The 115,343-nt window shown below is 57.1% G+C and carries 102 protein-coding genes, 3 tRNA genes, 1 pseudogene and 1 other annotated feature (1 of these 107 cut by a window edge); of the genes and pseudogenes, 51 read left to right on the top strand and 55 right to left on the bottom strand.

Annotation, left to right across the window (positions count from 1 at the left end):
* Positions 1-109: the beginning of an LptF/LptG family permease gene (locus tag NHF56_RS09840; protein ID WP_252803854.1), read on the bottom strand. The gene continues 1,058 nt to the left of window position 1, outside the view; 109 of the gene's 1,167 nt are visible here — the first part of the coding sequence; it begins with the start codon at positions 107-109; the stop codon falls past the left edge of the window.
* A 57-nt stretch (positions 110-166) separates the two neighbouring features.
* A complete protein-coding gene (locus NHF56_RS09835; protein WP_252803852.1) occupies positions 167-895 on the bottom strand; it encodes a phosphatase PAP2 family protein in 729 nt (242 codons plus the stop codon).
* A 292-nt stretch (positions 896-1,187) separates the two neighbouring features.
* Between NHF56_RS09835 and NHF56_RS09830 the strand changes: the two genes are divergently transcribed.
* Positions 1,188-2,678 (top strand): leucyl aminopeptidase, encoded by a 1,491-nt coding sequence (locus NHF56_RS09830; RefSeq protein WP_252803851.1) that lies wholly within the window; start codon positions 1,188-1,190, stop codon positions 2,676-2,678.
* A gap of 7 nt (positions 2,679-2,685) precedes the next feature.
* A complete protein-coding gene (locus tag NHF56_RS09825) occupies positions 2,686-3,138 on the top strand; it encodes a DNA polymerase III subunit chi (protein WP_252803849.1) in 453 nt (150 codons plus the stop codon).
* 63 nt (positions 3,139-3,201) lie between these two features.
* Here the strand turns inward: NHF56_RS09825 and NHF56_RS09820 are convergent, their stop codons facing one another.
* The 6 genes from NHF56_RS09820 to NHF56_RS09795 all read right to left on the bottom strand — a co-directional run bounded on the left by NHF56_RS09820 (position 3,202) and on the right by NHF56_RS09795 (position 9,943).
* Positions 3,202-3,789, bottom strand: coding sequence for a TadE/TadG family type IV pilus assembly protein (locus tag NHF56_RS09820; protein WP_252803848.1), 588 nt, complete (start codon positions 3,787-3,789; stop codon positions 3,202-3,204).
* Positions 3,789-4,394 (bottom strand): TadE/TadG family type IV pilus assembly protein, encoded by a 606-nt coding sequence (locus tag NHF56_RS09815; protein ID WP_252803846.1) that lies wholly within the window; start codon positions 4,392-4,394, stop codon positions 3,789-3,791. Before NHF56_RS09815 ends, NHF56_RS09820 begins: the two co-directional genes overlap by 1 nt.
* A 172-nt stretch (positions 4,395-4,566) precedes the next feature.
* A complete protein-coding gene (locus NHF56_RS09810; RefSeq protein ID WP_252803844.1) occupies positions 4,567-5,487 on the bottom strand; it encodes a polysaccharide deacetylase family protein in 921 nt (306 codons plus the stop codon).
* A 138-nt stretch (positions 5,488-5,625) separates the two neighbouring features.
* Positions 5,626-7,512 (bottom strand): ABC-F family ATP-binding cassette domain-containing protein, encoded by a 1,887-nt coding sequence (locus NHF56_RS09805; protein WP_252803839.1) that lies wholly within the window; start codon positions 7,510-7,512, stop codon positions 5,626-5,628.
* Positions 7,513-7,556: 44 nt separating this feature from the next.
* Entirely contained in the window at positions 7,557-8,795 is a 1,239-nt protein-coding gene (locus NHF56_RS09800) for an MFS transporter (protein ID WP_252803837.1), read from the bottom strand.
* A gap of 131 nt (positions 8,796-8,926) precedes the next feature.
* A complete protein-coding gene (locus tag NHF56_RS09795; protein ID WP_252803835.1) occupies positions 8,927-9,943 on the bottom strand; it encodes a sensor histidine kinase in 1,017 nt (338 codons plus the stop codon).
* 193 nt (positions 9,944-10,136) lie between these two features.
* Here NHF56_RS09795 and NHF56_RS09790 point away from each other — a divergent pair, with 193 nt between their 5' ends.
* Positions 10,137-11,939, top strand: a complete 1,803-nt coding sequence (locus NHF56_RS09790) for an acyl-CoA dehydrogenase (RefSeq protein WP_252803833.1) — start codon at positions 10,137-10,139, stop codon at positions 11,937-11,939.
* 208 nt (positions 11,940-12,147) lie between these two features.
* Entirely contained in the window at positions 12,148-12,816 is a 669-nt protein-coding gene (locus tag NHF56_RS09785; protein ID WP_252803831.1) for a metal-binding protein ZinT, read from the top strand.
* Between the two features lie 26 nt (positions 12,817-12,842).
* Here NHF56_RS09785 and NHF56_RS09780 read toward each other — a convergent pair whose 3' ends face one another.
* The gene (locus tag NHF56_RS09780) at positions 12,843-13,355 is read right to left on the bottom strand and encodes a DinB family protein (protein WP_252803829.1); all 513 of its coding nucleotides are present in this window, start codon (positions 13,353-13,355) and stop codon (positions 12,843-12,845) included.
* Positions 13,356-13,491: 136 nt separating this feature from the next.
* Here NHF56_RS09780 and NHF56_RS09775 point away from each other — a divergent pair, with 136 nt between their 5' ends.
* From NHF56_RS09775 to NHF56_RS09760, 3 genes are all read left to right on the top strand, one after another.
* Complete coding sequence (locus tag NHF56_RS09775) at positions 13,492-14,184, top strand: glutathione S-transferase family protein (RefSeq protein WP_252803827.1); 693 nt, start codon at positions 13,492-13,494, stop codon at positions 14,182-14,184.
* Between the two features lie 105 nt (positions 14,185-14,289).
* The gene (ndk, locus tag NHF56_RS09770; RefSeq protein ID WP_252803825.1) at positions 14,290-14,712 is read left to right on the top strand and encodes a nucleoside-diphosphate kinase; all 423 of its coding nucleotides are present in this window, start codon (positions 14,290-14,292) and stop codon (positions 14,710-14,712) included.
* A 230-nt stretch (positions 14,713-14,942) separates the two neighbouring features.
* Positions 14,943-16,682, top strand: a complete 1,740-nt coding sequence (locus NHF56_RS09760) for a methyl-accepting chemotaxis protein (RefSeq protein ID WP_306431157.1) — start codon at positions 14,943-14,945, stop codon at positions 16,680-16,682.
* 72 nt (positions 16,683-16,754) lie between these two features.
* Here the strand turns inward: NHF56_RS09760 and ung are convergent, their stop codons facing one another.
* From ung to NHF56_RS09730, 6 genes are all read right to left on the bottom strand, one after another.
* Entirely contained in the window at positions 16,755-17,447 is a 693-nt protein-coding gene (ung, locus tag NHF56_RS09755; RefSeq protein ID WP_252803823.1) for a uracil-DNA glycosylase, read from the bottom strand.
* Positions 17,444-17,908, bottom strand: a complete 465-nt coding sequence (locus NHF56_RS09750) for a molybdenum cofactor biosynthesis protein MoaE (protein WP_252803820.1) — start codon at positions 17,906-17,908, stop codon at positions 17,444-17,446. Before NHF56_RS09750 ends, ung begins: the two co-directional genes overlap by 4 nt.
* 4 nt (positions 17,909-17,912) lie before the next feature.
* The gene (gene moaD / locus NHF56_RS09745) at positions 17,913-18,167 is read right to left on the bottom strand and encodes a molybdopterin converting factor subunit 1 (RefSeq protein WP_252803817.1); all 255 of its coding nucleotides are present in this window, start codon (positions 18,165-18,167) and stop codon (positions 17,913-17,915) included.
* Positions 18,164-18,751 (bottom strand): CDP-diacylglycerol--glycerol-3-phosphate 3-phosphatidyltransferase, encoded by a 588-nt coding sequence (pgsA, locus tag NHF56_RS09740; protein WP_252803814.1) that lies wholly within the window; start codon positions 18,749-18,751, stop codon positions 18,164-18,166. Before pgsA ends, moaD begins: the two co-directional genes overlap by 4 nt.
* A 96-nt stretch (positions 18,752-18,847) precedes the next feature.
* Positions 18,848-20,860, bottom strand: a complete 2,013-nt coding sequence (gene uvrC / locus NHF56_RS09735) for an excinuclease ABC subunit UvrC (protein WP_252803812.1) — start codon at positions 20,858-20,860, stop codon at positions 18,848-18,850.
* Entirely contained in the window at positions 20,857-21,627 is a 771-nt protein-coding gene (locus NHF56_RS09730; RefSeq protein WP_252803810.1) for an SDR family oxidoreductase, read from the bottom strand. Before NHF56_RS09730 ends, uvrC begins: the two co-directional genes overlap by 4 nt.
* Before the next feature lie 309 nt (positions 21,628-21,936).
* On the opposite strand from NHF56_RS09730, the gene NHF56_RS09725 reads away from it, so the two are divergent.
* Entirely contained in the window at positions 21,937-22,575 is a 639-nt protein-coding gene (locus NHF56_RS09725; protein WP_252803808.1) for an outer membrane protein, read from the top strand.
* A gap of 89 nt (positions 22,576-22,664) precedes the next feature.
* Here NHF56_RS09725 and NHF56_RS09720 read toward each other — a convergent pair whose 3' ends face one another.
* The 3 genes from NHF56_RS09720 to NHF56_RS09710 are packed head-to-tail and all read right to left on the bottom strand — an operon-like array spanning position 22,665 to position 24,323.
* On the bottom strand, positions 22,665-23,264 hold the full coding sequence (locus tag NHF56_RS09720) for a glutathione S-transferase family protein (RefSeq protein WP_252803806.1): 600 nt from the start codon (positions 23,262-23,264) through the stop codon (positions 22,665-22,667).
* A gap of 10 nt (positions 23,265-23,274) precedes the next feature.
* On the bottom strand, positions 23,275-23,919 hold the full coding sequence (locus NHF56_RS09715) for a ribonuclease (protein ID WP_252803804.1): 645 nt from the start codon (positions 23,917-23,919) through the stop codon (positions 23,275-23,277).
* Positions 23,919-24,323: a hypothetical protein gene (locus tag NHF56_RS09710; RefSeq protein WP_252803802.1), complete on the bottom strand. Its 405-nt coding sequence runs from the start codon at positions 24,321-24,323 to the stop codon at positions 23,919-23,921. The genes NHF56_RS09715 and NHF56_RS09710 overlap by 1 nt, the downstream gene beginning before the upstream one ends.
* Before the next feature lie 87 nt (positions 24,324-24,410).
* Here NHF56_RS09710 and NHF56_RS09705 point away from each other — a divergent pair, with 87 nt between their 5' ends.
* On the top strand, positions 24,411-25,220 hold the full coding sequence (locus NHF56_RS09705) for a hypothetical protein (RefSeq protein WP_252803800.1): 810 nt from the start codon (positions 24,411-24,413) through the stop codon (positions 25,218-25,220).
* A 5-nt stretch (positions 25,221-25,225) separates the two neighbouring features.
* On the opposite strand, the gene NHF56_RS09700 is transcribed toward NHF56_RS09705, so the two are convergent.
* A complete protein-coding gene (locus NHF56_RS09700; protein WP_252803798.1) occupies positions 25,226-26,062 on the bottom strand; it encodes an FkbM family methyltransferase in 837 nt (278 codons plus the stop codon).
* 131 nt (positions 26,063-26,193) lie between these two features.
* Positions 26,194-27,042 (bottom strand): 23S rRNA (adenine(2030)-N(6))-methyltransferase RlmJ, encoded by an 849-nt coding sequence (locus NHF56_RS09695; RefSeq protein WP_252803795.1) that lies wholly within the window; start codon positions 27,040-27,042, stop codon positions 26,194-26,196.
* A gap of 20 nt (positions 27,043-27,062) precedes the next feature.
* Here NHF56_RS09695 and NHF56_RS09690 point away from each other — a divergent pair, with 20 nt between their 5' ends.
* On the top strand, positions 27,063-29,237 hold the full coding sequence (locus NHF56_RS09690) for a molybdopterin oxidoreductase family protein (RefSeq protein ID WP_252803793.1): 2,175 nt from the start codon (positions 27,063-27,065) through the stop codon (positions 29,235-29,237).
* Entirely contained in the window at positions 29,234-29,824 is a 591-nt protein-coding gene (locus tag NHF56_RS09685; RefSeq protein ID WP_252803791.1) for an NUDIX domain-containing protein, read from the top strand. Before NHF56_RS09690 ends, NHF56_RS09685 begins: the two co-directional genes overlap by 4 nt.
* On the opposite strand, the gene NHF56_RS09680 is transcribed toward NHF56_RS09685, so the two are convergent.
* From NHF56_RS09680 to purM, 3 genes are all read right to left on the bottom strand, one after another.
* Positions 29,821-30,789: an omptin family outer membrane protease gene (locus NHF56_RS09680; protein ID WP_252803788.1), complete on the bottom strand. Its 969-nt coding sequence runs from the start codon at positions 30,787-30,789 to the stop codon at positions 29,821-29,823. The two genes, NHF56_RS09685 and NHF56_RS09680, sit on opposite strands and share 4 nt — an antisense overlap.
* A 72-nt stretch (positions 30,790-30,861) precedes the next feature.
* Positions 30,862-31,488: a phosphoribosylglycinamide formyltransferase gene (gene purN, locus NHF56_RS09675; RefSeq protein ID WP_252803786.1), complete on the bottom strand. Its 627-nt coding sequence runs from the start codon at positions 31,486-31,488 to the stop codon at positions 30,862-30,864.
* A complete protein-coding gene (purM, locus tag NHF56_RS09670) occupies positions 31,485-32,558 on the bottom strand; it encodes a phosphoribosylformylglycinamidine cyclo-ligase (protein ID WP_252803784.1) in 1,074 nt (357 codons plus the stop codon). The genes purN and purM overlap by 4 nt, the downstream gene beginning before the upstream one ends.
* 231 nt (positions 32,559-32,789) lie before the next feature.
* Here purM and NHF56_RS09665 point away from each other — a divergent pair, with 231 nt between their 5' ends.
* The 6 genes from NHF56_RS09665 to NHF56_RS09640 all read left to right on the top strand — a co-directional run bounded on the left by NHF56_RS09665 (position 32,790) and on the right by NHF56_RS09640 (position 39,783).
* Entirely contained in the window at positions 32,790-33,347 is a 558-nt protein-coding gene (locus NHF56_RS09665) for a CDP-alcohol phosphatidyltransferase family protein (RefSeq protein ID WP_252803782.1), read from the top strand.
* The gene (locus tag NHF56_RS09660) at positions 33,344-34,471 is read left to right on the top strand and encodes an AI-2E family transporter (RefSeq protein ID WP_252803780.1); all 1,128 of its coding nucleotides are present in this window, start codon (positions 33,344-33,346) and stop codon (positions 34,469-34,471) included. Before NHF56_RS09665 ends, NHF56_RS09660 begins: the two co-directional genes overlap by 4 nt.
* The gene (gene hdaA / locus NHF56_RS09655) at positions 34,468-35,172 is read left to right on the top strand and encodes a DnaA regulatory inactivator HdaA (RefSeq protein WP_252803778.1); all 705 of its coding nucleotides are present in this window, start codon (positions 34,468-34,470) and stop codon (positions 35,170-35,172) included. Before NHF56_RS09660 ends, hdaA begins: the two co-directional genes overlap by 4 nt.
* Positions 35,173-35,256: 84 nt before the next feature.
* Positions 35,257-37,464 (top strand): RNA degradosome polyphosphate kinase, encoded by a 2,208-nt coding sequence (locus tag NHF56_RS09650; RefSeq protein WP_256995392.1) that lies wholly within the window; start codon positions 35,257-35,259, stop codon positions 37,462-37,464.
* Positions 37,465-37,614: 150 nt separating this feature from the next.
* Complete coding sequence (ppx, locus tag NHF56_RS09645; RefSeq protein ID WP_252803776.1) at positions 37,615-39,141, top strand: exopolyphosphatase; 1,527 nt, start codon at positions 37,615-37,617, stop codon at positions 39,139-39,141.
* 69 nt (positions 39,142-39,210) lie between these two features.
* Positions 39,211-39,783 carry a hypothetical protein gene (locus NHF56_RS09640; protein ID WP_252803773.1) on the top strand — a complete coding sequence of 191 codons (573 nt, stop codon included), beginning with the start codon at positions 39,211-39,213 and terminating at the stop codon, positions 39,781-39,783.
* Positions 39,784-39,799: 16 nt separating this feature from the next.
* Here NHF56_RS09640 and rnd read toward each other — a convergent pair whose 3' ends face one another.
* Positions 39,800-40,945: a ribonuclease D gene (gene rnd, locus NHF56_RS09635; RefSeq protein ID WP_252803771.1), complete on the bottom strand. Its 1,146-nt coding sequence runs from the start codon at positions 40,943-40,945 to the stop codon at positions 39,800-39,802.
* Between the two features lie 135 nt (positions 40,946-41,080).
* A complete protein-coding gene (locus tag NHF56_RS09630; RefSeq protein ID WP_252803770.1) occupies positions 41,081-42,472 on the bottom strand; it encodes a multicopper oxidase family protein in 1,392 nt (463 codons plus the stop codon).
* 255 nt (positions 42,473-42,727) lie between these two features.
* On the opposite strand from NHF56_RS09630, the gene aspS reads away from it, so the two are divergent.
* From aspS to NHF56_RS09605, 5 genes are all read left to right on the top strand, one after another.
* Entirely contained in the window at positions 42,728-44,515 is a 1,788-nt protein-coding gene (aspS, locus tag NHF56_RS09625) for an aspartate--tRNA ligase (RefSeq protein WP_252803768.1), read from the top strand.
* 229 nt (positions 44,516-44,744) lie between these two features.
* A complete protein-coding gene (locus NHF56_RS09620; protein ID WP_252803766.1) occupies positions 44,745-46,697 on the top strand; it encodes a methyl-accepting chemotaxis protein in 1,953 nt (650 codons plus the stop codon).
* Between the two features lie 251 nt (positions 46,698-46,948).
* A complete protein-coding gene (locus NHF56_RS09615) occupies positions 46,949-47,557 on the top strand; it encodes a hypothetical protein (protein ID WP_252803764.1) in 609 nt (202 codons plus the stop codon).
* Between the two features lie 162 nt (positions 47,558-47,719).
* Positions 47,720-47,777 (top strand) — a sequence feature (sul1 is cis-regulatory element that is thought to sense ions involved in sulfur or methionine metabolism; They are found in Alphaproteobacteria).
* A gap of 68 nt (positions 47,778-47,845) precedes the next feature.
* Positions 47,846-49,333, top strand: coding sequence for a SulP family inorganic anion transporter (locus NHF56_RS09610; RefSeq protein ID WP_252803762.1), 1,488 nt, complete (start codon positions 47,846-47,848; stop codon positions 49,331-49,333).
* Between the two features lie 89 nt (positions 49,334-49,422).
* Positions 49,423-49,800, top strand: coding sequence for a VOC family protein (locus NHF56_RS09605; RefSeq protein ID WP_252803760.1), 378 nt, complete (start codon positions 49,423-49,425; stop codon positions 49,798-49,800).
* Between the two features lie 5 nt (positions 49,801-49,805).
* Here NHF56_RS09605 and NHF56_RS09600 read toward each other — a convergent pair whose 3' ends face one another.
* A complete protein-coding gene (locus tag NHF56_RS09600) occupies positions 49,806-51,008 on the bottom strand; it encodes a hypothetical protein (protein WP_252803758.1) in 1,203 nt (400 codons plus the stop codon).
* A 271-nt stretch (positions 51,009-51,279) separates the two neighbouring features.
* Between NHF56_RS09600 and parC the strand changes: the two genes are divergently transcribed.
* Positions 51,280-53,532 (top strand): DNA topoisomerase IV subunit A, encoded by a 2,253-nt coding sequence (parC, locus tag NHF56_RS09595; protein ID WP_252803756.1) that lies wholly within the window; start codon positions 51,280-51,282, stop codon positions 53,530-53,532.
* 48 nt (positions 53,533-53,580) lie between these two features.
* On the opposite strand, the gene NHF56_RS09590 is transcribed toward parC, so the two are convergent.
* From NHF56_RS09590 to NHF56_RS09575, 4 genes are all read right to left on the bottom strand, one after another.
* Positions 53,581-54,339: an arginyltransferase gene (locus tag NHF56_RS09590; RefSeq protein WP_252803755.1), complete on the bottom strand. Its 759-nt coding sequence runs from the start codon at positions 54,337-54,339 to the stop codon at positions 53,581-53,583.
* A 40-nt stretch (positions 54,340-54,379) separates the two neighbouring features.
* Positions 54,380-56,197: an SLC13 family permease gene (locus NHF56_RS09585; protein ID WP_252803754.1), complete on the bottom strand. Its 1,818-nt coding sequence runs from the start codon at positions 56,195-56,197 to the stop codon at positions 54,380-54,382.
* A 493-nt stretch (positions 56,198-56,690) separates the two neighbouring features.
* Entirely contained in the window at positions 56,691-57,977 is a 1,287-nt protein-coding gene (locus tag NHF56_RS09580) for a dihydroorotase (protein WP_252803753.1), read from the bottom strand.
* Complete coding sequence (locus NHF56_RS09575; RefSeq protein WP_252803751.1) at positions 57,974-58,915, bottom strand: aspartate carbamoyltransferase catalytic subunit; 942 nt, start codon at positions 58,913-58,915, stop codon at positions 57,974-57,976. Before NHF56_RS09575 ends, NHF56_RS09580 begins: the two co-directional genes overlap by 4 nt.
* A gap of 135 nt (positions 58,916-59,050) precedes the next feature.
* On the opposite strand from NHF56_RS09575, the gene NHF56_RS09570 reads away from it, so the two are divergent.
* Entirely contained in the window at positions 59,051-60,700 is a 1,650-nt protein-coding gene (locus tag NHF56_RS09570; RefSeq protein ID WP_252803749.1) for an acyl-CoA dehydrogenase family protein, read from the top strand.
* 15 nt (positions 60,701-60,715) lie between these two features.
* Here NHF56_RS09570 and NHF56_RS09565 read toward each other — a convergent pair whose 3' ends face one another.
* From NHF56_RS09565 to NHF56_RS09540, 6 genes are all read right to left on the bottom strand, one after another.
* Positions 60,716-61,048 (bottom strand): DUF4342 domain-containing protein, encoded by a 333-nt coding sequence (locus tag NHF56_RS09565; protein ID WP_252803747.1) that lies wholly within the window; start codon positions 61,046-61,048, stop codon positions 60,716-60,718.
* 76 nt (positions 61,049-61,124) lie between these two features.
* Positions 61,125-62,180, bottom strand: coding sequence for an AEC family transporter (locus NHF56_RS09560; protein ID WP_252803745.1), 1,056 nt, complete (start codon positions 62,178-62,180; stop codon positions 61,125-61,127).
* Positions 62,162-62,497 carry a PAAR domain-containing protein gene (locus tag NHF56_RS09555; protein ID WP_252803743.1) on the bottom strand — a complete coding sequence of 112 codons (336 nt, stop codon included), beginning with the start codon at positions 62,495-62,497 and terminating at the stop codon, positions 62,162-62,164. Before NHF56_RS09555 ends, NHF56_RS09560 begins: the two co-directional genes overlap by 19 nt.
* 65 nt (positions 62,498-62,562) lie before the next feature.
* Positions 62,563-63,771: an efflux RND transporter periplasmic adaptor subunit gene (locus NHF56_RS09550; RefSeq protein WP_252803740.1), complete on the bottom strand. Its 1,209-nt coding sequence runs from the start codon at positions 63,769-63,771 to the stop codon at positions 62,563-62,565.
* A gap of 3 nt (positions 63,772-63,774) precedes the next feature.
* Positions 63,775-66,138: an ABC transporter permease gene (locus tag NHF56_RS09545; RefSeq protein WP_252803738.1), complete on the bottom strand. Its 2,364-nt coding sequence runs from the start codon at positions 66,136-66,138 to the stop codon at positions 63,775-63,777.
* A complete protein-coding gene (locus NHF56_RS09540) occupies positions 66,138-66,845 on the bottom strand; it encodes an ABC transporter ATP-binding protein (protein ID WP_252803736.1) in 708 nt (235 codons plus the stop codon). Before NHF56_RS09540 ends, NHF56_RS09545 begins: the two co-directional genes overlap by 1 nt.
* 709 nt (positions 66,846-67,554) lie before the next feature.
* Between NHF56_RS09540 and NHF56_RS09535 the strand changes: the two genes are divergently transcribed.
* The 6 genes from NHF56_RS09535 to NHF56_RS09510 all read left to right on the top strand — a co-directional run bounded on the left by NHF56_RS09535 (position 67,555) and on the right by NHF56_RS09510 (position 72,719).
* Entirely contained in the window at positions 67,555-68,013 is a 459-nt protein-coding gene (locus tag NHF56_RS09535; RefSeq protein WP_252803734.1) for a YbaK/EbsC family protein, read from the top strand.
* Positions 68,014-68,069: 56 nt separating this feature from the next.
* Positions 68,070-68,993 (top strand): 1-phosphofructokinase family hexose kinase, encoded by a 924-nt coding sequence (locus NHF56_RS09530; protein WP_252803733.1) that lies wholly within the window; start codon positions 68,070-68,072, stop codon positions 68,991-68,993.
* A gap of 119 nt (positions 68,994-69,112) precedes the next feature.
* The gene (locus NHF56_RS09525) at positions 69,113-69,742 is read left to right on the top strand and encodes a TetR/AcrR family transcriptional regulator (RefSeq protein ID WP_252803731.1); all 630 of its coding nucleotides are present in this window, start codon (positions 69,113-69,115) and stop codon (positions 69,740-69,742) included.
* 138 nt (positions 69,743-69,880) lie between these two features.
* A complete protein-coding gene (locus NHF56_RS09520) occupies positions 69,881-71,893 on the top strand; it encodes an acyltransferase family protein (RefSeq protein WP_252803729.1) in 2,013 nt (670 codons plus the stop codon).
* A gap of 317 nt (positions 71,894-72,210) precedes the next feature.
* A complete protein-coding gene (locus NHF56_RS09515) occupies positions 72,211-72,390 on the top strand; it encodes a hypothetical protein (protein ID WP_252803727.1) in 180 nt (59 codons plus the stop codon).
* Positions 72,387-72,719 (top strand): DUF6105 family protein, encoded by a 333-nt coding sequence (locus NHF56_RS09510; protein WP_252803725.1) that lies wholly within the window; start codon positions 72,387-72,389, stop codon positions 72,717-72,719. The genes NHF56_RS09515 and NHF56_RS09510 overlap by 4 nt, the downstream gene beginning before the upstream one ends.
* Here NHF56_RS09510 and ruvX read toward each other — a convergent pair.
* A complete protein-coding gene (ruvX, locus tag NHF56_RS09505) occupies positions 72,680-73,150 on the bottom strand; it encodes a Holliday junction resolvase RuvX (protein ID WP_252803723.1) in 471 nt (156 codons plus the stop codon). The two genes, NHF56_RS09510 and ruvX, sit on opposite strands and share 40 nt — an antisense overlap.
* An 82-nt stretch (positions 73,151-73,232) precedes the next feature.
* Here ruvX and NHF56_RS09500 point away from each other — a divergent pair, with 82 nt between their 5' ends.
* Complete coding sequence (locus tag NHF56_RS09500) at positions 73,233-73,937, top strand: metal-dependent hydrolase (protein ID WP_252803721.1); 705 nt, start codon at positions 73,233-73,235, stop codon at positions 73,935-73,937.
* Positions 73,938-73,945: 8 nt separating this feature from the next.
* Here NHF56_RS09500 and NHF56_RS09495 read toward each other — a convergent pair whose 3' ends face one another.
* The gene (locus NHF56_RS09495) at positions 73,946-74,758 is read right to left on the bottom strand and encodes an arylamine N-acetyltransferase (protein ID WP_252803719.1); all 813 of its coding nucleotides are present in this window, start codon (positions 74,756-74,758) and stop codon (positions 73,946-73,948) included.
* A gap of 392 nt (positions 74,759-75,150) precedes the next feature.
* Here NHF56_RS09495 and NHF56_RS09490 point away from each other — a divergent pair, with 392 nt between their 5' ends.
* The 3 genes from NHF56_RS09490 to gatA all read left to right on the top strand — a co-directional run bounded on the left by NHF56_RS09490 (position 75,151) and on the right by gatA (position 78,530).
* Complete coding sequence (locus NHF56_RS09490) at positions 75,151-76,572, top strand: sodium:alanine symporter family protein (protein WP_252803717.1); 1,422 nt, start codon at positions 75,151-75,153, stop codon at positions 76,570-76,572.
* A 134-nt stretch (positions 76,573-76,706) separates the two neighbouring features.
* Positions 76,707-76,994 (top strand): Asp-tRNA(Asn)/Glu-tRNA(Gln) amidotransferase subunit GatC, encoded by a 288-nt coding sequence (gene gatC, locus NHF56_RS09485; RefSeq protein ID WP_252803715.1) that lies wholly within the window; start codon positions 76,707-76,709, stop codon positions 76,992-76,994.
* Between the two features lie 54 nt (positions 76,995-77,048).
* The gene (gatA, locus tag NHF56_RS09480; RefSeq protein ID WP_252803713.1) at positions 77,049-78,530 is read left to right on the top strand and encodes an Asp-tRNA(Asn)/Glu-tRNA(Gln) amidotransferase subunit GatA; all 1,482 of its coding nucleotides are present in this window, start codon (positions 77,049-77,051) and stop codon (positions 78,528-78,530) included.
* Between the two features lie 60 nt (positions 78,531-78,590).
* Here gatA and NHF56_RS09475 read toward each other — a convergent pair whose 3' ends face one another.
* A complete protein-coding gene (locus NHF56_RS09475; RefSeq protein WP_252804939.1) occupies positions 78,591-78,851 on the bottom strand; it encodes a YjhX family toxin in 261 nt (86 codons plus the stop codon).
* A gap of 199 nt (positions 78,852-79,050) precedes the next feature.
* The gene (locus NHF56_RS09470; RefSeq protein WP_252803712.1) at positions 79,051-80,382 is read right to left on the bottom strand and encodes a mechanosensitive ion channel domain-containing protein; all 1,332 of its coding nucleotides are present in this window, start codon (positions 80,380-80,382) and stop codon (positions 79,051-79,053) included.
* A gap of 144 nt (positions 80,383-80,526) precedes the next feature.
* Between NHF56_RS09470 and NHF56_RS09465 the strand changes: the two genes are divergently transcribed.
* Complete coding sequence (locus NHF56_RS09465; RefSeq protein ID WP_252803710.1) at positions 80,527-81,042, top strand: GNAT family N-acetyltransferase; 516 nt, start codon at positions 80,527-80,529, stop codon at positions 81,040-81,042.
* On the opposite strand, the gene NHF56_RS09460 is transcribed toward NHF56_RS09465, so the two are convergent.
* Complete coding sequence (locus tag NHF56_RS09460) at positions 81,039-81,326, bottom strand: DUF6455 family protein (protein WP_252803708.1); 288 nt, start codon at positions 81,324-81,326, stop codon at positions 81,039-81,041. The two genes, NHF56_RS09465 and NHF56_RS09460, sit on opposite strands and share 4 nt — an antisense overlap.
* A gap of 143 nt (positions 81,327-81,469) precedes the next feature.
* On the opposite strand from NHF56_RS09460, the gene gatB reads away from it, so the two are divergent.
* The 6 genes and pseudogenes from gatB to NHF56_RS09430 all read left to right on the top strand — a co-directional run.
* Positions 81,470-82,972, top strand: coding sequence for an Asp-tRNA(Asn)/Glu-tRNA(Gln) amidotransferase subunit GatB (gatB, locus tag NHF56_RS09455; protein WP_252803706.1), 1,503 nt, complete (start codon positions 81,470-81,472; stop codon positions 82,970-82,972).
* On the top strand, positions 82,972-83,472 hold the full coding sequence (locus NHF56_RS09450) for a GNAT family N-acetyltransferase (protein ID WP_252803704.1): 501 nt from the start codon (positions 82,972-82,974) through the stop codon (positions 83,470-83,472). The genes gatB and NHF56_RS09450 overlap by 1 nt, the downstream gene beginning before the upstream one ends.
* 18 nt (positions 83,473-83,490) lie before the next feature.
* The gene (locus tag NHF56_RS09445; RefSeq protein ID WP_252803702.1) at positions 83,491-83,991 is read left to right on the top strand and encodes a GNAT family N-acetyltransferase; all 501 of its coding nucleotides are present in this window, start codon (positions 83,491-83,493) and stop codon (positions 83,989-83,991) included.
* 20 nt (positions 83,992-84,011) lie between these two features.
* Positions 84,012-85,052 (top strand): zinc-dependent alcohol dehydrogenase family protein, encoded by a 1,041-nt coding sequence (locus NHF56_RS09440; protein WP_252803700.1) that lies wholly within the window; start codon positions 84,012-84,014, stop codon positions 85,050-85,052.
* 272 nt (positions 85,053-85,324) lie between these two features.
* Positions 85,325-85,720, top strand: coding sequence for an NADH:ubiquinone oxidoreductase subunit NDUFA12 (locus tag NHF56_RS09435; RefSeq protein WP_252803697.1), 396 nt, complete (start codon positions 85,325-85,327; stop codon positions 85,718-85,720).
* Positions 85,721-85,791: 71 nt separating this feature from the next.
* Positions 85,792-86,196: pseudogene (locus tag NHF56_RS09430) on the top strand (DUF2155 domain-containing protein); the annotation flags it as partial.
* 628 nt (positions 86,197-86,824) lie between these two features.
* On the opposite strand, the gene NHF56_RS09425 reads toward NHF56_RS09430, so the two are convergent.
* From NHF56_RS09425 to accB, 5 genes are all read right to left on the bottom strand, one after another.
* Positions 86,825-87,514 carry an OmpW family protein gene (locus tag NHF56_RS09425; RefSeq protein WP_252803695.1) on the bottom strand — a complete coding sequence of 230 codons (690 nt, stop codon included), beginning with the start codon at positions 87,512-87,514 and terminating at the stop codon, positions 86,825-86,827.
* A gap of 313 nt (positions 87,515-87,827) precedes the next feature.
* On the bottom strand, positions 87,828-90,389 hold the full coding sequence (locus NHF56_RS09420; RefSeq protein ID WP_252803693.1) for an FAD-dependent oxidoreductase: 2,562 nt from the start codon (positions 90,387-90,389) through the stop codon (positions 87,828-87,830).
* A gap of 220 nt (positions 90,390-90,609) precedes the next feature.
* Positions 90,610-91,221 carry a leucyl/phenylalanyl-tRNA--protein transferase gene (gene aat / locus NHF56_RS09415; protein ID WP_252803691.1) on the bottom strand — a complete coding sequence of 204 codons (612 nt, stop codon included), beginning with the start codon at positions 91,219-91,221 and terminating at the stop codon, positions 90,610-90,612.
* A 5-nt stretch (positions 91,222-91,226) separates the two neighbouring features.
* The gene (gene accC, locus NHF56_RS09410) at positions 91,227-92,570 is read right to left on the bottom strand and encodes an acetyl-CoA carboxylase biotin carboxylase subunit (RefSeq protein WP_252803689.1); all 1,344 of its coding nucleotides are present in this window, start codon (positions 92,568-92,570) and stop codon (positions 91,227-91,229) included.
* A 12-nt stretch (positions 92,571-92,582) separates the two neighbouring features.
* Positions 92,583-93,050, bottom strand: a complete 468-nt coding sequence (gene accB / locus NHF56_RS09405) for an acetyl-CoA carboxylase biotin carboxyl carrier protein (protein ID WP_252803686.1) — start codon at positions 93,048-93,050, stop codon at positions 92,583-92,585.
* A 214-nt stretch (positions 93,051-93,264) separates the two neighbouring features.
* Between accB and NHF56_RS09400 the strand changes: the two genes are divergently transcribed.
* Complete coding sequence (locus NHF56_RS09400) at positions 93,265-94,113, top strand: alpha/beta hydrolase (protein WP_252803684.1); 849 nt, start codon at positions 93,265-93,267, stop codon at positions 94,111-94,113.
* A gap of 18 nt (positions 94,114-94,131) precedes the next feature.
* Here the strand turns inward: NHF56_RS09400 and NHF56_RS09395 are convergent, their stop codons facing one another.
* Entirely contained in the window at positions 94,132-94,899 is a 768-nt protein-coding gene (locus NHF56_RS09395; RefSeq protein ID WP_252803682.1) for a DsbA family protein, read from the bottom strand.
* A 276-nt stretch (positions 94,900-95,175) separates the two neighbouring features.
* Here NHF56_RS09395 and NHF56_RS09390 point away from each other — a divergent pair, with 276 nt between their 5' ends.
* The gene (locus tag NHF56_RS09390) at positions 95,176-96,291 is read left to right on the top strand and encodes a pyridoxal phosphate-dependent aminotransferase (protein WP_254007689.1); all 1,116 of its coding nucleotides are present in this window, start codon (positions 95,176-95,178) and stop codon (positions 96,289-96,291) included.
* 60 nt (positions 96,292-96,351) lie between these two features.
* Here NHF56_RS09390 and NHF56_RS09385 read toward each other — a convergent pair whose 3' ends face one another.
* A complete protein-coding gene (locus tag NHF56_RS09385) occupies positions 96,352-97,002 on the bottom strand; it encodes a TetR/AcrR family transcriptional regulator (protein ID WP_252803678.1) in 651 nt (216 codons plus the stop codon).
* Positions 97,003-97,131: 129 nt separating this feature from the next.
* Between NHF56_RS09385 and NHF56_RS09380 the strand changes: the two genes are divergently transcribed.
* Positions 97,132-98,334, top strand: coding sequence for a multidrug effflux MFS transporter (locus NHF56_RS09380; protein WP_252803676.1), 1,203 nt, complete (start codon positions 97,132-97,134; stop codon positions 98,332-98,334).
* A gap of 131 nt (positions 98,335-98,465) precedes the next feature.
* Here the strand turns inward: NHF56_RS09380 and prfB are convergent.
* The 3 genes from prfB to NHF56_RS09365 all read right to left on the bottom strand — a co-directional run bounded on the left by prfB (position 98,466) and on the right by NHF56_RS09365 (position 103,678).
* Positions 98,466-99,597, bottom strand: a protein-coding gene (gene prfB / locus NHF56_RS09375) for a peptide chain release factor 2 (RefSeq protein WP_252803674.1) whose coding sequence is annotated in 2 segments (ribosomal slippage) — positions 98,466-99,527 and positions 99,529-99,597 — 1,131 coding nt in all. Because the reading frame shifts where the segments join, the coding sequence is not laid out codon by codon here.
* 141 nt (positions 99,598-99,738) lie between these two features.
* Entirely contained in the window at positions 99,739-102,186 is a 2,448-nt protein-coding gene (locus tag NHF56_RS09370; RefSeq protein ID WP_252803672.1) for a penicillin-binding protein 1A, read from the bottom strand.
* A 244-nt stretch (positions 102,187-102,430) separates the two neighbouring features.
* The gene (locus tag NHF56_RS09365) at positions 102,431-103,678 is read right to left on the bottom strand and encodes an N-acetylmuramoyl-L-alanine amidase (RefSeq protein ID WP_373456293.1); all 1,248 of its coding nucleotides are present in this window, start codon (positions 103,676-103,678) and stop codon (positions 102,431-102,433) included.
* A gap of 622 nt (positions 103,679-104,300) precedes the next feature.
* Between NHF56_RS09365 and NHF56_RS09360 the strand changes: the two genes are divergently transcribed.
* Entirely contained in the window at positions 104,301-107,168 is a 2,868-nt protein-coding gene (locus NHF56_RS09360) for a ribonuclease E/G (RefSeq protein ID WP_252803648.1), read from the top strand.
* Positions 107,169-107,477: 309 nt separating this feature from the next.
* Positions 107,478-109,043, top strand: coding sequence for a hypothetical protein (locus NHF56_RS09355; RefSeq protein WP_252803645.1), 1,566 nt, complete (start codon positions 107,478-107,480; stop codon positions 109,041-109,043).
* A gap of 135 nt (positions 109,044-109,178) precedes the next feature.
* Here NHF56_RS09355 and NHF56_RS09350 read toward each other — a convergent pair.
* Positions 109,179-109,254, bottom strand: a tRNA-Thr gene (locus tag NHF56_RS09350).
* Between the two features lie 146 nt (positions 109,255-109,400).
* Here NHF56_RS09350 and NHF56_RS09345 point away from each other — a divergent pair.
* Together NHF56_RS09345 and NHF56_RS09340 are read left to right on the top strand one after the other, a co-directional pair.
* On the top strand, positions 109,401-110,174 hold the full coding sequence (locus NHF56_RS09345; protein WP_252803643.1) for an NAD kinase: 774 nt from the start codon (positions 109,401-109,403) through the stop codon (positions 110,172-110,174).
* A gap of 124 nt (positions 110,175-110,298) precedes the next feature.
* Positions 110,299-110,562, top strand: a complete 264-nt coding sequence (locus NHF56_RS09340) for a hypothetical protein (protein WP_252803641.1) — start codon at positions 110,299-110,301, stop codon at positions 110,560-110,562.
* On the opposite strand, the gene NHF56_RS09335 is transcribed toward NHF56_RS09340, so the two are convergent.
* Genes NHF56_RS09335 through NHF56_RS09325 form a run of 3 tightly spaced genes read right to left on the bottom strand, consistent with a single transcriptional unit; the run spans position 110,553 to position 113,480 of the window.
* Complete coding sequence (locus tag NHF56_RS09335) at positions 110,553-111,791, bottom strand: glycosyl transferase (protein WP_252803639.1); 1,239 nt, start codon at positions 111,789-111,791, stop codon at positions 110,553-110,555. The genes NHF56_RS09340 and NHF56_RS09335 overlap by 10 nt on opposite strands.
* A 31-nt stretch (positions 111,792-111,822) precedes the next feature.
* Positions 111,823-112,611 (bottom strand): mannosyl-3-phosphoglycerate phosphatase, encoded by a 789-nt coding sequence (locus NHF56_RS09330; protein WP_252803638.1) that lies wholly within the window; start codon positions 112,609-112,611, stop codon positions 111,823-111,825.
* Complete coding sequence (locus NHF56_RS09325; RefSeq protein WP_252803636.1) at positions 112,608-113,480, bottom strand: RNA methyltransferase; 873 nt, start codon at positions 113,478-113,480, stop codon at positions 112,608-112,610. The genes NHF56_RS09330 and NHF56_RS09325 overlap by 4 nt, the downstream gene beginning before the upstream one ends.
* Before the next feature lie 204 nt (positions 113,481-113,684).
* Between NHF56_RS09325 and NHF56_RS09320 the strand changes: the two genes are divergently transcribed.
* The 3 genes from NHF56_RS09320 to tuf form a co-directional block, all read left to right on the top strand.
* A tRNA-Tyr gene (locus NHF56_RS09320) sits at positions 113,685-113,769 on the top strand.
* A 36-nt stretch (positions 113,770-113,805) separates the two neighbouring features.
* Positions 113,806-113,879 (top strand) — tRNA-Gly (locus tag NHF56_RS09315).
* 308 nt (positions 113,880-114,187) lie between these two features.
* The coding region (gene tuf / locus NHF56_RS09310; protein WP_252803634.1) for an elongation factor Tu at positions 114,188-115,343 on the top strand (1,156 nt) is incomplete at its 3' end.

Raw genomic sequence — 115,343 nt, 5'->3', positions numbered from 1 at the left:
TGACCCGGCCCAGAACCTGAATGATCCAGATCACCGCCAGGATAGGGATGATCGAGGAAAGCGCCATGATTACGATTCGTCCGGCGATGTAGCGTTGCAGGAGTTTCATGGGCATTCCGATTTGAAGACGAATCTGTATAACCGCGCGAAGCTGGGCGCGCGACACTTAACGCGCAACTTCATCGGCTTTTTTCCATCCGAAAATTGCGATGAGAAACAAAAATACAACGGGTGCCGACAGAAAACCGAGCAGGGCATCGGACAGGAAGTGCCGCCCGAACATGACGCGCAGAAAAACCGTGAGCAGCGCTGCGGCAACGACCGGCACAAAAAGGATGCGCCGCAGCCGTGGCGACAGAATGGCAAGCGCGCAGATGAGCCAGCCCGCACTGGCCGCTTCACCGGAAATGAACGAGCAGTTTGAAGTGCATGCCCCGCCGAAATCCGCAACCGCCTTGAACTCCATGTCGCCGCCGAAAAGGCTGGTCGCGGCCGGTCTCGGCCTGGCCGAATTGGCTTTCAGAAGCATGTTCACGATGATCGCGACAGAAATAATCCAGGTGGCAATCAGGATACGGACATTATGCTGCATCACCGGATAGCGGCCATTCTGGCCTCTGAAATGCACGTCGATGGACCAGACCAGCATGGCAATCACCAGATCGCCCGGCAGGAAAAACAGAAATGTGCGGATGGCGGATAAAATAGGATGCTCGCCCGCTGCAAAGGTGCCGCAGCGCAGTGCCGATGCCCCCTCTGCGCAGGTGGTTTCGGTGAAAAAGAGATTGGAAAAGGCGATATCGACTGAGGGAAAGTCGCGGAAAAACGCGTAGACGATGAACCAGAGAAACAGCAAACCGGCAAAGGCCCTGACTGGCCTGTCTATCAGCAACATGATGCGCCTATCCCCGGTTTATCGTCTTCTTTGTTCAAATCGGTGCCTCATGTAACAATCCCGTTTGCGATGTACAACTCGCTAGCGTGCTGGTGAGGTTTTTTCGCACATGGGGACGAAACACAATTTTGTGACCCGGCAAGTCGAGACCCGCGATGCCATAATCGCTGGCAGCGGGCTTGTATCGACCGCGCAATCTTGCTTGAAAGATAGTCTATGCCTCAGAGTCGACAATGTTCGGACCGAAAACCGCGACCCTGTCAGACCACCTTGAGAAGAAATGGAGAAAACCGTGTCATCCAATATCGAGATAGCAATTTCCAAATCCGCGAAACTCAAAGGTGGGCTTGCCCTGCTGCTGACGGCTGAGGACGGAACACCTGCAGGCCGGGACATTGCAGACCCTCAAAAGGTCTCTGAAAAGGCCTCAAGCGTTGAACGCTTCAAGGCCGGGCGATTTGCCAGTCTCGATGTTCTGGCTCCACATGGCTCACCTGCGGATAAGGTGACGCTTCTCGGTCTCGGCAAGAGTGACGAAATCGATCTGGAGACATGGCTGAAGGCCGGCGGTTCGGCTGCCGCCAAGTTCGGCAAATTTGATGACGTGACAATCTTCGTGGACGTGCCGGGTCTGGATATCGACCCCCTCGACATTGCCGAATTTGTTCTGGGTTTGAAATTGCGCAGCTATCGCTTCGACAAATACAAGACGAAGAAGAAAGACGACGAGAAGGACGACGAGCCGCGCAAGGTCAAGGTGACAGTAGTGACGGAAGCGGCGAGCGCTGTCAAAAAGCATATGGATACGGCTGACGCGATCCATGACGGCGTTGTGCTGGCCCGCAATCTGGTGAACGAGCCTGCAAACGTTCTGGGCCCGCTGGAATTTGCCGCGGCCGCCAAGGCGCTGGAGAAACTCGGCGTCGAGGTGGAACTGCTGGACGAGAAGCAGATGACCAAGCTCGGCATGGGCGCATTGATGGCCGTTGCGCGCGGTTCCGTTCGTCCGCCGCGCCTTGCCATCATGACCTGGAATGGTGGCAAGAAGGGTGATGCGCCGCTTGCCTTTATCGGCAAAGGCGTGGTCTTCGACACCGGCGGCATTTCCATCAAGCCGGCAGGTGGAATGGAAGACATGAAGGGTGACATGGGTGGGGCCGCGGCGGTCACTGGTCTCATGCACACGCTGGCCGCCCGCAAGGCCAAGGTCAACGCCGTCGGTATTATCGGTCTCGTTGAAAACATGCCCGACGGTGATGCCTACCGCCCGGGCGACGTGGTGACCTCCATGTCCGGCCAGACGATCGAAGTGTTGAACACAGACGCGGAAGGTCGGCTGGTGCTGTGCGATGCGCTGCACTATTGCAACGACCGCTTCAAGCCGAGACTGATGATCGACCTTGCGACGCTGACCGGTGCCATCATGGTGGCGCTCGGCTCGCACCAGGCCGGTCTTTTCTCCAATGACGATGAACTCGCAAACCAGCTGACTGCAGCCGGTCTCGCCAGCGGTGACCTTCTTTGGCGCATGCCGCTCGGCAAGGAGTATGACAAGCTGATCGACAGCAAGATTGCCGATATGAAAAATACCGGCGGGCGTTATGCCGGCTCGATTACAGCCGCACAATTCCTCAAGCGCTTTGTGGGGGAAACACCCTGGGCGCATATCGACCTCGCCGGAACGGCGATGGGTGCACCGGCAAACGAGATCAACCAGTCCTGGGGCTCGGGCTACGGCGTGCGTCTTCTGAACGCCTTTGTCGCCGAAAACTTCGAGGGCTGAGGCGGCGATGGCCGAAGTGCTTTTCTATCACCTGACGGAGTCAAGGCTGCAGGATGCTTTGCCTTCGTTGGTGGAAAAGTCGCTTGCGCGCGGCTGGAAGGCTGTCATCCAATGCGCCGATGCTGAAGCGATGGAGCAACTGGACGAGAGCCTTTGGACCGCCAAGGATGACAGCTTCTTGCCCCATGCGGCAGAAGGCGCGACCGGCCAGGATCAACGCCAGCCGGTCCTGCTGACCTGCGGTGAGGGCAATGCAAATGCTGCGGCAATCCGCTTTGTCACGGGCGGCAGCAAGGTTCCCGATGTCAGCGCCTATGAGCGCGTTGTGGTGATGTTTGACGGGCACGACAATGCCCAGGTGGAAGCTGCGCGCGGTGATTGGAAAATCCTGCAGGCAGCGGGACACACACTCACCTATTGGCAGCAGAACGCGGACGGGGGCTGGTTCCGCAAGGCTTGAAAGCGGCGCGGTGCAGCCTGTCTAGACCAACGTGCCCCTTGCGCTTGAGACAACGGAATTCGCTCAGTTCATCTTGATCGTGTCATTCACGCGCGGACGCATGATCGAGAAGCGATCATAGTTGTATGCGGAACTGCCTGTGAGGGACTGCATCAGCGAAGCAAACGGTGTGACGAGTGAGTAGGTCGCTTCGGCAGTCACCAGCTGAACGCCGGGTTCAACAATATCCGCGGGTATAGCCACCGGAGATTTGTCTCCGTATTTAGGCGGATCGACATTGTAGCCACGCGCCCAGTTCACGGTCGCCTGATTGGCACTGTTTATATCGACAACCATCACCGTCAGCTTCAGGTCGCTCGTCTTGAAAGGCAGGATGATTGAGCTTGCGCCTTTCAGTACCGCGTCGAGTTTTGAGGCCGTCCAGGATGGATCGCGGGACACAATATCCGTTGTTGTGCCGACAATTTGATTGATCTTGCGGTGAACCATCAGCGCCTGGCCGAGATCGACCGCGCCTGCAAAAAGAACGATGAGAATGGGAAAGATCAGCGCGAATTCGATGGCCGACACGCCGCGCTGGTCCTTGCGGAGCCGCTTCGTCTGTTGCTTGAGCCGGGAAAATAGAGCCTGTTTCAATGTTCTGCCTCGCATCAGAATGGCTCATTTCGGAAAAGAACGGCTGCGCTGAGCACGTAATCGCCATTGGAAAGCTTGGCGCCAGCAAAACCGAACATGGGCAGGACCGGGCTCCAGGGAATGAACGCCTGAATCAAGACGTCATTATTCTTCGCGCCGGGATCGAACTTCTCCGTCACGTTGAGCGCACCATCCTTGACCGGATCGACATAGGTCACGTTGTTCGTGTCGGAGACGGGGGCGGAAACGATCAGAAGACTGTTGCTGCAGTTAAAATACAGCGCCATATTGGAACAGACTTCGCTCTTGAACCGATCGATATCCCAGTTTGCTTTCTGCGCCGTCCCGATTCGCACAGCGCGTGCAGTCCTGTGAAGCGCGGAATCGAGCGAGGAATCAACGAAGAACAGGAGTGCGATTTCGAAGATGGCAAAGATGATCAAGGAAAACGGCAGGATCAGCATCGCGAATTCAATCGCTGCCGAGCCATTTTTATTCCGCCATAGGGAGCCGCTTTTCAATCTGGTCTGAAAGCTCGCGTTTGTCGCATTGCCTGGCACGCTGCCGCACAGGCGCTGCAGATCACGCTTCAGTTTTCCCGCGAGATTGGCGCCGATCATTTTGTTCCAACTCAGTGTCTCGAATACCGCCAGTCTTAGTGAAAAAATGTTGCGGTATCATTAATTAGTGCGATCACAGTTGAACGTTTGGCGCAGTATCGCGATTTGCCTTAACGAATTGTTTATCAAGAATGTTAGGCACTTCGAAAACAAAGCGCCAGGCCGTCGCTTTCTACTGACCGGCGAGCGCGACCACGGTTCCGGCTTTGGGTCTTCCGTAACGCAGCGAGACGATGGAGTAACCCTCCGATTTCAACATCGACAAAAGCGCAGGCAGCATGGCCGAGGTGCGCGTGTGAATATCATGCATCAGGATAATGCCTTTGCGCTTGGCGCGCACCACGGCCATGGTTCTCGCCGCAATCGCCTCCGGGGTGGAGGCGAAGTAGTCCTTGGAATCGATATCGACATCCAGAACGACAATGCCGGCTGCAGCCAGTTCGCGCCGCAGCTGCGGCGTGTCGGCCAGATAAGGGAAGCGGAAGAAGCCGACTGTTGAACCTGTTGCCTTGCGCACCGCCGCGTCTCCGGACACGATATCGCTGATTGCGCGGTCATGGCCCTTTGTCTGCAGGTTGGCGTGATCGTATGTGTGGCTGCCGATCGTGTGCCCTTCGGCGGCAACGCGGCTTGCAAGCGCTGAATAATTGCGCGCCATCTGCCCCACCATCAGGAAGGTGGCCTTGACATGGAAACGGTCCAGCACATCGAGCACGCGCTCGGTGCGCCCAGGGATGGGGCCATCGTCAAAGGTGAGGATGATTTCCTTGTCTTTGAGCTGGATTTGCGAGGCGGCACTGACTGTAAGCGTGCGTCCGGAGAAGCCACCCTGCACATTGGCCTCGCTGTCTGGTCCGCGCAGCGAGAAGCCCACCGGCCTAAACCACGGGGCATTCATCAACGTCATCTTTTTTGAAATCTGCTCAAGGCCAGCCGAACGCGTATCTTCGGTTTGCAGCGCCTCGGGGGCGGCCGTTTCCTGCACCGGCGCGAAAGCCGTTTTGGTGGCGCTACTATCCTTCTGGTGCTTTGTCGCACAGCCTGTGACCGTCAAGCCTGCCAGCAGGACATAGACCAGAGAACGTAGACGCATGGCTCACTCACTCACGACGATGATGGTGAATGAAGAATTGCCGATTATGGTTAAGGAAGCGTTTCGCTTGCGTTTGTGGGCCAAGCGTTGCGGCGCGGCCAAACGAAGGCGGACGGTCAGGCCGGTGACTGTGAAATGTCAGCCGGCCTCGATCTCTTCAAGTTCGGCGGAAAGCTCCAGCCATTCCTCTTCGCTCTGTTCGAGCTTTTTGGTGGCGTTGGCACGCGCCTTGGTGAGATCCGCGGCCCGGTTTGGGTTTTTCGCGTAGATATCCGGGTCGCCAAGTTCAGTGTCGATACCTTGAATCAATCTCTCAATCTTGGCCATCAACGTCTGGATTTCATCGATCTTTTTCTTCAGCGCAACAGGATTGGAGCGCTTTTGCGAAGCGCTTTTCGCAGCCTCGGCAGCTGCAGCTTCGGCTGCCGCCTGGGCGGCCTTTTTCTTGGCAGTTCCCTTGCCGCCGCTCACCACCAGATCGCGATACTCCTCAAGGTCGCCATCAAAGACGGTGACGGTTCCATCCTTCACCAGCCAGAGCCGATCGACGGTTGCCTCGATCAGATGCCGGTCGTGCGAAATCAGGATCACGGCGCCCGAATAATCATTCAGCGCCTCGATCAGGGCCCGGCGGCTGTCAATATCCAGGTGGTTGGTCGGCTCGTCGAGGATCAACAGGTTCGGCGCATGAAACGCAGCAATGCCCATCAACAGCCGCGCCTTTTCGCCACCGGAGAGGTCGCGCGCTGCCGTATCCATCTTTTCAGTGGCGAGCCCCATCTGGGCAACGCGGGCGCGCACCTTGGCTTCCGGCGTATCCGGCATGAGCTTGCGGATATGTTCAACCGCACTCTGTTCGGGAACCAGATCATCCAGCTGATGCTGCGCGAAAAAGCCGACCTTCAAACCCGGTGCCGTAATGACCCGCCCGTCTTCAGCCGCCAAGCGCCCGGAGATGAATTTGGCAAAGGTGGATTTGCCGTTGCCGTTCGAGCCGAGAAGCGCAATACGGTCATCGGTGTCGATGCGCAGGTTCATGCCCTTCAGGATCGGCTTGCCCGGCTCATAGCCGACAGCGCCCTTTTCCACCGCGATGATCGGTGAGGCGGCTTCCTTTTGCGGGTCCGGGAAGGAGAAGCCGCGCACATTGTCATGTACAACGGCGGCAATGGTGCCGAGCTTTTCCAGCGCCTTCATGCGGCTTTGCGCCTGCTTGGCCTTGGAGGCCTTCGCCTTGAAGCGATCAACGAAGGACTGCATATGCTTGCGCTTGGCTTCCACCTTGGAGCGCATCTTCATCTGCAGCTCTTCAGCTTCCGCCTTCTGCCGCTCGAACTGGTCGTAGGAGCCGGAATAGAAGGTGAGCTTCTTCTGGTCGAGGTGGACGATGGAATTGACTGCGGAATTCAACAGGTCGCGGTCATGGCTGATGATGATGACGGTGTGCGGATAGCGCCGCACATAGTCTTCCAGCCACAATGTGCCTTCAAGGTCGAGATAGTTGGTCGGTTCGTCGAGAAGCAGAAGGTCCGGTTCGGAGAAGAGAACCGCGGCAAGCGCAACACGCATGCGCCAGCCACCGGAAAAGCTCTTTGCCGGGCGCTGCTGCGCATCTTCATCAAATCCGAGGCCGGCCAGAATCGTGGCCGCTCTGGCTTCGGCCGAATAGGCGTCAATATCGGCAAGACGCACCTGAATTTCGGCAATGCGATGCGGATCGGTCGCGGTTTCGGCCTCTTTCATGAGGCTCGCGCGCTCCTTGTCGGCGGCAAGTACGATTTCGATCAGGCTTTCGTCGGTGCCGGGCGCTTCCTGCGCAACCTGCCCGATACGCGCATTTTTGGGAAAATTGACCTCGCCGGATTCGGGCGACATTTCGCCCGTAATCAGCTTGAAAAGCGTCGATTTGCCCGCACCATTGCGCCCCACCAGACCAGCCTTGATGCCGGTGGGCAGAAAAACGGATGCGTCTTCAATTAAAAGCCGCCCGGCAATGCGGGCGGTAAGGTTCGAAATCGTAATCATAATGGCCGCGTTTTGGCTGAGGATGCGCCGGAACGCAAGGGCTGTTAATGCCGCGTCTCCCGCCTCCGCACGATTTTTGCCGCACTGGCCAGCATCAGGGAAGCCACAACGCACCATCCGGCCATCCAGAACATCTGTGTTGGTAGCTGAATGCCCATGTCGATCAAGGCGCCGGTAATGCCGGGGCCGATGGCGGTGGAGAGAACCATGGCGGCAACGATAATGCCGCGGATGCCGCCGAGATTGGCAACGCCGTAAACCTCCGGCCACAGGGCTCCCAGCATGGTGGAGGTAAATCCGTTGCTGATGCCGAGCAGAAACATGAAGACGAAGACACCCCACACCGGCGTCACCAGCGCGACCGCCGCCGAGGCAATGGCAAGCGGCACGAGCAGGAACGGCAGCAGGTTGATCGCGCCGAAACGGTCGACCAGAAAACCGCAGACAAAGCCGGCAATCACCGTGGTAATCGACATGACGGGGAAGGCGGTTGCGAAGATGAGAGGATCATAGCCTCTAAGTTCAATCAGGTAGCCCTGATGGAAGAAAACGACCGTTGCGATGAAGGCGGGTGCGAGTGTTCCGGCAAGCAACATGTAAAGCACCGGATCGCGGATGACCTCGCGCCGCGACCAGTCGCGCGCCGTGCGTTCGATGCTGCCTTGTTCATCTTGTGACTGCGGCGTGCGCTCAACACGCATCAGCAGGATAATCGCGGGCAGGCCGACAAGCAGAATGAGTGCGGCACCGGCAAACCAGGCCGTGCGCCAGTCGCCCGTGGCCAATGTAACGAAGATAACGGCAGCGGGAAGCACTGTGGAGCCCGTTGGCTGGCCGGTGGCGATAATGGCCATGGCGCGACCGCGATTGGCGGCAAACCAGCGCCCGATTTCCGTATGCGCAATTTCGGTCATCATGCCCTGGCCGAAGAGTCGCAGCAGATAGAGCGAGATGCACAGAACCGCAATATTCGGCGCAAACGCGATCAGAAGGCAGGCAAAGGCAAGCATGGGCATGGAAAAGCGAATGACTTTCCAGCCTGGCATGAAATCGAGCGTGCGCCCCAGCCACGGCAGGCTTGCCGCGCTGGCAAGCGTTGCAACCATATAAAGCGCACCGAAGGCACCGCCGGACAGGTTGAACGTCTCGCGCAGCGCATTGCCCGAAAGGCCGATGAAGAATGTCTGGCCAAAGGAGGAAAACAGCGTCAGCAGAAAACCGCCGGCGAGCCAGCGCGCATTGTTTTTCAGAAAGTCTGAATTTTCACGAATAAAGGTAAGCATGCTTCGCTTTAGTCTATTCGAAGAGCGGCGGAAAGACCGGAAATCCACTGTAAGGTGGAGCTGCACGTAAACGCAGGGGGGCGGTGCAAACAAATTGCGTTGTGGCAGCCTTCGCCTGCTGAGAGGCATCTTCAGCTCAGTGCGCCGCTCAGTCTGACGGAATGGCCGGTCTCGGCCGTCAGCACCTCGTACTCTGCTTCTGCCTGCACGGCAAAGGCTTTCATGAGCGAGGTGCCAATGCTGTTGCGCTTTTCCCGCGCGTGTGTGTCATGACCGACGCCATCATCGCTGACAGTGAGTTGCCACTTGTCCTGACCGGCACTGAAGGCAATGCAGACCTTGCCGGCGCGGCCATCGGGAAAGGCATATTTCGCGCAATTGGTCAGCGCTTCGTTGACGAAGAGCCCGATGGCGACAGCCACGCGGTGCGGCAGATCGCCTTTCTCCGCGTCAAGAGAAACGGCCACATTTTCGCTGAAGGATGCGGAGGCAAGTGGCGAGACGATATCGTGCAAATATTGCCGCATGTTCACCGGGAAATGCTCGTTGTCAGCTGTTTCGTGGGGAATGATGACGGAATAGGCCGTGGCAAAAGCATGAACCCTGCCAATCGCCTGATTGAGCGCGGCAATGACCTCTTCATCCTCAAGCCCGCGCTTTTGCATCTCCAAGAGGGCAGCAACCATGGCGAAGTTGTTCTTCGTCCGATGTTCCAGCTCCTGCATCAGCATGGCGCGGCGGGCGATTTCCAGATCGCGCGCGGCAGCGTTTTCCTGAACCGCCCGGCGAAACGCTTCGGCAAAGATGATGATAACAAACGCAGCTGAAGCGTTGATGAGCACACGGGGTGGGTCCGTGGGGATTTCGAAGTGAAAGGAACCGACCGTGGGCAGAACAAACCACCAGGCCCAGACGAAGCTGATGGTGAAGGCTGAAAGCCCGCCAAGCCAGTGTCCGAACAGTGTTGCGATTAGCACGGCGGGGTAGACGAGCGCAAAGGGGCCGGACGTTGGTGCAAAATAATCGAGCAGGCTGCGAACTGCCATCATGATCAGGGCGCAGGCCACCCCGAACAAGACCTGCGAGACCGCCTTGGCCGCCGGGGTGTTCAAGCGTCTGCTGATATCGAGGCGGGTGAGTCTGCGCAAATCCATCTCCCAAACATAGAGAATTTGCTCTGCGTTCGGCGCGGCATCATCATCTATGAATTTGATGATGTTATCATTTTTCCTAAAATAACAATGGTTGTCTGTCGTTTTTTCAAAACCTGTCAAAACGTTCACGCTTGAACAATGGGACAAACCGGTGCATACCGTTCGGTATGTTCTGGGAGGAAGCAGCATGTCCGCAATCGTTGACCGCCGTAATATCGATTTTATGCTCTACGAGTTCCTGGAGCTGGAACCTCTTTTTAAGACGCCGCGTTACGCCGCCCACGACCGACAAACGGTGGCAGCCATGCTGGACAGTGCCGAGGCCATTGCCGAGAAATATTTCCAGCCGATTGCCGCAGCCCTCGATCAGAACGAGCCGAAAGCGGTCAACGGCAAGGTTGAGATCATCGATGGTGTCAAACAGGCGCTGGATGCCTTTGCGGAAGCCGGCTTTTTTGCCGCCGTTTTCGATGAGGCCGATGGCGGCTTGCAGCTTCCCTTTGCCGTGAACCTGTTGGCTGGTGGTATTTTCCAGACCGCCAACCAGCCGATTGCCAATTACGCATTTCTCACCCAGGGCAACGCCAATATGATGCGCGCCTTCGGCAGCGAAGAGCAGATTGCCAAATATATGCCGCCCATGCTGGAGGGGCGGTGGTATGGCACAATGTGCCTTTCGGAACCGCAGGCGGGCTCCTCTCTCTCCGACATCACCTGCAAGGCCGAACCGCTGGGCGACGGCACCTACAGGATTTCCGGCGCGAAAATGTGGATTTCCGGCGGTGATCAGGAACTGTCGGAGAACATCGTCCACATGGTGCTGGCAAAGATTCCGGGCGGTGCGCCGGGCGTGAAGGGCATTTCGCTGTTCCTCGTGCCCAAATACCGCGTCAATAACGATGGCTCGCTTGGGGAATTCAACAATATCGGGCTTGGCGGTTTGAACCATAAGATGGGCCAGCGCGGCACGACAAACTGCCTTTTGAACTTCTCCGACGGTGGCGACACGATTGGCACGCTGGTGGGCGAGGAGGGGCAAGGCATATTCGCCATGTTCCACATGATGAACGAAGCCCGCATCGGTGTTGGCCATACCGCCGTGATGGCGGGTCTCGGCGGTTATCTTTTCTCCCTGAACTATGCACGCGAACGTCTGCAGGGCCGCCACCCGCAGGACAAGGACCCAACCGCGCCGCAGGTGCCGATCATCGAACACGCTGATATCCGCCGCATGCTGCTGGCTCAGAAAGCAGCAGTGGAGGGCGGTCTGGCACTCACAACCTTCTGCGCCTATCTGACCGACCTGCAAAAGGTGGAAACGGATGAGGAGACGAGGGGCGGCATCACAATGCTGTTGGAAATCCTCACCCCCATCGCCAAGAGCTGGCCGTCCGAACATTGCCTGGAGGCCAACAAGCTGGCGATCCAGGTGCTGGGCGGTTATGGTTATACCCGCGAATTCCCGGTGGAACGCTATTACCGCGACAACCGCCTGAACCCTATTCACGAAGGCACCTATGGCATTCAGGGTCTTGACCTGTTGGGCCGCAAGGTGCGCATGAAAGGTGGTCTGGCGCTGAAAATCCTGATCGGCGAAATGTCCAAAACGCTGAAAGAGGCCCAAGAGGTGGCGCTGACGCAGGAGGCTGAAGCCCTGAAGAGCGCGCTCTCCGCGATGACTTCGGCAACGGAGACTGTTCTGGCCTGCGAAGATGCCAACAAGGGCTTGGCCAATGCCACGCTTTATCTGAACAGTTTCGGCCACGTGGTCATAGCCTGGCTCTGGCTGAAGCAGGCCATTGCCGCGTCCAAGGCGATTGCGGCAGGCAAAGCCGTCGGCGATGATGAAACTTTCTACAAGGGCAAGCTCGGCGCCTTCCGCTATTTCTACCGCTACGAATTGCCCAAGGTGCACGCTGAATTCGCGCTGGTGCAATCGCTTGATGACACCTGCCTGAACTTCGCACCCGATGATTTCGGAGCGGTTTGATCATCTCAAACCGAATGGCTGATGCCCGGTCCGCCAATACGCAGACCGGCTTCATGCATCGAGCTTTCTCTGAAGAACCAGACTTCAAGACACAGAATTTTCCACAGACCACACTTGCCAGCCAAGCCCGGATCCGTTAGCAGGCCGTATGACGTTACGTTATTACATAACGATTCAGCGTCGAACGATCAGAGAGAGGTTTACGAACATGAAAAACGTTGGATTGATGCGCGCCAGTATGCTGGCTTTTGGCCTGGCGCTGGTCTTTGCCGGCCATTCTTATGCAGCAGAAAAGCATGACCACGATCACGCAGAGCAGAGCGCTTCGCACAATCATGCGAAGGATGATGTCTATCGCGGAATTTTTGAAGACAGCGATATCAAGGCACGGACGCTCGCTGATTGGCAGGGGGACTGGCAATCGGTCTATCCCTATCTTCAGGACGGCACACTGGATCCGGTGATGGCCCATAAGGCGGAAAAGGGCGACAAGACTGCTGACGAATATCGCGCCTACTATGAGATTGGATACAAGACCGACGTCGGTCAGATCGTCATTGATGGCGACCAGGTGACCTTCAATCGGGGCGGGCAGTCGGTCTCAGGCCACTATGCCGATGACGGCTATGAAATATTGACCTACAAGGCCGGCAATCGCGGTGTCCGCTTCATCTTCAAAAAGGTGGATGGCGACGAGGACGCGCCGGATTACATCCAGTTCAGCGATCATCGCATCGCACCCGCCGACGCCGATCATTATCACCTCTATTGGGGCGATGATCGCGCCGCTTTGCTGAACGAGGTCACCAATTGGCCGACCTACTACCCTTCATCCTTGAGCGGCGATGAAATCGTCAAGGAAATGCTGGCGCACTGATCAGCGAAGTCTGGAAGGCGCGGGGATCAGGCAAACTGCCGCCCCGCGTCGGTACGCTGAAAATAGATAAGGTCCAGGCCCAGTGATGGACGCCCGAGGCTGGTGAGGATCATATGGGCCTGCCCACGGTGGTGGGTCTGGTGATTGAAGAGGTGAGACAAGGCCGGTGCAAGGCGTTGCGTCACCGGCTCGGGGGTCGTGACTGGCGTATAAGTGAATGTGCCGGCAATATCGGCTTCGCTCAGCCCCGCAACCCAGTCCGTGATCCGCGCATCCATGGCTTCGCGGGCTGCGCGCAACAGTTCAAATTCCTCATAAAGAATCTCGTCCAGCCGCTTTGGCGCTTCCCCTTCGCCTGTAAAACGGTGAAGCCATATGCGGTCGGCGACGAGAATGTGATTGAGCGTTCCCTTCATGGAACCAAAGAACGCGCCCGTATCCTTCTCGAACGATTGCCGGTCTAGTGCGCCGGCAGCGGCATAAACAAGCCGGTTCGCCCAGCTGTTGTAGGCCGCAAACATATTGAAGGTTTCGAGCATCGCAGTATCTCCCTGTTTTCAGTCACTATCTCCCACTGCCCGGTGAATGAGAAGAAGATCGCTTCATTAAAATTTGTGATTGGACCTTGTGCACGTCCTGTCGAAAGATGGGTGTCAATCAAATTGGAGAGCGCGGATGACGAGAATTCTTTATGGCCTTTGCGGGAGCGATATTGAGCGCCACTTTTCCCCGCATGTGTGGAAGAGCATCATGTCGCTGAAACACAAGGGACTGGAATTCGAGCTGAAGCCGGTTCCCTTCACCGCCGTTCCCGGGATTGAAGGTGGATGCTCCAAGACTGTTCCGGTGCTGAAAGATGGCGACAAGATCATCAGCGACAGTTTCGCCATCGCTCTTTATCTCGATGAAGCCTATCCCGACCGCCCAAGCCTGTTTGGCGGCGAGGGCGGCAAGGCTATGGCACGCTTCGTGGAAGGCTACAGCCAGAATGTCATTCACACTGCCATTACCAAGGCAATTTTGCTGGACATCTACAACATGCTGGCGCCGAAGGATCAGGAGCACTTTCGCAGAACCCGCGAAGCCCGTTTCGGCATGACGCTTGAGGAGGTTGCCGCAGAACACCAGGCCGCCGTTGCCGCATTTCCGCAGACCCTTGTTCCGATCCGCCACACCCTGTCCTATCAGCCCTGGATTGGCGGCCAGCATCCGCTGTTCTGCGACTATATTCTGTTTGGCGCATTGCAATGGGCACGCATCTGCTCGCCGGCGAAACTGTTGCCCGAGGGTGATCCGGCGACCGATTGGTTTGAGCGCTGCCTTGACCTTTACGAAGGAACCGGTCGGTCTGTTGCCGCAGCAGCCTGAGAGGCCAGATCAAAGAAAGCGTTGAACGCCAGCCCCCTTGTCATGAGAGCGGAAGGCGGCTATTGAGCCGCCAAAACCTCTCGTAAAACCCAAGGAATTGAGACCATGGCGATTGAACGCACCTTTTCGATGATCAAGCCGGATGCAACGAAGCGCAACCTGACGGGCGCTATCACCAAGAAGCTCGAAGACGCTGGTCTTCGCGTTGTTGCGTCCAAGCGCGTATGGATGAGCCTGCGTGAAGCTGAAGGCTTTTACGCTGTTCACAAAGAGCGCCCCTTCTTTGGCGAACTGACCGAATTCATGTCTTCCGGCCCGACCATTGTTCAGGTTCTCGAAGGTGAAAACGCCATTGCCAAGAACCGCGAAGTCATGGGCGCAACCAACCCGGCAGACGCTGCCGAAGGCACGATCCGCAAGGAATTCGCCCTTTCCATCGGTGAAAACTCCGTTCACGGCTCTGACGCCCCTGAAACGGCTGCTGAGGAAATTGCCTACTGGTTCGCCGGCACCGAGATCGTCGGCTGAAGCATATTTCGCATTGCCTTTTATTAAGGCAGTGAATTGGACGCCTGAACCGGGGTTTCGACCCCGGTTTTTTGTTGCCTTTCCCGCCGGCATTGCGGTTCTCCAATGATGGGAAAAGGCATCGGCTTTCGCCAGTCCGCCGCCACCGATTAAGCCAAATTTAATCTAAAACTGCCAAGGTCGCCCCTCACATTTGCGCTCCCGAATACAAATCACCGGAATATGGACAGATGACGACATCCAACCAAAACGCCAATGCACTCAGCACGAAACTGGAAGCCGATCTCGCCAAAGCTATCGAACAGAACGGCCTCGACCAGAAGGCCATTCAGTCGCTCAAGCAGCTTGCGTCTCTGACAGTCAAGGCTGTGCCTGCGGGGATTGAGTTCGGACATCAGCGCGCCGCCCTTGTTCCCGAACTGGCAGGGGTGATGAACAATGCCGAGATGCGCAATGCCATAAAGGCAGCGCATACCAAACGGTGGCAGCTTGTGCTCAACGGGGATTTCGGCCCTGAACTGGCGGGCATGACACTGAGTGCAGCCAATGCACAATCGTCCACGGGGATCGATCCGCGTTTCCACATTGCAGGCTATTCCCACGTGCTAGCAGAGGTGGTCAAATCCGTGGTGGTGGAGAGCTTTTCAAAGAAGGGCTTTTTCTCCGGGGGGAGTGCCGATGCTCAGTCTGTCGGCGAAGGACTTGCCGCCGTGGTGCGTGCAGCATTTCTCGATATCGACACCGTCCTGAATTTGTACCGCTACCGCAATGAAGCAGAGCGCGCAGAAGCGCTCCGCAAGAGTGACGACGAACATGAGCGGATACGCCAGGTTTTTGGGAAGGCGCTTTCCAGTTTGGCCGAGCGCGATCTCAAGTATCGCATAACCGAAGATCTCCCGGAGAACTTCAAAGTGCTGAGCAACGATTTCAATCATGCTGCTGAACAACTTTCAAACATCATTTCAGGCATAGACGAGGCAACCGCCAATATTCTGGCCGGCGCTGAAGAAATATCCAATGCGACCGACAACCTGTCCAATCGCACCGAACAGCAGGCAGCCTCGATTGAAGAAACCGCGGCGGCACTGGAAGAGATCACATCGACCGTCAATGAATCGGCATCGCGCGCAGCAGAAGCCGGCCAGCTTGTCGCCACCACAAAGGACAGCGCGGTGCACTCCGGCGAAGTGGTGCGCAGGGCCATCGACGCCATGAGCGAGATTTCCCATTCCTCCGGCGAAATCTCAAACATTATCGGAGTGATCGACGAAATCGCCTTCCAGACCAACCTTCTGGCGCTCAATGCCGGCGTTGAAGCGGCCCGCGCAGGTGACGCCGGCAAGGGCTTTGCCGTCGTCGCGCAAGAGGTGCGTGAACTGGCGCAACGCTCCGCCAATGCAGCCAAGGAAATCAAGGCGCTGATCAGCAAATCGTCCGATCAGGTGAAAAACGGTGTTGATCTGGTCGGCGAGACCGGCAAGGTGCTGGAGACGATTGCCGGGCAGGTGCAGGAGATCAACACCAACATTTCCGCGATTGTCGATGGTGCGCGTGAGCAGGCTGTCGGCCTGAAGGAGGTCAACACCGCTGTTGGCCACATGGATCAAGGCACGCAGCAAAATGCCGCCATGGTGGAACAGACGACCGCTGCCACCCGTGTTCTGCGTGACGAAATCGACCGCGTTGCCGCCATGCTGCAGCAGTTCAGCACCGGCAGACGCGGCAGCGTCGGCAGCGCGGTAACCGGATCAGGCAATTTTGCGGCATCGGCACCGAAGGCTGCGGCTCCGCGCACGGAGCCGGCTCCAGCCCCGGTGCGCAAGGCTAGTCTCAAAACCGTGACTGCTGACACGCCGCCGCCGAAATTCGGCAACCGCCCGCCGGCACCCGCACGTCATTTGGACACGATCGCCAAGGCCTTCAATGCAACCCCGGCACCGTCGAATGATGCCAATTGGGAAGAGTTTTGATCGTCACTTGGTGACGATGCTCCCAATGGTTCTGAGGCTGCCGCGCCGCATCAGGCACAATAAACGGTAGCCTCAATCCACGCTTTCGGGCAATTTCCAATCGACTTCGCCAAGCCCGTTCTCCCGCAGAAATGCGTTGGCCTTGGAAAAATGCCGGCTGCCGAAAAAGCCGTTATGGGCGGAAAGCGGTGAGGGGTGAGGGCTCTTCAAGACGAGATGCTTGCGCGTATCAACAAAGGACGCCTTTTTCTGAGCGTAAGAGCCCCACAGCATGAAGACCACCGGATGGTCGAGTTCATTGACCTGCCGGATAACGGCGTCCGTGAACTTTTCCCAGCCTTGACCCTGATGTGATGCGGCGCGCCCACGCTCAACCGTCAACACGCTGTTGAGCAGCAGTACACCCTGTTTTGCCCAGCTTTCCAGAAAACCGTGGCGAACTGGAGCAATGCCAAGATCACTTTGCAATTCCTTGTAGATGTTGACGAGTGACGGAGGGATGCGAACGCCGGGCTGCACCGAAAAGCACAAGCCATGCGCCTGCCCGTCGCCGTGATAGGGGTCCTGACCGAGGATCACCACTTTCACATCTTCAAGCGGCGTTAAGTCCATGGCGCGGAAGTATTCAGAGCCCTTCGGGAAAATCCATTTTCCTGCAGCCAATTCGCCTTTGAGAAAATCCTTCAGCTTGGCCATGTAGGGGCTGGAAAATTCGGGCGCGAGCGCCTGTTTCCAGCTTTCCTCAAGCTTCACGGTCTCGCTCATTTCCATTTCTCCCGGGCGGCATCATCGGCATCACGCGCCTCGACCCAGCCGCCTTCGCTGCCATCTGCAGCATGTTCTTTTTTCCAGAACGGCGCAGAGGTTTTGAGAAAATCCATCACGAAATTGGCCCCGTCGAAAGCCGCCTGCCGGTGCGATGCGGCGGCAGAGATCAGCACGATCTGTTCGCCGGGTGCGATCTTGCCGAAGCGATGGACGGCAGACATGCCAATCAGACCGAATCGCTCAATGGCCTCTTGCGATATGCGGCTGATTTCCGCTTCCGCCATGCCGGGGTAGTGCTCCAGTTCAAGGGCAGAGAGCGTGCCATTCTCGTCGCGGCAATAGCCGATGAACTGAACCAGTGCGCCAACGTCCTTGCGCCCTGCCGTCAGCCTCTTTGCCTCTTCCGCCGCATCAAAATCGGCGGCTTGTACGGCAATGTGGAGAAGCGCAGACGCCATGGCATCAACCGCCCGTCATCGGCGGAAAGAGGCCGATTTCCTTCACGCCTGCAACCAACTCGCCATGATCGGCATGTTCCTGATCCAAGGCCACGCGGATGGCTTCTGGAAACTTCAGCGCCTCCTCATATTCATCGCCCAGCGTCTTGAGATGAACAAGCAGATCAGACACCGTCCTGACGGTCTCCGGCAGTTCAAGCTCTTCCTCGCCCTTTCCGATACGCTCGCGAACCCAGGCGAAATAAATCAGCTTCGTCATTCGTCTTCCACGATGTGTTTCAGGCCTGCACGGAAATAATCATAGCCGGTATAGATGGTGATTGCGGCAGCAATCCACAGCAGTGTCAGCCCGATCAGCACTGTGTAGGGCAGCACTTTCTCGCCCGCAGGACCGGCGAGCAGAAAGCCGATGGCGACCATCTGCACCGTGGTTTTCCATTTGGCAATGCGCGTGACCGGCACAGACACTTTCAGCGCGGCCAGATATTCACGCAGGCCCGAGACCAGAATTTCCCGGCACAGAATGGTAATCGCCGCCCAAAGCGACCAGCCGGCAATCGTGCCATCGGCGGCCAGCAGCAGCAGAATAGAGGCGACCAACAATTTGTCGGCAATGGGATCGAGCATGCGGCCTATATTGGACGTCTGTTCCCATATCCGCGCGAGGTACCCATCGAAGAAATCGGTGATGGAGGCTGCGACAAAAAGCCCGAAGGCTGTCCATCGCGCAAAATCCGTCGAATGCAGGCTTCCTTCGATAAAAAAGCACAAAACGATCACCGGAACGGTCAATATCCGTCCGTAAGTCAATAAGTTCGGAATGCTATAGGCGCGGGATGCCATGGTTCACCAGTCATTTCAGCGTTGGGCGACAGATGAGAACTTTGTGGCCCAAAGGTCAACGGTATGCGCCAGAAATTGGTGGAAAATCTTTCCCTTTCAAGCGCTGCTCTCGTGAAAATGATCATAGATCAGCTTTGCAACCGATTCCGAAATTCCATCGACCGTGAGGAGATCGTTGATCCCGGCGCGGGAGACGGCCTTCGCAGTTCCGAAATGCTGCAGCAGGGCGCGCTTGCGCGACGGGCCGATGCCGGCGATCTCGTCGAGCGGGTTTTTCACCATCTCCTTTTTGCGCCGGGCGCGGTGGGAACCGATGGCAAAGCGGTGCGCTTCATCGCGCAGGCGCTGGATGAAATAAAGCACCGGATCACGCGGAGGCAGCGAGAAGTCGGATTTGGCCGGCGCGAAGAAACGTTCTCGGCCAGCATCGCGGTCAACGCCCTTTGCGACGCCGATGGCAATCACGCAATCCTCGACATCAAGTTCTTTGAGAATGTCACGCACGGCGCTCATCTGTCCTTTGCCGCCGTCGATGAGGATGACGTCCGGCCATTGGGGAAATGCCGCATCCGCCTCCACTTCGGCGGGCGCGGTGCGGTCCGGCTTGCCAACTTCCTTCAAAAGACGCGAGAAGCGGCGCGTCATGACTTCGCGCATCATGCCGAAGTCGTCGCCCGGCGTGATCTCTTCGGATTTGATGTTGAACTTGCGGTACTGGTTTTTCACGAACCCTTCCGGCCCCGCCACAATCATGCCGCCCACCGCGTTGGTCCCCATGATGTGGGAGTTGTCGTATACCTCGATACGGGTCGGCACGTAGGGCAGGTCGAAGGTTTCGGCAAACCCTTTCAAGAGACGGGCCTGCGAGGAGGTCTCGGCCAGTTTGCGGCCATGGGCTTCGCGGGCGTTGGAAAGAACGTGATCCACCACCTCGCGTTTCTCGCCCCGCTGCGGCACGTTGATGTGGACGCGATGGCCCGCCTTTTCCGATAACGCTTCCCCGAGAAGAACGATCTCTTCAACCTTCTCGGAAAGCAGGATTTGCCGCGGCACCGGCTTGTCGTCGTAAAATTGCGCGAGGAACGCATTGAGCACTTCCGCGGCAGTCAGCGACGAATCGGCCTTGGGGAAATAGGCGCGGTTGCCCCAGTTCTGTCCGGTGCGGAAGAAAAACACCTGAATGCAGGTCAGCCCGCCTTCGTGATGAATGGCGAAGACATCGGCCTCTTCGATACTGGCGAGATTGATGCCCTGATGGCCCTGAACGTGCGCAAGTGCCGAAAGACGGTCGCGCAAGACGGCCGCGCGCTCGAAGTCGAGATCTTCGGCGGCTTCGCCCATGGCGCGCGAAATCGTCGCCTGCACCGATTTGCTTTTTCCGGAGAGAAAGTCTTTTGCCTCCTCGACCAGGCCGTCATAATCCTCGATCGATATTTCCCCCGTGCAGGGGCCCGAACAGCGCTTGATCTGATAAAGCAGACAGGGCCGGGTGCGGCTTTCGTAAACGCTGTCGGTGCAGGTGCGCAAAAGAAAGGCGCGCTGCAGCGAATTGATGGTGCGGCCAACGGCAGAGGCCGAGGCAAAGGGGCCGAAATAGTCGCCCTTGCGGCTGCGCGCGCCGCGATGTTTGAAAATCGCCGGCGCTTCATGGTCGCGCGTCAGAACGATATAGGGAAACGACTTGTCGTCGCGAAGCAGAACGTTAAAGCGCGGACGCAACCGCTTGATCAGATTCGCTTCCAGCAGCAGCGCTTCCGTTTCCGTGCGCGTCGTCACGAATTCCATATTCGCCGTCAGCCGCACCATCTGCGCGATGCGGTTGGAATGGACGCGCCCCTGCGCATAATTGCTCACGCGCTTTTTCAAGGATCGTGCCTTGCCGACATAAAGAACGTCTCCCGCCTCGTTGAACATGCGGTAGACGCCGGGCGAATTGGGGAGCTGCTTGACGAATTCGCCGATCAGGTCGGCACCGCGCAACCCTTCCGGCAGGGGTGCGTTCTCCGCCCAATCGATGGCGAGCGGGACTGCCGGACCAACGTCCTCGACATCCTCGTCCTCTGTATTCTCATCATAGAGAATGCCGCCATCTTTGTCCTGTCCGCTCACTCACTGCTCTCCAATATATCGGGTGTGTCCCACGCCAGATGCTGTCCGCCGTCGAGCGCGATCATCTGCCCTGTTATGGAAGGGGTGTTATATAGATAGGCAATCGTGCGCCACATTTCATCCAGTGCGGGCCCGTGTCCCAATGGAACAGCCGATGCCTGCTTATTAAATTCATCGGGATCCTGTCTGGGGCTGGGTATGGTGGGGCCGGGTCCGATGGCGTTGACGCGAATGCGCGGTGCCAGCGCCTGCGCCAGCGTGCGCGTGGCCGTCCACAGAGCAGATTTCGACAGGACATAGGAATAAAAGCGCGGATCGAGCTTCAAGACGCGCTGATCGATCATGTTGACGACGAGACCCTTTGCGCCTTCCGGCAGCTGTTTTGAAAAAGCGCCGATAATGCGGGACGGTGCCTCCACATGCAGCGCAAAATGAAGGTCCCATGTGTCCTTGTCGAGCGCGTGGACGCTGTCATCGACAAAGGCGGACGCATTATTGACCACGAGATCGAGGGGCCCGAGCGCATCAGCTGCCTTGTTGACAAGCCCGTCTGCCGCATCGGGATCGGTCAGGTCAGCGGTGACCACCGCCGCTCTGCCGCCGGCGGCGACAATCTCATCGACCGTTTCCTGTGCCTCATCGGCAGAGGTGTGGGCATGCACGGCGACGGCAAAACCTTCGCTGGCCAGCCCCAGCGCAATGGATTTTCCGATTCGCTTGGCGCCGGCGGTCACGAGTGCAGTTTTCAAGTCTGGCGTTTGGGTCATCGTCGGTGAATCACTTTCCTGAAAGTCAATAGCATATGTTGCCTCTACGCGGCTGCTTTCGGGCCGGATGACCCCCTAATTCGTTTTATGGTTAAGAAATAGCCTGTTACCCTGAAAACACATCTCAATTTTGCCGCTTTTTCGGCAAGGTAATTTCACATTTTCGCTCTTGTGAATCCCCATTTCGCTTCCAATCTCTTCCCCAGTCGGGCGGCAGAACCGTCCGCAATTCGGATGGTGACACTGTCTGGAACAATGAACCGGGTTGCGCGTTTTGAGTGGAGCCGGTTTGACACAAAGGAGAATTACATGCGTATTTTGACCGCATCGCTGACAACTGCTGCCATTCTTTCCATGTCGGTGGCCGCAGCTCAGGCTGCTGACGCCATTGACACTGTGCCCCAGGCACCTGAGGCAGTTGACACCTATATCCCCGCAACCAGTGACTGGAGCGGCGCTTACGTCGGTTTGAACACCGGCTATAGCTGGGGACACTTCACCAACGGTGGTGGTCGTGACCGTGGCTTCAACTTCGGTGGTTATGGCGGCTACAACATGCAGTCCGATAACCTCGTCTACGGTATCGAAGGTGATCTCGGCTATTCCGACATTTCCGCAAACTCGGGCGGTGTGAACACCAAAGCCGGCCTGAACGGCTCGTTGCGCGCCCGTGTTGGTGTTGATGCCAGCCCGTTCCTGATCTACGGCACCGGTGGTGTGGCTGCAGCCAGCCTGAAGGCTTCGAATGCTGCTGGCTCTGACACCAAGGGTGCGATCGGTTGGACCGCTGGTGTTGGTACGGAAGCCAAGATCACCGACAACATTACGGCGCGTCTTGAGTACCGTTACACCGATTACGGCTCACGCAACTTCAACCTCGGCGGCACAACCGTTTCCCGCGGTTACGACGAGAATGCCGTTAAAGTCGGTATCGGCGTAAAGTTCTAAGCTTTACGCAGCAAGTAAATTGCTCAGCACAACTTGCCGGGTGAAAGCCCGGCATTTTTTGTGTCTTCTTGCAGTGTGTCGGGTTCAGACTATTGCGGTGCCAGTGTCGCGAGTTCTGGATAGGCCTTGGTGAATTCCCCCACAAACGTATTGATCCACGGCCAGCGCTCTTCCCATTGGCCCGCAAAGCGCAAGGCCAGATAGCCCGCCATGGCAAAAAGCGAAAGATGCCCGCCATTCAAGCCGCTTTCCAGGCTGGGCGGATGGGCCTGCAGGTGGTCGAGCCCGCGGGCGACCTTGGTCCACTGCATGTCGATCCACGGCTGGTGAATCTTTTCAGGCGGGTGAAAGCGTTTTTCATAAATCTGGGCAATCAGGCAGTCCGTGATACCGTCCGACAGCGCTTCAAGCACCTCGGCGTCGGTACGCGCTGCGGGATCCTCGGGATAGAGCTTGCCGCCGCTTTCCCGGTTGAGAAACTGCATGATCGCGCGGCTGTCGAAGATCGCCTTTCCATCAACCGTCAGCAGCGTTGGAATTTTGCCGAGCGGATTGTTGGATACCAGCAGTTCGGGCGAATCGCCCGTATTGACCACCACAGAAACCGATTGCGCATCGAACCCGCAATACTGCGCTGCCAGACGCACCTTTGCTGAATAGGGAGAGGCGGGGGAGTAAAGTATCTTCATGTTCGAACCTTCAAGGTGGCGGTGGAATATTGATTGAATTCAGTGGGCAGCTCTGCCTGTCGACCTCCGGGCAGGTGCGGAACGTCAAATCCTTGCTGAAGCAGATGCGCACCTCTTCGATTTGCTTTGCTGAGCAGGTCACGGCGATGGCGTCTTTCGCCAATCCCGGATTGGCGGCGCTGAACGCAGTTTCAATCGCCTCCGGGCTGGCTGACTTGCCCGAAGCGAGGTTTGCAAGGGCAGGCGGCACGCGAATTTTCCCATAGGCCTCGCGCAGCTTGGCAAAATAGGCGCTTTGATCGAGCCCGGAACAGGTGCCGTGCTTGCGCCACTCATGGCCGATCAGTCCCATCGACGGAATGATGTCGAGATACTGTTGTCCAAGCGTCTCGGGCACGCGGTCGGGCAGCCGTGTCGCGCAAAATTGCGGGTAGCCTTTTTCGAATTGCGGCCAGAGCCCATGCACGATGAAACGATAGTCGAGCCGCGGGTCGCACTGCCGGTTGAATTTGCGATTGGGCTCCGCCGAACACCAGCTGGGCGACCAGGAGAGCGACAGCACGTAAAAATCGAAGACGCCTGCGCGGTCGGCAGCGACTGCCGAGGCGGGTGCCAGAAGCAGCGCCGCAATCAATATCCGGATGAACTGAACCATTAACGCAGCGAGCGGCAGTTGCGGCCGTAATAATACCAGGGGTCGAGCCCTTCCACGCAATAGGATGTGCTGGACCCGAGGCCCGCAAAGCCCCAATTGCGCTCAATCAGATACCAGATATGACGCTTGCGTCCATCGGAAAAGCGCGCCGTCGCATGACAATACTGGCGCTCCACGCTGTGGGTGTAATCACGCCCCTCAAAGCGGTTCAGATGGACCCCATAAATATCCTCAATGGCGATGTCGCGTTGCAGATACCGGTGAGCGCGAAGGTCAAAATCCCGATCAATGTAGGATAACACCCCGGCGCTGGAGCAATCGCCATCGTTGGCGAGCGCAGTGCCGGCCTGAAACGCGGTTGCGGCGGCAAGAACAAAGAGCAGGGAACGGATTGTCTTGAGCATGGCGGAGCCTCCTGATGCGAGAATGCGTTTTTTGACCTTCAAAAACAAGTATGCCTCTATTATTCGTGGGGGCAGGGAGATTTATTCGTGATGAGGCTTCTCGCATTCGTCTTTTCCGCAGCGCTTGTGCTGTTTTCAAACGCCGTCCTGGCCGTCGAGCGTTTGCCCGACACCGAGATTACCCAATATCAGGGCACTGCCGCATGGCTGATCGATCCCGTGGGGCGTTACAAGCATGGCATCCTGGGCGATGCGGTGGAGGCCGGTGGCTTTCAGGTTCAGTTTCACGGCAAGCTTCACGAATACAGGCTCGGAAACGACGCTGTTTTTGAAGATCGCCGTGTGCGCCTTGCTGACCTCACAGGTGACGGCACGCCGGAAGCCATTGTGGTGAAGTCCTATCTCGACAAGGGTGCCGCAATCGCTGTCTACAAGCTCACGGAAAAAGGCATCGAACCGTTGGCCGAGAGCGAACCAATTGGGATGGCGAACCGTTGGCTCAATCCGCTGGGCGTGATTGCCAATCCCGGCGAAACACCGGTGATCGCCGCCGTTGTTATGCCCCACATTTCCGGATCGTTGCGCACCTACAAGCTTTCGGGAAAGGCACTGAAACAGGTCGATATGCTGGACGGCTATACCAACCACATCATTCACACCGCCGACCTCGACCTCGGGCGCATCGCCGACACCGATGGCGATGGGCGCGAGGACATCGTTCTGCCCGACATTGCCTTGAAACGGCTCGCCGTCATCAATGTTGCTGACGGCAAGCTCAAGCTGAAAATCAAGCTGCCCGCCGGCGGCACGATCCTGGGACTCGACCGGATCAACCGGGGTGTTGCCCGCCTGCGCCTGGCAGACGGACGCCGGGTGGCGATCAAGCTACGCCTCTGAACCCTTCAAAAATTGTGAATGTCGCGTTCAGAGGCGCGGAGCCGCTCGAAGAAGACGTGGCAACGCGTGTGCGGAAGGCTGCGGCGCGTCAGCGGGATAAAGTCTCCGGTCTCTACATCAAGAACCAGCGCCCGGAACATGCCGTCGGGGAAAAAGCGGAAAATATCGGAGTTCTTGTGCCCGTAGGTGGCCAGGCTTTCATCGCCGTGCAGCTCTACCAGCCAGTGGCAATGCTGCACGGCCAGTGTTTTCAGCGCGCCGATCAAAGCCTCGATCTCGTGCCCTTCAATATCCATGAAGACGAGTGAGGGATCGCCAAAAGCGGCGCTCAGATCGTCGATCGTGATGATATCGATCTCGGGCTTCGAGCCGCTGACAAAGCGTGTGCGTCCCACCAGCCCGCCATCGATCGACACGTTGAAGGTGCCGGATGAGACGATGGCGCGCAGCGGTATGACATTGCGCAAGCCGTTGATGGCCAGGTTCTTCTTGGCGATGTCGTGATTGTGCCCGTTCGGCTCCACCGATATGACGTCGCCTGCATCACCCGTCATATGGGCAAGGACCATCGAGGTGACGCTTTGATGAGAACCGAGATCGAATATGGTGCGCCCGGTCAGGTCAAACTGCTTGAGGAACTCGATCTCAGGCGCATGGTGCGGCCCATCGCCATACCATTCGGCAGCAACCGGATCGGCGATCACGATCTTTAACGGATACCCGGCAACACGCTTCTGACTGACATAGTCGGGAAATGTATCCGCAGCGCGCTTATGTTTTGCGCGGCGGAACGTGTCGTATATCGCCTCCGGCATCAATGACCGGACTGTGCCCTTAAACATGCCGCTTTCCTGATATAGTGAATATTATTTTGCAATATATACGGAACGCGTGCCGTTTTGGAAAGGTTTTTTCGATTTGGTTAAGTCAATTGGTTAATGTGCAAAAGTATATAATATAGAATTTTATTAAATTACTCGGCGTTTATCCAAAATGATCGAGATGACGCAAATCTGTCCTGCTTTAGTACATCTTTGACGGCAGGCAATATTATTTGAAGCTCTTTTTCGAGTGTGTAGGGCGGGTTGACGATTATGAGGCCTGAGCCGTTCAAGCCGGTTGTGTCGCGGTCGCTCTTTACGGTCAGTTCGCACGCAAGCATTTTGGGAATGCCTGTCTCTTTCAGCGCCGCATAAAAATCGGCAATGGGCGCGCCTTTTTTCATGGGAAACCAGAGACAATAGACGCCACCGGCAAAGCGGCGATAGGCCTTTTGCAGATTGCGCACCATGCGGTCGTATTCCCCTTCCTTTTCAAAAGGTGGGTCAACGAGGATGAGGCCGCGCTTTTCCTTGGGAGGCAGATGTGCGCCCATGGCAAGCCATCCGTCCAGCTCTGTTACGCGAACCTGGAAATCGCCATCAAAGACATTGTGAAGCTCGCGGGCATCTTCCGGATGCAGCTCCATGGCAGAGAGCCGGTCCTGTGGACGAAGCAGCATGCGAGTGAGTTTTGGTGAGCCTGGATAAAGCGTTACGCCATTTTCCGGATTCAGTTTGCGAACCGCATCAAGATACGGTGCCAAGAGAGCCGCTGCGTCTGCGGGCAGGTCAGCTTCAAGCAGCCTGCCGATCCCCTCGCGCCATTCGCCGGTCTTTTGCGCTTCATCCAGCGTTAAATCGTAAAGCCCTATGCCTGCATGCGTATCGAGAACGCGAAACGCCTTGTCCTTCTGCTGAAGGTAAACGATCAGACGGGCCAGGACGGCGTGTTTGAGAACGTCTGCGAAATTGCCAGCGTGATAGATGTGCCGGTAATTCATTCCAGATTCCAATCGGTATTATGAACAGTTTTGATGCATCGCAATTTACCTTTGCGAGTCTTGGTGCATCCGCTTATACCTTTTGCATGAACATAGCGACACCCCATCTCGGCCAGGCCCGCAAGGCGCATTCGGCCTGTCCCCACGACTGTCCCTCCACCTGTGCGTTGGAGGTGGAAATCGACGCCGAAGGCCGCATGGGCCGCGTGCATGGCGCCAAGGGCAACAATTACACAGATGGCGTCATCTGCGCCAAGGTGGCCCGCTATGCCGAGCGGCTCTATCATCCGGATCGTCTTTTGAAGCCGCTCAAGCGCGGCGGCGCAAAAGGTGCGGCAAGCTGGATGGATATCGGCTGGGATGACGCGCTGGATGAAATTGCCGAGGCTTTCACAAAGGCCGAGGCGGCGCATGGCAGTGAGGCCGTCTGGCCCTATTTCTACGCTGGTACCATGGGTCTTGTTCAGCGCGATTCCATTGACCGCCTGCGCCATGCAAAAGGCTATTCCGGCTTTTTTGGTACGATCTGCGTCAATCCCGCCTGGACCGGCTTTGCCATGGGAACAGGCGCGCTGCGTGGAGTCGATCCCCGCGAGATGGCGAAATCCGATTGCATCGTGATCTGGGGAACCAATGCGGTGGCCACACAGGTCAACGTGATGACCCACGCGATGAAGGCCCGCAAGCAGAACGGTGCGAAGATCGTGGTCATTGATGTCTACGAAACGCCGACAATGAAGCAGGCGGACATGAAACTGCGGCTTCGCCCCGGCACGGACGCGGCGCTGGCTTGCGCTGCCATGCACATTGCCTTCCGGGATGGATATGCCGACCGCGCCTATCTTGAAAAATATACCGACGACCCAGCCGGGCTCGAAGTGCACCTGAAAAGCCGCACCCCGGAATGGGCCGCCGAAATCACCGGCCTCGGCGTTGATGAAATCGAAACCTTCGCAAGGCTCGTCGGGCAAACGCAGAAGACCTACTTCAGGCTGGGTTACGGCTTTACCCGCTCGCGCACCGGCACGCTGTCCATGCATGCAGCTCTTTGCCTGCCAACGGTTCTGGGCGTGTGGCAGCATGAGGGCGGCGGCGCATTTCACTCCAACGCCGATATTTTCGGCATGGATACAGGCCTCATCAAGGGTGCATCCTATCGTGATGACGGCGTTCGCGTGCTCGACCAGTCGCAGGTCGGCCGTGTTCTGACCGGAGACGCCGAAGCCCTGCGGCACGGGCCTCCGGTAACGGCGATGCTGATCCAGAACACCAATCCGGTGAATATTGCGCCGGAGCAGCGGCTGGTGAAGAAGGGCTTCCAGCGGGAAGATCTTTTCGTCGCCGTCCACGAGCAGTTCATGACCGAGACGGCAGAGCTTGCCGATATCGTGCTGCCGGCCACCATGTTTGTGGAGCATGACGATATCTATCGCGGCGGAGGGCAGAGCCACATTCTGCTTGGTCCCAAAATCATTGAGCCGCCGGAGAGCGTGCGCACCAATCTCTTTGTGATTGAAGAGCTGGCCAAGCGCCTCGGTGTCGCCGACAAGGCAGGTTTCGGCATGAGCGAGCGCGAGCTGATCGCGTCTGTGCTGCGTCCGGGCGAACTGGAGCAACTCGACCGCGAACACTGGATCGACCGGCAGGTTCCTTTTGAAGAGGCGCATTACCTGAACGGCTTTGCCCATGCTGACGGCAAGTTCCGCTTTTCACCGGACTGGACCGGATTTCGGGCCGGAACGCGCCCGCCGGAGAGTGTCGGCGTTCTCGGACCTGCCCGCGATTTGCCAGCCTTTCCCGATTTCGTTCCGCTTGTCGAGGCCGCTGATGAGGAGCATCCCTTTCGCCTCGCGACATCGCCTGCGCGCAATTTCCTGAACTCGACCTTTGCGGAAACCAAAACCTCCCGCGAAAAGGAAGGCCGGCCGGAAGTGATGATCAGCGCCCACGATGCGCAAAAGCTGGGCGTTGATACGGGCGATATCGTGCAGATCGGCAATCAGCGCGGCGAGTTGCGGTTGCACGCGCGCGTGACCGACGAGGCGAGAACCGGCGTTTTGATCGCCGAAGGTCTCTGGCCCAACAAGGCGCATCTGGACGGCGAAGGCATCAATGTGCTCACAGGTGCAGATTGTGTCGCCCCCTATGGCGGCGCCGCACTTCACGACAATCGGGTATGGCTGAAAAAGGCATGAGTTTTTTCAAGAAGGCGAAGGTGGAAACCGTCAGCAGTGAACTGGCTTATTCGGGCTGGAACAAACTGTACCGGCTGGAAATCGACTATACCAGTTCCCGCGGCGAGACGTTCCGCCTGCCGCGCGAGGTGATGGATCACGGCTCCGCCGTTGCCATTCTGCTCTATGATGCCGAGCGTGATATCGTGGTTCTGGTGCGCCAGTTTCGCATCGCGACGCAGCATGCCGGTTTGCCCCCGTTCGTCCTGGAGATTCCTGCGGGGCTTCTGGATGGCGACGCACCCGAAGAGGCCATCCGCCGCGAAACGCTGGAAGAGACCGGTTATGCAGTCGGTGATCTCCGGTTCCTTTTCCAGACGATCGCATCACCCGGCGCGCTGACGGAGACCATTCACATCTATGCGGCCCGTGTGAGCCTTGCTGCCAGGGTGCATGACGGCGGCGGGCTGGAGGAGGAGCACGAGGATATCGAAATCGTGGAAATGCGCCTCGATGACGCCTACGCAGCCATCGCCTCTGGCGAAATCATCGACGCCAAAACCATCATGGCCCTGCAATGGGCCATGCTGCACAGGGATAAGCTTTAAAACTGACCTTTCAGGCCAAATGATACGCCGATTGACTGATAATCGCCGCCAGCAGCACCTGCGTAGGTTTGCGACGAACCGGTGGATGTGTTCGTCTGAGTGATATCGCCATAGGCGCGGAATATCTTTTCAAAACCGGCAGAAGCGAAAGCTGAAATCCTGTTGCTGAACCGGTACGCGGCGGATGCTTCGACTTCCAGCACCGGAGCAATGCGATACTTGTCTTCGAAGCGAAGATTACGCAGCCAGTGATTGTCGATATCACCGGCACCGACGGTGAAACCACCTCTTAGCTTGCTGGAAAACGTCCAGTCGCCATAGACGCTCTCCCCATTCAACCCCGCGAAAACCACCGGCAGCCGTTGCTCGAATGTGATTCCCCGTGTTGTGCTGGCAATTGTGCCGGATGTATTTCGAAACCCGCCGGAACTGTAAAGATAGCTGCCGCCCCAGGTCGTCCATTTCACGTTGGTATATTTAAATCCGCCGGTGAGATCGACGCTGCCGGAAGCGTTGCCGGCCAGCTCGCGACCGACCTCAACGCCCGCCTCGAAGAAGCGGTCGAGACGCGTGTCGGGGTGAATAGATTGATGGCTCCAGTCGTCATTGCCCGTTCCTGTGGCGTAGGGGCTGATCCAGTCATAATCTTCCATATGCCCGTTGCCGCCAAAGCCCACGCCACCGTTTGCGCGAAACACCCAGCCACTGTCGAGATCGACCTTCAACTCGGCAGAGAGCACGCGCATGTATTTGCTTGTCCAGATCAACTGGCTCAGCCGCTGTCCGCCGGAATAGACAAGTTCATTGGCTGTTATGTTTTTGAAACCGAAACCGCCGCGCAGGGCAACTGACCCGTCGAGCGAGCGGAAAACGGGCTCGCTTGCGTGGACTGCGGCGCTTTGCAGAAGCCAAACACTAACCGCAGCACCGGCCACCTTCAACAATTGGGCTTTGGCGAAAGTCATTCGATTCCCTCTTTCCAATGGCTTCAACCTCGGGTTTATTTACGGCAAACAGGGTAAATGAAGCGTAAAGAGTCAACCCAGCGATAGCAGGCTTTGGTCGGAATCTGTACCTCCGGGCAGGGTCCCTTGTGCGAACTGCCTCAGCACCTGTCTATAGATGCGGTGTTCCTGGCTCAAAACCCGGCCTGCCAGGTCATCAGCGGTGTCGCTGGCGAGAACCGGCACCACGGCCTGGGCCAGTATCGGGCCTTCGTCCATCCCTTCGGTCACAAGATGCACCGTGCAGCCGGCAATCTTCACGCCCGCGTCGATGGCGCGCTGGTGGGTGTGCAGGCCCGGAAAGAGTGGCAGCAGGGACGGGTGGATGTTCAAGATGCGGCCCTCATAGGCCCGCACGAATTCGCCGCTCAACAGGCGCATATAGCCGGCAAGACAGATGATGTCCGGCGCAATCTCGGCGAGCTTGGCCAGAATGGCAGCCTCATGCTCGCCCTTGCTCGCAAAGTTCTTGCGTTCGAAAGCATGGGTTGCAATGCCAAGCGCTGCGGCTTTGACTAGACCACCTGCGTCTGCCTTGTCTGAAATGACGGCGACGATTTCCGCGGGAAAGTCTGCCGCTTGCGCTGCCTCAGCGAGCGCGACCATATTGGAGCCGCTGCCGGAGATGAAGACAACGACGCGCTTCTTCGCCGCGCTCATAGGCCAAGCGTACCTTTGTAAACGGTGCCCTGCGCGCCATCTTGGCGGGCGACCATGCGACCAAGCGTGAAGACGCTCTCGCCTTCCGCCTCCAGAGATGCCTTCGCTTTCTCGGCATCGGCTTCAGCCACCACGGCGATCATGCCGACGCCGCAGTTGAAGGTGCGCAGCATCTCCTTGGGCTCAACGCCGCCGGTCTTGGCCAGCCATGAGAAAACGGGCGGAACGGCAATCGCGCCGAGATCGATTTCAGCGGCCAGTGTCTTCGGCAGCACGCGCGGGATATTTTCAGGAAAACCACCGCCGGTGATATGCGCGAGAGCCTTGATTGCGCCGGTCTCGCGGATCGCCTTCAAAACCTGCCGTACATAAATGCGTGTCGGGGTGAGAAGCGCTTCGCCCAGTCCCTTGCCCTCGGCAAAGGGGGCGGGGGCATCCCAGCCAAGGCCCGAAATCTCCACGATTTTGCGCACCAGCGAAAACCCGTTGGAATGAACGCCAGATGAGGCAAGGCCAAGGATCACATCGCCTTCGGCAATAGCGACGGACGGCAAAAGCTGACCGCGCTCGGCAGCGCCGACGGCAAAGCCGGCAAGATCATAGTCGCCTGCAGAATACATGCCGGGCATTTCAGCGGTTTCGCCGCCAATCAGCGCACAGCCCGCATCCACGCAGCCAGCTGCGATGCCCTTGACGATGGCAGCACCCTGGTCAGGGTCGAGCTTGCCGGTCGCAAAATAGTCGAGGAAGAACAAGGGCTCTGCACCTTGAACCACGAGATCGTTGACGCACATGGCGACAAGGTCGATCCCGACCGTATCGTGGTAGTTCGCATCGATCGCGATCTTCAGCTTGGTGCCCACGCCGTCATTGGCCGCAACCAGGATCGGGTCCTTGAAGCCTGCAGCCTTGAGATCAAACAGGCCGCCGAAACCGCCGATTTCACCGTCTGCGCCCGAGCGCATGGTGGAGCGCACGGCGGGCTTGATCTTCTCGACCATCAGGTTCCCGGCATCGATATCGACCCCGGCATCGCTATAGGTCAGACCGTTGCGTCCTTCGCCGCTCATGCGCAATTCTCCCGGCTGGAATTTAACTGGCCAGCGTTTGGCATGACGACACCGCATATGCAAGCGTGAATCAAGGCTTTACCCCGGCATTTCAACGGCTGAGGCGGCTTGGAAACGCCTTCGGGCGACGAAGGGGCAAAAGCGTTCGCATTCTTCCGCAAACGCGCGGGCCACTTGGCGCATGGCAAGGCAATCATTACATGATTGACAAAATAAAGAGCATCTCTGGCTATGAACCTACCCAATCTCATTACCGTTGTCCGCTTTCTTCTCGTGCCTGCAGTCGTCTATGCGCTGCTGCATGATGAATTCGGCTGGGCCTTTGCGATGTTCCTGATCGCCGGTATATCCGACGGTATCGATGGCATTATAGCCCGGCGTTTCAATCAGCAAACGGCGCTTGGCGCGTGGCTTGATCCGCTGGCTGACAAGCTTTTGATGGTCTCCGTCTTTGTCAGCCTTGCCGCGCTCGGTATTTTGCCGGACTGGTTTGTCTTTCTCGCTGTCTCGCGCGATGTCCTGATCGTCGGCGCAGTGGCAATATCGTCCCTCATGATGACGCCGATCGCGGTGAAGCCCTTGATCGTTTCCAAGGCCAACACAGTGGCGCAGATCACGCTTGCCTCCCTCTTCCTGGCGAGCGAGTCCATGCCGGGGTTACTGTCGCCCCTGTTGCTGACTGTCGCCGTCTGGCTGACCGCAGTCTTGACCATCGCTTCGGGGGCGTCCTATCTGGGTGTCTGGTTGGCGCATATGTCTGATGCGCAAGACGAGGATGAAAATCGATGACCACGCATATTTCGCCAAGTGCTTTGCGGAAACAGCTGTTGTTCTGGGCTGCTTTCCTCATTTTCGTGGTTATTTTCCTGACGGTGTTCAGCTCCATCCTTCTGCCCTTTGTGGCGGGCATGGCGCTTGCCTATTTTCTTGATCCGGTCGCCGACTGGTTTGAAACCAAGGGTTTTAGCCGCTTGGCTGCGACACTGACCATCCTTGTCATGTTCATTATCGTATTTGTCCTGTCGATGATGATCATCATTCCGCTTCTCATCTCGCAGGCATCTGCGTTTCTCGACGAGTTGCCCGGCTATCTTTCGACCCTGCAAACCATGATCACGGATACCGCAAGCTCGGTTCACCTGCCCAATTGGCTGGCGGATCAGATGGGCTCCATCAAGGAGAATTTTGCCGGTCTTTTGGGGGAGGGCACCAAATTTATCGGTGCCTTCGCGAGCAAGCTCTGGAACTCTGGCAAAGCGCTGGTCGATGTCATTTCCCTGCTCGTGGTCACGCCCGTTGTCGCCTTCTATCTGCTGCTGGACTGGGACCGGATGGTGGCCCGCATGGACCAGCTGATCCCGCGCGACAATGTGGAAAACGTGCGCCAGATTTCCAAGGAACTGAATGCCACCATTGCCGGTTTCGTGCGCGGGCAGGGAACGCTCTGCCTTATCCTCGGCGTCTATTACGGTGCAGCACTATCTCTCGCCGGGCTCAATTTCGGCCTGCTGATCGGACTTTTCTCAGGCCTGATCAGTTTCATACCCTATGTGGGTTCCACGGTCGGCCTGATTCTGTCTGTTGGCGTGGCACTGGTTCAATTCTGGCCGGAATATTGGTGGGTTCTGTTGATTGCCGGCATTTTTGCCTCCGGCCAGTTTATCGAAGGCAATATCCTGCAGCCGAAGCTGGTGGGAGAAAGCGTCGGGCTTCATCCGGTCTGGCTGATGTTTGCTCTCTTTGCCTTCGGCCTTCTTTTCGGTTTTGTCGGCTTGTTGGTGGCCGTGCCGGCTGCCGCATCGGTGGGTGTCCTCGTGCGTCATGCCACCCAGCGCTATCTTGACAGCGACCTCTATCACGGCAATAGCCGCCCGCTGAAAGACACATCGGAAAAAGCAGACCGCCCGCAATGACGGCAGACCGGAAAGACCTGAAATCTGGAAGCGAACAGTTACCGCTGGCTTTTGGCCATGAGGCGCGCGCATCACGTGACGATCTGCTCGTGGGGCGGCCGCTGGAAGCTGCCGTTTCGATGATTGACCGCTGGCCGGATTGGCCTTCGCCGGTGGTGGTCCTTGCCGGCCCTCCGGGCTCGGGAAAATCGCATCTTGCCAATATCTGGCGTGAGGAGACCGGCGCACAGGTGATCGCACCCACTTCAGGTGGTGCCGCCTCTGAAACGGCTGCACATCACCCTGTGCTTTTTGAAGATGCAGACCGTATCGCGTTCGACGACAACGCGCTTTTCCACACAATCAACGCCGTGCGCCAGAACGGCACCACGCTTTTGATGACGGCGCGTTCCTGGCCGTCGCTGTGGCCTGTTGAACTGCCGGACCTGAAATCACGGCTGAAGGCGGCCACGATGGTGGAGATTGGTGAACCGGACGACGCGCTTCTCGCTCAGGTTCTGGTAAAGCTTTTTGCCGACCGCCAGCTTTTTGCCGATGACAGGCTTGTCTCTTATATCGCTACGCGCATGGAACGCTCTATGGCCGCTGCCGCGCAGATCGTGGACCGCCTCGACCGCCTTGCTCTGGCGCGTGCAACGAAGATCAATCGCAATCTGGCCGCAGAAGTGCTTGCAGAAATCGAAGCCGGTTCTTCGTCTTGACTGTCACATATCCATCGTCATTCTGCTATAACGGGTTAAGCCAAACGGGCAACTTTGCCCGATTCTGCGTTTGAGGTGGGTTGAATGGAATTTTCTGCGGATCAGGTCGAGCATAAACACGCAAATGATGATACTGCTGTTGAACCGGATTGGTTTGACCGTCCGGAGCGTTTCATCAACCGCGAGTTTTCCTGGCTTCAGTTCAATCGCCGCGTTCTCGAAGAAACATTAAATACCGCCCACCCGCTTCTGGAGCGCGTGCGCTTTCTGTCGATTTCGGCCACCAACCTCGATGAGTTTTTCATGGTGCGCGTTGCCGGCCTTGAGGGGCAGGTCCGCCAGAGCATCGTGATGAAAAGTCCGGACGGAAAAACACCGGTCGAGCAGCTGGATGAAATCCTGCACGAAATCGACAACCTGCAGATGGAGCAGCAGGCAGCACTTGCCGTTTTGCAGCAGAATCTGGCCGCTGAAGATGTCTTGATCGTTCGCCCCGGCGCGCTGAGCAACGAAGACCAGATCTGGCTGGAAAATGAGTTCCAGCAGCGTATTTTCCCGGTCCTCACGCCGATGTCCATTGATCCGGCTCACCCGTTCCCCTTCATCCCGAATCTCGGGTTTTCCATTGCACTGCAGCTGGTGAACAAGAGCGGCCGCGAGGCCATGATGGCGCTCCTGCGCCTGCCTGTCGCGCTTGACCGTTTCATCCGTTTGCCGGATCTTGGCAATGCCATCCGTTACATTACGCTGGAAGATGTGGTGAATATGTTCATCGACAAACTCTTCCCCGGTTATGAGGTGGAGGGGTCAGGCACATTCCGCATCATCCGCGACAGCGATATCGAGGTCGAGGAAGAAGCCGAGGATCTCGTGCGCTTTTTCGAAACGGCGCTGAAACGTCGTCGCCGCGGTTCGGTGATCCGTATCGAGACCGATTCGGAGATGCCTGAATCGCTGCGCAAATTCGTGGTTCACGAGCTTGGCGTGCAGGATAACCGCGTCGCGGTTCTCCCAGGACTGCTGGCCTTGAACACGCTGTCTGAAATTGCCAAGACGCCGCGCGAAGATCTGCTCTTCCTGCCTTACACACCGCGCTTTCCCGAGCGGGTGAGGGAGCATGGCGGTGATTGCCTGGCAGCCATCCGCGAGAAGGACATGGTTGTTCACCATCCATATGAATCCTTCGACGTCGTCGTGCAGTTCCTGCTGCAGGCCGCACGTGATCCCGATGTCCTCGCCATCAAACAAACACTTTACCGCACATCCAACGACAGCCCCATCGTTCGGGCGCTGATCGACGCGGCAGAAGCGGGCAAATCGGTAACCGCACTGGTGGAGTTGAAGGCCCGCTTTGACGAAGAGGCGAATATCCGCTGGGCGCGCGATCTGGAGCGCGCCGGCGTGCAGGTGGTTTTCGGCTTCATCGAACTTAAGACCCATGCCAAGATGTCCATGGTCGTGCGCCGGGAAGACGGCATGTTGCGCACCTATTGCCACCTCGGCACCGGCAATTATCACCCGGTGACGGCCAAGATTTACACCGATTTGTCCTATTTTACCTGCAATCCGGTCATTGGCCGGGATATGGCCAATATCTTCAATTTCATCACCGGCTATGCCGAGCCGGAAAAGGGCATGAAGATTGCCATGTCGCCGACGACGCTGCGTCCGCGCATTCTGCAGCTCATTGAAGCCGAAATCGCCAACGCCAAGGCCGGTCGCAAGGCCGCGATCTGGATGAAAATGAACTCGCTCGTCGATCCCGAAATTATCGACGGGCTCTATCGCGCCAGCCAGGCCGGTGTGCCTGTGGACCTTGTCATTCGCGGCATCTGCTGCCTGCGCCCGCAGGTGGAAGGTCTGTCGGAAAACATTCGCGTCAAATCCATCGTCGGACGTTTCCTGGAGCACAGCCGCATCTTCTGTTTTGGCAATGGCAACAGCCTGCCGAATGCCGATGCGCTCGTCTATATCGGTTCTGCCGACCTGATGCCCCGCAATCTCGACCGCCGGGTGGAAACGCTGGTGCCGCTCATCAACAAGACGGTGCATGAGCAGGTTCTGACCCAGATCATGCTTGGCAACCTGATTGACAATCAGCAATCCTACGAAATTCTCCCCGATGGCACGTCGCGCCGCCAGGAAGTTGAGAAAGACGAAGAGCCCTTCAACGCACAGCAATATTTCATGACCAACCCGAGCCTGTCGGGTCGGGGTGAAGCTCTGAAGTCTGGCGCACCAAAGCTGATTGCTGACCTGCTCTCGCGAGAGGGCAAAGAGGATCTTCGCTGATCTTCACGGTTGAAAAAGCAACTTAACCCACCAAATCTGTTGAATATTGTGGCTTGTGAGGGCAATGCCCCGCGATGACTTGCATTCGCCGCCATCATCTGAATAGTCAGACGCTAGGCAGAGAAAAACAGGGAAAGTTGTTTCACCCTTATGATTGATCCAGAAGCACAGGGGCGCCTTCCAGGCATTGCCCCGGTTTCCATTGTCGATATCGGCTCAAACTCGATTCGTCTTGTCGTGTATGAAGGTTCCAGCCGCACACCCGCCGTTCTCTTCAACGAAAAGGTCCTGTGTGGGCTGGGCAAGGGACTTGCGGCCTCGGGCCGCCTGAACCCGGAGGGCGTGGAACTGGCGCTGAAATCACTGCGCCGTTTTCGTGCGTTGTCCGAGCAGGCCCGCGCCCGCAATATGTGGGTGCTGGCAACCGCCGCCGCGCGCGAGGCCGCCAATGGCTCGAAGTTCATTGAAGAAGCCGAAGACATTCTCGGTTGCCACGTTCGCATCCTGACCGGCGAGGAAGAGGCCATTTATTCCGCCCTCGGCATTATCTCCGGCTTTTACGAGCCGGACGGCATCGTCGGCGATCTGGGCGGTGGTTCGCTGGAGCTGATTGATGTAAAGGGCAGGCGCTACGGCAAAGGCATCACCCTGCCGCTGGGTGGTCTGCGCCTCGCGGACATGTCCGGGAACGACCTTGACAAGGCCCGTGACATTGCCCGCAAACTGGTCAAGGAGCAGGACTGGTTGAAGGACGGAAAGGACCGCACCTTTTACGCTGTCGGCGGCACCTGGCGCGCGCTCGCAAAGCTGCATATGGAGCTTGTCAGCTATCCGCTTCACCTGATGCAGGGTTACGAGCTTTCCTATGACGAGATCATGAAGCTCCTTGATCAGCTCGGGAAGGGCAGTGGGGTGCCGGAGAAAGCTTGGCAGACCATTTCGAAGAACCGCCGCGCACTGTTGCCCTTTGGCGCGATTGCGATGGCCGAAACCTTGAAGGCGATGAAACCGGCGAAGGTTGCCTTTTCCGTTCAGGGCGTGCGCGAAGGCTATCTTTATTCCATGCTTGCGCGCGAAGAGCAGTGCAAGGACCCGTTGCTCAATGCTGCAGAAGAGTTTGCCATATTGCGCGCCCGCTCGCCCGAACATGCCCGTGAACTGGCCGCCTGGACAGGCCGCGTCATGCCTCTCTTCGGTGTCGAGGAGACAGAAGAAGAGTCCCGCTACCGGCAGGCTGCCTGTTTTCTGGCGGATGTGAGTTGGCGCTCGCATCCTGATTACCGCGGGCTACATTCGCTCAATATCATTGCTCAGAGCGCGCTTTCAGGCGTATCGCATCCGGGACGCGTGTTCATCGCGCTTGCAAATTATTACCGTTTCGAAGGCGTGAAGGACGATGGTTCCACCAAGGATTTGGCTGGCATTGCCACGCCGCGCCTGTTGGAACTTGCTCGTCTGCTCGGCGGCCTGATGCGTGTTGCCTATCAGTTTTCTGCCGCCATGCCTGGCGTGGTGGAAAAACTGGAATTCACGGCACCCTTGGAAGGCGAGGGGAAAAACGATCTCGATCTGGTCGTTCCCCCCGAATTGCGTAATTTTGCCGGAGCCCGCGTGGAAAACCGGCTTCAGCAATTGGCAAAGCTGACGGGCAAGAAACTCGGCTTCCGCTTTGAATAGGCGCGGCCCAAAACGGAATCCGTTTCAACCGGTTAGCAGCGCAACCTGAATCGAACTTCGAAGGTGTTCATGCAAACTGCAAGCAAAAATCCGCGCGTGTGGCCGGAGCTGAAAGCCGATTGCAGCCGCTGCACCGGGCTTTGCTGCGTCGCTTATCCGTTTATCGATGCAGGCAAATTCGGCTATAACAAACCTGCAAACGAACGCTGTCGGCACTTGGGCCCGGACTGTCGATGCTCCATCCACGGTGAGCGCGCCGAGATGGGCTTCAAAGGCTGCATCACATTCGATTGCAATGGTGCCGGCCAGCGCGTTGCCAACGAGATCTTCCAGAGTGTCGACTGGCGTCATGATGCTGTTGCTGCGACAGAGATTCTGGATGCCTTTCGCGCGCTGACGCATGTTCATGCTGCGCTCTCACAACTCAAGCTGCTTGAAAACCTGCCCTTTACCGACGAACAGGCTGACCGTTTCTTCTCGCTCTTTGCCTGGCTGGAGCCGGTTTCCGGCTGGACGGAAAAATCGCTGGAGAGCTTTCCGGCAATCGAGGCCGAACGGGCCGTTCAGGATTTTGCCGCCTCTATGAAAGGCACCGAAGCCGGGCGCGCACTGGCCGAAAGGCTTTCCGGATCGTCTCGCTGAAGCTAGGGTCAGGACCCTAAAGCTCCACAGCCTCAATCTTGCGATCGATAAACCGCAGCGCTACGCCGCCATCCAGAAGCTTCAAGGCGAGATCGCCGAACAGTTCGCGCCGCCAGCCGTGCAGGGCGGGAACGTCTGCCTCTTCGCCTTCCGCTGCGATGCGGTCAAGGTCGTCGCTGCTGGCAATCACCTTGGGCGCAACGCCGTGTTTTTCGCAAACACGCTTTAGAAGCACCTTCAACAGTTCAGCCGCAGAGGCCGCACCTTCCGGCGAGTGGCGCTGTTTTGGCAGCCTCGGAAGCTCTTCCTTTGGAAGGGCCAAGGCAGCATCGATGGCCGCCATCAACCCCTGCGCTTGGGCGGAGCGTTCCCAGCCGCGCGGAATCGTGCGCAATTTGCCCAGCGCTTCAGCGTCCTTTGGCTGCTGCTGCGCGATCTCGAAAATAGCGTCATCCTTGAGAATGCGGCCGCGCGGCTGGTTGCGCTCGCGCGCTTCGCGCTCGCGCCATGCTGCAACCTGCTGCAGAATTGCAAACTCGATCGGCTTGCGCACTCTGAGCTTCATGCGCTGCCATGCATCATCGGGATGCATGTCGTAGGTCTCAGGCGACTCGAGAATTTTCATCTCGTCGGCCAGCCAGTGCGAACGGCCCTCGCGCTCCAGTTCTTCCTTCAAGGCGAGATAAACGTCGCGCAAATGGGTGACATCGGCAATGGCGTAGTCAAGTTGCTTGTCCGAAAGCGGACGTCTGCGCCAGTCTGTGAAGCGCGACGTCTTGTCGATCTGCACACCCTTGATCTTCTGAACCAGCTGATCATAGGAAACGGAATCGCCAAAGCCGCACACCATGGCGGCGACCTGCGTGTCGAAAAGCGGGTGGGGAATGACTTTGCCAAGATTGTAGATGATTTCCAGATCCTGGCGCGCGGCATGGAAAACCTTGATGATATTCGCATCCGCCATAAGCGCAAAGAAGGGGGCAAGGTCGATGCCCTTGGCCAACGGATCAACAATATACTCGCCTTCAGGCCCGGCAACCTGAATGAGGCAGAGCTCCGGCCAGAAGGTCGTCTCACGGATGAATTCCGTATCGACGGTCACGAAATCGGATTTTGCGAGTTGGTCGCAGGCTTTAGCGAGGTCGGCAGTGGTTGTGATCATCAAGACAGTACGGACAGGTACGCTCCGCCAAACGCGAAGCTTGTTTTAAACACAGTTTTACCTGTCTTTCGCCCTTTGATGAGTCAAGTCAAGCCTTCTGCTCCTTTTCGCGCTGCTTGGTCAGGCGAATATTGACTAGACGACACGGAAAAATCCGGTCAATCCGGTCTTTTGATGCTCAATAATATGGCAATGGAAAACCCAGTCGCCGGGATTGTCCGCCTTCAGCGCCAGCTGCACCACTTCGTCCGGCTGCACCACATAGGTATCCGTGTAGATCGGCATCACCTCATGGTCCGTTGATTGCAGAACCTTGAACGAAAGCCCGTGCAGATGCATCGGGTGGGGGTGCGGCGTGCGGTTCGCCATTTCCAGAATATAGGATTTGCCCATCTTCAGCTCAAACAGCGGATCATGCGGATCAGGCGAATCGCCCGACCACGGCACTTTGTTGATCGCCCAGAAATTGTAACCGAGCGAGCCGCAGAAGCTTTCCTTCACAGGAGCGCCTTCCGCCGTTGCTGAAAGCTCGATTTTCAAGAGTTCGGCATTCTTGATATCCGGCACGCCGAGCTGGTTTGGCGGCAAAGCCTTGACTTCCCTGAGGTCGCGGTTGAGCGAGGTGCCGACAGACCGCAGCGCGGCAATCGTGTAAGATGGCGTGGAGCGGTAGTTCACAAGCCGCACCGTCTCGCCTTCAATATCAGGGACGCGCACGATCAGATCGAGCCGCTGACCCGGCCCCACTTCGAGATGATCGAGCGGGAAAGGGGTAGGGACCGGATTGGCATCGATCGCCACGACGGTTGCGTCAGCCCCCTCAAGGCCAAGGCGGTAGATGCGCGTGACATCCGTCACCGCAATGCGCACCCGCACAAGCCCGCCGGCCGGAACGTCATAACTCGGCTCAACTGCCCAGTTGGCCGTGCGTACCGTGCCGTACGTGCCCGAGCGCGCCGCGCTGCGCGGCTTGAACTGATCGATGAACTGACCGTCGCCACCCAAACGCCAATCACGCAGGTTCAGGGTGATTTCGCGGTCGAACTTGGGATCATCCGGATTTTCGACGATGAAAAGACCTGCAAGACCGTGCCCCATCTGGGCGAGCGTATTGCAATGCGGGTGATACCAGAACGTGCCGGCATCGGGCGGCGTGAACGAATAGTCGAACGTGTCGCCCTCATAGACGTAAGGCTGGGTGAGGAAAGGCACGCCATCCATGGCATTGTCGATTCTCAGGCCATGCCAGTGAATGGTCGTCGGCTCATTCAGGCTGTTGAGAAGCTTGGTTGAAAAAGGCATGCCCTTCTGAACGCGGATCACCGGTGGGCGAGGGCCGTCATTCCAGGTCATGATTCCCTTGGTTTCGGATTTGCCGTCGATGATGGCTGTCGTCTCGCGCGCCTCCAACAGCATCGGCATGGCTGCATCGGCCTGCTTCCACAATCCGGCGACGCCTAGCCCGGCCCCATAGGCTGCTGCCACACCACCGGCTTTCAGCATGTTCCGCCGCGTCATCAAAACCATTTTTCAATCCCCATGCAAAAGTCGCCTGCATTATAGAAGCGTAAAACTTGACCTCAACAGTCATATACAAGTTTGCTGTGCACCAAATCGCCGCAGCATTGTTTGCACCCGGTCAAAAAGAGATGCGGCGATTGGCGATTTAGACCGCGAGCCTTGACAAATTGTGAGCGCCATGCGTTTGTCCGGCGCGACTTTGCGGGCTGTCGCGCCGTACCGGCTGCCGGCCCCGCCAACTACGAATTCCAGGATAATAAAATGCATCGTTACCGCAGCCATACCTGTGACGCTCTCCGCAAGGCCGACGTCGGTTCCACCGTACGCATTTCGGGCTGGGTGCATCGCGTCCGCGACCATGGTGGTGTTCTCTTTATCGATCTGCGCGACCACTATGGCATGACGCAGGTTGTTGCCGATCCCGATTCGCCCGCATTCAAGGCGGCTGAAACCGTTCGAGGTGAGTGGGTAATCCGTGTTGACGGCAAGGTTAAGGCACGTTCGCCCGAAACCATCAACGCCAAGATGCCGACCGGCGAGATCGAGCTTTATGCGGAAGAAATCGAAGTCCTGTCGGCTGCGAGGGAACTGCCGCTGCCGGTCTTCGGTGAGCCGGATTATCCCGAAGATATCCGTCTGAAATACCGCTTCCTCGATCTGCGCCGCGAGACGCTGCACGCCAATATCGTCAAGCGCACCAAGATCATCACCGAAATGCGCAACCAGATGGCCAATGCCGGTTTCGGCGAATATACAACGCCAATCCTGACGGCCTCTTCGCCGGAAGGCGCGCGTGACTTTCTGGTGCCAAGCCGTATTCACCCCGGCAAGTTCTTCGCCCTGCCGCAGGCCCCGCAGCAGTACAAGCAGCTGCTGATGGTGGCCGGTTTTGACCGCTATTTCCAGATCGCGCCCTGCTTCCGCGACGAAGACCCGCGTGCCGACCGCCTGCCGGGCGAATTCTACCAGCTCGACGTGGAAATGAGCTTCGTGACGCAGGAAGATGTCTGGGCCACGATGGAGCCGGTCATCAATTCGGTCTTCGAAAAGTTTGCTGACGGCAAGACTGTCACCAAAGAGTGGCCACGTATCCCTTACGATGAGGCGATCCGCAAATACGGCACCGACAAGCCCGACCTCAGAAACCCCATCGTCATGGACGATGTGAGCGAACATTTTGCCGGCTCCGGCTTCAAGATCTTCGCCCGCATGCTGGAAGATGAAAAGAACCGCGTCTGGGCCATCCCTGCCAAGACCGGTGGCAGCCGTGCCTTCTGTGACCGCCTGAATTCCTGGGCGCAGCAGCAGGGCCAGCCGGGTCTGGGCTACATCTTCTGGCGCAAGGAAGGTGAGGTGCTGGAAGGCGCTGGACCGCTTGCCAAGAACATCGGCCCAGAGCGGACACAGGCCATTGCCGAACAGCTCGGTCTCGGCGATGGCGATGCCTGCTTCTTCGTGGCTGGCGATCCGGCAAAATTCTACAAGTTTGCAGGCGAAGCCCGCACCCGTGCCGGTGAGGAACTCAACCTGATCGACGAAAGCAAGTACGAGCTCTGCTGGATTGTCGACTTCCCGTTCTACGAATGGGATGAAGACAACAAGAAGGTCGAGTTCTCGCACAACCCATTCTCCATGCCCCAGGGTGGCCTGGAAGCGCTGCAAAACGAAGACCCGCTCACCATCAAGGCGTTCCAGTATGACGCTGTCTGCAACGGCTACGAAATCGCCTCGGGTTCCATCCGTAACCAGTCGCCGGAAACCATGGTCAAGGCTTTCGAAATCGTCGGGCTGTCCAAGCAGGACGTGGAAGACCGTTTCGGCGGCATGTACCGCGCATTCCAGTATGGCGCGCCTCCGCATGGCGGCTGTGCCTTCGGTATCGACCGCGTGGTCATGCTGCTCGTTGGTGCCAAGAACCTGCGTGAAATCACGCTTTTCCCGATGAACCAGCAGGCGCAGGACCTGATGATGAACGCCCCGGCACCGGCGTCCAATGCACAGTTGATGGAGCTGGAACTGCGGGTGATTCCAAAGAAGAAAGACGCCTGATAGATAGACTTGCACTTTCATCCGCGTAGTCGCAAAGCCCGGTGTGTTGCCGGGCTTTTTTGTTTCTTGCCTTCTGTTTAAACGATTTCAGATGAGAACTCTTCTTGGAGTTACTTGGGATCAGCGTGGATTTGACGCGGGCTGTAAAGGCAATCTTAACCATACATCAGCTTAATCGTGATCTTAGCTGCGGCCTTTTTGATCCGGCCCAATAAGCGGAGAGACGGTAATGAATGGTTTTTTTGGTGCACGAATGAGCATCAGCACGAGGCTCCTGACAATCGGTCTGTCCGCTGTCGTCGGTATATGTTTGATATTGATCACGGCCTTTTTGGCCAATGTAAGTCTGACCGGTATCTTGAAACGAACGGTCGATATTCAGGCCGAGCGGGTCGCCGTTCAGAATATGCAAAAGGCCAATCTGGTGCTTGTTCTCGCCGCCATGGATTCGATCATCGATCGCGGCGAAGGGGCAATTAACCCTGAACGGCTTGGTATCATTGCAGACAGCGCCGCGACCTTGCGCGACAATGCCCAACTGGCAAAAGCACTGTCCGAGCGGCTAGGTGTTGCGGAACTGACTGAAGATCTCGAAAACCAGATCAATGCCGTGGTGCAGGCCATTCAGGTGGATTTGAAGGCTCTGATTGAAGCTGGTGCTGCCGAAGAGGAATTCGCCCGCATCGATGATGCCATCGACGGTGAAGGCGAAAAGATGAGCGCCAACCTTGAAAAACTGCACGATCTGGCGGTCGAAGAATCCGCAAGCGCATTGCAGAACGCCAAAGACGCCTCCAGTCAGTCGTTTCTGATGCAGCTTGGTCTCGGCGTGCTTGTTCTGACTGTTTGCGCCATCCTGATCTACATCCACGGCCAGTCCATCCGTAAGGCTGTGGTTGGCGTTCGAAACGCCATGGAAAAAATCGCTTCGGGCAACCTGCAGACGGCGGTTCCCTTTGTCGATCGCGGCGACGAGTTGGGTGAGATTGCCCGCACGACGGAAATTTTCCGCGATGCCGCGGAAGAGAAGGGCAGGCTCGAAAGTGAGGCCGAGGCCGCGCGCCGGCGCAGTGAGAGTGAAAAGGCGGTTCTCGACCAGGAAAAGGCTGCCTATCAGGATCAACTCGCCGAAGCAGTGCGTATGCTTGGCGACGGTTTGAACAAGCTTGCCAACGGTGATCTTGCCTTCTCGCTTGACGAACCGTTCCATGCGGATTTCGAAACGCTGCGGCAGGATATGAACAAGTCGGTCAAAAAGCTCGCGGAAACGATGAGCATGATTTCGACGAGCATGCAGACCATGACCGGCAGCACCGAAGAGTTGACCTCGGGTACATCTGAGCTTGCCAAACGCACCGAAAGCCAGGCAGCCTCCGTGGAAGAAACCGCAGCGGCACTGGACCAGATTACGGCGACGGTGCGTACCTCGCAGGAACGGACGGAGGAAGCGCGTCGCATTGCCGGTGAGGCGAACAAGAGCACGGAACATTCCTCCGCCATCGTTTCCGATGCCGAACATGCAATGAGTCGCATCGAAAGCTCTTCGGAAAAGATTTCCAGCATCATTGGGGTGATCGAGGACATTGCCTTCCAGACCAACCTTCTGGCGCTCAATGCCGGTGTCGAGGCCGCGCGCGCGGGTGAAGCTGGAAAGGGCTTTGCCGTCGTTGCACAGGAGGTGCGTGAATTGGCGCAACGCTCCGGCACCGCGGCCAAGGAGATCAAGGATCTGATCGAGAATTCATCGCAAGAGGTCAATTCCGGCGTTCAACTGGTTCGCCAGGCCGGTGAGGCCCTTGTCACCATCGGAAGCCTCGTGCGTGATATCAACGCGCATATGGAAAACATTGCAACAGCTGCGAAAGAGCAGACTTCGGGACTTGCCGAGATCAATTCCGCGGTCAACTCCATCGACCAGAAGACGCAGGAAAATGCCGCAATGGTGGAGGAAACCTCTGCCGCGACCGCACTGATGGCAGAAGAAACCGAAAAGCTTCGCCAGATCGTTTATGCATTCAACCTGCCGGGCGCAAGCGCTCAGGCAACGATGCTGCGACAGGCGTCACGGGTAATGGCTGCGCCGACAAGCCCCAAAGCCTCCAGTTCCGCGGGGATGAAACCGGCACCGGTGAAAGTTGCGTCAGGCGGATCGTCTGCAAGCGATCAGTGGGAAGAATTCTGAGCCCCACGATCAGGATGATTGAAAACGGCCGGCGGAGCACTCCGGCCGGCCGTTTTCGTTTGGCATTTGCAAAGCTTACCAAGAATTAATCCCAAATGCCCAGAACTGCGTCCGTCTGCCGCATCGGCGGCCCTAATATGGGCGAATGGCGGGCATCACATGATCACTGTCAGATCAATGAAAGACGGTTGCCGTCGCTTGGAGGTTCCAGGCACGGCAGGCCGCCGGTCAAAATGGAAAAGGAGATTGATATGCCTAAGCTTCGCAATTTTCTGATGATCGGTGCAGCAGTGACAGCTGTCGCTGCAGTGGTTACCGGCCCGGCGCTGGCACGCGCCATTGAATATCACGAAATGAACGTACAGGCCCCGGATGGCGAGATCGCCCATGTGCGCTATGCCGGCAATACGCCGCCCAAAGTAAGCTTCGACGCCGGGCCCGTTGCAGACGATGCGGCAAGCCCCTTCGATGTGGTGCCTTTTGCGGAGGTCGAACGGATTTCGCAGGCCCTTGACCGGCAGGCCGCAGCGCTGTTGACGGCGGCAGTCGTACCTCCGATCTTCACCATCCAGTCGCCCGGCGCTGTTGAAGCCCAACTTGCAAAGATGCCCAAGGGCGCGGAAGGTTATTCCTTCGTATCCGTGACCTCGGGCGGAAAGACATGCACGGAGAGGATGAGCTATGGTTACGACGGCCATGGCAAGCCGGTGGTGCAAAAGGCCTCTGCGGGTGATTGCGGTGCGCAGGGGCAAACCGCAACGACGGACGGCGCGGCCAAGTCGCCGCTCAAGGTCAGCGCGAAGCCATCGCTGACCCAGACGCTTAAACAGGACTGGAAGAAGATCGAAACCTCGATCTGAAGCGGCGAGCCGCTTCTCAGGCCATAATGCCGGTTGCGTATTGTCAATGACACCCGGCCATGAAGATTGAAGCTCACAGCGCCCGATGACGGCAAAATCGGGCGCTGAGGGGCTTTTTTTGTTGCGTTGCAATATAAAATCTTACTATAGAAGCCGCATCCACAAGGACCCGGGTGAGATTCCCGGGTGGCTCTTCTGGCCGCCGATCCGCCAGATAACCGACAGATATCAACGAATTTTGCACACCGCGTCCAACGGTTGATGTCGCAATTTGCTGTTTTTTTGCCGATGAATTCTTTGACCAAATACAAGAACGAATGGTTCTCCAATATCCGCGCCGATGTGCTTTCAGGCATTGTTGTTGCGCTCGCCCTCATTCCTGAAGCGATCGGGTTTTCCGTCATCGCCGGTGTTGATCCCAAAATCGGGCTTTTCGCCTCTTTCGCCATTGCCTGCACCTCTGCCTTTTTCGGTGGACGTCCCGGCATGATTTCCGCCGCAACCGCAGCCACCGCCGTTCTCATGGGATCGCTCGTGAAGGAACACGGGCTTGAATATCTCATTGCCGCCACGATCCTCATGGGGCTTATCCAGCTGGTGGCCGGTGCTATCGGTCTTGGCCGCCTGATGAAGTTTGTTTCGCGCTCGGTGATTACCGGCTTTGTGAACGCGCTGGCGATCCTGATTTTCATGGCCCAGCTGCCCGAATTGATTGGCGATGGCATTCCGATGATCACCTATCCGATGATCGCGCTCGGCCTTGCCATCATCTTCATCCTGCCGCGCTTCACCACGATCATCCCGTCGCCGCTGGTGGCCATTGCCGTCATTACCGCAATTGCCTATTTCGGCGGCGGCTTCGATCTTCGCACGGTCGGCGATCTCGGCGAACTGCCATCGACACTGCCGGTGTTTGCGTTCCCGGATGTGCCGTGGACTTTCGAGACGCTGGAAATCATCTTCCCCTATTCCGTGGCGCTCGCAGCCGTGGGGCTTCTGGAATCCCTGCTCACCGCGCAAATCGTTGACGATATGACGGACACCCCGAGCGACAAGAACCGTGAATGCTACGGCCAGGGCTCGAGCAACATCGTTTCGGCGCTGATTGGCGGCATGGGCGGTTGCGCCATGATCGGCCAGTCGGTGATCAATGTGCGCTCTGGGGGCAGGGGACGCCTTTCCACATTTGTGGCCGGCGCGTTTCTGCTCTTCCTCATTCTGGTGCTCGACGATCTGGTGCGCATCATTCCGATGGCCGCGCTCGTGGCGATAATGATCATGGTGTCGATCGGCACGTTCTCATGGCGTTCAATCACAGACCTGCGCAAGAACCCGTGGCAGTCCTCGGTCGTCATGCTGGCGACAGTGGTCACTGTGGTCGCAACGCACGACCTCGCCAAGGGCGTTCTCGTGGGGGTTCTGCTCTCCGGCGTGTTCTTCGCCTCCAAGGTCTCCCGCCTCTTTCATGTTCAGTCCGAACTGGATGAGACGAAGCGCCAGCGCACCTACACGATTGTCGGTGAAGTGTTCTTCGCATCCAGCGAATATTTCATCTCCGCCTTTGATTTCCAGGAGCAGGTGGAAAAGGTCGTCATCGACGTTTCCCATTCCCATTTCTGGGATATTTCCGGCGTGGGCGCGCTTGATAAGGTGGTCTTGAAGTTCCGCAGGCGTGGAACAGATGTCGAACTGATCGGTGTCAGTGAGGCGAGCGCCCATATGCTCGACCGCTTTGCCGAACACGACAAGGAAGGTGCAGCCATTCCCGCGCATTAGACCATTGCAACGAAGAAGGCGGGCGTAATGCTCGCCTTTTTTTGTTGGCTCGGACAAGCTATCATTGAAAGCCAGCGGGAGGATCGAAGATGAGTGACTGGAAGCCTGAGGGCTATAATTCCGTAAGTGCCTATCTGATGTGCGACGATCCGGATGCGGTCATTGCACTCTTGCACGCTGTGTTCGCTGCGCCGGTGCTGCGGCGTTATGAACGGCCGGATGGCTCACTCATGCATGCGGAAATACGCATTGATGATACCGTCGTCATGATCGCCCAAGGCGGTCCTGAATGGAGCTACAAGGCGCATCTGCACGTCTATGTCAGCGACGTTGATGCCGTTTATCGCAAGGCGCTGGACCATGGCGCGGTGGCTGTTCAGGCACCGGAACGAAAAAGCCCCGACGACGACCGTCGCGGGGGCTTTCGCGATATGTGTGGCAACACCTGGTGGATCGCCACGCAATAGACGTTTCACTCACCGGCCTGTTCGTTTGCTATGACGGTCACGCCGAGGACGTTGGGGAGCGTTCGCGGTGCGGCCAAGGCAGCCCCCATGATCATCGGCCCGGAGACGGGCTGCGCCGGTACCGCCTTGATCTCGAGGCTTTGCGGATCGTCGAGAAACGTGTTCAGCGCCGTACTGATCTGTGCCTGCAGCTCCGGCATGTTCAAGCGAGCGAGCATTCCCGGCGCGACTCCACTCACAATTTGCGCCATCTGCTCGCCACTGACACCCTGCTGCTTGCCGAAATAATCCAGCAGCCGACCGGTAATTGAGGCATCTTCGAAGCGGATGGATGCATTGTTGAAAGACAATTGCTGCACCAGTCCCAACATCGTCACACCAAAGGCATCGCTGGCGGCTTTCTTATCCGGGTTGGCGGCCATGGCGGCCTGCGCTTCCTGGATGGCCTTGGCGAATTGCAGCGTATAGCCGGAAAAGCTCAGCTTGACGTTCAGTTTGCCGATGTCGTTCATGTCGAATGCATATTCACTGATATCGATTTTACCGGTCGCGGTTTCCCAGGCGCCCTTGAGCGTCACATCGCCTGAGACCTGTTGCAGACCGAGCTCATCGACCACCGCCTGGCTTTTCACCGAGGGCATGTCGGTGAGGTCAAGTTCAACCCCATCGATGTGCCCATCCATGCTCATGCTCGCCTTGTCCTCGGCAGTGTCCAGGTTGATGGCAATGGAGGAGACGGAAGCAAGGTGTTTTCCAGCCTTTTCCACTCTGACCGGGCCCGTCTTGAAGCTATCGTAGAACAGCAATGTATCGAGTGATTCCATGCCCGCATTTGCTGGTACCTGCAGCCCGTCGATTTCGATACCCTTTGCCGTGACGTGAATATCGTTTTCATTCAAATCGACATCGCCGAAACGAACGGTCTTTACGGAATAGCCGCCATTGTCCTCTTCGACGCCCTCGAAGACGACTTGGCCAAGCGGCAGTTTGCTGTTGGCCTCGCCGCCCTGGTTCAGAACGACACCGTTCGCCGTCACCGTATCGCCATCGACAACGGTCTCTTCGGCGGTAAAGGTGCCGCCCTGCGCTGCAAAGGTTGCCCCGATTTTGGCCATCAGGTCATCGCCATCAAGCGCGAAGGCCGGGCTCGCAAGAATAACGACCAGCGCCGTGGCGCTCGGCAGGCGGAGTGTTTTCGTAAATCGCATAAATATCCCTCTTGGTTTGGGCAACATTACAGGAGCATCGGCTGTGATGTAAGCCATAGCGTCTTATCCAAGGCCGGTGTCTACCCGGCATCGATTCTCCTGGCTGTTTCCCCGGAAACACGGTGCAACCTAACTGGGATAGGAGTTGGAGTTTTCTGTGACATGGAACAAGGTGGCAAAAAGACCTGAACCTGTATGCTGAACCCCTTAATCCACAGGGCATTGCGCCGCACTGATTGTGCAGAATCGGCTTTTTTTGTAACCAGAGCGCATGGGACAGAGCCTTTTGCCGCCGGATGGCGGAGACGACAAGATTGAACCGGTGGACCTCAAGGCGGCGCTTGAAGAGCGCTACCTTGCCTATGCGCTGTCCACCATCATGCACAGAGCGCTGCCGGATGTGCGCGACGGGCTGAAGCCTGTTCATCGCCGCATCGTCCATGCCATGCGCGTGCTGCATCTCGATCCCGGTCAGGCCTACAAAAAATGCGCCCGTATCGTGGGCGACGTCATGGGTAAATTCCACCCCCATGGCGATGCCTCGATCTATGATGCACTGGTGCGCCTCAGCCAGGAATTTGCGATCCGCTATCCGCTGGTTGACGGGCAGGGCAACTTCGGCAATATCGACGGTGATAGCGCTGCTGCCATGCGTTACACCGAAGCGCGCATGACCGATGTTGCAGCCCTCCTTCTGGAAGGTATCAATCAGGATGCGGTTGATTTCCGTCCCACCTATAACGAGGAAGATCAGGAACCGGTCGTGCTACCGGGTGCCTTTCCGAACCTTCTGGCCAACGGCTCCTCGGGCATTGCCGTGGGCATGGCAACCTCCATCCCGCCGCACAATGCGCACGAGCTTTGCGATGCCGCACTGCATCTGATCAAACATCCCAACGCGAGTGTGGAAAAGCTGGTCGACTTCGTTCAGGGTCCGGATTTTCCAACCGGCGGCATCATTGTTGAAAGCCGCGCATCGATTATCGAGTCCTACCGGACGGGCAGGGGCGGTTTCCGCGTTCGCGCCAAATGGGAGACCGAAGATTTGGGTCGTGGCGGCTACCAGATCGTCATCACGGAAATTCCCTATCTGGTGCAGAAGTCCCGCCTGGTGGAAAAGATTGCCGAGCTTCTGATTGCCCGCAAACTTCCGCTTCTGGAAGATGTACGCGACGAATCTGCTGAAGACATCCGCCTCGTGCTGGTGCCGAAGAACCGCACAGTCGATCCGACGCTGTTGATGGAATCGCTTTTCAAGCTCTCCGAGCTGGAAAGCCGCATCTCGCTCAACATGAACGTCTTGAGCATGGGCAAGGTGCCGAAGGTGATGGCGCTGAACGAGGTGCTGCGCGAATGGCTCGACCACCGCCGCGACGTGCTGATCCGCCGATCGAAACATCGCCTCGCAGCCATTGAGCGCCGACTTGAAATTCTCGGTGGCTTGCTGATTGCCTACCTCAATATCGACGAGGTGATCCGCATCATTCGCCATGAGGATGAGCCCAAGCAGGTTTTGATTGCGCGCTTCACGCTCACCGACCTGCAGGCCGAATCCATCCTCAACATGCGCTTGCGCAATTTGGCGAAGCTCGAAGAATTCGAGATCAAAACGGAATTCGACAAGCTGTCGGAAGAAAAGGCTTCCATCGAAGCGCTTTTGGCATCCGAGGATAAACAGTGGAACACGGTTGCCTGGGAAATCGGCGAGGTGAAGAAGAAGTTCGCCAAGGCCACCGAGATCGGCCGCCGCCGCACGCAGTTTGCCGAAGCTGTCGAAGTTGACCTGGAAGCCATCCAGACCGCGATGATCGAGAAAGAACCGGTCACCGTAGTGATTTCCGAGAAGGGCTGGATTCGCGCGCTCAAGGGCCATATGAGCGACACGTCGAACCTGCAGTTCAAGGAAGGCGATGCGCTGAAGGTTGCGTTCCCGGCGCAGACGACCGACAAGATCCTCATGGTCACGACGGGCGGCAAGGCCTATACGCTGGGTGCCGACAAGCTGCCCGGTGGCCGCGGCCATGGCGAGCCGTTGCGCATCATGGTGGATATGGAAAATGATCAGGATGTGCTGACCGCCTTTGTGCATGATCCAGCACGCAAGCTGATCCTTGCCTCCTATGTCGGCAATGGTTTCATGGTTGCCGAAAGCGACATGATCGCCAACACCCGCAAGGGCAAGCAGGTGATGAATGTCTCACATCCCGATGAAGCCAAGTTTGTCATCCCCGTAGAGGGCGATCATGTGGCTGTCATCGGAGAGAACCGCAAGATGCTGGTCTTCCCCATTGAGCAGCTGCCGGAAATGACACGCGGCAAGGGCGTTCGCCTGCAGCGCTACAAGGACGGCGGTATTTCCGATATCAAGACCTTCAAGATGGATGAGGGCCTTTCCTGGGGCGACAGCGCCGGCCGCAGCTTTACCCGCTCGCGTGAAGAGCTGATCGAGTGGATCGGCGACCGGGCTCAGACCGGGCGCGCCGTACCCAAGGGCTTTCCGCGTTCAGGCAAGTTTTCCGGCTGAGAAAAAATGATCGTCTGACAAAACGGCGGCCTGTGCGGGCCGCCTTTTTCACGTCGTTTCGCCCTCGTAGCGCGTCCAGCCTTCGTTCAGCAGATGCTCCTGGGGCAGATAGCGGGTCTTGTATTCCATCTTGCGCGACCCTTTCACCCAGTAGCCAAGATAGACATGGGGCAGGCCCTGTTCCTGGGCGCGGCGAATATGATCAAGGATCATATAGGCGCCGAATGAGCGTTTCTCCATGTCTGGCTCAAAGAACGAATAGACCATGGAAGACCCGTCGCTCATCATGTCGGTGAGCGCGACACCAACCAGTTGGCCCTCATGCCGCTCTGCCACGCCGTCGCCTTCCTGGCGGATGCGGTATTCGATGAGCCGCGTGTTCACATGCGTGTCCTCGACCATCATGGAAAAGTCGAGCGCGTTCATCTCCGCCATTCCGCCCTGTTGGTGGCGTGAATCGATATAGCGGCGAAACAGCGCAAATTGCTCGTTTGTCGGCTCGGCCTCAAGTATGCGCACGCTTATGTCGTCGTTTGCAGCCAAGACACGCCGCATGGACCGTGTCGGCTTGAACTCGCCAGCCAGAATACGAACCGAAACGCAGGCCTTGCAGCTCTCGCAGGCCGGACGATAGGCAATATTCTGCGAGCGTCGAAATCCGCCCTGTGTCAACAGGTCGTTGATTTCGGGTGCCTTTGGTCCGACCAGATGGGTGAAGACCTTTCGCTCCATCAGCGCGTCGAGATATGGGCACTTGGCCGGCGCGGTGAGATAGAATTGGGGCGAGAGGTTGGGCTGTGTGTTCATTCCTGCTTTCTAACCGGCGATGCTTGCGCGAAAATCATGCTTAAAAACCATAATACCATGGCGCAAGAATGGAAAAGGTCAACCACAAGATAATCACAAGTGGGAGTCCGGCTTTCAGAAAATCGGAAAAGCGGTAATGTCCCGGCCCCATCACCAGAAGGTTGGTCTGATAGCCGATGGGCGTGGCAAAGGAGCAGTTGGCTGCAAATATGACGGCCGCCGCAAAGGCTTCCGGCGGCGCGCCTGCGGTTTTGGCAATCTCCAGCGCGATCGGCATGAAGAGCGCCGCCACCGCATTGTTTGACAAAATATTCGTCATGATCGCCATGCACAGGAAGAGGAGCGACATCAGGAGCCACAACGGCCCGCCGGCAAGCGCGTCAACTGCGCTGTGGGCAATCAGTGCCGCGCCGCCGGTAATTTCCATCGCCATGGCGAGAGCAAATGACGAGCCGATCAGAAGATAGATCTGGCGATCAAACGCGCGGGTTGCCTGCTGAATGGTCAGGCAGCCGGTCGCAATCATTAGGCCCGCTCCGGCAATGGCGTTGACCACGATCGGCGTGATTTCAAAGGCCGAAAGCAACACAACACCGGCAAAAATGGCGGCAGCAAGATTGGCCTTGTCCTTTTGCGGAATAGGTTCAGCGGAATGTTCCAGGAGCAGAATGTCGTGATTGCCGCGCATGGACGCAATGTCTTCCATCGTGCCGCCGATCAGCAGGGTGTCACCCGCCTCAAGTCGGATTTCGGCCAGTGCGGTCCGAGCCATGCGGCTTTTGCGCTGCACGCCGAAAACGGCAACGTTGAACTGCGGCTGCAGGCCCGAAAGCTGAATGGTGCGCCCGGCAAAGCGTGAACCGGGCGCAATGACGGCTTCGACCAGGTGATAATGGGCGTTGGGCGCGATGCTGTCGCCATCCTCGTCGTTTTCGCTATGGGCATGGGCTTCACCCTTGGCGACCGCCGCCAGAAATGCCTTGCGGGTACCGGTGACAATCAGTTTGTCGCCGGTCTGCAATTCAATGTCGTCATAGGGCGGCAGGATGGGAATGTCGCGGCGCAGGATGAGACGCGGTGTCAGATCCTTGATATCGGGAAAGAGGCCCGCGCGGGCGCGCTTTCCGATAAAAGAGTGGCCGGGGGTAAGGATCACTTCGCCGACAAATTGCGAGCCTGCATTTGTGGCACTATCGGTAAAACCAGGCTCTTCCGGGCGGTTCAACAGGCGGGGCATGAAAAACAGAACGTAAATGCCGCCGACAACAGCCAGGACAACCCCCATGCCGGTGAAATCGAACATGCCGATTTTCAAGCCGCTTTGAGCAGCAATGCCGGCGGCAATCATGTTGGTCGAAGAACCGATGAGTGTTGTCATACCGCCGAGAATGGTGATGAAGGAAAGCGGCATGAAGATGCGGTAAGCGGGCATATTCGACTGCGCCGATATGACCGCAAGAATAGGTATGAAAATCACCACCACCGGCGTGTTGTTCAAGAAAGCGCTGGTGACCGCTGTGACGATCAAGATAATGAGAATGGGGCTTAACAAGCGGCCCCGGCCCATTTTCGAGATCAGGCGTACAGGGCCGTCCAGCGCATCGGTGGCAAACAGGCCCTGACCGACAATCACCAGCGCGATCACGGTTGCTAACGCCGAATTGCCAAATCCTGTGAGCAGCTTGCCGGCATCGAATTTTGTCCCGTCGGGAAGCGTGTAGGGCAATGCACCAAAGAGAAAAAGGACTGCAACGAGAGAGGCGATGGACACCGCCTCCACCTTGTAACGGTCTGTCGCGAATGCGAAAATCGTCACGGCAATGATTAAATATGTGGCGTAAAGATGAATGTCTGCCATGGGGTCCATTGGGACGTAAGCGTTGCTAAAGATTTTTGAAAGATGCTTTTGCTGCTGAAGATCTAATATCTTATTCAGCCTATGAGTAGCGGAAACCGCTTGTTTAGAAAAGCGCTGCTTTGCTCAAGTAGAAGACTTGGTTAAACGCCGTTTCTCCTCTCCTGCGATTTGAGCGTAAAGGTTTTCCAGTATTGATGTTGAGCTGTCCGCCGTCTCACAGCGGAAAGGGGATCACGGCAACGGCTGTTTTCACGAATCTGCGGCGGGTGCCGCCAATGGTAAGCATTAACGAACAGTTACCTATGTTCACAAAAACTCATGAATGCACTGTCGTTTACATACAACTTATTCGCGCTATAATCGGCGGTGCTAAAGCGACCGACCCACATGCCGATGCGTCCCCGGGAACATTATTGGTGTGAGGGCGGGTGGCCCAGAATTCAGGTTTCACCCAATCACCCAACCTGAATTCTGGGCTGCAAATATCAAAGGCTTAGATTGAATAGACCTTTTGGCCCGCCCGCCATGTTTCCACGATACGCCCGCTGAACCGTGCATCTTCAAATGGCGTGTTTTTGGAGCGGGACGCCAGCTTTTCCAGCGACACCACCCAAGGCATATCGATATCGGCAATGGCGATGTCGGCAGCCGCGCCCGGCTGCAGCGTCCCCGCAGGCAAGCCGAAAATGCTGGCAGGGCGCGTGGACATGGCGTCGATCAAGCGCTCAAGCGGCACCTGGCCGGAATGATAGAGGCGCAAAGCAGCCGAAAATAGCGTTTCCAGCCCGATCGCTCCGTCTTCCGCGTCGGAGAAGGGCAGCCGCTTTGTGTCCACATTCTGCGGGTCGTGGGAGGAAACGATAATGTCGATCTCGCCATCGGCCAAAGCCTGAACCATGGCAAGCCGATCATCTTCGGTTCTCAACGGCGGCGAAAGCTTTAAGAAGGTGCGGTATTCACCGATATCATTCTCGTTCAGCGACAGGTGGTTGATGGAAATCGCCGATGTTACCTTTGTCCCGCGCTTGCGGGCTGCAGCAATCGTCTCCACCGATTCCGGCAACGAAATCTTGGCCGCATGGTAATGCGCACCCGTCAGCGCAGCGATCCGCAAGTCGCGCTCCAGTGGAATGATTTCGGCTTCGCGCGGAATGCCGGGCAGACCGAGCCAGCTGGCAAGCAGCCCCTCGTTCATCACGCCTTCGGGCGCCAAATAGGTTTCGCGCGGCTCCAGCGCGACGACTGCGCCCAGCTCGCGGGCATAGGTCATCGCGCGGCGCAGAACCTGACTGTCGGCAATCGGCTCGCGACCATTGGTGACCATCACAATGCCGGCCTGTTTCATCAGGCCGATCTCGGTCATCTCCTTACCCTTCAGCCCCTTGGTGAGCGCACCGGCGGGATAGACATTCACCTGCGCCTTGTCGCGCGCGGTGCGTTTGACGAAATCCACCAGCGCGATATCGTCAATCACCGGATCGGTGTCGGGCATGGTGATAATCGAGGTTACCCCGCCTGCAGCGGCAGCCCTTGCGGCCGAGGAAATCGTCTCGCGATGCTCTGCGCCCGGTTCGCCGATGAAGACGCGTGCATCCACGAGCCCAGGCATGGCAAGCCGCCCTTTGCCATTGATCACTGTTGCGCCTTCAGGGAACGGCCCCTTGGCGGCGTCAGCGCCGCAGGCGCTGATAACACCGTCTTCGATGATGATTGCACCCGCCTCATCCATGGAGCAGGAAGGGTCGATGATGCGCAGATTGGTGAGAACCGTAATTGTCATGAGCGTTCTCCTCCATTTTGCGACAGAAGCAGCGCTTCCATGACCGCCATGCGCACGGCGACCCCCATTTCAACCTGATCGCCGATCACGCTTTGCGGACCGTCTGCGATATCGGATGCGATTTCGACGCCACGGTTCATGGGGCCGGGATGCATGACAAGCGCATCTTCGCGCGCGGCTTTCAGCTTTTCGCTGTCCAGGCCGTAAAACTTGAAATATTCGCGTACCGACGGCACGAAACCGCCCGCCATTCGCTCGCGCTGCAGGCGCAGCATCATCACCACGTCGGCGTCCTTCAATCCTTCCTCCATATTGTGGAAGACCTCGACACCCATTTGCGCAATGCCGGTGGGCAGAAGCGTTGATGGGGCAACCACGCGCACGCGTGCACCCATGGCATTGAGAAGCAGGATATTGGAGCGCGCCACGCGCGAATGCAGCACATCGCCACAAATGGCGACGATAATGCGCGCCAGTTTACCCTTGGCGCGGCGGATCGTCAGTGCATCCAGCAGCGCCTGGGTTGGGTGTTCATGCTGGCCGTCGCCTGCATTGACCACGGCGCAGGAGACCTTCTGCGACAGAAGTGCGGCGGCACCGGCAGAAGAGTGCCGGATGACCAGCACATCGGGATGCATGGCATTCAACGTCATCGCCGTGTCAATCAGTGTCTCGCCCTTTTTGACCGAGGAATTGGCAACCGACATGTTCATCACGTCCGCGCCCAACCGCTTGCCCGCAAGCTCGAAGGATGCTTGTGTGCGGGTCGAGGCCTCAAAGAAAAGATTGATTTGCGTCAGACCGCGCAAGGTTGCGGTTTTCTTCTCTCTCTGGCGGCTGATGTTGACAGCCTGATCGGCTTTGTCGAGAAGAAAGGCAATATCCTGAGGGTTGAGATCCTTGATGCCCAGCAGATGGCGATGCGGGAAGAAGTCCATAAAAGGTCGCTTTCTATAAGGATTTTTGGCTCTATAATTTGTGAAAGCGCGCACGGCAAGACCGGGCTGGACTTCAAGTGCGTGATGGCGCATTCATCCCCATGCAATTTTGCGATTCCGGAATAAGGATCGAACATGACCGCAAGCAATAAAGACGACGATCTCTTTTCGGAGATGAACCAGCCGCCTTTGTGGCAGGGCGTCAATGCCTATCGATCCGATCCGATGCTGACCGATATTACGCAGAATTTTCCCCGCGCGCTGCGCCAGGAATATGATGTGATCGGACGCTATGTGACGGCACCCGAAAGCCAGGATCTGGCCCGCATGGCCAATCAGGGCGTGCCACAGCTGCGCACCCATGGTCCGCGCGGCGAGCGTCTGGATGTCGTCGATTTTCATCCTGCCTATCACGCGCTCATGCGCCGTTCCATGTCATCTGGCCTTCACTCCTCTGTTTGGGAACCCTCAATTGACGAAAAGGGCAGGGCGCACCAGGCCCGCGCCGTTCGTTTTTACCTGTCCGCCCAGCTGGAAGGGGGCCATCTTTGCCCCATCACCATGACCAATGCCTCCGTTGCCGCCATCATGGCTTCGCCGCAGGTTCAAAAGGTCTGGGCACCGCGCATCCTGTCGCGCAAATATGATTCGACCAACCGTGCGGCAAAGGACAAGACGGCCGTTACACTCGGCATGGGCATGACGGAAAAGCAGGGCGGCACGGATGTACGCGCCAACCGCTCGGTGGCCCGCCGCGAAAGCGAAGGTGTCTATCGCCTCACGGGCCACAAGTTTTTCCTGTCTGCACCGATGAGCGACGCTTTCGTGATGCTCGCCAATACCGAACAGGGCATGGGCTGCTTTCTCGTTCCGCGCCTGACCGATGAGGGCAAGCATAACGGCCTGCGTTTTCAGCGCCTGAAGGACAAGATCGGAAACCGCTCCAACGCCTCGTCTGAAGTCGAATTTACCAACGCGCTTGGCTATCTGCTGGGCGAGCCCGATGCCGGCATTCGCACCATTCTGGATATGGTCACGCTGACTAGGCTTGATTGTGCCGTGTCCTCAGCGGCCATGATGCGGGCCTCACTGGCCGAAGCCGTCTTCCACACACGTCGCCGCATGGTGTTTGGCAAGAACCTCGTCGATCAGCCGATCATGACGCGCGTTCTGGCCGATATGGCGCTGGATGTGGCGGCTGCCACCGCGCTCGTCTTTCGCCTTGCTGCAGCCTTCGACCGCGCCCAGGAAAGCGCCGAAGATGCAGCTTACGCCCGCATCATGACGCCGGTGATCAAATATTGGGTCTGCAAGATCGCGCCGTCCCTGATCTATGAGGCGATGGAATGCCTTGGCGGCTCCGGCTATATCGAAGAACGGCCCATCGCCCGCCACTACCGCGAAGCTCCGGTCAATGCGATCTGGGAAGGGTCGGGCAATGTGATGGCGCTCGATCTGTTGCGTGTATTAAAACGCGGGCCCGACCTGTTCGACATTCTCTTCCAGGGCCTGTCGCGTGATTTGGGGCCCGGCGGCTCCAAGACCATGGACGTGCTGCGTGCCGCGGCATCGCTTTGCAACAAGGATGAAGGGACAGCGCGTCTTCTCGTCGAGCAGCTTGCACTTGCCGCCGCCGCTGCCGAGCTGAACCGCCTGGGTGCCGGCCGCATCGCCGACGCCTTTACCGAAAGCAGGCTGGCAACGGGCTGGCGCAACACCTACGGTATGCTCGACCTGCGTTTCGACGCGCGCTACATCGTCGATCTGCTTTACCCGGAAATGTGAGGCGAAACGCGGCCATCAGGCCGCGGTGGTGCCGTCTTCCGTGTGATCGGGCGGCGTGGCTTGCGGCGTTTCGTGCTCGCGAACCACTTCGATGCGGGCATGTGCCAGCAATCCTGCCAGTGCGCCCAGAATGGCAAGCCAGGGCGCAGCAAGCACCACGACGCCGCCGACGACGGCACCAGCCGTCAATGGCACATCGAGAACCACGTCATCATTTTTGGAACGCACCCGCATGCGGCTCACATTACCTTCGGCAATCAATTGCTGAATGCGCTCGATAAGCTGGTGACCGGCAACTTCGATTTCCTCGGTGATACTCTTCCAGTTGCTTTTGCTTTCATCCGTCATCGTAAGCTCTCCTTGGCCTCAAACCTGAAAGACGATTTGAGTATAGCGGACGGCCTGGGAGGCACCTTGACGCCGATCAACGGGCGGCAACCATCTCTGCAACTGCCACCACCGCCGGTATGGTGAAGAAAGAAGCGGCTGTTTGCAGGGTGGCCGTCGCGGCGTAAAGCGGTGCATCGCCGCCCATCTGCTTGGCCAGAAGGTAGCCATTCATGGCCGTCGGAACACTGGCGCTCAAGGCGGCGATCTTGATTGTTGTCGCATCGAAACCCAGCCACCAGGTCGCGCCGATGACAGCGGCAGGGAAGACGATAAGCTTCAGGACCACGCCCAACAGGGCAGGGAAGGTTGGCCGCGAGAACTCGGAAAGCCGCAGGCCAGCGCCCACCATGATAAGACCGAGGCCCAATGCCGAGCGGGCAATGAGATCAATCGCTTTCTCGATCGGCATATAGATTTCAATGCCGCCGACAGCGAAGACAAGGCCGAAGAACGTGGCAAGCACGATCGGATTGGAGAGAACCTTCTTGATCAGAAGTCCCAGATGGCGTTCGCCGCCGCCGTACCAGACCAGTACGAAGATATTGGCAAGGTTGATGGGAATGACGATCGCGCCCATCAGGACAGCAACGATGGCAACCCCGGTCTGTCCATAGAGCCGTTCGGCAATGGCCATCGCCACAAAACCGTTCCAGCGGGTTGCCGTCTGGAAGATCGTTGTGAACTGCGCGCCATTGATCCCCATACGCGCCATCACGGGCCATGCGGCGATCAGGGCGATCGCCAGCACCGCCAGAAGAGCGCTATACACCAAACTGAGCGGCCCAATGGCAACGTCGGCAAAATCAGCGCCCGACAGCGTCAGAAAAAGGAAGAGTGGAAAAATGATGTAAAAGCCGAACTGCTCCATGCCCGGCCAGAAACTTCTGTCGATAAAGGGCAGGCGTTTAAACGCCGCTCCTGCAACAACAAGCAGGAAGATCGGCAAAATGCTTTCAAAAATCATCAACACAATGGGAAAACCGGAAGGGGAGTAAACACCGGCCAGCAATAGCGTCTTTCGTTGGAAAAGTGCAAGCCCGCTGCAGAGAAGACGCGTCGCCGGTTCAGTGGCTACTCGTGCGCCTCGCATTCGGCGTCCCCAGCCGTCTGCGCTGCCTTGCCGCCAGCGGTGATATTGCTGCTGCCGCGCGTTTGGCAGCGTGCTTTTTCACCAGTACCGCTGCGCAATAGAACGAGCGGCTGACCCTCAATTGTGATGCTGGGAATAATTTCGATCAGTTCCGGCGGACAGTTCACAACATCGCTCATCTTCAATGCGGGCTTGCCGTTGAAGAACACACTCGACGCTCCAGATTGCGCACAAGCGGGCAACAGGTCCGCTTTGCCGGCAAACACAGCTGATGGATCAACCGTCATGAAGGCGAGAGACAGATACACCAGTTTCACGGGACACTCCGCAACAGCATCAACGGGGAACGCGCCCAACATACCGTTCATTCAGGTTCAGGCAACTATTGCGGCCTTTCCTCGACAAGGCTTCCGTCGCTAAGCTTGTCGCTTGGATAGAGAATAACCCTATCTCCCACCTGCAGACCATCTGTAACTTCAGCTGAGAGGTTGTTCATATGGTCGATGGTCACTTTTGTCTCTGCCGCACGACCGTCGCGCACCACAAAGGCGGTCCAATCGTTGCCGACACGAAAGAGTGCGGCAATCGGAACCTGCAGAACATCGTCTTCCTTCCAAATGGCGATATCAGCGTAAACGCGGAATTCATGGCCCAGCCGCGGATCGTTCTCATCAAGGTCGAGGATCACCTTGACCCGCTGTTCCTCGATCCCCAGCGCTGAAACCTTGGTATAGGCTGCCGGATCGACCCGGCGCACGGTTGCTTTCAGCGGCGGTCCACCCCAGTTTACGATTTCTGCCGGGCTGCCCGCCTTCACCTTCACAGCATCGCTTGAAAGCAGGCCGGCCACGACTTCCAGTTTCGCCGGATCGCCGATTTCGGCGATTTTCGTGCCTGCCTGAACCGGCTGTTCGCTTTTTACCAGCACGTTCAGCACGACACCGTCTACCGGAGCGGTTATGTCCACGCAGCACCCGGACGGATCGTTGGTCTTTGGACCATCGGGCTGGATAAGGCGTGCTTCTGCCGTTTCAAGTTCTGCCTGGCGCAGGGCAATGGTGGCAAGTGCGGCATGTGTTTGCGCTTCGGCCTCCTGCAGAGCGGTATTGGCCTTTTGAAGGGTACTGCTGGCGATGATGCTGGTCTTTGCCAGGGCTTGCGCCCGTTCCAGGTCCGCACGGGCCTGGTCAAGCCCCGTCTGCGCGCGTCTGAGGTTTACACGGGCAATGGCCACTGCTGCCTTCGCCGCATCGCGCGCGGCGGTCAGTTCGGCGCGGCTGCGCTTGTCGATCAATGGCGGGTCGAGGGGCCGAATGGCGGCCACAATCGTCTTGCCTGCCGTGACAGCTGTGCCTTCTTCGATGGCCACCCGGTCGAGATTGCCGGCAATCGGTGCCGAGACAGCATAAACATCGCGAACACGCGTCTCGGCCTCCTCGCGCACGGTGACCTTCATTGGTGTGCTGGTGATTTCGGCCAAATCCACCATGACCGGCTTTTCCCGCAAAGCATAAGCAAAACCCGCCGCAATGGCGATGACACCGGCAGCCATCGCGCCGCGCTTGATCCAAGTGGAAAGGGTTCCAGCCATGATTTACTCCCTTGTTTTCAAAACCCTGACGAGATCGAGATGGTCGATCCGCCGGCGCACCACCAAGGCCGACACGACGGCGGCAAAAAGCACGACGCCGCTGGCATAGGCAAAGGTGGAGGAATTGATGACGAACGGCATGCGGAAGAGGTCGCTGGCAAAATTGTCGATCACCAGCTTTGAGAAGAAATATCCAACGATCCAGCCAACCGGCTGGGCAGCAAGCGCAATCACGCCGAGTTCAAAGAGCAGCACACCGGAAACCTCCCAACGCGTGAAGCCGAAGACGCGAAGGCTTGCAAGTTCGCGGGCGCGTTCGGAAAGCTGAATGCGGGCGGAATTGTAGACCACGCCAAATGTAATGATTACAGCGAGCAGACTGTAGACAAAGGTCATGGTTTCGATGTTCTGATTGATCGTGTCGCGGAAGTTTTGCCGGGAAACGCCCTGAAGCGCGATGGAGGCCACAGCCGGTGTCTGTTTCACCGCCGCATAAAGGTCATTGAGCATAGTCCGGTCAACCGAAAGCCACACGCCGCTCACCCTTTGTCCCTCACCGGAAAGATGGTCCAGCGCGTCGGCCTGCATATAGGTTTCAAGCCCGATATAGCTTTGCACAATACCCGTCACCGGTACCGAAACGATCGCATGATTGCGTTTGATCAGCTCGACGTCCAGCATATCGCCGGGCCGCACGCCGAAGAAACGTGCCAGATGGTCCGAAATCATCAAACCGTTTGGCGGGGGTGTCACGGGTCTGTGGGAGGTGTCGAGTATCCGGGTCAGACCAGCCTTGGGATCAAGCGCGGTAATCGCCAGATGCTTTTCCCTGTAGCCGGCCCGCAGGACGACCGGTACGGAACGGAAGGATTCAGCGCGCATCACGCCTGGCATTTTCGCGGCGGCAAGCGCTGCTGCAGGGCCGAGATCGGTGATAAAGGTCAGGCTTGCATCTTGCCGGGCCGCACGGAAGAAAACCTCTTCAACCATGCTGTCGACTGAGTCCATCGACGCAAAAGCGGTGATCAAGAGAGCGACCGAAAGGGAAGTGCCAAGCGTTGTCAGCGCGGTGCGCATCGGTCGACGAATGATCCCACGCATGGCCATGACGTTGAGCTGTGAGAACAGCTTTGTGAAAAGAATATTCTGCGGCAGGACTGCGCTGTAGTTCAGCGGCGCAGGCGGACGCATGGCGACGGCAGCCGGTAATTTGACGACATTCCAGATAGCGCGGGCCGCCCCCGCAAGCGCTGCGGCCCCCGTCACCCCGGCTGCGATAATGTAAAGATCGGCACTTTCGATGAAGATCAGAAAGGGGAAGGAGAAGAATTCGGTGTAGAGCTGCGTCAAAGCCCTGCCACTCCAGTTTCCGAGCCCTGCGCCGACTGCAAATCCCAACGCGGCGATCACCAGGGTCAACTTGGCGTAATGGAGGCCGATGGCGATTTCAGAAAAGCCGAGTGCCTTCAAGAGGCCGATCTGTTCACGTTCCAGTGCGATGAGCCGGCTCAGGATCATATTGATCAAGAAGGCCGCAACACCCAGGAAGATCGGCGGTATCACCTTTGCCATCCCGTCAAGCTGGATCATCTCATTGTCCAGAAAGGTGTGGGAAGTCTGCCTGTCCCGCCCGTGGGCTCCAGCCCCGCCATAGGGTTTGAGGACGTTGTCGACAGCGTCGATCACCGCCGCCTCGCTGGCGCTGCGCGTTGTTCTGAGGGATACGTCGTTATAGGCACCCGTCATGCCGAATATCCCGGCAAGCCGGCTATGCGCCATATAGAAAATGCCGAAACGGCGCGGGTCGGGCACAAGGTCGCCAGGCCCGATTGTGTAAATGAACTCTGGAGACAAGACGATGCCGGTGACCTGTATGTCGCGCCGCGCACCATTCATGATCGCGGTGAAATGCGACCCAGGTTTGAGACGGTGCGCATCGGCAAAGCTCTCCAGAATAACGGCCTCGTCAGTGGAGCCTGGTGCGGGCAGACGCCCGGAGCGAATGTAAAGCCGATTGACATCCGGTTCGCCGAAATCCGGCAGCGAAAGAACCATACCTGCGGCAGGTTCGGCCATTCCGGGCATGTCGAGAAGCACAGGCTTGGAGATGCGGAACACTGCGCCAGAGACGCCATCAATGGCTTTGATCGTCGCTGCCGTCTCGAGTGGTGCGCGTGTGGCTGAGACAAACACATTCGCAAACCGGTAGCGCTCGTAAAAGGCTGCCCGCGTTTCATGAAGCGAGCGGTAGGCGCCTTCAGCAAGGATCAGGGTTGCAACGCCACAAGCCATCACCAGCGCAATGGCTAAAGCCTGCGCCCAAAGCCGCCCCAGATCGCGGAAAAGCTTGCGGTCGAGCATGCTCATTACCAGCTGATCTCCGAGGGTTTCATGCGTGTTTCGTTCACGGCAGCTTCGACAATGCGTCCGTCGTGGAAAGAGAAGACCCGGTGGGCAATGTTGCGGATGCCGGCATTGTGGGTGATGACCGCCGTGGTGGTGCCATATTCGGCGTTGATCCGGTCGAGCACCTCAAGAACCAGAACGCCGGTCTTGGAATCGAGCGCGCCCGTTGGTTCATCACACAGGAGAACGTCGGGCCGCTTCACCACCGCGCGCGCAATCGCAACACGCTGCTGCTCGCCGCCTGAGAGCTGAGCGGGAAAATGGTGCATCCGCTCCTTCAGGCCGACCATTTCCAATGCGTCTTTCGGGTCCAGCGGGTGTTTTGCAATCTCCGTTACCAGCGCCACGTTTTCATAGGCCGTCAGGCTTGGGATCAGGTTATAGAATTGAAAGACGAAACCCACATGGCTACGGCGAAATCGGGTCAGCTGCCACTCGCTGTAGTCGGTCAGGTTTTCGCTGCCAAAATAGACTTCACCTGAGGTGGCCCGGTCGAGGCCGCCAATAATATTCAAGAGTGTTGACTTGCCGCTGCCCGATGGCCCGAGCAGCACCGCCATCTCACTTTTGTAGAGCGCAAGATCCACGCCGCGCAGTGCCTGCACTTCTACATCGCCAGTCTTGTAGCTCTTCTTCAAATTCCTGACGGAAAAGACGATATCGCCCATGCCAAATGGAACCCTCCATGGCGTTACAGCCCTGTTTCTGCGGTCCGGGCCGGTTCATTTCCGGAGATAGTAGAGCACGCCGAAGCGGGCCTGTTTCTGACATAGGTCAAGAAAAGCCGGCCTAAAGCGCTTCCTTTTGCGCATCGATGAGACGCCATGTGATGTCTTGTTTGAGCTTGGCGCAAACCAAAACCAGTTTGGTAAAGCGAAGTACAAGCGCAAGTCTCCGCGCAAGCTAGAGACAAGCATCGCGCTGTACTTGTCGGGATGCATGATGACAATGATGTCACTAAAGGATGAGCAATGATTGTTCTTGGATTAAGCGCTATGCTTATAGCCACCTCAACGCTGGCTGCTTTCTCTCTTCTGATTAACCTCGATTCCGAGCGCAAAGTGCCGGTCACACCGGTTTTTTGAACTGACGAGTTGAAGTGTGAGCAGAACGGGTTTGTATCCGCTCCAGTTAAGAGCGGAATTGAGTTTGCCGGCGTTGCTACAAACGGTTCTCCGTACTTGCGGTCACGGCATGTGTTGTATGGTCAATTGTGCGGCTAACCTTCGCCAGCGGGATGCGCTGGTCGCGAAGTTTGGCGCATCCCGGCATCAGCGGCTTTGAGCCTGCCTGCCGTACCGCTTGTTCATTTCCTGCCCTTGACCCCTTCATGAAGCGTGTGGAAGCTGCTGCCGATTTTAAGCAGGAGCGAATACGATGAGCGTTGAAAGCGTCAAAGCCTTCTTTGCAGAACATGCGCCCGACATTCAGGTGCTCGAACCTGAAACCTCCACGGCAACAGTCCTCGAAGCCGCCGAAACCTTTGGCGTCGCGCCGGGGCAGATTGCCAAGACCTTGTCGTTTCGGGTTGGCGATGATGTCATCCTGATTGTTGCCAGGGGCGATGCGCGCATTGACAACAAGAAGTTCAAGGCGCAGTTTTCCACAAAGGCAAAGATGCTGGCTTTCGAAGACGTTGAAGCCGAAACCGGCCATCCTGTCGGCGGCGTCTGCCCGTTCGGCCTGACAAAGCCGTTGAAAATCTATTGCGATGTCAATCTGAAAGACTTTGAAGAGGTGCTGCCCGCAGCCGGTGGAACGCGTGCCGCCGTGCGCATCACGCCCGCGCGACTGGCGGATTTGACCAGCGCGGAGTGGATTGATGTTTGTCAATGACCCGTCTCCCAATCGCGCGATATAGAACCGGCACCTGAAAACGCGGATATCCTCCATTGAATATTCTTTGTGTTGCCCTCAATCCAACCATCGACATTTCCTGCACGGCAAAACGTGTGGAGCCGACCCATAAGATTCGCACCCGCGGACAAAGCCTGCATGCAGGTGGGGGCGGTGTGAATGTCGCCCGCGTGGTCAAGACGCTCGGTGGCGATCCGAAATTGTTGATCACCTCCGGCGGTGTTGCCGGCACGCTTCTGGAAGAAGCGCTCGGCGAAAGCGGCATCCGGCTTGATGTCATCGAGCTGAAAGAGCCGACCCGCATTGCCTATGCCGTGTTCGATGAGGAAAGCGGCCTGGAATACCGCTTCGTGCCGGAAGGGCCGGACGTTCCGCGCGCAAAGCAGCAACAGATCGCCCGCGCAGTTGGCGAATGCAGGAATGGCTTTGTGGTGGCCAGTGGCAGCCTGCCGCGCGGCGTGCCGGACGACATCTATGCGCAACTGGCGCGCATTGCCGCTGAAAACAAGTCGCGCTTCATTCTCGATACATCCGGCGCGGCATTGAAGGCAGCGTTGGATGCGCGCGAAAACATTTTTCTGGTCAAGCCGAGTCTCAGCGAACTGGAAGCCTATATCGGCCTCAAGCTGGATGAGCAGGCGGCCACTGAGGCTGCCACCGCCCTGGTTCGGGACGGCAAGGCGCAGCATGTCGCGCTCACCCTTGGCGGCGATGGCGCACTGCTGGCTGGGCCGGGTGGCGTCCTGCGCTTGCCGGCCATCAAGGTCGAGGTCAAATCGGCCACCGGGGCAGGGGACAGTTTTGTGGCCGGGCTTGTCTGGCGGCTGTCAGAGGGTGATGCGCTGGAACAGGCCTTTCGCTATGCCATGGCCGTGGGCGCGGCAACGGCGATGACGCCGGGCACAGAGCTTTGCCACCGCGAAGATGTCGAGAACCTTTTGAAACAGCTGCCTGCATGAACATCCGTCATTGATATATAGCCTTCTGGGGATAATGTTTTTGGACGCGCATTAAACAATTGTCACCAGACGGTGAGGCAATTAACGGCATGGTCCACACGTCATCTGATCAAGAAGCAATGCTCGACACAGTCACAAACCCCATTCCACTGACGCGCGATCGCAGCGCCACCGAGCGCCGCATATTCGAAGCCGCACGCTCATTGCTGGCGGAAGCCGGTTTCCAGGGCTTCGGCGTCAATGCCATTGCCCGGCGCGCAGGCTGCGACAAGCAACTGATCTACCGCTACTATGGCGGCATGGACGGGCTGATCGACGCGATTGGCGAAGACCTGTCGTCCTGGGTGGAAGCCCATGTGCCGGATGATCCGGGCGGGCGCTTCATCCTCACCTATGGCGACCTGATCGAACGCCTGCTGGAACTTTACATGCGCGCGCTGCGTGAAGATCACCTCATGCGCCGCGTCATAGCCTGGGAAATTTCCGAAAGCACCCCACAGGTCCGCCGCGTGGCCGAAGCGCGGGCGAGGGGCCTATCCGCCTGGATCGAAAAGATGCGCGGCTCGCTCACACCCCCCAAAGGCGTCGACGCCATCGCCACCAACGCCGCCCTCATGGGTGCTGCCCAACAAATCGTCCTCTCCGCCATCATGAACGGCTTTGCCTGCGGCATACCGGTGAAGACGGAAAAGGACTGGGCCAAGCTGGAGGCGGCGGTGTGTAGATTGGCGCATAATGCTTATATTTGAGGGACATCTTTCGCCGCAGCGATTAGACTACACGCATGAAAGCGCAATATCTTTTGTCTTGCAAATTCGTATCGGAATTAGCATTCTGTCAGCGTAAAATTTCTTAGTAACTTTGCTTTATAGGTTTTGGAGAATAGTTTGCCGTCGAAAGATCATTTCCAAACGCGCCTCGCCTATATTGATGGCATGCGCGCCATAGCTGTGCTTGCCGTATTAGCATATCATTTTGAAATTAATTATATTTCTCAAGGCCTTCTGGGGGTCGATGTTTTCTTTGTGATCAGCGGATATGTTGTCACTCGCTCTCTTATTGCCTCCATGAAAAACGAGCAGGGCGGAATTCTGAATTATATTGAACACTTCTATAGACGCAGATTTTGGCGGTTAATGCCAGCCCTTGCAACGATGATCATAGTAACGCTTTTTATGGTCTATTTGTTTGTTCCTCCAGCTTACTTGAGTGCGCAAATATTCTTCACGGCCGCTGCAGCCGGCGGTGGCGTTGCAAATATTTCTCTCATGTTAGGATCCAGAACGAATTATTTCGATCAGATGGTTTCCTATAATCCCTATTTGCATACTTGGTCTTTGGGTGTTGAAGAGCAATTTTACCTGATTGTTCCACTGTTGCTCTGGCTGCTTTTCAGATCAGGAAAGAAATATAACCTTGGAGTCGCCATTCTTGGTGCACTGGCAGTGGTTTCTTTTGGCCTGGCTGCTTGGTTGAGTTCGCAGAATCCGACGGTTGCTTTCTATTCGTTGCCCACGCGTTTTTGGGAATTGGCTGCCGGCGCGATTACATATCTGGTATCAAGCGCCAGCCCGCGCACCACCGACAAAAATGCTGGCGCATTGATGCTGGGAGGATGGGTCGGATTTGCGCTAGTTCTGATTTCTGTCGCGATGCCGGTTGAAGTTATAAGTCCTTTTCCTGGCGCAATTCTTCCAGTCCTAGGAATGGTCGTGCTGCTTTCGTGCGGTGGAAGTGAGCAAAGGCAGAACGTCGGTCTCTATGGATGGCTTTCTCATCCGGTCGCAAAATACATCGGACGAATATCCTACTCTTTATATTTGTGGCATTGGCCGATTGCTGTTCTTCTTCGCTGGACAGTTGGATTTGGCGAGCCTTGGCAAATTGGATTTGCCTTTCTTGCATCGTTTGTCCTTGCCGCCATCTCTTACCATTTTATTGAACAGCCCTTCCAAAAGGCGACCGTGTCCAGAAAGCCGCTTCAAGCTGGCGTGTTCACCGTGGCATTTGCGATGGTGGTGTCTTTTTCTCTGGCAGTACTTTTTGTCGGTAGTTATCGGGATTTCAAACTTGGCATGCCCAGCAGCTCGGTCGTGGCTCGCCAATTCGGGTGGAAGCCAGAAGAACTACCGACACTTGGCAAACAGAAGGCCAACGATCTCTCCAATCTACGTCCAGCGCTGATTGTTGTCGGCGATAGCCACGCCTACGCCATTGCAGGTGCTGCGACTGCTGCGGCAAGAGATGCGCAACTTGGCCTTAAAATAGTTTCAAAAGGTGGTTGCGGCTTCAACTTGATGCAGCCGATTTTGCACAATACTGACTGCTCCAACGTTCGAGACATATTGAGGCAAGCAGAAGCAGGCGATGTAGTTATGTTTGCGGCGCTCAACGTGCCGCGTTATGTGAACCAAGATGGCACCCTGCTACCTGCCCCAGATCACAACTCCAGTGACAGTGTGGCCGCCCGTGCTGAAGCTTTCAACGAATTTCTCAACGTTGTTTCAGAACTGCGCTCGCGAGAAGTGGGCGTGATCATTAGAAATCCTGAGCCCGTATTTCATTTCATTCCATTTCGCTGCTCGGATTGGTTCAATCAATCAAATCCGATTTGCCAAGCACCCAAAACAGAGTCTCGGGCCGAACTCCTACAAAGAACAAAACCGGTGATGGACAGCATTGCTGCCGTACAGAAAAATGTGGAAGATTTGGTGGTACTTGACGCCTTTAATTCGTTATGTGCTGAAGAAATGTGCTCAATATTCGATAAAGCGGGTAATCCACTGTTTAGTGATCAAGATCATCTGAGTGGTTGGGGTAATGAATTTATTTTGCCAGAGTTGAAAGAGGCGTTGAATAAAGCGCTAGGAACTTCGAACGACAACGTGAAAACCAATTAGTGTATCGGCCAAATAGGTTTGCCTGTCTCTTTGAAAAGCTTGCACTACTTCTTCGAAGCGGGGCTTTCTCATTTGGACCAAGAAATACTCTTCGTTGCTTTTAATTGTAGCGGCTAAAGCTACATATTACGGAGTTTGGGTGTATTTCGCGAGGACCACAGGAATTGAAACTGCGGTTCCATGTGCGGACAATTAGCGAATACCCATACCCCCTGTGGACAACACCCCCGCCGTTAACCTTAACAAATGGTTTACGTTGCACTTTAAATGCCAAGCTGTGATGGTTACCAAGTCGTTAAGAACGATAAGGGTGTACCTTGCGTATCGAGTGGAAAAGGGTGGCCATGATGGCCGCGTGCACGGCGGTTTTTGCCGGGCTGGCGTTGGATCTGACGGTTCCGCTTGCTGCTTTGTGCGCCCTGGCGGCGGTTGACCGGACCCTGGTCAACCTCTTCATCACCGATATTTCGGACACCGCAGAGGAGCAGGCCGCATGAAATGGGCATTTATATTCTGGATTGCACCGCTCGCGTTCCTGGGCGGCTGGTACGGCTTGTCCTACTACGACATGAGTTTCGGCTATTTTATGCTTTCCAGACAGGCGCATGATCTGGTTTTCCAGATCTACGGCAATATTCTGGGTCTTCCGCCGGAAGATATTCCGCCGTTGGTTCTGCGTGCGCTGGTAATCGACACGGCAGTGCTCTTTGCCATTCTTGTCTTCCGTCGTCGCAAGAAAATCATCGCTGCCTACAAGGCCCGCTTTGGCCGGGTCGAGGACGAGCCTCAGTTTGCCAGCGACAAGAGCCTGTCGAGCGCACCCTGAAGGATGAAGGCAGCGGCGGCGGAATCAATCCGTTCGGCCCGCTTGGCGCGCGACACATCCATTTCCAGCAAGGCCCGTTCGGCGGCAACCGTTGAAAGCCGCTCGTCCCAATAGACAAAGGGCAGGGCTGTCTTTTCTTCCATATTGCGCACGAATGCCCGCGTGGCCTGCACGCGCGGCCCCGATGAGCCATCCATATTCACCGGCAGGCCGATGATAAAGGCTGCAACCTTCTCCTTGACGGCAAATTGCAGCAGCGCTTCGGCATCTATGCCGAATTTCTTGCGCTTGATCACCGGGCGCGGCGAGGAAAAGCGGCGTCCTATGTCAGAGACAGCAAGCCCGATCGTCTTGGTTCCAAGGTCCAGCCCGGCAACGGGCTGTCCGGCAGTCAGTTCGGCGGCCAGCGCCTCGATTGTCAAAACGGTCATGGTCCTGCCGGTTTGTTTCTTGTGAATGGCGCTCTATATTTCATATGCTCCAACCAAAGCAAATCGCACAGGGAGAACAATCATGAAAATCACATGGCTCGGCCATTCCGCCTTTCGTCTCGACATTGCCAAGGCCGCCATCCTCATTGACCCGTTCCTGACGGGAAACCCGTCTTTTGAAGGTCAGGATGCCAAAGAGGTCGCAAAGGGCGTAACGCATATTCTGCTGACCCACGGCCATGGCGATCACGTGGGCGACACGATCTCGCTGGCCAAGGAAACAGGCGCGACGGTTCTTGCCAATGCCGATCTTGCCGCATGGCTGGGTTCCAAAGGCGTTGAAAAGCTGGAAATGGGAAATACCGGCGGCACCATCGCCTTTGACGGTTTCACCGCCACCTTCACCAATGCGCTCCATTCCTCTGCCATGCTGACCGAAGATGGCGTCAACCACTCGCTCGGCAATCCGAACGGCCTGATGCTGCACTTCGACGACGAGCCGTCGCTTCTTCACATGGGCGATACGGATATCTTTTCCGATATGGCGCTGATCGACGAATTGCACAAACCCGATATCGGCATTGTGCCAATCGGCGACCGTTTCACCATGGGTGGAGCCGTGGCCGCGCTAGCCTGCCTGCGCTATTTCAACTTCTCCACTGTCATTCCCTGCCACTACGGCACATTCCCGATCATCGACCAGACGCCGGACAAGTTCGTCGAGGGCATGGCGGGCTCCAAGACGAAGGTGGAAACGCCGAAACCTGGCGGCGTAGTCGAGGTATAGGGCAAGATTTAGCGGTTCTTGATCTTATCCCACACCTGCCGGAACAGCGTATCATTGTCCGGCAGGTTAAAGAGGTCGGTCATGGCGCTTCGGAATGCGTCGAAGGTTTCAAGCGTTCGGCTTTCCGTTTCGCCGTTTCGGATGATTTTCAGGCCGCGGTTAAACAGGTTGTGTCGCCCCTCTGGCGTGACCACAGTCATCATGAGATTGGAGGAAAAGGGGGCCTTGTCCCATTTTGCGGAGACGAAGTTTGCCGCTTCGATATCGCTTGGCTGGACGCGCAAGGGTTCGAACCCATAAAGCGTACGCCAACCGTCTTCCATATTGCGCTCCAGCACGGTGTCGCCCGTTTCCGCGTCTGCGCGCAGGCGAAAAACCTCGCCCCGCACCGTCTGCGGTTCATTCAGCGAAAGCCGCATGGGCAGAACCGGCGCACCCCCGCCGAAACCGCAATCGGCAAGATAGTCTTCGCCATCGATGCGGACGATGAAACTGAGATGCGAGCGCGGACCACCGCGCGGCTGGCCACCATAAACGCGGGCCATCAATGGCTTGGCATCAAAGCCGAAGGTGCTGAGCGCCATGCCGAACAGCCCGTTGAGTTCGAAACAATAGCCGCCGCGTCCTTGAACGATCAGCTTGTCCCACAATGCGTCCGTTGCAAGGTCCGGCACATGGCCGGTCAGCGGCGTCATGTTTTCAAAGACGATGTGGCTGGCCTGGGCAAGCTGGAGGGCACAAAGCCCGTTCAAATCCGGAGCCGCCTTCGATGGGTCGAGGCGGATGCGCTCCAGATACTGATCCCTGTCAAATTCCATCATGTCCCTCCCACATGCTGAACGGACCCTATAGGCGTGGTTGCAGCGAGCCAAGCGCAATCAGCAATCTCTTCCAACAAATGAGATGTGGATATCGCTTTCTTTTTTCGGTCAGAAGTCGAATGAACATGTTTGTACGTGAAACCCGGAAATCCCTGACTTTGCGAGAGTAATATCTGGCGCTTCAACCAGCGTTATCATTGCAAAAGTTAACAATCTTCAAGTTGCGCTTGCTGCTATGGGATTTCGCGGTTAGCTTTTCACCTATAGGAAAATTAAGAGAGCATCATCATGTGATGCCACCGTCGGGGGACGGTTTCCGGTTGGTTTTTGAGTGTTGCGGTGGCCCGCCACCGTTTCCAGCTTATCTGTTCGCAGCAAAAAGGGGACGAAGCATGGGCTTTCTCGACACGATCTTCAACCTGATCAATGATCTGACCTGGGGCTGGGCGCTGGTGCCGTTTCTCGTGGTTCTCGGCGTATTTTTCACCATTGCCAGCGGTTTTGTCCAGTTCCGCTTTTTCGGTCGCATGTTTCGGGTTCTCAAAGGCGATGAGGATGCCGATCCCTCAAAGATCAGCGCTCGTGAGGCGCTGCTCGTCTCGGTCGGCGGGCGTGTCGGCGGCGGCAATATTGCAGGCGTTGCTGTTGCCATTACCGCAGGCGGGCCCGGCGCGGTATTCTGGATGTGGGCCATTGCGCTTGTCGGCATGTGCTCCGGCCTGATCGAGGCGACATTGGCGCAGGCCTATAAGCGCACCGAACCGAACGGTGACTATCGTGGTGGCCCGGCGCGCGCGATCATCCACGGGCTGGGCGCGAATTATCGCTGGCTGGCCATCGTCTATTCAGTTTGCCTCATTGCCTCGTTTGCCATCGGCTTCAATGCCTTTCAGGGCAACACCGTGGCGGGAGCCGCCTTCGACAGTATGAATATCCCACGTTATGTGACCGGCATCGTGCTGGCAGTGGCAACAGGCTTCATTGTTTACGGTGGCATTCATCGCATCGCCAAGGCGGCAGACGTCATCATTCCAATCATGGCAATCGGCTATATCGGTATGGCGCTGCTCGTCATCATCATCAATATCACCGGCATTCCGGCCGTGCTGACGGATATCTTCGCCAATGCGTTCGGCATTCGTGAGGCGGTTTCCGGCGGTATGGGGGCAGCAATTGCCAACGGTTTGCGCCGCGGCCTCTTTTCCAACGAGGCGGGCCTTGGTTCCGCACCCAACGTTGCTGCAACCGCCTATGTGCGCCACCCGGTGAGCCAGGGTATCACCCAAAGCTTTTCGGTCTTCATTGACACGATCATTGTCTGCTCCTGCACCGCTTTCATCATTCTTCTGGGTGACGTCTACCAGCCGGGAGCGGAAGGCATCGACGGTGTTGCACTGACCCAGCAGAGCCTGGTCGATCATGTTGGTTCATGGGCGCAATATTTCCTCACCGTGGCAGTTTTCCTGTTTTCGTTCTCATCCATCATGTACAATTACTTCCTGGGCGAAAATGCCCTGAGCTTCATGACGGATAAACCGGTCGCGGTGCACATCCTGCGCATCGTGGTGGTGGGCATTGTGCTTCTGGGTGCGGTCGCACCGGGCGCAACGTCGGTCTTTTCCTTCTCCGATCCGATGATGGGCGTTCTGGCGGTGGTCAACCTTCTCGCCATCACCATGATGTTCCCCATCGCCATGCGTCTTATCCGCGACTACAGCGATCAGTTGAAGGCGGGCATCCAGCGGCCGATTTTCGACCCGAAGAAATTCCCCGATCTGGATACCGACCCGACCGCCTGGCCGGACGCGAAATAGGACCGTCCCGGAACCTTGCGAACTGGCCGCGAGGCTTGGCGCCTGCAAAAACCATTGCATCGCGCCAAGCCTCTCTTTATAGCGGGTCGCAAAGATACCAACCGCAAAGACAAACGTCTCTGGAGCTGTTTCGCATGTCCGTCGATATTGCCACCGTCAAACGTGTTGCACGCCTTGCCCGCCTTGCCGTGACCGAAGAGGAAGCGGAGAAGATGGCTGGCGAACTGAACAATATCCTGGGCTTTGTCGAGCAACTTTCCGAGGTTAATGTCGATGGCGTCGAGCCGATGACCTCGGTTACACCGATGGCCATGCGCAAGCGCGCCGATGTCGTCAATGATGGTGACAAGGCGGAGGATATCGTTGCCAATGCGCCTGCAACGGCCGAGAATTTCTTCATGGTGCCAAAGGTCGTGGAGTAAGTTCCACCCAGACCGCAATCGCCCGCCGACCACCGTTTTCGAAAAGTCCGAACCATGACCGAACTGACAAAACTGACCATTGCCGAAGCCCGCGCGAAGCTCGCCGCCAAGGACATCACAGCCGTTGAGCTGACCGACGCCTATATTGCCGCTATCGAAGCCGCCAACCCGGCGCTCAATGCCTATGTCACGGTCACGCCGGAAAAGGCGCGCGAGATGGCGAAAGCCTCTGACAAGCGCATCGAGGAAGGCAAGGCCGGCGCGCTGGAAGGCATTCCGCTCGGCATCAAGGACCTCTTCGGCACCCGCGATGTTCATACCCAGGCCTGCTCGCACATTCTCGATGGCTTCAAGCCGAAATACGAATCGACCGTCACCCAGAACCTGTGGGATGAAGGTGCCGTCATGCTCGGCAAGCTCAACATGGACGAGTTCGCCATGGGCTCGTCCAACGAGACATCCTACTACGGCCCGGTGGTAAACCCCTGGAAGGCCGAAGGCTCCAACCAGCAGTTGGTTCCTGGCGGCTCCTCCGGCGGTTCGGCAGCAGCCGTCGCAGCCCAGCTTTGTGCCGGCGCGACAGCAACGGATACCGGCGGTTCCATCCGCCAGCCTGCAGCCTTTACCGGCACAGTCGGTATCAAGCCCACCTATGGCCGCTGCTCGCGCTGGGGCGTGGTTGCCTTTGCGTCTTCGCTCGACCAGGCAGGTCCTATTGCGCGCGATGTGCGCGATGCGGCCATCCTTCTGAAATCCATGGCAAGCGTGGACACCAAGGACACGACCTCGGTTGATCTGCCTGTGCCGGATTATGAAGCGGCCATCGGCGGTTCGGTGAAGGGCATGAAGATCGGCATTCCCGACGAATATCGCATGGACGGCATGCCCGCGGAAATTGAAAAGCTTTGGCAGCAGGGTATCGACTGGCTGAAGGCTGCCGGTGCGGAAATCGTCAACATCTCGCTCCCGCACACCAAATACGCGCTGCCCGCCTATTATATCGTGGCGCCTGCCGAAGCCTCCTCCAATCTCGCGCGTTATGACGGTGTTCGTTATGGTCTGCGCAAGGAGGGCAAGGACATTATCGACATGTACGAGAAGACCCGCGCAAGCGGCTTCGGCGCCGAGGTCAAGCGGCGTATCATGATCGGCACCTATGTTCTGTCCGCCGGCTATTATGATGCTTATTATCTGCAGGCGCAGAAAGTGCGCACACTGATCAAGCGCGACTTCGAGGATGTCTTCGCCAAGGGCGTGGATGCGATCCTGACGCCTGCAACACCGTCCTCCGCATTCGGCATTGCCGATCAGGACCTCGCAGCCGATCCGGTCAAGATGTACTTGAACGACGTCTTCACGGTGACGGTCAACATGGCCGGCCTTCCCGGCATGTCCGTTCCTGCCGGTCTGGACGAAAAGGGCCTGCCGCTCGGTCTTCAGCTCATTGGCAAGCCATTCGAGGAAGAGACCCTTTTCAAGACGGCGCATGTAATTGAACAGGCTGCCGGTCGCTTCTCGCCGTCCAAGTGGTGGTAAGCCCGGACCCGATGCTCTAGAAAAGGCGGGACATTGATCCCGCCTTTCTGTTTACACTGCTCAGCGATTATCCAACTGCGCACGCACCAGTTCCAGCCCGCGCCGCGTAATGCGGTAGGGCTTGCCATTGGCCGAGGCGATGGCACGGTTGGATTTGAGCTTGCGGAAGAGCCGCATGGTCAAACCGGGATAGCGCCAGCCATCGCGTGTATAGCAGTGGATTTCGCTGATTTTTCTGCTGTCGTCTTCACGGATGATCTCAATCCATCCGCCCTGCGCCATGAGGTGCAGGATACGCTGTTCCAAGCGTGATATGTCCATTGTCTGAAAGTCCGGAAACTGGCCCGCAGGCCGCACGAAAACATGCGCCAGCCGCAAGGGTCTGGCGCGGTTCTTGGTGCTCACCCTGTCTCCGCAAATGGATGCGGGCAGGGTGCTTACCGGGTCTCCGACATAGTGAACATAAAAGCTCCGTTATTGCCTCATCAGGATAGGCGAGCAGAGCGATTTGGCAAGCGCTTCAAGCCTTTGGCGTCTCGGGTTTTGATGATGTGCCGGACGTCTGTTGCGTTACGGTCACGTCGACAGGACTGCGCATGATCACCTCGCGATGCGGGAAGGGAATGTTGACGCCAGCTTCCTTGAAGGCGTCCCAAAGCGCCAGCAGAACCTGGCCGCGCACATTGGTCAGCCCGTTATTCGGATCGGTGATCCAGAAGCGCAGCTTGAAATCCAGCGAGGACGTCCCGAATGCTGTCATCCAGCAAACGGGCTCGCGGTAATTCGTCACCCGTTTGATCCCTTTTGCCGTTTCGATGGCGATTTTGGTGACCTGGTGGGGATTGCTGTCGTAGGAGACGCCGAAATCGACATCGATGCGCACAAAGTCTGATGAGAATGACCAGTTAACCACCTGCTGGGTGATGAAGTCCTCGTTGGGGATCAGATATTCCTTGCCGTCACGGGTGATGACAGAGACGAAGCGGGCGCGCAATTCCCGGATCCACCCGAACGTATCCCCGAGCGAAATCGTATCGCCTGGTTTGATCGATTTGTCGGAAAGGATGATGATGCCGGAAATGAAGTTCGATACCACCTTTTGCAATCCGAAACCGATACCCACGCCGACGGCGCCTGAGAAAACGGTCAAGGCGGTGAGATCAATGCCGGTGGCCGTCAGCGCCGCAGCGCCGGCAAAAATGATCAGCCCGATTTTCACCAGCTTGCCGAGCAGAACGCGGTAGGCCGGCGAAAGGTCATCCAGCCGTTCGATGCGGTTTGACACGACATTTCCGATCAAGACCGCGACCCAGACAAGCGCCACACTGACGACGACGGCCTTGATTGTCGAGTAGAGCGAAATCCGGAACGTGCCAGCCGTGATAGCCGCGCCATCGAGTGCGCGCATCACCTCACGGTCAAAGCCGGTCATGTAGAGTGCGATATAGACCCAGGCGACGAAGGCAACGAAACGCGCGATGCTGCGGTTTCGGATGATGCGGGTGAGAACGGAAACCAAAAACCAAACCGAGGCAAGTGTCAGCGCCAGGCCAATCAGCCAAACGCGGCTCGGCCATGCCGTATAATAGAGGACGATACCGCGCGCCGCCCAAAGCCATAGAACAAAGAAAAGCCATTCGAGCCTGCGCATGAACGCGATAATGACCCGCAGGAGGTCAGGATTGCCCCTGATTTGCCGCGCCCGCTCTTCCATCAGCGGCTCGGCCCAGCGATCCACCAGTTTCGCCACCAGAAATCCGACAGCGATAATCGCAAGCTGGTAAAGTCCCCAGGGGTTCAAGAGGAAGGACTTCAGCCACAGGCCGGGTGCGCTGTTGATGATGATGTCCACCCGTTCTCTCCCAAATTCCTGATTTGGCTAATTTAGACCGTGCAAAACTGAGCACAAGTGGCCCGTTTGAACGATATTGCGTGCGGTCCCTGTTGTAATTAGCCCAATTTGGCCTCTTCAATGGTGCACCGGGAGTGCGAAACGATGGTGCAGATCAGAAGCGCAAGGCAGGATGAAGCCTATTTGCTGGCCGATGTGGGGTATCGGGCCTGGGAAAGTGCGGCCATCGGTTGGGGTGAGGATGAAGAAACCCGCGAAAATGTCGCCTCCGCCTTCCGGCAATTCACCCGCCAGCATTGGCTTTCGATTGATGTTGCCGAACAGGCCGCCCAGATTGTCGGCTGGTCTGCGCGCGAAAAACTGGACAACAATATCACCGACCTCTGGGTGGAGCCCGCCTTTCATCGCCAGGGCATAGGCACCAAAATGCTGCAGGCGATCGAGGCGGAAATGATCCGGATCGGACACACCGAGCTCATCACGCAGGTTCATTCGGAAAATGAAAACGCGGTCTCCTTTTTCATGAAGAACGGCTTTCGGGTGCAATGGATGACAACCGCCTGGTCTGCCAAACTCGACCGCGACGTTGATACGGTCGGACTTGTGAAGGACCTGGGCGACGATGATGGCGAACAGCCTGAAGGCTACGGTGAATTTTAGGTCAACGAGCTGGACGGATGGCTTTCAGAGCGATCCAGCAAGCGCTCGAACATGTCGTGGTTCTTGCAGTAGCTCGGGGCCTCGTCAGGCGCGTGGTTCTGGGCAAGCCAGGCAGCACACTGATCCGGATGATCGCAATGCAGGCAGCGTGTGGCAGCGCGGCGCATGACATTGTGTTGGTCCGGCAGGCTATCAATGGTCTGTGACAAACCCAGCCTGCCGATCATTGCTTCCATCAACTGGGCACTTTCATTGGCGCGGATGAAATAGTGCAATATGCTCATCTTGATACTCCTCAGTCGGACAAGACGAGCACGGCTTGCAGGACAGGGCATTGATCTCAATCAAGGCAAAAAACCTTGCACCCCAGGGGCATTTGTTTTACCGGGAGGTTCGAAATGTTTTGCCTCACCAAAAGAGCCAGTCAATGACCCTTGTCGATGTTCGCACACCCGATCCGAAACGCTTTATCCCCGGTGCCACCGGCGACTGGGAAGTCATTATCGGCATGGAGGTTCACGCCCAGGTCGCAAGCAATGCGAAGCTCTTTTCCGGTGCATCGACTGAATTTGGCAAGGCGCCCAACGCCAACGTTTCGCTGGTGGATGCCGCCATGCCCGGCATGCTTCCCGTCATCAACGAGGAATGCGTGAAACAGGCGGTCCGCACGGGCCTCGGTCTGAAGGCTCAGATCAACCACCGCTCGATCTTCGACCGCAAGAACTACTTCTATCCCGACCTGCCGCAGGGTTATCAGATATCGCAGTTCAAGGACCCGATCGTCGGCGAAGGCAAGATCACGATTTCGCTCGGGCCGGACCGTCAGGGCAACTTCGAAGACATCGAAATCGGCATCGAGCGCCTGCACCTGGAGCAGGACGCCGGTAAGCTGATGCACGACCAGCATCCGAGCATGTCATTTGTCGACCTGAACCGAACCGGCGTTGCGTTGATGGAAATCGTCTCCAAACCGGACATGCGTTCCTCGGACGAAGCCAAGGCCTATATGACGAAGCTTCGCTCCATCGTGCGCTATCTCGGCACCTGCGACGGCAACATGGACGAAGGCTCCATGCGCGCTGACGTCAACGTCTCCGTGCGCAAGCCCGGCGGCGAGTTCGGCACGCGCTGCGAAATCAAGAACATGAACTCGATCCGCTTTATCGGCATGGCGATCGAATATGAAGCCCGCCGGCAGATCGCCATTCTGGAGGAAGGCGGCACGATTGATCAGGAAACCCGCCTATTCGACGCCGGCAAGGGCGAAACGCGCTCCATGCGGTCCAAGGAAGACGCGCATGATTATCGCTATTTCCCCGATCCTGATCTGCTGCCGCTCGAATTCGACAACGCCTTTGTCGCTTCGCTTCTTGAAGATCTGCCGGAATTGCCCGACGACAAGAAGCTGCGCTACGTGAAGGATCTGGGCCTGACCGTCTATGACGCCTCTGTGCTTGTTTCGGAAAAAGCCATTGCCGATTATTTCGAGGTGCTCGCCGAAGGGCGTGACGCCAAATCGGCGGCAAACTGGGTGATCAACGATCTACTGGGTGCCTTGAACAAAGCCGGCAAAGGCATTGAAGAGACTCCTGTTTCTCCGGCCCAGCTCGGCGGCATTCTTGATCTGATCAAGGATGGCACCATTTCCGGCAAGATTGCCAAGGACCTCTTCGAAATCGTCTGGAACGAGGGCGGTGATCCGGCAAAGCTGGTGGAAGAGCGCGGCATGAAACAGGTGACCGACACCGGCGCAATCGAGACGGCCGTTGATGAGATCATCGCTGCCAACCCCGATCAGGTGGCCAAGGTTGCCGCCAAGCCCGCACTCGCAGGCTGGTTTGTCGGCCAGGTCATGAAAGCAACCGGTGGCAAGGCCAATCCGCAGGCCGTTCAAGCCATCGTCAAGGCCAAGCTCGGGATTGAGGAATAATGTTCTTCATCCGCTCCGCCCATGAGGACGACCTGAAAAAGGTTCAGACGCTTCTGGCGGAGACGTGGCGGGCGACCTATATCCCGATCTATGGCGAAGCCAAGGTGGAGGAAATGATTGCCGAATGGCATTCGTTGCCCTCACTGAAGCAGCGTCTTGCGCGTCCACATTCTGAGTTTCTGGTGGCCGATGATGGCCGTCAGATTGGCGGTATGGCTTATGCGGCGATGGTGGAGAAACCTGCCAAGACGGTGATGCTGCACCAGCTTTATGTGCACCCGAACCATCAGCGTCAGGGTGTGGGTCGCGACCTCTTTGCAGAGGTGGAAACCTGCTTTCCCGATGCCGATTTCATACGGCTGGAAGTGGAGCCGGACAACCAGGCCGCGATTGCGTTTTATCGGGCGCAAGGCTTTGAAGAAATCGACAAGACCGCCAATTGCGGTGGTGACAATTCAGGAATTCCGGCTTTGATCCTGCAAAAGCCGTTGAACCATTAGAGAAAGGGCAGGGACGAAATGTTTTTCATTCGCACTGCCCAGGAAACCGATCTTGAAAAGCTGAGAGACCTTCTCGTCGAGACGTGGCGGGAAACCTATGCGCCTTTTCACGGCTTCGCCAAGATCGATGCCTTGATTGAAGGCTGGCATGCGCTTCCAGCCATCAAGGCGCGGCTCAACCGGCCGGACGCAGAATTCCTCGTGGCAGATAGCGGTGCCTATATGGGCGGGATGGCCTATGCCGCCATGTCGCGGCGTGAGCCGAAGACGGCCAATCTCAACCAGCTTTACGTGCATCCGCTGTGGCAGCGGCAGGGGATTGGCAGCGACCTTTTCGCCGAGATCGAGACCTGCTTTCCGGATGCGGAAAAACTGCGCCTGGAAGTGACAGAAGAAAATGATCGCGCAATTGATTTTTACACCGCCCACGGTATGAGCGTGGTGGGTCGGACCGACAATGCGGGTTCGGGTGGCTCGGGCATTCCAGCCCTGATCATGGAAAAGAAATTGGCATTTTAAGACGTGAAGTGGAGCGTGGCATGAAGGCCGTCTTTTACGAACAGTTCGGCGAGATGCCGCGGCTTGCAACCTTGCCCGATCCGACGCCTGCGCCAGGTGGCGTGGTTGTGAAGGTCGAAGCGACCGGTCTTTGCCGCTCCGACTGGCATGGTTGGCAGGGCCACGACCCGGACATCGCCCTGCCGCACGTGCCGGGCCATGAGCTTGCTGGAACAGTTGCTGCAGTCGGCAATCTTGTAACCCGCTGGAAGCCCGGTGATCGGGTAACGGTGCCCTTTGTCAGCGGATGCGGCCATTGCGCCGAATGTGCCAGCGGCAACCATCAGGTCTGTGAAAGCCAGTTTCAGCCGGGCTTCACCGCCTGGGGCTCGTTTGCCGAATATGTGGCGATCGATTATGCCGACACCAATCTGGTGCGCCTTCCGGAAAGCATGGAATTCAAAACGGCAGCTGGCCTCGGCTGCCGTTTTGTAACCTCCTTCCGCGCCGTGGTCGATCAGGCGCGCGTTCAACCCGGCGAATGGGTCGCCGTGCATGGATGCGGCGGTGTTGGTCTCTCCGCCATCATGATCGCCAATGCCATGGGCGCAAATGTCATTGCCGTTGATCTTGCCGAAGACAAGCTCAAGCTGGCACGCGCGCTTGGCGCTGTGGCTGTGGTCAACGGAACAGAGACGAGCGATGTTGCGGGCGCGATCCGCGACATCACAAAGGGCGGCGCACATGTGTCACTCGACGCGCTCGGTCATCCCGCAACCATGGCAAACTCCATTCTCTGCCTGCGCCGCCGCGGCCGCCATGTGCAGGTCGGTCTGCTCTTGGCGGATCAGGCGCGTCCGCCTGTGCCGATGGACCGCGTCATCGGCTGGGAGCTTGAGGTCAAAGGCAGCCACGGCATGCAGGCGCATCGTTATGGTGCAATGTTCGATATGATCGAGACGGGAAAACTTCAGCCCGAGAAGTTGATCGGCAGCGAACTCAGCCTCAGCGACGCGCCGGCAACACTCGCCGACATGAACAGTTTCAAAGGAACGGGAATCAGCGTTATTACCCGGTTCTGATGATATCGGCCTGATTCGGTCGCCGCTGTTGCATGACCGACGGACCATCGCGAAAGGTGAAACAGGCACGGCTTTGATGGGAAACTTGAGCTCGAGCTTCTCCATTCGCGCCGTCGTTCGGCAAAGAGCTCCTCTGTCGCTTGGCAATCCTGCGTGAAATTGACGCCTGAAGTAGCTGCTACTCTGGACAAGCCGGCCTTGGCGCGGCATAAGCGGTGGTGATACACAGAGCCCCGAACTCAAGGGGCATTGGCATTTGGCAAGGTTTTGCGATGAAGACTCTCCTGCAAATTTTCACCTGGTGGAACGGATCGACAATCGGTACGCGCTTCTTCACCTGGCGGAAGGGAACCAAGGTCGGCGAAGACGAATTCGGCAACATCTATTATGAAGGCCCGATGATGTCTTATGGCCTGCCGCGGCGCTGGGTGCAGTATAATGGTTATGCGGAAGCATCTGCGATACCGCCGGGCTGGCACGGCTGGATGCACCACCGCACCGACGTTCCGCCGCCGAAGCAGGACTATAAGCCGCACGAGTGGGAAAAGCCGCATCGCGCCAATGCAACCGGCACGGCAGCCGCCTATCATCCGCCCGGTTCGCTGGTCGAAGCAGGCGAGCGTCCGCGCGTGACGGGCGATTACGACGCCTGGACGCCGGGCAGCTGAGCATTGACGCTGAATGGCCACAATCGCCATTTAGCGGCAGTGGTTTCAAACCACTGGATAAACGGATCGCGATGGATTTCCTCGTTTCATATCTCCGCAAGGGCAGCGCCGCGCTGGCGATAGCCGCCGCCATGGCAGGCCCCGCCGCCGCAGAGCGCATTTCCAATCCTGTTGCGGAGTTTAACGGGCTCGACAAGATCACGGGTCGCATCACGTCCTTTGACGTCTATATCGGAGAAACGGTGCAGTTTGGCGCACTGCAGGTCACGCCGCGCGTCTGCTATAACCGTGACGAAGAGGAAAGCCAGCGTGTGGACGCCTTCGTCGAGGTGGAGGAAATCACGCTCGACCGCAAGATCCGCCGTATCTTCACCGGCTGGATGTTTGCAAGCAGCCCCGGTCTGAATGCTGTGGAACATCCGATTTATGACGTATGGCTGAAGGGCTGTAAGGCCAAGTCCGACGTGCCGCCGCCGCCGGGAGCAAAGGGCGCAGAACCGGCACCGGTTCCGCAGACAGAAGCGCAGGCACCGGCAGAAAATGCCGATGGCGCAGCACCCGCTGACAATGCGCAGACACCGGCGGATGGGGCGGAAGAGGGCAACAAGAATTCGGATTCGATAACGCTGGATGACGGTACTGTTCTTGACGAGAAGGGCCTCGACGAATATTTCAAGAGACGTCAGGAACAGGGGCTGACGGCGCCGATCGATCCGCTGACCGGACAGCCTATTGTGCCCATTGATCCGCAGACGGGCGAACCGCTGAACGTTGATCCACAGACAGGCCAGCCGCTCAATATCGACCCCTTGACCGGACAGCCCCAGCAGATTGACCCATTGACCGGCCAGCCGCTGCAGAATGACGGCGTACAGCCGCAGCCAGACCCGAATTTCGGTGGTTCGCAGCAGCTCCAGGGCGCCCAGCCGGGCGGCGGTCTCTACTGATATAGTCTCAAAGACAGTCTGTGCGCAGGAAGCGCCCGTTGAGTTGCGGCTGCGAATAATTTGGCTCGCCGCTGTGAGGGCCATCACCTGCTGTCGGCGGAAATAGAAAAGCCCGGCAAGCAAGGCTCGCCGGGCCGGATCAGAGCATGTGCCTGCCTTAGAAGCGGTAGGTGATACCACCGCCGATCAGCCATGGATCGAGCTTGGCCGTGCCGGTAACATTGCCCACGCCAGTCACGTTTGCCTGGTATTTGGCGCGCAGGAAAATCTTCTTCACGTCGAAGTTGATACCCCAGTGATTGTCGACCATGTAGTCGAAACCGACCTGGAGGGCTGCACCGAACGTGTTGTCGATATGCAGGTAGTTGGCTGAAGAAGCCTTCTGATTGTAGAAGATCGAGTAGTTGATACCAGCACCGACGTAAGGCTTGAAGTTGCCGAAGTTTGTGAAGTGATATTGCAGGGTCAGTGTCGGCGGCAGAAGCCATGTCTGACCGAGTTTGCCGAGGCCGGCGATGGTGCCGGAGCCGTTCACTTTGGCAAAGGTGGTGCCGAGGATCAGTTCTGCGGCGAAGTTTTCGTTGAAGAAATAGGATATATCGAGTTCAGGGATCACGCTGTCGCTGTAGGACAGGTTGGAGCCTGCAACTCCATCGACATTGCCGCTGTCGCGGGTAATCACGCCAAGCCCGCGTACACGAACCATCCAGGGGCTCAGCGAGATGGCTGCAGCTTCTTCCGCCGGCGTGGAAAAGGGCGTCATATCCGCCGCGTTGACCGCCGTCGCCAGCGCCAGCGCAGACGCGCTTAAGGCCAGTGTGCGAGCCGTGGTCCAGATGGTATTCATTCTCGTGTCTCCTTGTGAATCGAAATGCTTAGACTTTTGCGACTATCCATCCACGAGGAAGAAAGATGTTGATGCAGATCAATATATTAGCAGCTTAATAAGCGTGCTTATAATGTGGCAATTCAGTGTCTCTATTTTGTCACGTATGGACGTGACAGACGTCAAAATAGCCCCTCAAGATCAATGAATATTCCGTTGCTGCTCGCCGGTGAAAGCCGCATCTGAGTGCTGCAATCACTCAAAAAAATGCGGGCCAAAACAAAAGGCGGCCTGCATATGCAGACCGCCCCGATTTTTTCATAGCCAGTGCGTTTCAGGTGCGCGGCAGTCTGTTTTCCGGATCGTAGAGCGGCTGATAACCGACGCCGACCACTTCAACCGGATAGGTCTCGGCAAAATACTCGACATTCAGCTTGCGGCCCGTCTGGCAATATTCATGCGGCAGGTAAGCCAGTATGATGTTCTTGCCGATGGTGGGACCGAAGGCAACCGAGGTCGTGTAAGACAGGCGGCCAAGGCTATCGACGAGCGTCTTACCAGTTTCAGGATCAACGACCGGCATGGCACCGACGGGATAGCGTTTCACGCCCTTGGAATCGGTGTTCTCGGTCATTACCAGGGTGCAGAGCATCGCGGGCTGATGGTCTCGGGCCTTGTATTCCACATGCTTGGCCTTGCCGCGGAAATCGGCTTCCTTGACCTTCGGACGCGCCAGATCGCATTCGATCAGGTTGTACTGGGTCAGAAGGTCGGCATTCTGCAGACGCAGGCTCTTTTCCAGGCGGCGGGAGTTGGCATAGGTCTCAACGCCGACCGGCGTGATGCCTTGTGCGCGCAACGCATCCCAGACGGCCAGGCCGTCTTCGTATTTCATGTGCAATTCCCAGCCCTGCTCACCGACATAGGAAAGGCGGAAAGCCGTGACCGTCTTGCCGGCAATTTCAATCGGCTTGATGGCGGCAAAGGCGAAGTTTTCCGGGTCGAGACCGGCAGGATCAGAGACCACCTTCTTGAGGTTTTCACGGGCGTTCGGCCCCCAGATGCCGATGGTGATGTATTTCTCGGAAACATCCGTCACCGTGACATTGTAGCCCTTGTCCTCCGCCATGCGCTTTACATAGTGGAAGTCACGCGGGCCGGCGTCGGCACCGTCGATGACGCGGCAACGGTCTTCCATGCGGATGACGGTGAGGTCGGCGCGCACCATGCCCTCGTCGTCGAGGAAGTGCGTGTAGATACCCTTACCGATATTGGCATCGCCGCCAATCTTGGCCGCGCAGAGCCATTCCATCAGCTCGACATGGTCGGGACCTTCAACATCGAACATGTAGAAGTGGGACAGGTTGATGATACCGCAGTCTTCGGAAAGCTGCAGATGTTCAGCGTTGGAGACGCGCCAGAAATGGCGGTTGTCCCACTCGTTTTCACGAACCGGGATTCGATCGCCGAATTTCTCCAGCAGGTGGTTGTTGGAGGCGTAGCCATGCGCACGCTCCCAGCCGCCGAGTTCCATGAAGTGGCCGCCAAGCTCGACTTCGCGCTCGTAGAACGGTGACCGCTTCACGCTGCGGCTGGAGGCATAGGGTTCACGCGGATGAACAGCCGGATAGTAGATCTTCTGGGCAGCTTCGTAAGAGCGGTTCCAGATATACTCCTCCGTCAACTGATGCGGATAGAAACGGGAATAGTCTATTGAAGCGTGATCGATTTCCGTGCGGCCATCGGTAATCCAGTCGGCAATCAGCTTGCCGTAGCCGGGACCGTCCTTCACCCAAATGGCAACGCAGTACCAAAGACCGCGAACCTTCTGGCTCTCACCGCAGGACGGTCCGCCTGCGGCAGACACCTGCAGAAGGCCGTTAAACGAATGGCTTTCATTGTAGCCGAGTTCGCCAAGGATCGGCGTCAGTTCCATGGCACGCTCAAGCGGCTCCATGATGTCTTCCATCTCCAGATCGCGCTGGGACGGTGAAAGACGCGCCTCATGCTTTTCGAGAAGGTCGCGCGGATGGCACATACGCGGATTGGTGGTTTCATAGTAACCCCACTCGATCTGCCCGCCTTCGGTGGACTTCGGATCGCCCGTGTCGCGCATATAGGCAGAGTTGCCCTGGTCGCGCATCAGCGGATAACCGATTTCCTTGCCGGTGCCTTCGAATTCATTATAGGGACCGAAGAAGGTCAGCGGGTGATCAACCGGCATGACCGGCAGGTCTTCACCCACCATTTCGGCAATCAGGCGGCCCCAAAGACCGGCGCAGACGATCACGTGATCAGCCATGATGGTGCCGCGGTGCGTTTTCACGCCCTTGATACGACCGCCTTCAACAATGAGGGACTGCGCGGGCGTATTTGCAAAGGCTTTGAGTTTGCCGCTCTTTTCACCGGCATCCACCAGCTTGCCGGCAACCGTCTGCGAGCGCGGAATGACGAGGCCGGCGTCCGGGTCGAACATGCCGCCCTGAACCATGTCCTCTTCGATCAGCGGGAACATCTCCTTGATCTCGGACGGCGTGACATGGCGAACGTTGGTGCCGAATGCCTTGCCGGAGGTCAGCTTGCGCTTGATTTCTTCCATCCACTCATCGTCGCCGGTGCGCGCCACTTCAAGACCGCCCACACGGGCGTAGTGGCCCATCTTTTCGAAGAAATCGATGGAATACTGCGTGGTCCAGACCGAAAGATAATCATGGCTGGTCGTGTAGCAGAAATCCGACGCATGCGCTGTCGAGCCGATATCGGTCGGAATGCCGGACTTGTCGATACCGACAATGTCGTCCCAGCCGCGCTCGATCAGGTGATGAGCAATCGATGCACCCACAATGCCGCCAAGGCCGACGATGACGATCTTGGCCTTTTTAGGAAATTCAGCCATTTCCAATGTCTCCAGTTATATTTGCCCGCGAGGCTGGCGGCGAAAGCGTGAAGTGTGCATCGACTGACATTCGACACGAGACAGCCTCATTTCATAGGCTGAATATTACGACTTCGCAGACGCTTCGACAGAATATTTGCGCCATAAAACATAGTTCCAACGACAGAGCGCAAGAATGTGCACGCTTTGTTGCAACTGAGCTCAACGCAAAATGACGGAACTACTGGAAATCCAGGTCGGGCCCGCTCATAGCCTCGCTGAGCAACACCTCATAGGCCGCCTTTGGCACGTCAATCGCGCCGAAGCTTTTCAGGTGCTCCGTGGTAAACTGCGTGTCGAGAAGCTTGAAGCCTCGTCTGCGCAGCCTCTCGACCAGATGGACCAGACAGATTTTCGAAGCATTCGTGCGGCGCGAAAACATGCTTTCGCCGAAGAAGGCGGCCCCGAGAGAAACGCCGTAAAGCCCGCCCACGAGCTCTGACCCTTCCCAGGCTTCCACCGAATGGGCATGCCCGAGCGCATGAAGCTCGCCGTAGAGGTCAAGGATCGTCCCATTGATCCAGGTGGTGGGGCGATCTTCGGCAGATTCAGCGCATTTTTCCATCACCTGGCCGAACGCCGTATTGACGCGGATATCAAAGGGCTGCTTGCGAATGGCCTTGGCCAGGCTTTTCGAAACATGAAATTCATCAAGGGGAATGATGCCGCGCATTTCAGGCTCGACCCAGAAAATCTCCGGATCATCGGCGGCTTCGGCCATGGGGAAGAGGCCGATGGAATAGGCACGCAGAAGAAGGTCCGGCGTAATCTCCGGGTCTTTTCCGCGTGCCATGATGTTTATTCCGACGTTTGCGCCAGGTATTCTTCGAGCCAGTGGATATCGTAATCGCCATTGGCGATATCCTGATTGCCGATCAAATCCTGGAACAGCGGCAAGGTGGTCTTGATGCCGTCGATGACAAACTCATCAAGAACACGGCGCAGGCGCATCATGCATTCCACACGGGTGCGGCCATGGACGATCAGCTTGCCGATCAGGCTGTCATAGTAGGGCGGGATCTTGTAGCCCTGATAAGCGCCGGAATCGACACGAACACCGAGACCGCCAGGTGCATGGAAATGCGTGATCGTGCCAGGCGAGGGAACGAATGTACGCGGGTCTTCCGCATTGATGCGGCATTCAATGGCGTGGCCATTGAAAACGATCTCGTCCTGTTTCACTGAAAGGCCCCCGCCGGAGGCAACGCGGATCTGCTCATGCACGAGGTCGATGCCGGTGATGGCTTCGGTGATCGGATGCTCCACCTGCAGGCGGGTATTCATTTCGATGAAATAGAACTCGCCGTTCTCATAGAGAAACTCGATCGTGCCCGCACCGCGATATTTCATCTTCTTCATCGCGTCGGCGCAGATCTGCCCGATCTTCATGCGCTGCTCGACGTTAAGGGCAGGAGAATTGGCTTCTTCCCAGACCTTCTGGTGGCGGCGTTGCAGCGAGCAGTCGCGTTCTCCGAGATGAATGGCGTCGCCCATGCCATCGCCAACAACCTGAACCTCGATATGCCGCGGCTTGCCGAGGTATTTTTCCATGTAAACGGCAGGATTGCCGAAAGCGGATGCCGCTTCGGTACGCGCCGTGTTGAAGGCTTCCATGAGGTCGGCTTCGGTCTTGGCGACCTTCATGCCGCGTCCACCGCCGCCTGCTGTCGCCTTGATGAGAACCGGGAAACCGATTTCGCGGGCGATCTTGAGCGCGTTTTCTTCTGTCACCTCGCCTTCAGAGCCTGGAACCACGGGAATACCGAGTTCCTCAGCCGTCTGCTTGGCGGTGATCTTGTCACCCATCAGGCGAATGTGTTCGGCCGTTGGGCCAATGAAGGTAATGCCGTGCGCCTCAAGAATATCGGCAAACTTTGCATTTTCCGACAGGAAGCCATAGCCGGGGTGAACCGCATCCGCGCCGGTAATTTCGCAGGCGGCCACGATCTGGTGAATGTTCAGATAGCTGTCTTTGGACGGCGGCGGGCCGATGCAAACGCTCTCGTCAGCCAGACGCACATGCATGGCATCGGCATCCGCAGTCGAATGAACGGCAACGGTTGCGATGCCGAGCTCTTTGCAGGCGCGCAAGATGCGAAGCGCGATTTCACCGCGGTTGGCAATGAGGACCTTGGAGATCATGGACCAATCTCCTTATTCGATGACCAGCAGAGGCTCGCCGAACTCAACAGGCTGCGCGTCTTCAACCATGATCTGGACAACCTTGCCCGAACGCGGTGCCGGAATCTGGTTCATCGTCTTCATGGCTTCGATGATCATCACCGTCTGGCCTTCCTTGACGTTTGCACCGATTTCGATGAAGGGCTTCGAGCCGGGGGCAGGCGCCAGATAGGCAGTTCCGACCATCGGAGAGGTGACGGCGTTTTTGGAAACGGCGCTGCTTGCAGCCTCTGCGGCGGGAGCCGGCGCTGCAGCAGCCGCTGCGGGCGCAGCCGGAGCAGGGGCAGCATAAGCCACTGGTGCCGCTGCCGGTGCTGCGCGCGACACGCGAATGCGAAGATCGTCGTTTTCGACTTCGATTTCCGTCAGGTCCGTTTCGTTGAGGATATTTGCAAGATCTCTAACCAGCGATTGATCAATGCCCGCTTTTTTGTCTGCCATGGGTGCATCTTCCTATGTTCTTTTTATCGCCCGTTCCAATGTTCTTGATTTTCATAGTACATGGACGCGGGCCAATGCAATTTGGGTTCCTCCTATAGAGCCCTTCATCCTCAAATGGAAGCAATTCTGTGGCATGGTGGCACGTAAAGCACCTGAAAACAGATTCAAATCCGTTTATTGTTAATATCGTGCAGTGGAAATGCGGGGACTGTTAATGTTTGACACGATGAAGAAAGCCGGATCGACAGGAATCGCAGCGCTTGTTTTACTCGTTTTGACAGCCTTTCCCGTGTTCTCGGGACAGGTTGTACGCGATGTTCCGTACGGCGCGGACCGCTATCAGCGTATGGATATCTATCTGCCGGATGAGGCACCGCACGGTGGTGCGCCCGTCATCTTCTTCGTGCATGGCGGCGCCTGGCAGTTCGGCGACAAGACCAACGCTTCCGCCATTGGTAACAAATCCACGCACTGGACACGGCAAGGTTATGTATTCATTTCAGCCAATACACGGCTTTTGCCGGACGCTGATCCGATAGAGCAGGCTGAAGATCTGGCAGATGCAATTGCCTTCGCTCAGAAAAATGCCGCGCGCTGGAATGCCAATCCCGGCCTTTTTGTGCTGATGGGCCATTCCGCAGGCGCGCACCTTGCCGCACTTGTGTCGGTCGATCCAGAAATTCTGGCAAAACGTGGCGGGCGCAAATTGGTGGGTACGGTTTCCCTCGACAGCGGCGCTTACGATATCACGCAGATCATGACCTATCGCCACCACAGGCTTTACGATTTTGTCTTCGGGGATCGACCCGACGCCTGGCAGGAAGCCTCACCCACCGATCAGGTGAAGCGCGGGGCTGCCCCGATGCTGTTGGTCTGCTCGGAGTTTCGCCCCGATTCCTGTGGGCAGGCGCGGGCCTTTGCCCGGAAGCTGCAATCCGTCGGAACACGCGCAGAGGTCATGCCCGTGAGGCTGACCCATGGCGCGATCAACAAGCGCCTGGGTACGAGAAGCGACTATACGAGCGACGTTGATGAATTCATCAATTCGCTGGAACTGCCCTGAACACAGGGGAGGCACAAGTCAGCAGCTTGCCTTGCCGCATTCGCGCATATTGGCAACCTTGTTCGTCAGCGTGTCGAGACCGACGGCACCGGAAATCAGCTCGTTTCCAACCACATAGGCAGGCGTGCCGTTAATGCCGAGACTGTCTGCAAGCGCGTAGGACTGGCGGATTTCATCATCGCCGTTTCCTTCCTTCATCTGCGTGCGGATGTCGTCTTCCGAAACGCCGAGGTTTTTGGCAACCGAAATCGCTGTCGCCTCGTCGGCATGGGCCTGACCGCCGAGGAGGGCCATGTGAAAATCGCCGTACTTTTCAGGCGCGAGCGCACGCACAGCCATGGCGACGCGATGTGCCGCAACCGAATCGGGGCCGAGAATGGGAAATTCCTTCAACACGAAACGGATCTGATCGTCGCTCTTGATCAGCGCTTGCATATCTGTGATGGCGCGTTTGCAGTAGCCGCAATTGTAATCGTAGAATTCGACTACAGTGACATTGCCGTTCGGATTGCCCAGAACAAGGTCGTTCTTGTCGTTGAAAATGGCGTCCTTGTTGTCGGAGATAACCGCATTGGCCTTGGCAAGACGTTCTGCCTGCTGCTTGGCCTGCATGGCATCTTGAACTTCAAAGAGAATTTCCGGGTTCTGCAGAAGGTATTCGCGAATGAAATCTCCGATTTCCTTCTTCTGTGCATCATCCAGTGCATAGGCGGCAGGGGCCGTTGCCAGTGCCGATGACAAACCAAGTGCCGCTGCCATTGCAAAACTGGCCAATGTCTTCGCCATGAAAATCTCCTCAAGCGCTGTTTGCGCGTCAAATGAATAAGTGATCCACAAAATACGCGCCATGAGGGCGGAAATGGGACGTCGAAGCTGTGTTTGCCCCATTATAGTGCCCACTTAAACCCCAAAAATGCGTTTACCTGTCGCAGTCGCGGGATTGTGATTGCCGAAGCAATCCTGCAAAAGGTGACCTGTCATAACGAGTCCTGAAAATACCAACGCCCGGAGTATGTCGTGCCGCCATTGTCCAGCCGCAGCCGTGTTGAACCGTTCCATGCAATGGATGTGCTGGCCGAGGCAACCCGCCGCAAAGCGCAAGGTTATCCGGTGATTTCCTGCGCAGTCGGTCAGCCCTCGCATCCGGCACCAAAGGCAGCGCGCACGGCGGCAAAGGCAGCGCTCGATACAGGGCGGATCGGTTACACCGACGCGCTCGGCCTGGCGTCTTTGAAAAGCGCCATCAGTGCACATTACAAGCGCTATTACGGTCTGGACGTGAGCCCAGAGCGTATTGCCGTGACGACAGGATCGTCAGCCGGTTTTAACCTGGCCTTTCTCGGTCTCTTCGATGCCGGGCAGACGGTGGCGATTGCGCGTCCCGGCTATCCGGCCTATCGCAATATTCTGGCCGCGCTCGGACTGAACGTGGTGGAGGTGGCGGCAGACGCAGAAAACGCCTTCACCTTGACGCCTGAAAACCTGGATGCCGCCGCAGGCGAGGCCGGAAAGCGCATAGACGGCGTGCTTCTGGCAAGTCCGGCAAACCCGACCGGTACAGTGACGGGCAGGGCAGCGCTCAAACGTTTGGCCGATTATTGTTCAGCCAACAACATCCACTTCATCTCCGATGAAATTTATCACGGCCTGACATTTGCCGGCGAAGAGGCAAGCGCCCTTTCGGTGACCGACGATGTGGTGGTGATCAACTCGTTTTCGAAATATTATTGCATGACGGGCTGGCGGGTCGGCTGGATGGTTTTGCCGGAGGCTTACCTGCGTCCATTCGAATGCCTGGCGCAGAGCCTTTATATTTCTGCGCCGGAAGTGTCGCAGATCGCCGCGGAAGCTGCACTCACCGCAACGGACGAACTCGAGGTCTATAAGCAGACCTATGCCGACAATCGCGCCCTGCTGATGCAACGTTTTGAAGCGATGGGCCTGCCATTGGCATCACCCATGGACGGTGCTTTTTACGCCTATGTCGATATCAGCAGCCTCACGAATGACTCCATGGCTTTCGCAAAGAAGATGCTGGCGGAAATCAATGTCGCGGCAACGCCGGGTGGCGATTTCGACCCGGTCGATGGTAGCCGTACGATGCGCTTTTCCTATGCCGGCTCAACGCCGGAAATGGCCGAGGCCATGGATCGCATGGCTGCCTGGATTGCAAAATAAACAACCGCTTATCGCAATGTCTGGAATCAAGATGAGAAGCCGCTTTTTCCGTTCAGCCAGCTATTTGATTGCATAAGCAGCGACAAAAGCACGAACACCTCGCTCGGCCATGGCCCTGCATGTTTCTTCATCCGGCAGATGGCCCAATTGCGTTTCCGGTCTCCATTCCGCCGTCAACAACGCCATGAATTGCCGTGCAGTCAGCGTAGGGTCTTCTCGGCGAATCACACCGGCGTGAGCGAGACTCGCGAATTTTGCCGCTAAAGCCGGGTTCTTCCGCCCCGGCCCGTATTCTCGCCAGCCTGACAGGAGTTCTGGATACCGCTCACCTTCGTTCTGTACGAGCCGCATCAGCCATCGCGCGGTCTTGTCATGCGTCATGTGGTAAAGAATGCGGGTGCCAAATGCGCTGAGGCCGCTCTGCAGACTATCATCGCTGTTGTCTATGTCCGGAAATTCCTCGAGCATTTCAAAAAAATGCTCCGTCGACCGTTCTGCCAACTCCTTGATGACGGCCTTAAAGAGCCCTTCCTTGTCACCCACATGATTATAAATCGTTTGCCGCGAGACATTCGCCCGTGTGGCGACAGCATCAATACTGGCGCCGGCAAAACCATCCTGACACAAAATGGCAGCCGCAGCCTCTAGTATCCTGTCGCGCTTGGACAATTTGGTTTCGATCACGTTCATATCAAAGGGATAAGCGTTCATAAGACTGTTTTCAAGCGGAACCTCTTGACTGATTGGACAGTTGTGTCTAAAAAAATGGACAGATTATGAAATCTGCCAGCCGTCTTGGCTTGGCTAATAAAAGTTATTCAATAGATTTGGAGAGTGATCATGACGTCGCGATACGTGACCTATGTATTTTTGCTCGGCTTTTTCATGGCCACTGGCGTATCGGCGCTGGATATATATCTGCCGTCGTTGCCGGCAATTGCATCTGACTTCCATGCTGACGCCGGAGCCGTGCAGCTTACAGTGACGGCCTATTTTGTCGCGATGGCCGTCGCCCAGCTGATTTACGGCCCGCTTTCAGACATGCTTGGGCGCAAGCTTCCGCTGACTGTTGGCTTTCTGATTTATGCAATCGGTGCCATCGGCTGCTCGTTAAGCACGGATATCGAATGGTTGATTGCCATGCGCTTTCTTCAGGGGCTGGGCGCAGGTGCCGGTTCGGTGATTGCCCGTGCAATTGTCCGTGATCTCTATACCGGCGCACAGGCGGCACGAATGATGTCGACGCTGATGCTGGTCTTCAGTGTCTCGCCCATTCTGGCTCCACTGGCAGGAAGCCTCATCGTTACGTTGGGCGGGTGGCGCGACGTTTTCTGGGCCTTGTCGGCACTTGGTATCGTTGGCGTCTTTCTGGCAGCTTTTGTGCTTGAAGAAACGCGTACAAGGGAAAAGCGCGCCCATAGCAGCATTTCCAGCATGCTTGGCAATTATGGAACGCTCTTGCGCGACCCCTATTATCTCGGCATCATGGCCATTGCCTCGTTCGGAATGTCAACATGGGTTGTTTATATGACCGGCTCGTCCTTCGTTCTGATCGATCATTTCGGGCTGTCGCCGATGGGCTACAGCGTCGCCTTTTCTGTGAATGCGGCGTCATTCATCTCGGTCAGCCAGCTGAACGGCAGGCTTGCCGCGCGCTTCGGTTTGCGCCGGGTGGTGCGGACCGGCGTTCTGGCTACGGCTGTAACGATGATTGCTTTCTTTGCCGTGCGATATTCCGGCGTGGACAGCCTACCTGTCATGTTGGCCTTCCTGTTTGTCGGCTATGGTGCGCTGGGCCTTGTCGTGCCGTCATCCTTCGTTCTGGCACTCGAGACGTATGGACACATTGCCGGCACTGCATCGGCTTTGATGGGGACATGCCAGTTTGCCATTTCCGCTGCCATGGCGGCTATCGTTTCGCTCTTTTTCGACGGCACATCATTGCCGATGGTGGCAGGCATAGCCACCTGCGCAGCAATAGTGCTGGTGGCCAGCCTGATAACATTACGCGGCGCACCTGCCGCCGTCACCGTCGGAGAATGACGGGTGAGATAATGAGAAAGGCCGCGCCAATGTCCGTTGCCTTCAGTTTATTCTGGAACGAAAACCCGGCTTGAAAAGAAAACGCCCCGCGCTCGAAAAGAGTGCGGGGCGCATTGATTGAGGCAGCGATATCAATCGATATCGGCGACGTCCACATCCTTGCCGCCGGTGACCCGGTGGGCGAGGGCAGCTTCCATGAACTCGGTAATCTCACCATCAAGCACGTCGGAAGGTGCGGTGCTCTCTATGCCGGTGCGAAGATCTTTCACCAGCTGGTAAGGCTGCAGAACGTAGGACCGGATCTGGTGACCCCAGCCGATATCAGACTTGGAGGCAGCCTCGGCATTGGCCGCTTCTTCGCGCTTCTTCAGCTCCGCCTCATAAAGACGTGCACGCAGCATGTCCCACGCCTTGGCGCGGTTCTTGTGCTGCGAACGCTCCTGCTGGCAGGCAACCACGATGCCGCTTGGCATATGCGTGATACGTACCGCCGAATCGGTCGTGTTGACGTGCTGTCCACCGGCCCCGGATGAGCGATAGGTGTCGATGCGGCAATCGCTCTCGTTGATCTCGATATCGATCGAATCGTCGATCACAGGATAAACCCAGACCGACGAGAAGGAAGTGTGACGCCGCGCATTGCTGTCATAAGGCGAGATGCGCACCAGACGATGGACGCCCGATTCCGTCTTCAGCCAACCATAAGCATTCTCGCCTTTGACAAGCAGGGTGGCCGATTTGATGCCGGCTTCTTCGCCATCATGGATTTCGAGAAGCTCCACCTTGTAGCCCGATTTTTCCGCCCAGCGGGTGTACATGCGCAAGAGCATGTTGGCCCAATCCTGGCTCTCGGTTCCGCCCGCACCCGAATGGATTTCCAGATAGGTGTCGTTGCCATCGGCCTCGCCGGAAAGCATGGCCTCGATCTGCAGGCGGGAAAATTCACCCTGCAACGCACGAATGCCGTCTTCGGCATCCTTCACGATGCTGGCATCGTCTTCAGCTTCGCCAAGTTCGATCAATTCGATATTGTCAGCCAGCTCGCTTTCGAGCTTCTTCAGGCCGTTGATGCTCTTGTCCAGGTTCTGGCGCTCGCGCATCAATTTTTGCGCTTCGGTCGGGTCGTTCCACAGAGTGGGATCTTCGGCCTTGTTATTGAGCCAGTCCAGTCGTTTTACCGCCTGATCCCAGTCAAAGATGCCTCCTCAGCAGGCTTATGGCCTGCTTGATTTCGTCGACAATGTTCTGAATTTCTACGCGCATTTTTCCGTTCTTCTGGATTGTTTGAAAGCGTGGGCGTTGACATAAATTCCGCCAAGGCGAATGTAAACCCACTAAAAGACAGAGGGGCCGCAAAGCCCCTCCCATTGATGCAATTGGTGTAGGGTCCTGTCCGCTAACCGGCTAGAACAGCCCATTGCCACCGTTGTTGACCGCATCGCTGGCCTGGGGCGAGGTTCTCAGAATTTCCTCAGGCGCCATATACTCGTCCATGCCGATCACCGAGAACACATCAGCTGGACCGGTGCCAGGCTTGAAGGCTTCAACGATTGTGTCGCTGTCGCCTTCAGCTGCTTCCATGCCGGTTTTGCGGTTGATGCGAATGAGCTTCATGCCCTTGGGAGCGATGAACTTGGACGGCGGGACGCCTTCTTCAGCCTTTTGCATGAACTCGTTGAAGACCGGAGCGGCCAGATGGCCACCGGTCGCGCCACGCCCCATCTTGCGGGGCGTGTCGAAGCCGATATAGACGCCGGTCACCAGATCGGGCGTAAAGCCGACGAACCATGCGTCCTTTTCATCGTTGGTCGTACCGGTCTTGCCGGCAACGTCACGGTCAAGCTTGACGCGGCCCGCAGCCGTGCCGCGCTGAACAACACCCTGCATGATCGAGGTGATCTGGTAAGCCGTCATCGGATCCAGAACCTGCTCACGGCTGTCGATCAGTTCCGGCTCTTCCTGGCCGTTCCACTCGGCCACATTGCAGCCGTCGCAAACCCGGTCTTCATGTTTGAAGATCGTCTTGCCATAGCGGTCCTGAATGCGGTCGATGAGGGTTGGCTTGATCTGTTTGCCGCCGTTGGCGATCACCGAGTAGCCTGCGACCATGCGCATCACCGTCGTTTCACCCGAGCCGAGTGACATGGCAAGAAGCGGCGGCATGTGATCGTAAATGCCGAACCGTTCGGCATATTCGGCAACGGTATTCATGCCGAGGTCATTGGCAAGGCGAACCGTCATCAGGTTACGCGATTTTTCAATGCCGAGACGCAAGGTCGACGGGCCGGCAGATTCGCCACCATAGTTTTTCGGACGCCACACCTCGCCACCGGACACAATCTCGATGGGCGCATCAAGCACCACGGACGCAGGCGTGTAGCCATTGTCCAATGCTGCGGCGTAGACGAAAGGTTTGAAGGACGAACCCGGCTGACGCATGGCCTGCGTTGCGCGGTTGAATTCCGACTGCGCGTAGGAAAAACCGCCAACCATGGCAAGCACGCGACCAGTCTTCGGGTCCATCGCCACGAGGCCACCTTGGACTTCCGGCGGCTGGCGCAGGCGATACTGTCCGTCCTTGTCAGCGATCTTCTCGACATAAACGACATCGCCCGCCTTGAAGACATCATTTGGCGACTTGGCCTTCTTTCCGTCTTTGAGCCTATAGGCCCACTTCATATCGTCTGCGTCGATACGTCCGCGGTCGCGTGCAGCCTCAACCTTGCCTGCTGCATCCTTTGGCGGGCGGATACCGATGTCAGCACCTTCATTGTCCGTTGCCAGAACGACCGCCAGCGACCACTCGGGAACGTCACGCATCGGCGTGACTTCGGAAAGGGCAGGGCCCCAGTCGCCGGCAATATTGATTTGATCGATCGGACCGTGGAATCCGCGTTTCTCGTCATAATCGATCAAGCCGTCCTGCAATGCCTTGCGGGCATAGATCTGCAGCTTGGGATCAAGCGATGTACGAACCGAAAGCCCGCCTTCATAAAGTGCTTTCTCACCATATTCGGCGATGATCTGGCGGCGGACCTCTTCGGCAAAATAGTCGGAGGCAAAGAGATGCGAACCACCATAGCGGATGTGTACGCCAAGCGGTTTGGCCTTGGCCTTCTCGCCTTCTTCCTTGGTCGCATAGCCGTTTTCCACCATGCGGTCGATCACCCAGTTGCGGCGCTCGATGGCCGCATCGGGATGGCGGAACGGATGGTAGTTGGCCGGGCCCTTGAGCAGAGCCGCGAGATAGGCGGCTTCGTCGAGCGAAAGCTCGGTCACCGACTTATCGAAATAGGTCAGCGCCGCGCCCGCAATACCGTAGGAATTAAAGCCGAAGAACATCTCATTGAGATAAAGTTCCAGAATGCGGTCCTTGGAATAGGCCTGCTCGATGCGCAGGGAAAGAATCGCTTCCTTGGCTTTACGCGTGTAGGTCTGGTCACGCGTGAGAAGAAAGTTTTTGGCGACCTGCTGGGTAATGGTCGATGCACCGACTGGACGGCGACCGGTCCCGAGATTCTGCAGGTTGATCACAACGGCACGGGCAAGACCTTGAATATCAAGACCGGGATGGTTGTAGAAATTCTTGTCTTCTGCTGAAAGGAACGCTGCCTTCACGCGATCCGGAATAGCCTGAATGGGCAGGAAGAGGCGACGCTCGCGCGCATATTCGGCGATCAGCTGTCCATCGGAGGCATGGACGCGCGTTGTCACCGGTGGTTCGTATTTCGCCAGGACCTCATAATCCGGCAGATCCTTCATCACGGAATTGAGATAGATTGCCGCCACGGCGGCAGCACCGAGAAAGAGAACGGTACCAATTCCGAAGAAATATCCAATAAGTCTGATCATTCGCCCAATCCGGCCCTTCCACGCAGGGAAATCATTTCACCGCACCCATACACCGCCGATGCGCGGTCATCAAAGCATTATGCCACAGTGTTGAAGTGTTCATATGCGTGATTGTGCAGAAAATGCGGCCAACGGGCCAAAAGCTTGACCAGCAGACCGCAATTCACCGTGCAAGTGGCTCACCTGACACAGAACGCTTCATGTTTACAACAAGCCGGGCAGGCGAATCGGTTGGTCCTCTTCCTCACTGCCCGATAAGCGCCTTGTAGTGGTCCGTTGCGTCCACAATGAGGCCGGACACCTGCTTGCGGTAGGACTCTTCCGTCAGAAGCTTCTCGTCCTCCTTGTTGGAAAGGAAGCCGAGTTCAATCAGCAGGGACGGCACATCCGGCGCACGTAAGACGTGGAACCCGGCATGACGGTGCGGGTTGTTGATCAGCCGAATCTGGCCTTCAAAGGTTGCCACGATCATCTTTGCGAGCCGCTCGGAAAACGCCTGCGTTTCGCGCCGGGTCAGATCGATCAGAATATCGCTCGCTTCTGCAGCCGTATCATCGGGCACCACACCGGCGATCTCATCGGACACGTTTTCGCGTTGCGCCAATTCGGCTGCAAGCCTGTCTGAGGCTTTTTCCGAGATCGTATAGACCGTCGCGCCCCGAATGAAGGATTGGCGCAGCGTGTCGGCATGCAGCGATATCATCAGGTTTGCGCCATTCTGCCGGGCGATGCGGACACGCTCGGAGAGCGACAGGAAAACATCGTCCGAGCGCGTGAGAAATGCCTTGAAGCCGGGGCGGGCATTGAATTCATCTGCGAGCTCCTGGGCAAAAGCCAATGTGATATCCTTCTCGATCGTCTTGCCGTCGCGCGAAATTGCGCCGGTATCGATGCCGCCATGGCCTGCATCAACAGCAATGACGAAGGCATTGGTACTTTCCTGCGTCGCCGGCCCGCCAAGACGACCGCCACGACCGGCCTGCGTTGTGTGTACGCCGTCCCAGTCATCGGCATGCACGAGGGCGGATAGTTTTTCCTCGGTTGTTTTCACACCTTCGAGGACAAGACGGAAGCTGCCGCTGCTGTCTGCTTCGACCTTTGAAAACTCAAGTGAGGAGGGAGCATCTGACGTGAGCACGATCCTGGTGTGGCCAGCACTCATCGCGCCGTAGCGCACGAGCGTATAAAGACCGGCGGCAGCGGCATTTTCTGCAGGGAATTCAAACGAGACATCGGATGGAATATCCACGATCGTCCGGTTGGGGTCCTGCAGGTAGCGCACCGAAAACTCAGGCTTTTGGTTGAAATCAATGACGACGCGGGTGCGGTTCGCGTCTCCGGCAATCAGGAAACCCGTTGCTTTTAGCGGATCTGCAGACTGCGCCTGCGAATGAAACGCCACAAGCCACCCAACACAAAAGACGCACGCAACAATGGCCTGCAGGCTGAATGGGTTAAGACGCTTTGCGCCCACAGAAAGGAAATGCTTCACACCTGATATCGACAATGTACGGCCCGATCCTAGTCTGTGCAGGAACTGGTCTGTCCCGCCTGTTTTGCGAAAAGGCAAATACCTTTTCAAAATGAACTGGGGCTTGCGGCAAATTACATCAATATTATGACGGTCGCAGCAACGGCGCTTGCTATTGGACAAATTTGCACATAAAAGCACACCTGAGGACAGGAGTAATGACGGGATGGATTCGTTATCCGGCGGCCAGGCTTTCAAAGGCTCAGGCGCCAGGCGCGTATCATCCGCCGTCTTGAAAAACTTCTGCCCGGTTTTGGAATCGATAAAGAATTTCCGGCGGTGGCCGGATCTGTAACCTGGCGTAAAGCCAGAGCTCTCGATGAAGAGAGAGCAAACTCATCGGGCCTTTTTCGGGCCTATTAAAATTGGCGGTCTTGAACGGATTTTTTACGTTGTTGAGTGTGTTGCCAGATTTGAAGAATACGGGAGAGCAGGGTACTGCCGCCGTTTCCTGGCATGTGAACAACGAAGCGGCTTGTTTGAGACCTTTTGATACCGGCGCCTCCGCTGGCCTGCTCGACAAAATTTCTACCCCGAACTTTTGCTATGCCGCCATGCGCTCGCGCCGAGGAGTGCAGCTTAAATGGCAGACAAGATGCTTATCGACGCGTCTCATGAAGAAGAGACCCGCGTTGTCGTTGTCCGTGGAAATCGGATAGAGGAATTTGACTTTGAATCGCAGCACAAGAAGCAGCTGCGAGGCAATATTTATCTGGCAAAGGTAACGCGCGTCGAGCCTTCGCTTCAGGCAGCCTTTGTGGATTATGGTGGAAATCGCCACGGCTTCCTGGCTTTTTCTGAAATTCACCCGGACTATTACCAAATTCCGCTGGCTGATCGTAAGGCGCTTCTCGAAGAAGAAGCCCGCAGCGTCGCGTCGGATGATGCCGATGATGATGAAACGCCGGTCAATCCCGCAAACGCGGAACTGGCCGAGATGGATCAGCCCGATGTGGGCGTTGCCGCTCAGGCAGAAGAAGAACCGGCAGCCGAGGAAAAACCAAAAGCAAAGCGCCGCACCCGCCGCAAGCCGAAGGCAAAGGAAACCGAAACGGCAGAAGCCGCCGGCCAAGGCGCTGAAGCCGATGCTGGCGAAGCCGCTGAAAATGCCGAGAGCAGCAGCGACAATGCCGAAGGCGGCGATGACAATTCCGATGGCGGCATCATGGCAGCCGAAGTCGATGCCGACACGATCTCCGAAGACCTTGAGCCAACCAGGTCGAAGAAGCGCCGCCGCAAGGATGACGATGACGACGACGATGATGATGTCGTTGAATCCGTCGGTGCAGAAGATGCGATGGAGGAGGTTTCCGACCACGCACCGCGCAAGCAGCGCAAGCAGTATCGCATTCAGGAAGTCATCAAGCGCCGCCAGATCCTTCTGGTGCAGGTGGCCAAGGAAGAGCGCGGCAACAAGGGTGCAGCACTCACCACTTATCTGTCATTGGCGGGCCGCTATTCCGTCCTGATGCCGAATACGGCGCGTGGCGGCGGCATTTCCCGCAAGATCACCAATCCCACAGACCGCAAGCGCCTGAAGGAAATCGCCAGGGGCCTCGAAGTGCCGCAGGGCATGGGTGTGATCCTGCGCACCGCCGGTGCCAACCGCACCAAGGTCGAAATCAAGCGCGATTTCGAATATCTGATGCGCCTGTGGGAAAACGTGCGCACGCTCACACTCAATTCCACCGCGCCCTGCCTGGTTTACGAGGAAGGCTCGCTGATCAAGCGTTCGATCCGCGACCTTTACAACAAGGATATTTCCGAGATCGTGGTCGCCGGTGAGGAAGGCTATCGCGAAGCCAAGGACTTCATGAAGATGCTGATGCCGAGCCACGCCAAGGTGGTTCAGCCGTATCGTGATGTGCATCCGATCTTCTCGCGTTCCGGTATCGAAGCCCAGCTCGACCGTATGTTGCAGCCGCAGGTGACTTTGAAATCCGGCGGTTATCTGATCATCAACCAGACCGAAGCGCTGGTGGCGATTGATGTGAACTCGGGCCGTTCGACCCGCGAACATTCGATTGAAGAGACCGCGCTTGCCACGAATATGGAAGCGGCTGAAGAAGTGGCGCGCCAGCTGCGTTTGCGAGACCTTGCCGGTCTCGTGGTCATCGACTTCATCGATATGGAAGAAAAGCGCAATAACCGTGCGGTTGAGAAGCGTTTGAAGGATTGTCTGAAAGACGACCGCGCCCGCATTCAGGTGGGCCGCATTTCGCATTTCGGCCTACTGGAAATGTCACGCCAGCGCATCCGTGCCTCCGTTCTGGAATCGACCATGCAGGTCTGCTCGCATTGCGGCGGCACCGGCCATGTTCGTTCACAGTCTTCGGTTGCGCTGCATGTTCTGCGCGGCGTGGAAGAGTTTCTTCTCAAGAGCAATGCCCACAATATTGTCGTGCGTGTTTCCACCGAAACTGCACTCTACCTGCTGAATCACAAGCGCGAGACGATTGTCGACTACGAAGCCCGCTTCGGCGTTTCCATCGTCGTGGAAGCGGATGTAGAGCTTGGCACGCAGCTCTTTGCCATCGACCGCGGTGATGCGGTCGAAAACCCGATCAAGATCGAGCCGCTGACCTTCGAAGTGGAGATCGAGGACGATATTCCGGTCGAGGAAGACGAAGAGGAAGACGACGAAGCCAAGACCGTCGAAAACAATGGTCGTGACAATGATGACCGGGGCGATGGCCGCAAGCGCCGCCGCCGCCGCCGCCGCCGTGGCCGCAAGAACGGCGAGCGCGACGACCATCAGGCAGACGCCTCCGAAAACGAGAGTGACCAGACCTCTGACGAAGGCAGCGATGCAGACGACGAGGACGAAAACGGCGAAACTTCCGCAACAGCGGACGGTGAGGGCGACGATAACAATCGCCGCAAGCGCCGCCGCCGCGGAAAGCGCGGTGGCCGCCGCAATCGCGGCACTGCCGAAGACGGTTCTGATGGTGATCAGGATAACGAGGGAGACGCTGACGCCGACGCTGACGCCCGCGCGGATGGCAATGATGACGTAACGGCACAGGAAGCTGTCGAAGGCAGCGAGGCCGAAGGCGTCACGGAGGCGACCGCCGCAGATGTGGTTCTGTCCGACGCGCCGGAAACGCCTGAAGAGGCCCCAGCTGAAAAGCCAAAGCGCAAGCGCCGCCCCTCGAAGGCCAAGGAAGCTGCTGCAGCCGCTGAAGCCGAAGCTGTATCCGATGCTGCCGTAGAAGAGGCTGTCGGCCAATCCGAAGCCCCTGAAGAGACTGTGGTGGAAGAAACCGCCTCTTCCCCCGATGCAGAAGAAGAGGGCGAGCAGAAGGCAAGCCGCCGCACCGCCCGCACCTCATCCGCCGACGGGCCAATCGCCAGCGAACCCGTTCTCACGTCCAACAAGGCAAGTGAGAACGATGAAGGCGAAGGCAAACCCAAAAAAGGCGGCTGGTGGCAGCGCCGCGGCTTCTTCTGATCTGATTTGAAGACAGCTGATTTTCAAACCCCGTACGGCGCAGGCTGCACGGGGTTTTTGCTATTTCGACCATACGCGAGGAAATTGCTTCTGAAGATAATGGTGAACGAGACAGTATTGATTAAGTTGTATTTTGTGAAGGAGCATGTTAAAATAGAAAACTGATAAAAGGGGGAGGGAAATAATGGCTCGCGTCTTCTGTGTAGGCATTTTATTTGCAGTGCTTCTTGCTTCCAGCGCTCTGATCGGAACTGCTACTGAAGCTTTCTCACAGGCTTGCCCCAACGGCCATTGTCCTCAGAAATGAACGTGTCTGATATTTTTGAATTGAGCAAAGAACTCTTCACGTCTTTTGAGTTCTGGGCAGGAGCTGTCTTGTTGGCTACCTTTCAGGTGGGCAAGTTTGGCGAACTCAACGCTCTAGACGAAAACTTGTCTGGCGCCTCGTTGCCTGTTCCGAATCTTGGAACAAAGGACTTCATGGGGCGCAACGCCTACTGGCTCGTTTTGTTGATCTTCGTCATTGTGACCTTCGTGGGTTACCTCGTTCTATGTATTGCCTCTCCATCGGTGATCTCGGGCTGGTTAAAAGTGACGACCGGGGTGACTGAAGCCGAAAAAATCACCCAAGCAATTGAAAGCACTCCATATTCTCTCTTCATCGCTGCGGCCTTTATGGGGTTGGCACATCAGGCCATTCCTGGAGTTTCCAATGTCGCGAACATACTGCGCAACTGGTTTCACGAGCTGTTCGGCGTTCCCAGGATAGTGATAGCCACGATTAGCTATTTTGATGCGCAGATTGTAGCCCAGGCAAATACGCAAAACCGCCTTGTTACTTGTTTTAAGAAGCTGTCTGCAAGTGAATGGGTGCCCCAGATTGAGCCGTATGCAGACGTAGCGTTCTTTAGGCAGCAAGCGGCGCGTCTAAATCTTGACCGCGCTGAAACCCGAGAAGAAATTGTCCAATCCGGCTCAGTTCGCGAACTTTCAAAGTATATTGAGCAGCTGGTTTACATTTCGGCAATTGCCTCTGTGCGGAAGAGCGGCGGAGCAGGTCTCAAGCGGTTGGCGAAAGACCTGGGTGTTGACATGCCGAAAGTCGGCACATTTAAGGTCCCTTTGGGGGATATCATGTTTGGACTGCTGACAGCTGTCGGCGGAATTGTGTTTTTGTGGCTTGTGATACCTATACTCGAGCCCGCCCTTCGCACTGCCCTCAACAGGGAGGCTCTTATCTTCTGGCCAAATGGAGATCTTGCGCTGCAATATTCGGGAATTTACGTTTTTTCAAATGTCGTTCCAGTGTTGATGTCGTTGGTCCTTATGCTTTCTCTGAGTCGAATCCATGCAAACAAAGGCGATGATATTGCACTCCGAGACCTACTAATCGGGAATGCCGGTATATTTACGTTGATACTGTTCGGCGTTATCTTATTTGATTACTGTCAGGCGTTGCTTGACTATGGTTTGAATCAGGCTGCTGGAAATGAAGGCCTTTGGCATTTCTTTTCTTATTGGTTCCCGTTTAATGCGCTACACGCGTTCATATCGGTGGTCATTTGTCTGGCTATCATGACACATATCGTAAAGAAACGGGCCGCCGTTCAATCTGAGATGGCCCTTACCAAAGGCCTGTTCAGACTAGTTGTGATGACGCTTCCCACCGCAGCCTTTTACGCTCTGGTACGCATGTTCTTTGTACAAAAGGATATGCAGGCTTTCGATTACCTTATCTTGGTAATTTTGCTAAACGTTTACGCAGCCCTTCTGGCGTTTGCCATTGCTCGCTCAATAGAGCGCCGCCACCAGGTCTTGAAACGCCAAGAGAAAGAACTGAAAGAAGCTACGTCGAAACTTGTACCAGCGAATTGATTCCGAGCAAGCAGCCATAGTTTTCAAGTGATTGAGAACGTGTTTTCTAGAAATGTACTATCAGCTAACACTCTACGGTGTTTCAGATTCGAAATTTCTCGTGGCGCAAGCAGGCATGAGCAATCGAGGAAAATCTGGTGCCCCCAGAGAGACTCGAACTCCCGACCTACTGATTACAAATCAGCCGCTCTACCAACTGAGCTATAAGGGCAACGCGGCAGGGAATTAGCATATTCTCGCTGCCTGTAAAGCATAAATATACATGTTCTCACGTCTTTGTGCTTGCATTTGCGTTGCTGCCTGCGCTTTGATCCGCCTCGATGCCGCCAATGGCCAATCAGGATTTCGGAATATTTTATGCCTAACCGTTTTGAATCGCTTTCTTTTCTCGCTTCTGAGGCCGACAGCGCGCAGGCTGCGCTGGACGAACTTGTGGCGATTTACGGCAATGTGCCGGTGGAGGAGGCTGACGTTATCGTGGCGCTTGGTGGTGATGGTTTCATGCTGCAGACCATGCACCGCGCGCTCAATTCGGGTAAGCGCATCTACGGCATGAATCGCGGTTCGGTGGGCTTTCTGATGAACCGCTATTTCACCGAAGGGTTGAAGGAGCGCATAGCGGCTGCTGCCTCCAACGTCATCCATCCGCTGGAAATGGTGGCGATGGATGCGGATGGCATACGCCACACCGCCTATGCGCTCAATGAGGTCTCTCTACTGCGCCAAAGCTATCAGGCGGCCAAGCTCAAAGTGACGGTTGATGGCCGAACGCGGCTGGAGGAGCTGGCCTGCGACGGGCTGCTTTTGTCAACGCCTGCGGGCTCGACCGCCTATAATCTCTCCGCCCACGGGCCGATTTTGCCGCTTGAGGCGCCTTTACTGGCACTGACACCAGTCAGTCCGTTTCGGCCGCGCCGCTGGCGTGGTGCGTTGCTGCCGCAGGATGTGTTTGTCGATATCGAAATTCTGGAGCCGGAAAAGCGCCCGGTCAACGCTGTCGCCGATCATCAGGAGGTCAAGTCGGTGCTGCGGGTCAGCATGCGTCTGAAGCGGGACCAGGAGGTCTGGATTTTGACCGACCCCGACCACACCTGGTCTGACCGTATCCTGTCTGAACAGTTCGCCTATTGAGGTGATCATTCGTCCCGTTACCTGCCGCCACGTCCTGGCGGTGCGGGTAGAATATTTACAATTTGAGATTTTGTACTATCCTCTTTGTATGAGCAGGATCACGAATGCAGTTTTGGCAGGAACCTTGACCGCGGCAGCTTCCCTGCTGTCGACAGCGGCCAGTGCCGACTGCACGTGTGTGAACAAGGGCGGCGCGCTTTATCACCTGGGCGAACGCGCCTGCATCAATGTCGGTGGAAAATCCTACCTCGCCGAATGCCAGATGAACCTGAACAACACATCCTGGGAGAAGGTCGAAGACGGCTGTCCTCTGACCCGCCTCATCGAGGGTCAGAAAATGCAGAGCGAATGGGTGAAACTACCCATCCCGCCTTTCTCTCACTCCTGAACCGGCTGTTCGCCGAATTCCGCCATATCGGCTTCCACGGCCTTTTGCATATCCATCAGGAAATCGGGCAGGGCGGCTTGTACGCGGTTCCAGCTCGGCATGAAAGGCGCAACATTGGGCGATTCAAGAAACACATTGCCGGCTTCGATGATGTTGGATGCGAAGAGTTCAACGGCTTTCTCTTCCTTGTGCCGGTCGGTTGAAAGCCCGTTCATGCGGGCATCGTGATTATAGGTTTCAACGAGATCAAGCGCGGTGCGGTAATATGTGGCTTTCAGCGTGCGCAGCGCCTCAGGGCTGAAAACGACGCCGTCGGTTGCGAGCTTTCGGATCAGCGCCTTGATGATATCGGTCGCCATACGGGAAAGCCCCTTGGACGCATCCTCTTCGGAGAGCGGCTGGTGCTTGTGGTCGTAAACATCGGCGATATCGACCTGGCAGATCGCGCTGGTCGCATAATTGCGCCAAAGCTCGGAAAGAACACCGATTTCAAGACCCCAGTCAAACGGAATACGCAGATCAGGCAGCAGGTGTGTGCGCATGGCGAACTCACCGGCCAGCGGATAACGGAACGCCTTTAAGAAGTCGATATAGGGATGATGGCCGATGGTGCGCTCCAGGCTCAACAGCAAAGGCGTGACAAGCAAGCGTGTCACCCGGCCATTCAACGAGCCATCGGCGATCCGCGGATAATAGCCCTTGGAAAAGACGTAAGGGAAATTCGGGTTGGTGACCGGGTAGATGAGGCGCGCCAGCATCTCGCGCGAATAGGTAACGATATCGCAATCATGGAGCGCCACCACGCCGGAATCGCGCCGGCCCAGAACGTGACCGATGCAATACCACACATTGCGCCCTTTGCCGGGCTCATGCGGTGCCAGCTGTGCCGCGTCGAGTTGCTCGTGAAGCGCTTTCAGGCGCGGTCCATCATTCCAGAGAACCTGATAGTTCTGTTTCAGGTTCGAAAAATAGGCCAGCGCGTAGCGATATTGTTCTTCATTCGCCTGATCGAGGCCAATCACGATGTTGGAGAGATAAGGCACGCCTGCAAGTTCCGAGACGATATTGCCGAGGGCCGGGCCCTCGAGCTCTGAAAACAGCGATGGCAGAATAAGCGTAATTGGCCGATTTGAGGAAAAGGCCTGCAGTTCACGCTCCATCTCATGCACCGACCGCTCTCGCAGATTGTGCAACGTCGTCACGACACCGTTCTGATGAAAATCCGCCATATAACCGTTCCCCTAAATAACCCCTGGCCGTTCACGCATGCGAACCCGCCAACAGGCGATCAACCAACTCATTGAGCATTTTGTTCCACCCGGCAGCGCCAGTAAGTTCTGAACGCAGTATTTTACCGTCGCGCTCGCCCTTAAGCGGCGGCAGCGGAGCATGCGCAGGATTGGCAATCACGATGCCGTAATCAGCGGCTTCCAGCATGGCAATGTCGTTTTCGCCGTCACCGAGCGCTATGATCGTGGGCGTGTCTCCCGATGGAGACATGTAAAGCGCGGCAATCTGCGCCATGGCCTCGCCCTTCGACGTCTGCGGCATGATCGTGGTGAAGCGGCCGCCCCGAACGGCATGAAATCCGCTCTCTTCCAAAAGTGTTTCAAATATTTCAAAATCGGCATCGGTTCCGTCCCATACACCCGGTTCTGAAAACCGGCGCGTGCCAGCGCGCTCTGCAGACGCAAGCGGTAACCCGGTGCGGGCCGAAATCTTTTCCGCGCCCCAGTCGCCAAAACCTTGGAAATGGCCGCGTATGGATGGCGGTATTTTGTCGAGCAGCGCCCTTATATCCTCATAACAAGGCTGCCCGGAGGTGCTGTCTTCCAGCCCCGCGACACCAGCGCCATTTTCGACAATCATGGGTGTTTCAAGCGCGAGTTCCTGTGCCAGAGGGCGCATCTCGGCCTCGGTCTTGGAACTCGCCAGGATAAGCGGAATCCCGCTTTCCTTCAGGCGCTTCAGCGCAGGCTCGGCAGCAGCATAAGAATAGGTCTCATGATCGAGCAGCGTGCCGTCCAGATCTGTAAAAACCAGAATCATGCATGGTGTTTTAGCAGAAATTGCTGCGCTGCATATAGCGCAATGGCGGCGGCATTGGAAACATTGAGCGACTTGATGGCGCCGGGCATGTCCAGCCGGGCAAGCGCCTTTACCGTTTCACGCGTCTTCTGCCGCAAGCCCTTGCCTTCCGAACCCATGACAAGCGCAATCTTGCCGCCGGAAAAGGTGCCTTCAATGGGGGCGGGACCTTCCGAATCGAGACCGATCGTGAAGAAACCGAGCTTGTGCAGCTCATCCAGCGCATCGGCCAGATTGGTGATCTGAATATAGGGGATAAGCTCAAGCGCGCCTGAGGCGGATTTCGCCAGCACACCCGATTCAGTCGGCGAATGTCTCTGGGTGGTGATGACCGCGCCGGCATTGAAGGCAACGGCTGAACGCATGATCGCGCCGACATTGTGCGGATCGGTCACCTGATCAAGCACCAGAAGGAGAGGGCTGTCCTGCAGCGCACTGAGACTGCGAACCGGCAGCGCGCGCGTTTCCAGCATGGCACCCTGGTGGATTGCTTCCGGGCCAACGATCTTCTCGATATCCTGCGGCGTCACGAATTCCAGCGGGCAGGGGGGACTGTTCTCATCAATCTCCAGCCGCGCCAGTGCATTGCGCGTTAAGGAGAGTTTCACAAGCGTGCGCTCGGGATTGTTCAGCGCCGCTTCCACCGTGTGCAGGCCATAGAGAAAGACCTGTCCGTCCCCGATCTGCGGCGGCTTCCAGCTCTTGGCGCGCTCCTTGCGCTTATCCTTGGGCGAGGGCGTGGGAATCTTGCCTGCCTCGCGCTTGGCGTTCCGATGGGCGCGGCGAAGCGAAGCATAATGGGCGTTTTTGTCGTTGCTCTTGTCGTTCATGCGCGCTTTATATCCGCCGTCTGCCGCCGCGCATAGCCCGCACTTTCGTTAACTGCCCATGGGTGAAAAGTTTTTTTCGGAAAATTCCATAAGGGCGTGTTGACACAATGAGATGGGGCAGTCATATAGCCGCTCCAGACCGGCAGGGCATGTGCTTGACACAAACCTTCGGTCGGAAATGCCCGCCATTTCCTGGGAAAAGGCGGAGGAGTGCGTGAGTGGTTAAAACGGACGGACTGTAAATCCGTTGCCTTAGGCTACGCTGGTTCGAATCCAGCCTCCTCCACCATCCCGGAAGCGGCACCAAGGGCTCATTTTTAAGCCCGCGGGTATAGCTCAATGGTAGAGCAGCAGCCTTCCAAGCTGAATACGCGGGTTCGATTCCCGCTACCCGCTCCATTTTCTCTGATCTCACGCCAATTCGCTTCGCTCATGCTCCGATGGGGCGCTGCGCGTGGTGCTAGCGCACCTGTTGGGAAGTCCCTTGGTAATGCATGGGAAATGAAATCGGCGCGTTGCGCCGCAAGCGCGACTGCGCGTCCGAGCCGATGCGAGGTCCCGTCTGGAGGTCAGGCCGAAGGCCGGTGCGACCGTGAAGACATATCAACACCAAATAAACTCTTGCGTCTGCCGCGGTAAACCCTTAAACGCCTGCACCAAACCGGTGAGCCCGGTGGTCCCAAAACTCGTTCTCTAGGGAAAGTCAAATGGCAAAAGGAAAATTTGAGCGCACTAAGCCTCACGTAAACATTGGCACGATTGGTCACGTTGACCATGGCAAGACAAGCCTGACGGCAGCGATCACGAAGTATTTCGGTGACTTCAAGGCTTACGACCAAATTGACGCAGCGCCTGAAGAAAAGGCACGCGGCATCACCATCTCGACGGCACACGTTGAATATGAGACGGAAGCCCGTCACTATGCCCACGTTGACTGCCCCGGCCACGCCGACTACGTGAAGAACATGATCACCGGTGCTGCCCAGATGGACGGCGCGATCCTGGTTTGCTCTGCCGCTGACGGCCCGATGCCGCAGACCCGCGAGCACATCCTGCTCGCTCGTCAGGTTGGCGTTCCGGCCATCGTCGTGTTCCTCAACAAGGTTGACCAGGTTGACGACGAAGAGCTTCTGGAACTCGTTGAACTGGAAGTTCGCGAACTCCTGTCTTCGTATGAATTCCCGGGCGACGATATTCCGATCGTCAAGGGTTCGGCACTTGCTGCTCTTGAAGACAGCGACAAGAAGATCGGCGAAGACGCCATCCGCGAACTGATGGCTGCTGTTGACGCTTACATCCCGACGCCTGAGCGTCCGATCGACCAGCCGTTCCTGATGCCGATCGAAGACGTGTTCTCGATCTCGGGTCGTGGTACGGTTGTGACCGGCCGTGTCGAGCGTGGTATCATCAAGGTTGGCGAAGAAATCGAGATCGTTGGCATCAAGCCGACCTCGAAGACGACCTGCACGGGCGTTGAAATGTTCCGCAAGCTGCTCGACCAGGGCCAGGCTGGCGACAACATTGGCGCACTGCTTCGCGGTGTTGACCGTGATGGTGTTGAGCGTGGCCAGATTCTCTGCAAGCCGGGTTCTGTAACGCCGCACACGAAGTTCAAGGCAGAAGCCTACATCCTGACGAAGGAAGAAGGCGGCCGTCATACGCCGTTCTTCACGAACTACCGTCCGCAGTTCTACTTCCGTACCACGGACGTGACGGGCATCGTGACGCTTCCGGAAGGCACGGAAATGGTTATGCCTGGCGACAACGTGACCGTTGACGTTCAGCTGATCGTTCCGATCGCGATGGAAGAAAAGCTTCGCTTCGCTATCCGCGAAGGCGGCCGCACCGTCGGCGCCGGCATCG

Origin of the sequence: Rhizobium sp. L1K21, from assembly GCF_024055895.1 — a bacterium.
GTDB lineage: Bacteria > Pseudomonadota > Alphaproteobacteria > Rhizobiales > Rhizobiaceae > Ensifer_A.
This window is presented reverse-complemented; position numbering and strand designations above follow the sequence as displayed.

What these genes read in the sequence shown, in the direction of transcription:
- NHF56_RS09605 (WP_252803760.1), top strand. Translation starts at nt 49,423, where the DNA reads ATGAGTGACTGGAAGCCTGAGGGCTATAATTCCGTAAGTGCCTATCTG.
- NHF56_RS09820 (WP_252803848.1), bottom strand. Translation starts at nt 3,789, where the DNA reads ATGCGAGGCAGAACATTGAAACAGGCTCTATTTTCCCGGCTCAAGCAA.
- NHF56_RS09450 (WP_252803704.1), top strand. Translation starts at nt 82,972, where the DNA reads ATGTTCTTCATCCGCTCCGCCCATGAGGACGACCTGAAAAAGGTTCAG.
- rnd (WP_252803771.1), bottom strand. Translation starts at nt 40,945, where the DNA reads ATGATCACAACCACTGCCGACCTCGCTAAAGCCTGCGACCAACTCGCA.
- NHF56_RS09540 (WP_252803736.1), bottom strand. Translation starts at nt 66,845, where the DNA reads ATGGGCGATATCGTCTTTTCCGTCAGGAATTTGAAGAAGAGCTACAAG.
- ruvX (WP_252803723.1), bottom strand. Translation starts at nt 73,150, where the DNA reads ATGACCGTTTTGACAATCGAGGCGCTGGCCGCCGAACTGACTGCCGGA.
- NHF56_RS09475 (WP_252804939.1), bottom strand. Translation starts at nt 78,851, where the DNA reads ATGGACATATCACGCTTGGAACAGCGTATCCTGCACCTCATGGCGCAG.
- purM (WP_252803784.1), bottom strand. Translation starts at nt 32,558, where the DNA reads ATGAGCGGCGAAGGACGCAACGGTCTGACCTATAGCGATGCCGGGGTC.
- NHF56_RS09495 (WP_252803719.1), bottom strand. Translation starts at nt 74,758, where the DNA reads ATGATGGAATTTGACAGGGATCAGTATCTGGAGCGCATCCGCCTCGAC.
- NHF56_RS09585 (WP_252803754.1), bottom strand. Translation starts at nt 56,197, where the DNA reads ATGGCAGACATTCATCTTTACGCCACATATTTAATCATTGCCGTGACG.
- NHF56_RS09790 (WP_252803833.1), top strand. Translation starts at nt 10,137, where the DNA reads ATGTCCGCAATCGTTGACCGCCGTAATATCGATTTTATGCTCTACGAG.
- NHF56_RS09360 (WP_252803648.1), top strand. Translation starts at nt 104,301, where the DNA reads ATGGCAGACAAGATGCTTATCGACGCGTCTCATGAAGAAGAGACCCGC.
- NHF56_RS09435 (WP_252803697.1), top strand. Translation starts at nt 85,325, where the DNA reads ATGAAGACTCTCCTGCAAATTTTCACCTGGTGGAACGGATCGACAATC.
- NHF56_RS09570 (WP_252803749.1), top strand. Translation starts at nt 59,051, where the DNA reads ATGACCGCAAGCAATAAAGACGACGATCTCTTTTCGGAGATGAACCAG.
- gatC (WP_252803715.1), top strand. Translation starts at nt 76,707, where the DNA reads ATGTCCGTCGATATTGCCACCGTCAAACGTGTTGCACGCCTTGCCCGC.
- NHF56_RS09805 (WP_252803839.1), bottom strand. Translation starts at nt 7,512, where the DNA reads ATGATTACGATTTCGAACCTTACCGCCCGCATTGCCGGGCGGCTTTTA.
- NHF56_RS09400 (WP_252803684.1), top strand. Translation starts at nt 93,265, where the DNA reads ATGTTTGACACGATGAAGAAAGCCGGATCGACAGGAATCGCAGCGCTT.
- NHF56_RS09640 (WP_252803773.1), top strand. Translation starts at nt 39,211, where the DNA reads ATGCAAACTGCAAGCAAAAATCCGCGCGTGTGGCCGGAGCTGAAAGCC.
- NHF56_RS09330 (WP_252803638.1), bottom strand. Translation starts at nt 112,611, where the DNA reads ATGATTCTGGTTTTTACAGATCTGGACGGCACGCTGCTCGATCATGAG.
- NHF56_RS09385 (WP_252803678.1), bottom strand. Translation starts at nt 97,002, where the DNA reads ATGAACGCTTATCCCTTTGATATGAACGTGATCGAAACCAAATTGTCC.
- ppx (WP_252803776.1), top strand. Translation starts at nt 37,615, where the DNA reads ATGATTGATCCAGAAGCACAGGGGCGCCTTCCAGGCATTGCCCCGGTT.
- NHF56_RS09620 (WP_252803766.1), top strand. Translation starts at nt 44,745, where the DNA reads ATGAATGGTTTTTTTGGTGCACGAATGAGCATCAGCACGAGGCTCCTG.
- NHF56_RS09370 (WP_252803672.1), bottom strand. Translation starts at nt 102,186, where the DNA reads ATGATCAGACTTATTGGATATTTCTTCGGAATTGGTACCGTTCTCTTT.
- ung (WP_252803823.1), bottom strand. Translation starts at nt 17,447, where the DNA reads ATGAGCGAGACCGTGAAGCTTGAGGAAAGCTGGAAACAGGCGCTCGCG.
- NHF56_RS09440 (WP_252803700.1), top strand. Translation starts at nt 84,012, where the DNA reads ATGAAGGCCGTCTTTTACGAACAGTTCGGCGAGATGCCGCGGCTTGCA.
- NHF56_RS09700 (WP_252803798.1), bottom strand. Translation starts at nt 26,062, where the DNA reads ATGTTTAAGGGCACAGTCCGGTCATTGATGCCGGAGGCGATATACGAC.
- parC (WP_252803756.1), top strand. Translation starts at nt 51,280, where the DNA reads ATGGGACAGAGCCTTTTGCCGCCGGATGGCGGAGACGACAAGATTGAA.
- NHF56_RS09810 (WP_252803844.1), bottom strand. Translation starts at nt 5,487, where the DNA reads ATGCGTCTACGTTCTCTGGTCTATGTCCTGCTGGCAGGCTTGACGGTC.
- NHF56_RS09460 (WP_252803708.1), bottom strand. Translation starts at nt 81,326, where the DNA reads ATGAGCATATTGCACTATTTCATCCGCGCCAATGAAAGTGCCCAGTTG.
- NHF56_RS09680 (WP_252803788.1), bottom strand. Translation starts at nt 30,789, where the DNA reads ATGACTTTCGCCAAAGCCCAATTGTTGAAGGTGGCCGGTGCTGCGGTT.
- NHF56_RS09630 (WP_252803770.1), bottom strand. Translation starts at nt 42,472, where the DNA reads ATGGTTTTGATGACGCGGCGGAACATGCTGAAAGCCGGTGGTGTGGCA.
- NHF56_RS09425 (WP_252803695.1), bottom strand. Translation starts at nt 87,514, where the DNA reads ATGAATACCATCTGGACCACGGCTCGCACACTGGCCTTAAGCGCGTCT.
- NHF56_RS09445 (WP_252803702.1), top strand. Translation starts at nt 83,491, where the DNA reads ATGTTTTTCATTCGCACTGCCCAGGAAACCGATCTTGAAAAGCTGAGA.
- NHF56_RS09730 (WP_252803810.1), bottom strand. Translation starts at nt 21,627, where the DNA reads ATGACCCAAACGCCAGACTTGAAAACTGCACTCGTGACCGCCGGCGCC.
- NHF56_RS09720 (WP_252803806.1), bottom strand. Translation starts at nt 23,264, where the DNA reads ATGAAGATACTTTACTCCCCCGCCTCTCCCTATTCAGCAAAGGTGCGT.
- gatA (WP_252803713.1), top strand. Translation starts at nt 77,049, where the DNA reads ATGACCGAACTGACAAAACTGACCATTGCCGAAGCCCGCGCGAAGCTC.
- NHF56_RS09725 (WP_252803808.1), top strand. Translation starts at nt 21,937, where the DNA reads ATGCGTATTTTGACCGCATCGCTGACAACTGCTGCCATTCTTTCCATG.
- NHF56_RS09575 (WP_252803751.1), bottom strand. Translation starts at nt 58,915, where the DNA reads ATGGACTTCTTCCCGCATCGCCATCTGCTGGGCATCAAGGATCTCAAC.
- NHF56_RS09710 (WP_252803802.1), bottom strand. Translation starts at nt 24,323, where the DNA reads ATGCTCAAGACAATCCGTTCCCTGCTCTTTGTTCTTGCCGCCGCAACC.
- NHF56_RS09545 (WP_252803738.1), bottom strand. Translation starts at nt 66,138, where the DNA reads ATGAGCATGCTCGACCGCAAGCTTTTCCGCGATCTGGGGCGGCTTTGG.
- NHF56_RS09775 (WP_252803827.1), top strand. Translation starts at nt 13,492, where the DNA reads ATGACGAGAATTCTTTATGGCCTTTGCGGGAGCGATATTGAGCGCCAC.
- hdaA (WP_252803778.1), top strand. Translation starts at nt 34,468, where the DNA reads ATGACGGCAGACCGGAAAGACCTGAAATCTGGAAGCGAACAGTTACCG.
- NHF56_RS09695 (WP_252803795.1), bottom strand. Translation starts at nt 27,042, where the DNA reads ATGAATTACCGGCACATCTATCACGCTGGCAATTTCGCAGACGTTCTC.
- purN (WP_252803786.1), bottom strand. Translation starts at nt 31,488, where the DNA reads ATGAGCGCGGCGAAGAAGCGCGTCGTTGTCTTCATCTCCGGCAGCGGC.
- NHF56_RS09665 (WP_252803782.1), top strand. Translation starts at nt 32,790, where the DNA reads ATGAACCTACCCAATCTCATTACCGTTGTCCGCTTTCTTCTCGTGCCT.
- NHF56_RS09395 (WP_252803682.1), bottom strand. Translation starts at nt 94,899, where the DNA reads ATGGCGAAGACATTGGCCAGTTTTGCAATGGCAGCGGCACTTGGTTTG.
- NHF56_RS09465 (WP_252803710.1), top strand. Translation starts at nt 80,527, where the DNA reads ATGGTGCAGATCAGAAGCGCAAGGCAGGATGAAGCCTATTTGCTGGCC.
- NHF56_RS09685 (WP_252803791.1), top strand. Translation starts at nt 29,234, where the DNA reads ATGAGTTTTTTCAAGAAGGCGAAGGTGGAAACCGTCAGCAGTGAACTG.
- NHF56_RS09590 (WP_252803755.1), bottom strand. Translation starts at nt 54,339, where the DNA reads ATGAACACACAGCCCAACCTCTCGCCCCAATTCTATCTCACCGCGCCG.
- NHF56_RS09580 (WP_252803753.1), bottom strand. Translation starts at nt 57,977, where the DNA reads ATGACAATTACGGTTCTCACCAATCTGCGCATCATCGACCCTTCCTGC.
- NHF56_RS09650 (WP_256995392.1), top strand. Translation starts at nt 35,257, where the DNA reads ATGGAATTTTCTGCGGATCAGGTCGAGCATAAACACGCAAATGATGAT.
- NHF56_RS09325 (WP_252803636.1), bottom strand. Translation starts at nt 113,480, where the DNA reads ATGAACGACAAGAGCAACGACAAAAACGCCCATTATGCTTCGCTTCGC.
- NHF56_RS09390 (WP_254007689.1), top strand. Translation starts at nt 95,176, where the DNA reads ATGGATGTGCTGGCCGAGGCAACCCGCCGCAAAGCGCAAGGTTATCCG.
- NHF56_RS09420 (WP_252803693.1), bottom strand. Translation starts at nt 90,389, where the DNA reads ATGGCTGAATTTCCTAAAAAGGCCAAGATCGTCATCGTCGGCCTTGGC.
- NHF56_RS09335 (WP_252803639.1), bottom strand. Translation starts at nt 111,791, where the DNA reads ATGGCGGATTTTCATCAGAACGGTGTCGTGACGACGTTGCACAATCTG.
- NHF56_RS09815 (WP_252803846.1), bottom strand. Translation starts at nt 4,394, where the DNA reads ATGATCGGCGCCAATCTCGCGGGAAAACTGAAGCGTGATCTGCAGCGC.
- NHF56_RS09500 (WP_252803721.1), top strand. Translation starts at nt 73,233, where the DNA reads ATGAAAATCACATGGCTCGGCCATTCCGCCTTTCGTCTCGACATTGCC.
- NHF56_RS09565 (WP_252803747.1), bottom strand. Translation starts at nt 61,048, where the DNA reads ATGACGGATGAAAGCAAAAGCAACTGGAAGAGTATCACCGAGGAAATC.
- NHF56_RS09690 (WP_252803793.1), top strand. Translation starts at nt 27,063, where the DNA reads ATGAACAGTTTTGATGCATCGCAATTTACCTTTGCGAGTCTTGGTGCA.
- NHF56_RS09525 (WP_252803731.1), top strand. Translation starts at nt 69,113, where the DNA reads ATGCTCGACACAGTCACAAACCCCATTCCACTGACGCGCGATCGCAGC.
- NHF56_RS09750 (WP_252803820.1), bottom strand. Translation starts at nt 17,908, where the DNA reads ATGGCGTCTGCGCTTCTCCACATTGCCGTACAAGCCGCCGATTTTGAT.
- NHF56_RS09715 (WP_252803804.1), bottom strand. Translation starts at nt 23,919, where the DNA reads ATGGTTCAGTTCATCCGGATATTGATTGCGGCGCTGCTTCTGGCACCC.
- ndk (WP_252803825.1), top strand. Translation starts at nt 14,290, where the DNA reads ATGGCGATTGAACGCACCTTTTCGATGATCAAGCCGGATGCAACGAAG.
- NHF56_RS09825 (WP_252803849.1), top strand. Translation starts at nt 2,686, where the DNA reads ATGGCCGAAGTGCTTTTCTATCACCTGACGGAGTCAAGGCTGCAGGAT.
- pgsA (WP_252803814.1), bottom strand. Translation starts at nt 18,751, where the DNA reads ATGGCATCCCGCGCCTATAGCATTCCGAACTTATTGACTTACGGACGG.
- aat (WP_252803691.1), bottom strand. Translation starts at nt 91,221, where the DNA reads ATGGCACGCGGAAAAGACCCGGAGATTACGCCGGACCTTCTTCTGCGT.
- NHF56_RS09550 (WP_252803740.1), bottom strand. Translation starts at nt 63,771, where the DNA reads ATGGCTGGAACCCTTTCCACTTGGATCAAGCGCGGCGCGATGGCTGCC.
- NHF56_RS09380 (WP_252803676.1), top strand. Translation starts at nt 97,132, where the DNA reads ATGACGTCGCGATACGTGACCTATGTATTTTTGCTCGGCTTTTTCATG.
- NHF56_RS09560 (WP_252803745.1), bottom strand. Translation starts at nt 62,180, where the DNA reads ATGCGAGGCGCACGAGTAGCCACTGAACCGGCGACGCGTCTTCTCTGC.
- gatB (WP_252803706.1), top strand. Translation starts at nt 81,470, where the DNA reads ATGACCCTTGTCGATGTTCGCACACCCGATCCGAAACGCTTTATCCCC.
- accB (WP_252803686.1), bottom strand. Translation starts at nt 93,050, where the DNA reads ATGGCAGACAAAAAAGCGGGCATTGATCAATCGCTGGTTAGAGATCTT.
- NHF56_RS09780 (WP_252803829.1), bottom strand. Translation starts at nt 13,355, where the DNA reads ATGCTCGAAACCTTCAATATGTTTGCGGCCTACAACAGCTGGGCGAAC.
- NHF56_RS09600 (WP_252803758.1), bottom strand. Translation starts at nt 51,008, where the DNA reads ATGCGATTTACGAAAACACTCCGCCTGCCGAGCGCCACGGCGCTGGTC.
- NHF56_RS09760 (WP_306431157.1), top strand. Translation starts at nt 14,943, where the DNA reads ATGACGACATCCAACCAAAACGCCAATGCACTCAGCACGAAACTGGAA.
- NHF56_RS09835 (WP_252803852.1), bottom strand. Translation starts at nt 895, where the DNA reads ATGTTGCTGATAGACAGGCCAGTCAGGGCCTTTGCCGGTTTGCTGTTT.
- NHF56_RS09800 (WP_252803837.1), bottom strand. Translation starts at nt 8,795, where the DNA reads ATGCTTACCTTTATTCGTGAAAATTCAGACTTTCTGAAAAACAATGCG.
- NHF56_RS09610 (WP_252803762.1), top strand. Translation starts at nt 47,846, where the DNA reads ATGAATTCTTTGACCAAATACAAGAACGAATGGTTCTCCAATATCCGC.
- aspS (WP_252803768.1), top strand. Translation starts at nt 42,728, where the DNA reads ATGCATCGTTACCGCAGCCATACCTGTGACGCTCTCCGCAAGGCCGAC.
- accC (WP_252803689.1), bottom strand. Translation starts at nt 92,570, where the DNA reads ATGATCTCCAAGGTCCTCATTGCCAACCGCGGTGAAATCGCGCTTCGC.
- NHF56_RS09510 (WP_252803725.1), top strand. Translation starts at nt 72,387, where the DNA reads ATGAAATGGGCATTTATATTCTGGATTGCACCGCTCGCGTTCCTGGGC.
- NHF56_RS09660 (WP_252803780.1), top strand. Translation starts at nt 33,344, where the DNA reads ATGACCACGCATATTTCGCCAAGTGCTTTGCGGAAACAGCTGTTGTTC.
- NHF56_RS09785 (WP_252803831.1), top strand. Translation starts at nt 12,148, where the DNA reads ATGAAAAACGTTGGATTGATGCGCGCCAGTATGCTGGCTTTTGGCCTG.
- moaD (WP_252803817.1), bottom strand. Translation starts at nt 18,167, where the DNA reads ATGACGAAGCTGATTTATTTCGCCTGGGTTCGCGAGCGTATCGGAAAG.
- NHF56_RS09345 (WP_252803643.1), top strand. Translation starts at nt 109,401, where the DNA reads ATGCCTAACCGTTTTGAATCGCTTTCTTTTCTCGCTTCTGAGGCCGAC.
- NHF56_RS09535 (WP_252803734.1), top strand. Translation starts at nt 67,555, where the DNA reads ATGAGCGTTGAAAGCGTCAAAGCCTTCTTTGCAGAACATGCGCCCGAC.
- NHF56_RS09490 (WP_252803717.1), top strand. Translation starts at nt 75,151, where the DNA reads ATGGGCTTTCTCGACACGATCTTCAACCTGATCAATGATCTGACCTGG.
- NHF56_RS09615 (WP_252803764.1), top strand. Translation starts at nt 46,949, where the DNA reads ATGCCTAAGCTTCGCAATTTTCTGATGATCGGTGCAGCAGTGACAGCT.